Source organism: Bartonella sp. HY038, from assembly GCF_014117425.1.
GTDB lineage: Bacteria > Pseudomonadota > Alphaproteobacteria > Rhizobiales > Rhizobiaceae > HY038.
In genome coordinates, this window is sequence record NZ_CP059725.1 from 634,386 (window position 1) to 749,728 (window position 115,343).

The following is a 115,343-nucleotide window of genomic DNA, read 5'->3' on the forward strand; positions in this document are numbered from 1 at the left end:
ATGATCATTCCAAAGGATTATCTTAAAACGATTAAACGCACTGGGCTTGGAAAAGGTCTTTTCGCAGAGCTTCGCTATAATGAGGATGGTTCAGACAATCCTGATTTTGTGCTCAACCAACCAGCCTATCAGCATGCGCAAATTTTAGTTACTGGCGATAATTTTGGTTGTGGTTCCTCGCGTGAGCATGCTCCTTGGGCGCTAGCAGATTTTGGTATTCGTTGTGTTATTTCAACATCCTTTGCTGATATTTTCTATAATAACTGTTTTAAAAACGGTATTTTGCCGATTAAAGTAACGCAAGAAGAGCTAGAGTCTTTGCTTGATGATGCAACTCTTGGCGCAAATGCTACTTTAAGCGTTGATCTTGAAACGCAAGAAATTCGTCGTCCTGATGGTGGTATTATAAAGTTTTCGATTGATGAATTCCGCCGTCATTGTATGCTTAATGGTTTAGATGATATTGGCTTAACTTTACAAAAAGTATCAGAAATTGATACATTTGAAAAAAGTGAAGCGCAAACCCATCCTTGGGCTTAAATAACTCTAAAAGTTGAATTGATTTTAAGGTACAGAACATATTGCTGTTCTGTACCTTGATTTTGTTTAGCTTTGTCTTAAATTTGTAATAGATGACCTATCATTATCGAAAATAGGTATTCAGATATGGTTGTGTTTTACAAAAAATGCCAAAGCGCTAAAGTCATAAAGCACAAATAATTTTGAAACTTGTGTTATCTCTCATGATTTTCATTAATTTTGTTTAAAACACTTGGTAATTTAAAATAGACACGATATATCAAACAAAAATACCTGATGGGCTTGAAAGTAAGTATTATATGGCGCGTATGGACCAAAGCCGAGATTGGAAAGCAAAGCTTGCACCTTCTCTTGGCGAATTAGATTCTCTTACAGTTGAGGCTTATGCTCAATTGCCTGAAAAGTTTCGTGCTTTATGTGGGGATTTGATTATTAGTGTAACCGATTTTCCTGAAGATCAAATTATTGAAGATATGGGGTTGGATTCACCTTTTGAATTGCTTGGTCTTTTTGAAGGTAATGGTATTGGTGAGCGCTTTAGTTTTCCCACCGGCGAAAAGCAAAATCGCATGACTATTTTTCGCCGTGCTATACTTGATTATTGGTCGGAAAATCCAGAAACTTTAGGCGATATTCTTACACAAATTCTTATCTATGAGATTGGTAATCATTTTGGATTATCCGATAAGGATATGGAGCAGGTTGAGGAAGCTGCGGAAACCTGTCTTTAACTAGTAGCATGTTTTCATTGACAACGCGGCTTGATCTTAAAACCCATATTTAATATTTTGCATTTTTATTATCTGCTTCCTATATAATCTTCCATAAAGATTGTAATAAATATTATTATTTTTTGCAAAAGCCTGTTGAGTGGTTTTGCGTTAAATCTGTAAAGCAAAAATAGCGCATGCCATGGGACTTGATTGATGTGGATGTGCTTTGGGATTGGTTTTATTTATGCGTGGAATAGTTATCAGTTTTAGTCGTAATCGTGGTATGATTTCGGGTGATGATGGCCGGCGTTATGGTTTCAGTCATCTTGATTGGTCGGGCAGGGGAACCCCACAAGCTGGTACGCAAGTCGACTTTCTCGATCAAGGCACCAACGCTAAAAATATATTTCCACTTAAAATCGAGCGCGATTATTCAAAACTTATTTTAGCGTTGATTTGCCTCTTCTTGGGTATTTTTGGGGTGCATCGATTTGCTGTTGGTAAAATAGGTACGGGGATACTGATGTTTTTATCCACTTGCACTGGATATGGCGCAGCTATTACTCTTATTTGGGCCGTTATCGATTTCATCTTTATTGTAACCGGTAACTTCACCGATAAGAATGGCAATAAAATTGAGTAAAATTTATTGAAATATTTCTTTCAACCATATTAAAACGCCAATTTGCACCTTTAAATTGGCGTTTTTTTAATTTCTGTTATTCTTCTATAACCTTTAGTATAATCTTGCCGATATGGCTGCTTTCTTCCATAAGGCGGTGGGCATTTTCTGCTTCAGTAAGCGGAAATACTGCGTCAATTAATGGTTTTATTGTCCCTGCTGCCAATAAAGGTAGAACATGGGTTTCTAACGCCTCAGCGATCAAAGCTTTGAAGGGTATTTCGCGCGCACGCAAGGTTGAACCTGTATGAACCAACCGCTTACGCATGAGATCATTAAGGTTTACTGTTGCCTTATGGCCATTTAAAAATGCGATCTGGACAATGCGCCCCTCAATGGCGGCAATCTTATAATTCCGTTCGGTATAATCGCCGCCAACCATATCAAGAATAAGATTAACACCCTTTTTTTCGGTAATGCGATTTATTTCTGTGACAAAATCTTGTTCTTTATAATTTATCGCATGGTCTGCACCAAGCGCAAGGCAAGCATCACATTTTTGTTTTGACCCAGCAGTTATAATGACTGTTGCACCAAAAGCTTTACCAAGTTGAATAGCTGTAGTGCCGATGCCTGAACTGCCACCATGGATAAGCAAAATTTCGCCGCTTTTTAGACCGCCGCGATCAAATACATTGCTCCACACGGTGAAGAAAGTTTCGGGTATTGCTGCGGCTGTGACATAGTCCATATCGTCCGCCATTGGCAAGGCGATGCTTTCATCGACGGTAGCATATTGAGCATAGCCACCACCGGCAATGAGTGCAAAAACGCGCGCGCCCAGTTTAAAGCGCTTTGCGCCATCACCTAAAGCGACCACTTCGCCCGCAATTTCAAGACCAGGCAATGGCGAAGCACCATCAGGAGCGGGATAAAGGCCCATACGCTGCGCAACATCAGGGCGATTTACGCCGGCTGCATGAATCTTTACCAATATTTCATTGGCCTTAGGTTTTGGGATGGGAACTTCACAAGGCTTTAATACCGATGGATCGCCAAAAGCACTGATTTCAATTGCAGTCATCGTTCCTGGTAACATCACAGAATCCTTTTATATCTCGGCACCTTTTATGCCATTCGTCATGACATTTAACAGTGTAGCTTGCTGTTTAAAAAACGGCAACGTTAGATATGATATTGAGCTTTCTTGGCTATTTCAAAAGTTGGTTTTAGTACCACCTTTAGGACTTTATTTGGATATTCATAAGTTCGCCATTACTATCAAAATCCAAAAATATTTTAAAATCACCAAGCGAAAGTCTACCATCGCTTTTTTGCGATATAATATCATTTAAGCTAAGTGTTTCCACAGTTTCTCTTGAAATAATTTCGGATTCTGCATCATGTTTATCAAGACTAATTATGCCTGAAAATGGTTCACCATTTATTATGCTAAAGCTGAAATTGGACATCAAGTTGATCCTCAAATTGAGATTGCGTGTCTTGGATTATATAGCTTGCTGATGAACTGCATTTAAAATTTGTTTCAATTTAACAAGCAGTTAAACAAAGCCATTTATTGATAAATTTCCAATGCTGAAACTTCGCCATTTTCATCAAAATCAAAAATTATATCGACTTTTCCTAATGAATATTTTTCTCCAGTGAATTTTTAAGAAAATTACTGAGAAAAAAGCCATCACCTAAATTTCTTGGAACGATTTCGCCTTCTTCATTGAGCTTATTTATCTCAATAAAGGCCATGAATGATGCATTATTGGTTATATTTAACTTAAATTTAGCCATAGACTTATCCTAAGGAGTCAATTAATTCGTGGCATCTATTGAAAGCGTTCTATCCATGCAATAGGTAAGCGGCGAGGGCGGCCATTAGCATTGATAATTGCTGCCTCTACCTCGGCGCCAACCAATAATTTATCACCGCGTAAAATTTTCTGCTGCATTTTAACCCGAGCTGCACTTACATGGCTAATGGTTGTTTCAACACATAAAATGTCGTCGATTTTAGCAGGAGAAGCAAAATCAAGCGACATGCGGCGCACAATCCAAGCCACTGCCTCATTGGGGCCAGCTTCCGCCATAATATGATGATGAATATCAGAAAGGCGTAAAAATTCCGTGCGGCCACGCTCGAAAAACTCAAGATAGCGACCGTGATAGACGACGCCTGAAAAGTCAGTGTCTGCATAATAAACGCGCACCATCAGCTGATGTATACCATCTTTAATTTCACCGCAAAAGGCAATATTTTTTTGATTGTCGCTCATATCTATCATAATCATTTCTCTTTTTGTTTTTGCGGCTTTATTGCGTTTTTGACGGTTAAGGTAAAGCAGGCTTAATCGCTTTCCTCATCATCAAAAAGACCAATTTGAGCAGCCCCTACCATATTTTCAGGCGCACGCAGACCCAAATGCCGCCATGCATTTTGCGTCAATACTCGTCCTCGCGGTGTACGCTGGATAAAGCCTTGTTGAATTAGGTAAGGCTCGATAATATCTTCAATAGCATCACGCGGTTCTGATAATCCTGCGGCAATAGTTTCAATACCGACAGGGCCGCCGCCGAAGTTTTGCGCAATCATGAATAAATAGCGGCGGTCAAGTTGGTCTAGTCCAAGGCTATCAACCTCAAGCCGCGATAAGGATTCATCAGCAATTTTACGGTCGATTATATTTGTTTTGGCAACCAAGGCAAAATCACGCACGCGGCGCAATAAGCGGCCAGCAATACGTGGTGTACCACGCGCGCGGCGGGCAATTTCACGCGCCCCATCATCGGTGATCTGCATATGCATGATGCGGGCGCCGCGCCGCACAATGAGTTCCAACTCATCCACCGTATAAAAATTTAGCCGTACCGGAATACCAAAACGGTCACGCAGCGGTGTAGTGAGCAACCCAAGACGGGTGGTGGCAGCAACGAGGGTAAAGCGTGCTAAGTCAATTTTAACCGAGCGTGCAGCTGGTCCTTCACCAATGATAAGATCAAGCTGAAAATCTTCCATTGCCGGATAGAGAATTTCTTCAACTGCTGGGCTTAACCGATGGATTTCATCAATAAACAATACATCGCGTTCTTCCAAGTTGGTTAACAGCGATGCAAGATCACCAGCTTTAGCGATAACAGGACCAGAGGTTGAACGGAAATTAACCCCTAATTCTTTTGCCATGATTTGAGCAAGGGTGGTTTTACCAAGCCCGGGAGGACCAACAAATAAAACATGGTCTAATGCTTCATTGCGCACTTTTGCGGCTTCAATAAAAATTTTAAGATTAGCGCGGGCGGCTGCTTGGCCAACAAAATCATCAAGGGTTTGCGGGCGTAAACTTGTGTCGGTATCTTCCCCGCGCTTATCAGCGGCAATTAATCTATCGGGCTTTTCCATGTTTATTTACCTTGATAATTCTTTAAGCCCAAGCCGAATAAGGGTGGCAGATTCTGCTTCATCGCCAGCTTGCTTCAAGGCACTTGCTACGGCATTGGCGGCCTGTTCGCGTGAATAGCCAAGATTAGTAAGCGCAGAAACAGCATCGGAAACGGAAGAGGGGGCGTTTGCACTGCCAATATCTTCAAGCATGCCAAAATTTTCATTGCTAATGGTCGAAAAAGCAGGGGCCTTGCCTTGCAACTCCGTAATCATACGCTCTGCCACTTTTTTGCCAACTCCTGGTGCGCGTGAAATCATCGCAACATCACGCAAGGCAATGGCATTGGCAAGTTCGCCAGCACTCAAGGTTGCAATCACTGCAAGGGCAACTTTTGCACCAACGCCTTGCACATTTTGCAAAATTTTAAACCATTCTTGATCAAGCTTGGTGGTAAAGCCATAAAGACGGATAAAATCTTCACGTACATGGGTTTCAATAAAAAGTGTTACCGCTTCACCGATTGAACCTAAGGTCGCTAGCGTGCGGTTGGACAAAAATACGACATAGCCCACACCATGGACATCAAGAATGATATGATCATCGCCAATTTCGTCAATAATACCCTTGAGCTTACCAATCATATATTCACCTTTATGCACTTACCCGCATGCGGGCTTTTAATGACAATGTTTGGCGATTATGCGAATGACAAATAGCAATAGCCAAAGCATCTGCTGCATCGTTTGAGTCAAAGGTTGCGCGTGGCATTAAAACCTTTACCATCATATGAATTTGTTGCTTTTCGCCATGACCAACGCCAATCACCGCCTTTTTAACAGCATTAGGCGCATATTCACTAACAGGCAAGCCATAAAGCGCAGGAACTAGCATGGCAATGCCCCGTGCTTGACCAAGTTTAAGGGTAGCGGTTGCATCCTTATTAACAAAAGTATGCTCAACCGCTGCTTCACTTGGCGCAAATTCGCGTAGTACCTTAAATAAACCATCATGCAATTGGCAAAGACGTGTAGCAAGATCACATTTATCATCTGATTTAACTGTGCCGGCGCCAATGAAGCTAAGCTTATTGCCTTCGCTTTCAATTATACCCCAACCAGTATTGCGCAATCCTGGATCTATGCCAACAATTCGAATCATTTTTAACCTATGCCCTTATTTGATACTCTTTTAGCATGGTAATTGTAATAAGTGAACAAAAGGGAAACGAAAAAGCAGTCGCGCCAAAATAAGGACAATAAATGAAAGTGGTGAACAACGAATATCGACAAATTACAAGAAAAATAAACCTATTTATCAGCTTTGCTCTTCAAACCCTTGTGGGACATAAGCAACACGGGCGTAATTTTTGGTTACCAACTCCCTTGATAATTCTCGTCCTATCTGCCCTTTTTCGTTGCAAATGCGCCAAATTTCGTTGCGGCGAAAAAACATGCCATTGGTTTCACGAATAAAGGCATGGTTTTCTTCTATAACGTGATAGCGGTAGGGTAGGTCATCAGAGCAACGCAATTCGCCTTCTAAACATTTTTCAGAAAACCATAAGCGAATTTGAAACGTATGGTTGGTATTATTTTTAAATTGGTAATCTCGGTAATTATAAAATACCGTTGCACCGCTACCAAAAGGTAACACACGTCCATCATCAGGAAAGGGATCATAAGAATGATGATAACGTTCGGTAACAGTGAGGGGAGAATGGATAACCAGCCAATGAATAAGGTTGGAAATTTGGCAAATGCCACCACCAATACCGGCACGCGGCTTACCAAAGGATATTTCCATACCTTCTAAAAATCCACGTTTTTCAGTTGGTTTACCAACACGACGACAAAAAGAAAAGGTTTCCCCCGGTTTAATGATTAGGCCATCAATTGTTTGGATTGCAATTTTTAAATTGGTTACCTTATTGCGTTGCAGTTGCATATCGCTTTCACCAAGCTTTTTTAACAAAACCGATTGGTGTTTTTTGACACGGTAGGGTAAAAATTCACTTTTTTGGTGCTTGGCATAGAGCCTGCCATCGCAATACCACAAGCATTGCCGCCATGAACGGCGTAAAAATACTGATATTTTATATAAAATAGGATGATAGCTGCTAAGCGGTTTACGTGCCACAATATTGCCTATATTTTAAATAGAGTTAAATAATGTATAAATTGATATTTTCCACAGCAGATATAAATGAAAAGGTAGAAGAATATACCTATCTGTTTAATCTGAAGATATATTTAAATCTATATTATGCAAATAATTATTTTTCCAAAATAATGTTTAGAGACGTTTATAAGGAAAACAATTATTATAGTGAAGATTTAGGTGGCAATAGCGGTTTAGATATTTGGATTACCCAATGCTCATTATATAATGGGCCGATGGCGTTAAAAGATGTACAAGAAATACATTTCAATAGGTGTGATAATCGATTTGCAGTAAGTATCAAATCTGCATCTGACAAAATTTATCTGCAATGTTGGCGCTTAGAAATATATCAGCATAACCAAGATCGCATCACATTTTTTCCATCAATTGATGAAGACCGTCTCCCTATATTTGATAGAAAAGGGCAAGTTACTATAAATTAACTTGTTAAAAATATGTATGATATTGTTTTTTCAACCGACGATATAAATCAAGATCAAGAAGAATATATATATGTTTTTGATACGGTGAAAGTTTTAAATCTTTATTTTGTTAATAATCATTTTTCAAAATTATTGTTTCGAGATGTAAGTATGGAAATGGTTGCTTTAGTGAAAAAGGCGCGAAGGATATTTGGGTGTTTGAATGTTCGCACTATAAGGGACCTTTGGCATTATTCGATGTGCAGGAAATCTTATTCCATAGGCATCAAGAAGGGTTTCAAATATGTATAAATGCGTTGGCGGGCAAGATTGATTTGCAATGTTGGCGATTGGAAATATACCAACACAAACAGGATCGGCTTACGTTTTTCCCCTCGATTGATGCTCATCGTCTTCCGATATTTAACCAAAAACAGACACTTAGAAAAAAGTAAAATAGGCTAATTGGGGGGATTAATTTACGATAGCTTCCCCATAGTCAAAGAAGTCTATTCCATAAAAGCTGCCTTGAATTAGATAAAGGTTGTAAATTTTCTAAAAGCGTTGGGTTTTGAGTAAAAATAAGTATGAGCTTATTGATAAACTGATATATTTACCTTTTAGTAATTTACTTCATAGTTTTGTATAATATTTTGTACTTCTTGCTTTAATATTAATAAATTTATGGGATAACCAATTAAAGATGCATCCGCAAAAGGAAAGTAATTTGATAAATAGGTATTTTACGCAACAAGATATATTAGAAAATAACGTAACGGTTGAAATATTTGAGTATTACGCGAAGACTGAAGATTTGAATTACGTTGACGTTATGAAAATATTTATTAAAATTTTAGAAAGTATAACAACTCAAATTAATCATGTTTTTTTTCAATATATAGAATGTGCTAAAGAATTTTATCATGGACCACATGTGGGAGATGAAAAGTTTCTTGAGGAAAAAAGATTGAGTTTATGGGAAGAAATGGGTGAAGACTCGACAAATCAGTTATATACAGATGGTAAACCTATAACCTATGTTTTATTTAGTGAAAAAGTCGCAATTGAAATGCGCTGCGAATTATTATGCCTACTTATTCCTTATTTTATTTTTGATATACTTAATTTGAATCTCAATAATTGGCAATATATAGAGCCTTGTGTTGCAGAATATTACGGCGAAATTTCAAAAGCATAGCTTAAATTTTAATTTATCTTAGCTTCTAACGTCCAGAGGATTTGGATAAGATTATATCCTCTGTGCGCTTTTTTTGAAGTTTTTATGCTTATGAATTCCGATCAAAATTAGCTTTTTAGGGCTTGCGTCTTGTCATTGCGCCGCTCATTAAAAATGAGCCAAAGATTACGAATATAAATAAATAAGCCTGCACCTTGACCCAAAATAAACACTGGTTCTTTACGGCTAATGGCATAAACAAATAGGATTAAACCGCCGCCAAGGGAAAAAAACCAGAAGGCAACGGGCACGATTGAACGTTTGGCACGCTCTGACGCAAGCCATTGAACGACAAAACGCATGGTAAACATGAGCTGCCCACAATAGCCAATAACCGCCCACCAATCCATTTGCGCCACAAACACTTCATGGAACCATGCGCCTAGTGCATCAAACATTTTCGGTATTTCCTGTTGTTTCGTCTAAATTTGTGGTTGGGTTTAACTTTAATTCGCTAACCTTTGGTACAATTTTAAATCGGCGGCGAAGCCACCATACTCCAAACAGATCAAGAACGCCGACTAAGGCGCGATCTAAGATACCATAATTGGATTTGCCGTGTACACGTTCGCGGTCAATAACATCAAGATGGCCAACTTGATATCCTTCACGTAAAACAAGGGCAGGTAAATAACGGTGCCAACCATTAAAGTAAGGTAGTTTTTTAAAAATATCGGCGCGTACAGCTTTTAATCCGCAGCCAGAATCGCGCGTATTATCTTTCAATATCGCTTGGCGCAAACCATTGGCCATGCGCGATGAAAATTGCTTCAATTTCGTGTCGGTACGTTTCAGTCTTTGACCTGCGACTAAGCCCATATCTTCACCGCCTGCAATTAATTTATCGGCAAGTTGTGGTAAATAGGCTGGGTCATTTTGACCATCACCATCAAGACTAACGATTATGCTCCCCGATGCTGCATAAACACCCGAACGTAGTGCGCAGCTTTGGCCCGAAGAGCGATCATGACGAATATGGCGCAAAGGTTTGCCTGCTTCCATACGGTTAGCTAAAAGTTTGGCAGTTGTGTCGGTTGAGCCATCGTCAACTACTAGCACTTCATAATTGCGCCCAGTCATTGCATTGTCAATTTCGTCTAATAAAAAACCTAAGTTTTCAGCTTCATTACGGCAAGGTATGACAACAGAAATTTTTTTATCTGGCAAAGATATAATCCTTGACGTTACAGCATGCAGCCTTGAAATCGATCTGGCTTTATGCATTGGGTTAAATAAAGTCTATAAGCGTTTATTAGCGCAGTTAGCTAAAGAATATCTTTTAATCCAATCTCATGGCGATGGCAATTATCTTTATACTAAGATAGCTTTGCACTTTAATATTTTAACAATAATCATATTTTTAAATTGTCGCTAACCAGTGCGCATTGGCAAAAAACGTTCATCTTCGCTATAGCCGTCTTTTTTCAGCATTTTTTCAATTTGTAAAGTATTTTTAACTCTAATTGGATTTTTCAGCATTTTTTCAAGGATGAGCCAATAAAATAGTCAAATATCATATAATAATTATGTGATCATCACAGGTTGTTTGTCTTGTGAAGCATGGCAGCCAATCGCCAATAGTAATATCTTTGATCACATTATAGTATCCTTGTCGGTGCGCCAAGTGGGTTATAAAGGGGCTTGGCACATCTGAACCTAAGCGAAATTTTTCATATAAAAGCCGGTATTTTATTAAGCCTTTGTCCAACTTACTGATAGTAGCTACTTTATCCATGATAAGTTTAGCATCTCGTTGAGTTTTGCAATTGGGCTTTGAATTTAACCATATACCGATAAGGCCTGGTGCATAAATGCAAATATCATGATCGGCAAGCAGATCTTCACAAGAAAGTTCACCATTTGTTAACGTGTAAAAAAACGTTAAAAAATTGCTTAGCAAATATGGAATTTTTACACCATAGGGTATGAGAAGCGTTGTATGTTTAACGTCTAATAGTTTAAGCTCATCCATATTATTTGCGGTTTTAATCCTTGTGGCAAAATATTTATAACTTTTATAAACAAAGAGTTGAGTATCTGATATAGATTTTTTTGAAATTGTGAATTTTAGCGAAAAAAACATAAAAGCCAAAAAAAATATTAAAAAATACTTGTCGAACGAAAAAAACTGCGACACTATATATTGGTGATGAGAGTTGTTTTCAAGCCTATCTTGAAAGGCGAACTTGTTATTTAGCGTATTATTATCAACGCCGTTTTAAGTTTTATTCTAATTTGAAAATCTGAAGGTGAGAGGATTTTTTCTTTCACCGCATCAGAGGGGAAAACCGGGTGACGGAAATATCCGCACCCGGTTTAAAGTGGTTATTGCCAATATTTAAGCTTTTTCTTTTATTGCCGATGGTGAATAGATTAATTGCCGGCGTAAAATGAGCGCGTCACTGCGCCCATCGGGGGAGCGATAATAGCCTGCGCGTCTGCCAACTTCTTCAAAGCCAAATTTTTTGTAAAGCGTGATTGCTGCAATGTTGTTTTCATCAACTTCTAAAAAAGCACTTTCGACTCGATGATGATAAAAATGGCGTAGTAATGCATGCATAAGTTTTTGCCCGATGCCGTCACCACGGTGCTCTTTATCCACTGCGATAGATAAGATTTCAGCTTCATCGGCAACAAGGCGCGCCAATACAAAAGCAACCATATTGTTAGGTTCCTTTATAGGGCGAGCAGATAGACCAAAAATCGTGCTATCTTGCAAAAAATTATGAAATGCATTTTCATCCCAAGTTTCAAAAAATGCACCGGCATGTAAGCGATGCAATGCCTCTACGTCGTCAAGGGTTAAAGGTGCTATGTCCATATTGCGTCGCATAAAGGGTAATCTGGTCATGCTAATTCCATAAATTGGCTATTCTTAAAAAATGACTATTCTTAAAAATGAATGTTAAAATTCGCAGCTCAATGAGATAATTAAAATTATTCTATTAACAATTCAACCAATTAAATGCTTACCCATGATATAAGGGTAATAATATTAATCTATGCCAATTATTACCCATTTAAGAGCATTGCCATTTGCATCAAATGCAAAAACCAATATGTTTTATATACGGGGAAGGGCGAAGCCAATTTGCGGTTTTGCATCAGGCGGACGCATATAGACAGGGGTAGGTAAAGCGTTTTCAGGTGACTTATTTGCCCCTAATACTGCTAAGGATTGTAAAATTTCAAAATATGGTGGTGATTTGCGAGCCGCAATTAACGGGCTTTTGATATTGGCGGCGCCTGAGCCACTCAACAATATTTCACCCATAAGATTTTTGCGAATATCATCGGCATTTGCTGTATAAGCAGGCGTCAATATATTGCCTGCGGCATTAAAATGTTGCGCCATTAGAGTGCCGCCATGACCTTCTTCAATAATAGAAATCGCATATTGTTCATTGCGCAATGCAAATGCCTTGGCTTCCAATAATGATATGCCAATAACTGGTTTATCTAGGGCAAGGCCAAAGCCACGTGCTGCGGAAACTCCAATGCGAATTCCGGTAAAGGAACCTGGACCAGTATTTACAATGATGCGATCTATATCCGAAAAACTTTTATTTGCCTTTTGCATGATTGTTGAAATCTGCTGCATCAAATGCTCTGCAGGACTTTTTTCAAGCGGATTTGTATCAAATGTAAGACACGTGTCACCATCAAAAAGGGCGGTAGCACTAAGGCGTGTGGCTGTGTCGATGATTAATAGCGTCATGGCAAATTTTACAACTCGATTTTCAAACTGGCGATAACCAGATCAATATTTAATTGTTTGCTTATACTGCCAATTGCAAAAAAAGCAAACCATCAGACAATAATCGGGGCACTCAATTAAAGGTGATTCCTGCTGTTTAAGCAAGGGCGCATGAATGGCGGTGTAAATTGCGCGCATTTGCAATAGGCATTTTATCTATAGTTTGGAATAAATGTTTCAAGATAAAGTCGTCTCATCACAATTGAATTCATCATCTTTCTTTAAAAGATGAGGCATATGAATGATAAAATAATCTAAAATTATGAAGAATGATTAACGCGAAATTATTAGCCTATTTAAACGTTGCCAATACGCAACTTCAGAAGGCACGAAAATAAAACGAATGATGAGGTGTTTGGCTTTTTCTTGTACTTGTTGAAATCGCGATGGATGAAAATATTGAAATAACAGCTGGCGATGATGAGCCGGTTTGCAAGGAGTCTCATGATAAATTGTTTAAAGCTTTTTTAAAAAAATATATTGGAAAAGAGATAATAGTATTTAGACAAAATGCAAAATGTGAACATTGTTAATTTATTTGATATTTTTAATAAATATTATGATGTTTAAAGGGATTTTTGCCTGCGCCTAATTTAACTTTATAATAGAGGCAAATATGAGCAGCTTGATCAGATAGTTTATCAGGTGATTGTCATTTTTTATTGTTGCTTTACAATAACTTATATCAGCACTCTTCACCAAAACGCTCATTAACCAGTTCTTCAATCGCATCAAGCACGGCATTGGCATCGTCACCTGATGCAATGACTCTAATTCTGCACCCTGGCGAAGCGGCAAGCATCATAAGTCCCATGATAGATGTGCCACCAACGCTCATGCCATCTTTTTCAACGTGTACATCAGCATTGAAAGAACCAACCAGTTTAACGAATTTAGCAGAGGCGCGCGCATGTAAGCCGCGCTTGTTACAAATGCCAATATCACGTGTTAGCACCTGTTCTGCAAGGGATGGTTGTGATGATAGTTGCGTTTGTGACATTTTGCCTCCTATTCGTCTGCAAGAACCATGCTTGGTACGGTAATATAACGCCGTCCAGCATCTTGTGCGGCGCGTAGCGCCCCTTGCAAACTCTCAACATGCCTAACGCTTGCCAATTTTATCAGCATTGGTAGGTTGACGCCAGCAATAACTTCAATTTGGCCTTCTACCATAACCGATATAGCCATATTGGAGGGAGTGCCACCAAACATGTCGGTTAAGATAATGACACCATCATCTTCATCAACTGATTGAACTGCGGCCAAAATATCATCACGCCGTTGATCCAGATCATCATCTGGACCGATACAAACAGTTGCAAATTTTTCCTGTGGGCCAACCACATGCACCACTGCATGTAAGAATTCTTCAGCTAGCCTACCGTGCGTCACAAGCACGAGTCCGATCATATATATGCTCCCGTTAAAAACACATCTCGTCCAAGCTTGCTTGAGTTCTTCTTCAAGGACGAATTATCTATTGTCTCAGTCTTAACGCGGAGTGCAAGGGGAAACTTCAAATAATTACAATATTTCCGCTTCTTTAACCAATAAATGTGACTTTTTTGCCAAATTTCGCCACTTTTTCACCCAATTTGAAAAAGCGATGCAAATATTCTCTAAAAACGGCAGTTTGTTTGCATATCTACTTATAACAAAGAATCGGATCGCGAGCATTACAATCTGCTTCAATGAAATAATGTAAATTGTTTAAAGCTTATAGGCCCGCTTGAACAAGGTGGCTTCAATAGCTTGACAAATAGTAATTGGATTAGCATTTTCAAGACTAGGCAAGCGTAAAAAAGGCAATTTAATTCCTAAAATCTCATAGCCTTCACTTGATGGGTAGCGTTCACCCTTACCTTCTAATTCGACAACAAGGTCAATGCGGGCTTTGTCTTGATGCTCAATTCTAAAAACTCCAGCACCGCGCACCTCAATTAGTCCTTTGATGGTATCAGGTGCAGTCGCAACCACCGTCTGTTCGTCGCGACTTAATAGTACATAATCATCGCTAACAAGCGCCGCACTGCGGTTGATAGATTCCGCCCATTCGATTAAGGCAAGTGCGATGGTCGATTTTCCCGAGCCTGATTGTCCTTTGATAATGACGCCATAACTGCCAAGGCGCAAAGCGCAGGCATGCATTAAATTAGGGTTATTCGTCGTCTCGTTCATGATGTGGCTTTCCATGATAGCCGGCAACTGGCAGCTTAATGATAAAACGCGCGCCGAGCAGGTGGTCTTTATTGTTAGGGTCGATAATATTTTCGGCCGTGAGAGTGCCCTCATGGGCTTCGATAATCTGTCGGCTGATAGATAAGCCAAGTCCAGAATTTTGTCCAAAGGATTCTGCGCCAGGTCTATCAGTATAAAAACGCTCAAAAATGCGCTCAATATTTTCAGCGCCAATGCCAGGACCATTATCTTCAACTGTCAGAATAATATTATGACCAGACATTTTCATTTTGATGCGGATAATACCATTTTCAACTGGAATAAATGAACGCGCATTTTCGATTAAATTTGATACCACCTGACCAAGGCGCAAATCATGCCCAGCAACAATATAGCGTTTATTGCCGCTTAATGGTTCAACATCAAACTCGATTTTTGCTTGCGTTTTATTTTTGCGCACTTCTCGTGCTGCTAACACAATACTATCAAGCAAAGTTTGAATATTTACCTCTTGTGATGCTTCACGTGCCAGTTCTGCATCAAGTCGGGAAGCATCAGAAATATCAGTAATTAAGCGGTCAAGACGGCGCACATCATGTTGGATAACCTCTAAGAGCCGACCGCGTGTTTCATCGGTTTTTGCCAAAGGTAAGGTTTCAACTGCACTACGCAGCGAGGTTAGCGGATTTTTTAATTCATGACTGACATCGGCAGCAAATCGCTCAATTGCTTCAATGCGCATATAAAGTGCTTCCGTCATATCGCGAATAGAGGTCGATAAATGTCCAACTTCGTCTTGGCGTGAGGAAAAATCAGGAATTTCGACCCGCTTATTGGTACCATTACGTACCCTATCAGCAGCGGCTGCTAATTTGCGCAAAGGTGTAGCTATGGTGGATGCTAAGAAGAGTGAAAGCACTAGCATGACAGCTGCAATTACCGCAAAAATCTTTAATATTCCCATGCGTTCGGCACGAACAATATTATCAATATCCGAGCCAACCGTCGATAGTAATAACACCCCAACAACCGTATGAGAACGCTGAATAGGCACAGCTACTGAAACAATTAATTCACCTTGGCGGCTGCGCCTCTGCGCAGTTGCGGGTGTTCCATCAATTGCTTTTAAAACTTCAGGATATGCCATGCCATTGCCGCCTGACATTTCACTATCTTGTGGAATATCATTACCGAAAAATATTCCGGATAGCCAATTTGAAAAACGCTCATACCAAGTTTGGTCATTATTAGAAATATTGGGTAGGCTGTAGCTTAAAACCTGCCCACTTGAATATAGTTGGCGTGAATCAAGCAAGAGATTTGCATCACGGTCATAAATGCGTGCTCTTGTGGTTGCTGGCGAAATAACTCGTCTTAATAGGGGGGATACACGTTCTGGATTAATTGGAAAATCCCAATTATCGCTACTGTCGCCATGGGCAAATAAACTTTCGCCTGCTTGCAACTCCATAAGTTTTTCTGGATCAATAAGGATTGAATTAGTATCCACGGTTGCAGATGCCGCAATAGCACCCGCAATAATTTTTCCTTGCGTTGTTAGACTATCAAGACGCGCATCTACCACCACATCGCGGGTTTGATTGAGTAGCATGATGCCAAACATTAACCCAACCAGAGCCGCAATGTTTAAAATCACAATTAGCATTGTAAGATTTGAAAATAGGACAAGCTCAAAAAAACGCTTTATGCGGCGCAAAAATCGCATGATTGGCGATTTTTTTGTACGCTTTGTCGTTTGGGCGGCGTTATTGCCATCGCCTATTTTTGCGTCCTCACTCATATAGCAAGAATGATCCTATTGGGTTTAAACCAGTTGATGCAGGTTGCTAACCAGTTTTTAAAATTAAATTCGGCTTAAATAGCTTTTAACACGATTAACCAAAGCGTAGGGCTCTAGCTATCTCATTGGTGACGTGGAAGCCTTAGCCTATGGGCCATAAAGCATGAAAGGCCATAGTGTCAAAATAAAAGTTTATTTTATGTTATTTGACACTATTGCCGGTTTTATTAACCTTCACGGAAACGATAGCCAACGCCATAAAGTGTTTCAATCATTTCAAAATTATCATCAACGCTTTTAAATTTTTTGCGCAAGCGTTTAATATGACTGTCAATGGTGCGGTCATCCACATAGACTTGATCATCATAGGCAGCATCCATTAATGCGTCACGGCTTTTAACAACGCCTGGCCGTTGCGCTAGCGATTGCAAGATAAGAAATTCGGTAACCGTTAAAATAACCGGTTCGCCTTTCCACGTACAGGTGTGACGTTCCTGATCCATGACAAGCGATCCACGCTCAATGGATGAACTTGGTTGGCCGCTTACTTTAGCAGCTTCCCTTGCGGCTGTACGACGCAAAATAGCTTTTACGCGTTCAACCAATAAGCGCTGTGAAAAAGGCTTGGTTATAAAGTCATCAGCACCCATTTTAAGCCCAAAAAGCTCGTCGATCTCATCATCTTTTGAAGTCAGGAACATCACGGGTAAATCAGATTTTTGACGCAAACGCCGTAAAAGTTCCATGCCGTCCATGCGCGGCATTTTAATGTCGAAAATAGCAAGATTAGGCGGGCGAGCCATCAAACCTTCAAGAGCTGAAGCGCCGTCAGTATAGGTTTCGACCTTATAACCCTCAGCTTCAAGCGCAATCGATACAGAAGTCAGAATATTGCGGTCATCATCAACAAGTGCAATAGTCTGGGTTGTGGTTGTTGCATCCTTCATAAGGCCTCGCTTTAAATTAGATACCATCTTTATTTAAATACCAAACTATCTAACCACAGTTGAATAGATTGGGATGTTTTGTATTTATTGTCATACTACCTAAATATAACTGCAAAAAACCAGTCAAATTTAAATTAGCATTATAGCGGCATTTAGGACATCTACTATAGGCTTAAAGTAGCTATCCAAATTTTACGCGATTATTATCTTGCTAATTTATTTATCCATTATGCCAAATTTAACATACATCATTTCATAAATTAGCAGCGTTAAAACCGTTCTCTGCTTTGCTCAAGATTTAGGTTTATTTGAGCAAATTCTGTTTTTCCTCCGACTCACCTTAGAACAATTTGTAATTAGTTGAAGGGTAACGCATAAATTTTCGCCTTTTTTTCTATTACCCTTTTTGGGGGACAAATTAGGTACAAATTGTGGCAATGGGTAAAAATAGTTGATTTTTCAGATATATTTCACAAATTTTAGCCAAAAAATTGTTTATTAGAAAATAATAATTAATGGGATAAATAGCAATTTAAAAAATTTAAATTTCTTTTAAATCGATTAAAAGTTTGATCTATTTGATTTTTTCTGTCTTAAAGCGTTACGCCTTTTTAAAAAATGCGTTTTTAATGATGAATCATGCGGAGTTATTATGAAAGAGACTGGCATTTTCAACCCGTCCGCGTCTATCACTACAGCGGGACTTAAAGATCTTGGTAATGTTTATTACAATCTTACCCCAGCTTTGCTTTATGAAGAAGCAATTAGACGTCAAGAAGCAAAGATAACCGCTCAAGGTGCACTTGTTGCCTATACCGGTCAACACACCGGGCGTTCAGCTAAGGATAAGTTTGTTGTCCGCACCAGTGAGACAGAGTCTCATATCTGGTGGGAAAACAACAAGCCAATGTCGCAAGAGCATTTTGATACGCTTCATGCTGACTTTATCGAGCACGCTAAGGGCCGTGATCTTTTTGTTGAGGATTTAATTGGTGGCGCTGATGAGCAGAACTCAATTCGCGCTCGTGTTACCAGTGAATATGCTTGGCATGCTCTTTTTATCCGCAATTTGCTTATTCGTCCTTATGAAAGCGAATTGAAAAATTTTGTGCCACAAATGACCATTATCAATCTGCCCTCTTTCCGTGCAGATCCTGTGCGCCATGGTTGCCGCAGTGAAACGGTTATTGCGTGTGATCTTACCCGTATGATTGTGCTTATTGGTGGTACATCTTATGCCGGTGAAATGAAAAAGTCAGTATTTACTGCCTTGAATTATCTCTTGCCAGCTAAGGGCGTTATGCCAATGCATTGCTCGGCTAATGAAGGTCCACATGGCGATACTGCTGTGTTTTTTGGCTTATCTGGCACAGGTAAAACTACGCTGTCAGCTGATCCATCACGCACCCTTATTGGTGATGATGAACATGGTTGGGGCAAGGACGGCGTCTTCAATTTTGAAGGTGGCTGCTATGCTAAAACCATTCGTCTTTCTGCCGAAGCAGAGCCTGAAATTTATGCAACAACGCAACGTTTTGGCACCGTGCTTGAAAATGTTGTGTTAAATGAGCGTCGCGAACCAGATTTTGATGATGGTTCACTGACTGAAAACACCCGTTGCGCTTACCCATTGCATTTTATTCCCAATGCAAGCCCAACAGGTCGTGGTGGTCAACCTAAAAATATCATCATGCTGACTGCTGATGCCTTTGGTGTTATGCCGCCAATTGCTAAACTTACCCCAGCACAGGCCATGTATCACTTCTTATCTGGTTATACAGCCAAGGTTGCCGGTACTGAAAAAGGTGTAACGGAGCCTGAAGCAACATTCTCAACCTGTTTTGGTGCGCCGTTTATGCCGCGCCACCCATCGGAATATGGTAATTTGCTCCGTGCTCTTATTGCTGAGCATAAGGTAGATTGCTGGTTGGTTAATACCGGTTGGACTGGTGGTGCTTATGGTACTGGTAGCCGCATGCCCATTAAGGCAACTCGTGCGCTTTTAACTGCGGCTCTTGACGGTTCGTTGAAAAATGTAACTTTCCGCCACGACGAAAATTTTGGCTTTGAAGTGCCAACAGCAGTTAATGGTGTGGATACTACTATCCTTGATCCGCGTTCGACATGGGAAGATAAATCTGCCTATGATGCGCAGGCTAAAAAGCTTGCTGGCATGTTTGTTGATAACTTTGGCAAATTTGCAAGCCACGTTGATGAAGAAGTGCGCAGTGCAGCACCCAAAGCATAAAATTTAAACACTTTTAAAAGTAAATTTTATCAAAATAGCAATAGATCCAGTATGTCTTTTATAAAAAGGCTTACTGGATTTTTTTGTTTTAATATAACATGTTTTAATATAATAGAACTGCGTAATTTTATTATTAGATAAAGGTGTTGGTTTATGAAAAAAGTGATAAACTTCGTAATATTATTAATTATTGTTGGTGTTGGGGCTGTTTACTTTACTTGGGGGCCAAATATTTTTTTTGGTGGTCCTAAAAATAGCGATATTATAGAGGTGACAAAAACCGTTATGATTGCCACATCAGGTAGTGAAGAAAAAAAGGCGCTTGCAACAACAGCTAAAATTACGCCAAAGGGTATCTGCAATAAAATGGATAGCAAATTTGCTTGTGCCGTTAATATTAGTCTATCAGACGGGAGCAGTAAGGATTTTGTAGCTGTATTGCAAAAAAATGCTGCTGGAACTTGGATTGCTGTAGATTAGCATAATTTAAAACGATTGGTCCATATATTTGTGGTAATCAATCGCTTATTCTATTAATTCATTAATTCTTTTGGCAAACAGTTAAAGTAAAATTTAAAAGTGTTTGCCGATTGATGTTTTTTTAAACTCGGTAATATTGGTTTTATTTTTTAATTTATGCTTTTGTTATTCCATGCGGAAAACATGTTGGTAGGAGTTGGCGGCAAGGCGCACCAGTTGCTCTTCTTCTGATGCGGTAATGCTAAGGCTTGGGCGGATGACAATGCCTGCTTGCGCAAATAATTCCAAAATTTGTTTTGCTTGTTGCTCAACTTCCACAAAGGCAGCTTTGCTAGTTAGGTCGCCATGGTGTGGCGCGGTGCCTGTTGTGCCTGCAATAAGATCAATTATCAGTAGTTCCGTTGGTGTTAGATAGTCCCCTTCTTGTCCAGCCTTGATTTCATTAATTTTATCAGCATGGGTAAAGAGGTCGAATAGGGCATTGATAAAGGGATAAATTCGCTCCTGCTGCAGATTGGCTGCCAAGCGATGCTCGATAATGGCTTGTGTTGGTTTACCTTGTCGCCAAATGCGATAGGCTTCAATAATAATCTGTTCCCAATAATAAAGATCGTGCACAAAGACACTCGGCATTTTTTTCTCCTTTATCAGATGCGCCAACATAACGGCTTGCTTTATTTATTTGGTTTATCAATCAAGGCTTTTATTTGTTTTAAAAGAAGTAGTTTAATTATAATAATTAAAAATTTTAATTATTATAATAAAAATCTATATCATTTTATAATAAAAACCATTTGACGAAATAAAAACTATTTATATATTAAAAAATGTAAATTTAAAATAGAAAATCTTTTTAAAAGATTCTTGAAATACCAAATAGATTATTGGAATAGTTATAATTATTACATTTTGTGGTAATTATATTTATATTTATTACAATTAAAATGTATATCCATTTCACTTAATTCAAAGATCTTACGCTTTTGAAAATGAATAATTGTGTAAAATTTGGAGGATACACTATGGCAAATCATAATACACAGCAAGAAGCAGGGCATAAGGATACAGAAGTGCGCCAATTGGCGCGTTTTGTAACCCATGCTAATATTGATATGATGTCAGATACAGCCAAGGACGAATTAAAAAAGCGTATCCTTGACTCGGTTGGCGTTGCGATTGGGGCATTGGATGGTGAACCTATCCATATGATCCGTGAGCAATTGGAGGATTTTGGTGGTCGCCCCCTATCAACCTTGATTGGTGGTGGTAAAACCGCGCCGGATCGTGCGGCTTTTTATAATGGTGCACTCGTTCGCTATCTTGATTTTATGGACAGCTATCTTGCTAAGGGGGAAACCTGCCACCAGTCTGATAATCTTGGTGCGGTGCTTGCTGCGGCTGAATATAGTGATGCGAGCGGAGCAGATTTTTTAACCGCTATGGCGGTTGCCTATCAGGTGCAGGGTCGCCTTTGTGATGTGGCGCCGGTGCGTGCCAAGGGTTTTGACCACACGGTTCAAGGCGCCTATGCCGTTGCGGCTGGTGTTGCTAAAGCCTTGAAGCTTGATGATGAAAAAACCGCCAATGCCATTGCGATATCTGGCACTTGTAATAATGCCCTGCGCGTTACCCGCACTGGGGCTTTATCCCATTGGAAAGGGCTAGCCTATCCCAATACCGCCTTTATTGGCACGCATAGCGCGTTTTTAGCGATGCGCGGTATAACCGGCCCTGAAGAAGTATTTGAGGGCAACAAAGGCTTTAAGGACGCAATAGCTGGGCCTTTTACCATTAATTGGCAAAAGGAAGATCTTGAAAATGTCGTTCAGTCAATTATCAAGAAATATAATGCCGAAATTCACTCGCAATCTTCCATCGAAGGTGCGCTTGAGCTGCAAGCTCGTGAAGGCTTTACCTGGGATCAAATTGACAAAATCGAAATCGATATTTTTGATGTTGCCTTTCACATTATCGGCGGCGGCGAAGAAGGTGACAAGACGATTATTAGAACCAAGGAAGAGGCCGATCATTCCTTACAATATATGGTTGGTGTCGCTTTGATTGATGGTAATGTTTTGCCTGCCCAATATGATGATGCCCGTATTATTAGAGATGATATTCAATCCTTGTTAAAGCGCTTTGTTGTGCGACCAAGCAAAGAATATACCGATCGCTTCCCGCAAGAGGTAGCAACAACGCTTAACGTTAGCTTAAAAGATGGCAAGAAATTTTCAATTGATAAAACTGATTATGAGGGCTTTCGTACCCGTCCAATGAGTTGGGAGACAGTTGTTGCCAAATTTAACGGTCTTGCAACGCCATTTACATCTGAAAGGGCGCGCAAAGCAATCATTGATGCTGTGCAAAATATTGAAAAAATAAAGGTTCGTGAATTTACTGAGATTTTGGCGCATCTCAAAGTTTAAAGCATTTTTAAAAACCGCGCAGTGGTTTTCATTAAAATGCACGAACCAAAGAATCTAGAGCACGCCATTGCCCAAACGATAAGTGGGCGTGCTCTAGACAAAATTCCTAACATAACTGCGTTGATGGCCCATATTTAAGATTGAGTTTTATCTATCTATGGCCTGTGCGCGACTAATTTATAATTATTTTCTTTAAACAATGGAGTTTAATATGAGTGACAAGCCGCAATCTGATGTTTGGAAAAATCGTTCATTTCCGTTTGTGCCAATGAATGATCGCGACCCCAAGCCGCGCAACAAGTCAATTACGGAAATTCGTGGGCCTTATTATGCTATGGTTACCCCAACCTATACTAAGGAATTATTAGAAGGTATGGGTGAGCATGTCGATGGCTATAAATATGCCGGAGGTTCTTTTTCACTTATGCCGGCAGATTATGTTCGCAAGATCAATCGCATTTGTCATGATCACGGTGTTTATGTTTCAACTGGTGGTTGGATTGAAAATGTTCTTGCCCGCGCACCAACGCAAATTGATGCCTATATTGAAGAATGTGTGCGCTTAGAATTTGATATGATTGAGCTGTCAACAGGTTTTATCCAGTTACCAACACCCGATCTTATCCGGTTGATTGATAAGGTGAAGAAAGCGGGGTTGAAACCAAAGCCTGAAATTGGCATTCAGTTTGGGGCAGGGGGTGATACGTCTAAAGCCGAGCTAGAGGCTGAAGGCACGCGCGATCCGCAAATCTTGATTGATACTGCTAATGATTGTCTTAATGCTGGCGCTTCGATTATCATGATTGAATCGGAAGGCATTACCGAAAATGCTGATCCATGGCGCACCGATGTTGCAGCAAAAATCATGAAAAATGTTGGTATGGAAAATGTCATGTTTGAAGCTGCAGACCCTGAAGTCTTCTCATGGTACATTAAAAATTATGGTATTGATGTCAATTTGTTTATCGATCACAGCCAAATTGTGCAGCTTGAATGTTTGCGCCGTGGTATTTGGGGCACTAAGAGCACCTTTGGTCGCATTACCACATTCCGCTAATGGGCAAATGTAAATAGCTTAAATTAGCTTTTGAAAATGAAAATCCTAGGCTTGCCTTGTTTGCTTAGGATTTTTTGTTTTTTTGCATGTTTTGGTTTTTTTTAAAAAAAATGATAAAACTCTTTATAGATTATTCATATATCCAATTATGCAGTTAAACGTTGGTAATTTACCGGCGCGCTGGTAGGGCTTTTACCAACTAGCCCAAAGCGGCGTTCGCGATTGTGGAAGAAAGTCACGGCTGCAACAAGATCTTCAGGTTCAAACTCGGGCCACATTTTTTGAGTAAACCATAATTCAGCATAGGCGCTTTCCCATAGTAAAAAATCGGATAATCTTTGTTCGCCGCTGGTGCGTATGACAAGATCAACATCGCCAATTTCTGGGCTTCCGGTTAATGCTTGGTGAAAAAGGTCGCGGTCAATATCTTGGTTGTTATCAAGGGATTTTATGGCTTTTAAAATTTGGTCTCGTGATGAATAATCAATTGCTATACGCATGTGCACACCGGTGCAATGGGCGGTTTGGCTTTCGGCATAATCAATTGCCAAAAGCAATTTTTCTGGCAGGCGCTCCCTCATGCCAATGACCGTAAGTTTGACATTATGGTTGATAAGGTTTTCTGTCTCAGCCAATAGAAACAATGTGAAAATCTCCATCATGGTTTCAACTTCTTGGGCTGGGCGCTTAAAATTATCCGTTGACATACCAAAAAGCGTTAATGTTTTGATATTAAGATTTTTTGCATGGATAAATGCTTTGCGAACTGCTTCTGCTCCCTGATAATGCCCATAGGAACGCGGTAGACCTTGTCGTGATGCAAAGCGACCATTGCCATCCATGATAATTGCAACGTGGAGTGGTTTTTTGTTTTTAAAATCAATCAAGTCATAATGCATGATATTTACCTAATAATGAGTGTTTAATGATATTTTCAAAAAAAGAATATGCAAGATCTGCTCGGTGTATGAACCAAGAGATGATAATTTTAGTTATTTTATGCGGCTTATAGGAGATTAAGTGGGGGCGGGTTTTAAGCTTTTTGGAATGGTTTCACGGGCAAGGGCGGCATCGCGAATAATTTGTTCGAGTATATTGATATAATCTAAAAAACGTTGTTGCCCTTCGCTCGTCATCTTGCAGGTGGTAACAGGGCGTAATTTATCAAAATATTTATCAATCTCAACCAGGCCTGCTTCTTGCAATACTTGTAAATGGCGGCTTAGATTGCCATCACTAAGACCACAAGAATTTTTAAGATCGGCAAATTTCATGGCGCTATCATGGGCACTTAGCGAGGTTAGAATGGCAAGGCGCGCGCGCTCGTGAATGATTTTATCAAGATTTTCATAAGAAAACGGAGCAGATGATGAGTTAGGCATTTTTTTTACCTTTTGCTGTATAAAGTAAAAAGGCCATAAGACTTTGGGCGCAGCCAAAGGGTAAAGCCATAGCAAGTGGTGATAAGTCACGCGATTGCACGGTGAAAATAAAAGTTGCAAAGCCCAAAACAACATAGGCAGCAGCACCAATGGCAAGCGATGGCGGTAAAATTCGCAATGCTGCAAAAAGGCAGCAACCAACCAACATCAACCATAATGGTGGTAACAACCAATATAGGTCTGGCGCATAAAAGGCAAAGGCTGTTAAAAGCAAGGCACCGATGATACCAGCTGGCAATAAATGGCTCATGGCGGCTAGCACCATTTCATCTGCCATGCCTTGATGGTGGCGTCTTGAGCGCGCAATCATTTCGCCGCCAACTAAAAGCGTTGCTATGATTGCTGTAACAATCCACGAGCTAAAAAAGGCAAAGGGTGTGGCCGCAAGTTGCGGAAATATATATTGCAAGCCGCCGGTGATAAAAGCCAAAATAGCAGTCAACGCCATTGTCATTGGACCAAGCCCGCGAAATTCCTTTGTCGTTGCCATTTGTTGGCGGATAAAGGAAATATCGGCAAGTGCCTTATCAAGATCGCCCATGTTTACCCCGTCAAAAACTATTATACTAAGTTTGTCTATGCCTTATTGCAAAGCCTACTTTTTAAAAAGTTGATGTTAGCAACTCATAAGCTATGATAACTTTTTATTAAAGTGGACTTTGCATTACAAAGTACTTTGACTGGTATTATTGGATTATGATTTAATTATGGCGGCTCTATAAAACCTGTCGATTATTTGGTGAGGTCCATTGATGATTAGATTGGAGTACTGTTTGTAAGTCGATTCATCACAGCATAAATCCAAGGATAATTTATAAACTCACAAAGCAGTTTAGAATTATAAAAAACTACTAGACAATGTAATGTTATTACATTACAAATACAGTTGAATTGAATAAAGGAAAATATCCAAAGGCGAAAATGGTTAAGAAGCTGCCATCTTTGATGGTTGGCAACGGATGCTTTTGTACTTTTTTTCTAATTCCGGTTTTTAAATTGTTTTGCATTGGAGTAAATAATGAACCAAGATTGCCGCTTACCAGTTACAGTTTTGTCGGGTTTTTTGGGGGCTGGTAAGACCACCTTGCTCAATCATATTTTAAATAATCAAAAAAATATGAAAGTAGCCATTATTGTTAATGATATGAGTGAGATTAATATTGACGCTGAGCTTATTCGCGCCGATTTAAGCGGTGATGAAGCAAGCAGTCTTTCACGTCTTGATGCGCAGTTGGTAGAGCTTACTAATGGTTGTATTTGCTGCACCTTGCGTGAAGATTTACTAGTTGAAGTCGAGCGTTTAGCTAAGCAAAACCGTTTCGATTATTTGTTGATCGAATCGACTGGGATATCGGAGCCTATGCCGGTTGCGGCAACTTTTGATTGGCGTGATGAAGATGGTAAAAGTCTTTCCGACCTTGTACGCTTGGATACGATGGTGACAGTTGTCGATACTGCAAATTTATTGCATTATTATTCTAATAGTCAGCGTCTTGCGGATTTAGGTGAAACTGCTGGTGATAATGATGAACGTACTTTGATTGATTTATTGGTTGATCAAATCGAATTTGCAAATATTATTATTTTGAACAAAATTGATAGCGCCAGCCCAGAAAATCTTCAATTTGCTAAAACCATCATCCGCTCGTTAAATGCTGATGCTAAAATTATTGAAGCAAACTTTGGTGAAGTTGCACCAGATCAGTTATTAAATACCGGTTTATTTGATTTTGAAAAGGTAGCAGATCACCCACTTTGGGCCAAAGAGCTTTATGGCTTTAAAGATCATATTCCAGAAACTGAAGAATATGGTATTCGCTCATTTGTTTATCGTGCGCGTCGTCCATTTCATCCCCAAAAGCTGCAAAATTTTCTTAATAGTTCTTGGCCGGGCGTTGTACGTGCTAAGGGCTTTTTTTGGTTGGCAACACGGCCTGATTTCGTCGGAGAAATCAGCCAAGCTGGTGCGCAAATGCGCACCCAAAGATATGGCCGTTGGTGGTCGTCAGTGCCGAAAAATAAATGGCCCGAAAATGACCAATGGCGTGAGATGATGGCACAAAAAATGGATCCAATATGGGGAGATAGGCGGCAAGAAATTGTTTTTATCGGTTGTGATCCAATGGATGAAAAAATGCTGCGGATCTGTCTTGACGATTGTCTTATTGAAGAAGAAAGTCTTAATTTTGCACAATGGCAAAAATTAAATGATCCTTTTGCTCATTGGAGTTAATTTATTGAGTTTTTCTTCCAAAACCGCATCACTTTTTGTTGATTTTTTTAGCCTTTGGTAACGCCACCTATAGTCTTTGCAAACTTGAATTAGGCCCTTGCAATACTTATATATTTTTAAATTATTAATAATATAAAAGGAGTGTTAAATGGCTGGTGGATGGACCGCAGATGGTGCAGTTCAAGAGCAAGTTGATGCAAGCCTTGATGATGCTTTAAAGCTTGCACGACAGCGTTTGCCAAGTGGTGAAAGTGAGTATTTTTGCGTTGAGTGTGATGAAGCTATTCCCGAAAGGCGCAGGCTTGCGTTAAAGGGGGTAAAGCTTTGTGTTGCCTGTCAGAGCGAACATGAAAAAACAAGCAAAATACAAAGTACTTATAACCGCCGTGGTAGCAAAGATAGTCAATTGAAATAGATTATATAAGGGCATTTTTGATAAAGGATAGTGTTCTTTTATTAAAAATGCCTTTCGTCTATTAGCATTTAGTATTCAATAAAATGGTGGCCAGTTGTTTATTATCTGTAACATTATTACAGTATTTATAAATGATGATTTCTAATATTGACATTGCCATTTTATCCATGACAAGCTGGGCATAGAAATTTGACTTTCATAGTGGAGGAAATCATGCAAGGTCCATATCCCGATACACTTCTGTTAATTGACAATACGTGGCGCGAAAGTGAAGGCAATAAGAAAATGCCGGTTATTGATCCGGCAACAGAAGAAATTATTGGCCAAGTAAGTGTCGCATCGAATAATGACCTTGAAGCTGCTGCACAATCTATCGCTAAGGGGTTCGAAATTTGGAAGAATGTTTCACCTTTTGAGCGCGCTAAAATTATGCGTAAGGCGGCGCAATTATTACGCGAGCGCAGCCAGCTTATTGCTTGGTTTATGACACGCGAACAAGGCAAGCCTAGCGCGCAAGCCAAGATGGAAGTAATGGGCGCTGCTGATACTATCGATTGGTTCGCTGAAGAAGCGCGCCGTACCTATGGACAGATTATACCTGCACGCAGCACCAATGTAACCCAAATGGTGATTAAACGCCCTGTTGGACCTGTGGCAGCTTTTACGCCTTGGAATTTTCCAATTAACCAAGTTGTACGCAAATTATCTGCCGCCTTAGCTGCAGGTTGTAGCATTGTTATTAAAGCACCAGAAGAAACGCCGGCTTCTCCTGCTGCCATGATCAATTGTTTTATTGATGCTGGTGTGCCAGCAGGTGTCATCGCACTTGTTTTTGGTGTGCCTGCGCAAATATCAGAGTTCTTTATCGCTCATCCAGCTATTGAAAAAATATCATTTACTGGTTCAACTGCGGTTGGCAAACATCTTGCAAGCCTTGCTGGGCAACATATGAAAAAAGCGACGATGGAGCTAGGTGGACATGCGCCGGTTCTTGTTTTTGATGATGCTGATATTGATATTGCTGTAAGTACAATGGCGGCGTCCAAATTCCGCAATGCAGGTCAAGTATGTGCATCGCCAACTCGTTTTATCGTGCAAGATAACGTCTATGATGAATATGTTGAAAAATTCACCTTGGCTGCAAAAATGATGAATGTCGGCAACGGTTTAGAACAAGGTGTCGATATGGGACCGCTTGCCAATGACCGGCGTATTCCAGCTATGGAAAATATGTTGCAGGATGCAACTTCAAAGGGTGGTAAGGTTATTTTAGGTGGTAAGCGTATTGGTAATAAGGGCTATTTTTTCGAGCCAACGATCATTACCGATGTGCCAACTTCTGCCGAAATCATGAATGAAGAACCTTTTGGCCCGATAGCAATCATTAATCGCTATAAAACGGATGATGATATGTTTAACGAGGCCAATCGCCTGCGTTATGGGCTTGCATCTTATGCCTTTACCAAATCCGCAGCACGTGTCCATGCGCTGGGCAGTTTGGTTAATGCAGGTATGACCAGTATCAACCATAATGGCCTTGCCCTGCAAGAAGTTCCATTTGGCGGTATACGCGATTCCGGCTATGGCACAGAAGGTGGCTCGGAGGCTATAAACGCCTATCTTGATTTGAAATTTGTAACCGTTGCGGTTTAAATATTCATGAGACATTTCAGCGAGAGGTGCGAATCCCTTTCGCTGAAACTTTCATTCTAGCTTCTTTTGAGTGAATTTTGAGGCGTTGAAGCATGTTTTTCTTTGCTACACTTAGATTTACACGCTTTCAAAACAAGTAAATATTTAATGGAATTATCCAAAATAGATATATTATAAATTATCTTATTAATTTTCCATTGTGCCTTTGTAAAAAGCTAACTGCCTAATATATTGAAATTAAATAGTAAATTCTATTTTATTTGTTGCTGTATCAGCGCGTTAACTAAAAATCCATTTTTCCTTTTAAAATACATGCATAAGTTTGATTAAGGCTGTAAACTGGTAAAATAATTTTTGAACCAGGAATGATCACTATGGCAGCTCCGCATGCTTTTTTGGATATTTTAGCAAATCCGCAAGTGCGTGATGCATATCTTGCCGGCCGTATTTCTATTATTTTATCAAGCGATTTTGAAACTATTCTTTGGGCAAATGGAGCTGGTGCTCATTTTTTAGGTTTTCGTACCGTTGCAGATTCAATTGGTGTTGATAGTGGTTTTGATAATTTAACTCGTTTGCAAATTGAAAACGGTTTAGCCACAAAACGTGGTGTAAAAATTGGTGGTATCCCTGCCGCACAGTCTTTTTTAATTAATGCAATAGACATGGAGCATTTAGGGCAAGTGGTCTTCTTGCGTTCAATCGCAGCCGTTGCCTCTGATGCAGGTTTTGTAGATTTAACCAATGGTTTAGGAGATGAATTTACTGAGGCTGCAGTTTTAGATGTTTCGGGCAATATTTTGAGTGCAACCAAGGGTTTTCGACCCGATTTTGTTGTTGATGAAGATTTGATGGCATTGCTGCATGAAGCGCAATCGGGCGGTGGTGTAAAGAAGCGTTTGCTGAAAAATTATTCAGATATGCCTGTCGGTGTATTGGAACTCAACAAACAGCCGGCAATTTTTTTACTCATTGCGGCAAAGCCCAATGATGATAATGACAATGCTGACAAAGATGAAGTAAAACAGGAATTTGTTTTTGATGTAACGCGCTTTCCATTGCAATTTGCGTGGCAGCTTGATGAAAATAATTTTTTTATTGATGTTTCTCCGGAGTTGGAAACGGCTGTTGGCCCCCGCTTTGGAGATGTTATTGATAAATGTTTTACAAGCCTTGCCAAAGAATGGAATATGGACAGCAATGGAGCGATGCGGGCTTTATTAAAAAGCCATAAAGCCTGGTCGGAACGTAAGATATATTGGCCTGTTGAAGGCGGTGAAAGTCGGGTTGAAATTGAATTTTCAGCCTTGCCAATTTATTCACGGGATCGTGAATTTAGTGGCTATCGTGGTTTTGGTATAATAAATGAAGCAAAAATGACAGTAAAAGAAGAAGGATTGAACCTTGCACGCAATCGTGGTCCAAAAGGTTTAACCGCGCAAGAGCATGAAGCATTTACAATAATCGCCCGCAAATTGAAGGCTGATATTCTTGCCGTTGAATTACCAAGAAATCTGCGCCAAGCCAAAAATGATGAATATTTAAAAGCATCTTCGGCTAAACCCCGCTCTAGCGAAAAAGAACTGGGTGCTGATGAGGGGATTATCGCTGACGAAAATAATCAGCCCATAGTCTTCCAACCATCGCAGGCTAAACAGACGAATGCTATTATTGACAATATTCAAATTAGCAATAAGCAAGACAATAATAACGACCAACAAGACGATGCTTTAATTGGTACTGACAAAGTTATAGATAATTTGCCGGTAAATATTGAAGAAAAAATTGTTGCGTCATCAAAGTTAGATGTTGATGGTCTAGAAGATGGCGAAGAAAGTGATAGCAATACACATCATGATGTTGAGGACAGTGAAATTGCCCTTGATGATCAGCCATTAAACTTGCCTGAAGCTATTGAGCAAGAAGATAAAGTTTTGCCAGCTCTTTCAACTTTGCCAACGCTTGATGAAGAATATGGTTTTTCAAATGATGACGAGCCAGACACGCAAAACAGTGATCTGGCCATTGACGCCTTACTTAATCATTATGATAGTAATATATTATCAGGGGCTAGCTCTATACAGTTAAAAAGTACTGATGTGTTGCCAAAATTGCCTGAAAGGGTAATGAATACGCAAAAAAACAACTCGCCCAAAACGTCTCAAATGTCTAGCGAAGATGATTTGGTGATGGCGACATTGCCCGATGATGATCTTGAAACAGCATTGGAGCAAGAATGGGCTGAAGATGATTTGATTACTGAAACATCAGAAGACAGGCTTGATGTAAAAAAATTGGAAGATATAGAAGGCGATGAAGATAGGGAAATTCTGGCCGAAAAATCACAAGATGCCAAACAAAGATCTGATGTTACAGAAGCCGAAAACCTTGTAGAGCAAAAAGCTGAAATCAACGATCAAGATAGAGAAAACCAAGATACAGAAAACCAAGTCACAGGAAAGAAGAGCACTGACTTGGTTGATAGTGACGATGATGGTGATCTTAATGTCGTGGTTGAAGCAAAGGATCACAATGAAGAGGAATTGGGTACGATAGAAGAAGGAGATAAAGAGGAAACGCCGCAAACTATTGAGGAGGCCTTGGCAGCTTTACGTCGCTCGCTGGAAGCAAATGGTGTTGAAGCAATAGAACCGCGTGAAGAGCAAGACCTTAATTTTTGGGATGACAGTGCTATTGAAGAAATCGAGCTTGATGATCAGTCGAAAAGCAATGCCTTTGTTGAAGATATTTCCCCCAATATTGATGAGCTAATGCGGCAAGCAACTTTCTTAGATGAAGACAATCAATCCAATTCCTCTTCTTTACCGATATTAGGCGAAGATATTGGATTGGATGAAAGGGCAGGGGAAAGCCCAAATCAATATCCAGAGCATGACAGCAGCCCATTAGCGCTTGAAACTGAAGAGAGCGATATACCTGATGGACATCGCAGCCGCTTAAATCTACGTCCTGCCGAAAAGCTCGAAATATTTGGTGCGGGTGCATTGGATGCTGGCAAGACTTCACAGTCTCCCCATGATATGGCTTTGCCTATTATACCTTCTCCGCGTATCGAATTTACATTGCTACAGCATTTGCCTTTACCCATTCTTATTTATCGTGATAATCGAGTTCTATTTGCAAGTGACGAATTATTGCGCTTAACCGGTTTTCCAACCCTTGATTCATTTAGGGCTCACGGGATTTTATCAGTTATCTTACGGGAATGGTTGCCGCGTAATATTCTCATTGGTAGTAATGATCAGATCTGGTCAGTACGTCCGCAAATGCGTGGTGTTACTTGGGCAGATGGCCGTGAAGCTTCAATGATTTCTTTTGGTAATCTTGAAAAACAAGATTCTATTGATCGGGAAGATTTTGAGGCTTTGCAGCGTAAAGCAGTGGAATTATCCATATTATTGAATTTAATTTCAGATGGCGTTCTTATTGTTGACGATACTGGACTTATTCATTCGGTCAATGAAGCGGCGCAACGCATGCTTGGTTTTGATGCTGATGAAATTAAAGGGCGCAATTTTGTCCAGTTCTTTAGTCCTAAAAGTGTTGATATGGTCAACCAATATTTCGATACGGTTAGGCAAAGTAATGACAAGCCCCCTTTTGGTGAGGGCTACGAGTTTGAGGCAAAGCGCAGTGATGGCGACGCTATAAGCCTATTTGTAAGTTTTGGAAAAATGGAGCTCGATGAGGGCTATTTCCTTATGCTGCGTGATTTAAGTGTTATCCATTCCGCTGCATCTGAGTTGGTGGTCGCGCGCCATCAAGCAGAGGAGGAGTCTTTGCGTAAATCGCGTTATCTTGCCTTGGTAAGTCATGAAATTCGCACGCCGCTTAACGCGATAATAGGTCTTTCTGAACTTATTTTGGAAGAAAAATTCGGCTCTCTTAATAATGATCGCTATCGCGGTTATTTGCGTGATATTGTCAATTCTGGTGGCCATATCATGACGCTTATCAATGATTTGCTTGATGCAGCCAAAATTGCTGAAGGGCGTACCACAATTGATATTCGTAATGTCTCAATAGTGCCTATTTTAAAAGAGGTTTTGGGGCTAATGGCGCCGCAAGCCAATACTGGTCGCATCATTATGCGCTCAAATATAGCTCATGACTTGCCCGATATTGCTGCTGATAAACGTTCTGTAAAGCAGATAATTCTTAATCTCTTGTCCAATGCTATTCGGTTTACACCGCCAGGTGGTCAAATTATTATTTCAGCCTTGCGTCATGAAAATGCCGGTGTATTATTGCGCGTTCGTGATAGTGGTATTGGTATGAGTGAAAACGAAATGGAAGAAGCAATGCTGCCCTTCCATCAAATTTCACGCCCCTTACAAAATGATAGTATCGATGATAATATTGATCGTGGCACAGGCCTTGGTTTACCGCTAACTAAGGCATTAGCAGATGCTAATAATGCGCGTTTTAATCTTTATTCTGAAACTGGTAAAGGCACCGTTGCCGAAATTGTTTTTGCATTGGCGGTTAATCGCCTTGATGATGAACCAATGGATAGTTAAACTATAGGGAGCTAAAAATTAGTAGCTCCCTATATTAGTTTTGACCCTAGTCACGCAAGCGGGTAATAAGGCTTGATGTATCAAAACGGTTATTGCCGGCGCGCTGGATGTCAGCATAAAATTGATCAATCAAAGCAGTGATTGGCAAGGTGGAGCCATTATATCTTGCTTCATTAAGACAGATGCCTAGGTCTTTGCGCATAAGATCAACCGCAAAGCCAAAATCAAATTTATTGTCAACCATGGTATTGCCACGGTTTTCCATTTGCCATGAACCAGCAGCACCCTTTGATAAGACTTCTATCACCGATTTCATGTCAAGTCCGGCATTTACGCCAAATTGTAAGCCTTCCGATAGGCCTTGTACAATGCCCGCAAGACAAATTTGGTTGACCATTTTGCACAATTGACCAGATCCGGCCGGCCCCATAAGCCGCACTGAAACCGCATAGCTGTCAATTGCCTTTTCAATCTTTTCATATATTGCTTGGTCACCGCCACACATTACAGTAAGTTTGCCATTTTCTGCGCCAGCTTGGCCACCAGAAACTGGTGCATCTATAAAGTTAAGCTCACATTTTTGCGCTTCCTCATAAAGCTTGCGCGCAACCTCTGCAGAGGCGGTGGTATGATCAACAAAAATGGCCCCTTTGTTCATTGCTTTAAAAGCCCCATTGTCACCAAGGGTAATTTCAATAAGATCCTTATCATTGCCAACGCAAGAAAAAACAATATCTTGTCCTTTGGCGGCCTCAGACGGTGTATCAGCACTCTTACCTTGATAGGTGGTGACCCAATGGTCAGCTTTGGTTTTCGTGCGATTATAAACAGTCACCTCATAACCAGCTTTTGCCAAATGCCCGGCCATAGGAAAGCCCATGACACCAAGCCCTAAAAATGCAATTTTTTTCATACCCACTCCCTATAGAACTCTTTTTCAAATTAAGGCAATATCATGCCTTATTCATTTTTATACTTCAAATAAAACAATCCTACACTATTTTCGAAAACACTTAAATTAATTCTTTGATATTACAGTAAATTCGCGCGTTGAACAATTCTATATTTATTGAGTAATACACATGTGTTTTCTAAATTATTTGTAATGTTTCCTTTATTTTGAACAAATTTTGACAAAATTTCACCTTGTTTAGAGGGGTTAAAAATAACGCTATTGACATGACAATGTTTTTACTTTTGTAAAAGATGATAAATTAAATCATGTTATCTTGGCAGAGGTATTGGAAAGCTATGAAATTGAAAGCAATGTTAAGCGGAACGAGCTGTCGGCGTAGATTGGCGTCTATTTTGTCTGTTCTAACTATTTCTACTTCAGCAATCGTATTAGCAAGCCCAGCAATTGCGCAAACCACACCAGCACAAAGCCGTACCACACGCCATACTAATGCACAGCAAGTTGCCGAAACTGTAGCAACACAGGGCGAAACAACACAAACAGCAACAAGTGAAGAAGCAAGCGATGAAAATGCTTCAACGCGTTTGCAAACCGTTGTTGTAACTGCAACCGGTTTTGAGCAGACGGTTAATGATGCCCCTGCAAGCATCACGGTTATTCCGCGAGAAGAGCTTGAAAAAGGATCATTCCGCGATCTAGGTGATGCGTTGCGTAATGTTCAAGGCGTTGCCGTCACTGGGTCGGCTGCTGAGCAGGATATCTTTATCCGTGGTCTTCCAGGTGCCTATACACTCATTTTAGTTGATGGTAAAAGACAAAGCACTCGTGATGCTCGCACTAATGGTAATTCTGGTTTTGAGCAAAGCTTTGTTCCACCAGCTGGCGCTATTGAGCGGATCGAAGTCGTGCGCGGGCCTATGTCCTCGCTTTACGGCTCAGATGCTATGGGCGGCGTTATCAATATTATAACCCGTAAAGTTCCAGAAAAATGGACCGGAACAATAACGGTTGATGGTACGGCTAACCAGCATAGCGAATATGGTAATAGTGCGCAGGTAAGCTATTATGCTGCTGGTCCCTTGCAACCTGATGTAATAGGCTTGCAATTATGGGGGCGTGGCATGGGCCGCGAGGAAGACGCAATTGTCTCTGGTACACCAAAGAAAAAAGAAATTGATATTACGGGCCGCGTCACGGTTACTCCCAATAAGGATCACGACTTAACCTTTGAAGCTGGTACAACAAAGCTGAAGCGCTTTAGCACAGTTGGCAATAATATTGAACGCTCGGTCAATAATAATCGCGCCGCTGTTGATACCTACAATCTAAATACGCGTGACCATTTATCTTTTGGTTACACTGGGCGCCTTGGTTGGACAACTGCAGAGTTTTCAGTGCTTCAAGAAACGGCTAAGCGTGAAAGCTATACTTGGAATAATAATACGCAAGATTTCGTTGCTAATTTGCGTGCGCCAACTATTCGCAATACTATTATTGATGGCAAATTCACCACACCGTTCAGCCTAGCGGGTAACCATACACTTGTTACCGGCGCTCAGTTCATTCGCAATGATTTAACCGATCAAAACCCAGGCTTACGCACTGCGCAAGATGAAAAATTTGATGTGACGCAATGGGCATTGTTTGGTGAAGATGAATGGTGGATTAGCAATTCATTTTCAATAACCGGTGGTTTGCGTATGGATCACCATGAAATTTATGGCACCCATTGGAGTCCACGTGGTTATGCAGTTTGGCATGCAACTGATAATATTACTTTAAAGGGTGGTATCTCAACTGGTTTCCGTGCTCCTGAAATACGTCAAATTGCCCCTGGTTATGCTTATACGACAGGTGGCGGCAATTGTTTTTATGGGCAAAATCCCCCAAGTGGCCGTGGTCGTTGCGGTGTTATTATCGGTTCAAGCGGTTTGCAACCAGAAAAGAGCACATCTTATGAATTTGCGGCCCTATATGACAATCTTGAAAACTTACAGCTTGGTGCAACTTATTTCTATACAGATTTTAAGGATAAGATAAGCAACCAACAGGTTGTTGATGCAAATGGTAATCTTGCTGAATGGTCGGTAGACCCAAATTATGTCTTGTGGGAATTTATCAATATTGACGATGCGGTTATGCAAGGTGTGGAATTAACCGGAACTTGGTCGCCAATTGAAGCTGTTTCTTTGCGTGGAAATTATACCTACACCCATTCAGAGCAAAAAACTGGTGATTATAAGGGCTTACCACTTGCTCGTACACCAGAACACATGGGTAGTATACGTGCCGATTGGCATACACCGGTTGACGGGTTAGATGCTTGGGCTGGCGGTAATTATCACGGTAAGGAAACCAATGCTGGTTTACGTATTGGTGCAGCTGGAACGGCTGTTGTTCGTAATGGCCAAGTGGTTGCCCGTGAATATAAGGATTATTTCACCTTTGATATTGGTGGCAGCTATAAGTTTAGTGACTATGTTTCATTAAATGCAGCAGTTTATAATCTTTTTGATAAACGCGTCAGTGTTGACGAATTTAATAATGTGGTTGAAGGCCGGCGCCTTTGGGTGTCAATGACGTCCAACTTTTAAATTAAATAGCGGGTAAGTTGGTAAATATACTGCAATGCTTTGCTAATTTACCCGTAAATTGAAAAATAATGAACCCTTTGTCCGTAAATATTAAAAATATAGGTTAAACTCAATTGCGTAGAATTTTAACACTGTTTGGCTCATGCATGCTGACGATCTTGGTCATGCAACCATGTTTTGCGCAAAGTGAAAAAGTAACAGCCATTCACAGCGAAGCATTGAATATGGATATTCGTCATTTTGATATAAAAATTACGCCAACCAATAATGCATCGCGTTCGATAGATACGGAAAAAGCTGATCTGGAAAGTTATCGCATCTTTGTCGCTACTCCCAAACAGTCAGCGCCGCAAGATGGTTGGCCAGTCGTTTGGTTGCTTGATGGAAATATGACGTTTGATTATGCGGTTAAAAATAAACCAGATGCGATTATTGTTGCTATTGGTTACCCTTTAGACAATAGAGACGAAATCGTAACGCGGCGCTATTATGACCTCACCGAAAAGGCAAAGCCTGAAAATTTCCCACATAGGGAGGGAAAAACTCCACCCAATACAGGTGGGCGCGCTGCATTTAGCCGTTTTATTATGGATGACTTACGTCCATTAATAAAAAAGCAATATAATATAAATGATAATCAACAAATTCTATATGGCCATTCCTTGGGTGGATTATTTGTTTTACATGAAATGCTAGATGGTCGCCAGCGTTATAATATTTATTGCGCCGCAGATCCGTCCATTTGGTGGAGTAAGCATGGCATATTAGAACGTTTTAAAGCGGAACCATTATTTGCTGATACGAATAATAATCAAAAAACTTATCTGCTTATTTCTGCTTCGGGTAAGCGTGCGCAACGAGCGCAACTATCGCCCGAGGAAGCCAAAAAACTTGCAGAAACTCGTGGTGGTCCCAATGGCAAATATGTGTTTGATTTATTGAAACAATATCCATTTATAGAAGAAAATTATCAGCTTTATGAAAATGATAGTCATGGCACCATGGTTGAGCCATCGGTTCATGATTGTTTGAAATTTGCCAAAATCAAGCTCAATAATGATTAAAGGTCGATTTTAAACTGGGTAAAAGGCTTCAGCAAAATTGCATAAGGCTTTTGAAATAAATATAAAGGTGAATTTCAGTGTATAGTTTCATAGGCTAAAATTTGGGGGATCTAAGTCAGTTCAAGGAATTGAAGATTGGTTTATGAGAGATTTAGAGCAATTAGGATTTTATAAAGAAACTAAGTTTGCTTTAGGTGATTAGGTGATGCCTAATTATAAATGTAGTTTTCTAACAATGAAAGCAAGGATGATTAAATGGTAACGAAACGTAAATTCCTTATTGGTGCTGTTTTTAGCACTATGTTGGCAATGGCAGGCTTTAGCACACCATCATTTGCAGAAAATATTAAGATTACCCATGCATCAGGTGAAAGCGAAGTGCCGCTTCAACCTAAAAAAGTTGTGGTCTTTGATCTTGCAAGCCTTGATAATCTTCAGCGCCTTGGTGCAGGTGATACGGTCATTGCTCTACCAGAAATTGGTTTGCCTAAATATCTTGAAGCCTTTAGCGATGAAAAAATTACCAAAGTTGGTACACTTTTCGAGCCAAATTATGAGCTTATCGCTTCGCTTAAACCCGACCTTATTATTGCTGGCGGTCGTTCACAGCCAAAGCTTAAAGAATTAGCAGCTATTGCGCCAACTATTGATACAACTGTATCAACAGATAATTATCTTGGCGATGTTGATCGTAATGTTGAAATTTTAGGTAAGATTTTTGGCAAGGAAGCGGAAGCTAAGGCCGAAATCGAAAAGCTTGCCGCAACTCTTGCTGAAGTGAAAAAAGAAGCAGATGGCAAGGGCAATGGTCTGCTTATTTTAACAACTGGCGGTAAAATGAGTGCATTTGGCCCAGGCTCACGCTTTGGTCTACTTTATTCAGGCTTTGGCGTTTCTCCAGCTGTTGCAGATCTACCCGTTGGTCGCCATGGCCAGCCAATTTCATCTGAATATATTTTGGAAAAAAATCCTGATTGGCTTTTCGTTATTGACCGTGATGCTGCTATTGGTCGTGAAGGTCAGTCTGCCGCTCAAATGCTTGATAATCCAGTTGTTAATGAATCAAAAGTTGCACAAAAAAAGCATATTGTTTATCTTGATCCACAAAACTGGTACCTCGTTGGCGGTGGTTTAAGTGGTCTTCACGAAACAGCAGACCAATTGATGAAAGCCTTTAAAGCTGCTGATGCAAAATAAATTGTTATTGGCAGAATCTATCATTTATCGTTTTTGTTGATAGACTTTATTACAATATTCAATTTTGAGTTTTTTAAAGCGGGCACCATAAAGGCCCGCTTTTCTTTTAAATAATTGGTTAGCACGCGAATTCCTTTTTTGTGTTTATCACACGGTGCCATAAAATCCCTGTTAAAAAGACGAATAAAACCAAAAAAGGCAATTTTAAAAAGTTGATTAAAATATACTTGTTTTATATGACTAATCATTCAAACTAGATTTCACTTAATCATTTGGGAATAAGCAGTTGGGGCAAAACCTGCTTATTATATAACAACATGCTGGGAATAATTTCTTGGGAAAGCTAATTGGCGGATTATTAATTGTCTGCATTCTCGCCCTTTGCAGTATATTTGTTGGTGTTAGCGATGTTACGCCATCAAGGCTTTGGGCGCTTGACCCTTATGCTTGGAATGTTTTTTGGGCAACACGTATTCCACGAACTGCTGCGCTTATTCTTGTTGGCGTTGCCATGACTATTTCTGGCACAATCATGCAGCTTTTGGCTCGTAATCGTTTTGTTGAGCCGTCTACTGCTGGTACGGTAGATTCTGCATCCTTAGGAATTTTAACCGTTTTATTATTAGCACCTGATTTGCCTGTTATCTTAAAAGCTGCTGTCGCAGCTTTATTTGCGCTCATTGGCACATTAATCTTTATGGCAATTTTACGCCGTATACCATTGCGGTCAGCTTTATTGGTGCCATTGGTTGGTATTATGCTTGGCGGGGTTATCGGGTCGATTAGTACATTTTTTGCCTATAAACACGATAAGATCCAATCTCTGCAAGCATGGATGTCCGGCGATTTTTCAAGTGTGATGCAAGGACAGTATGAACTTTTGTGGATTGCGGCGCCACTTGTATTGCTTGCCTATATTGCCGCAGACCGTTTTACTGTTGCAGGCCTTGGTGAAGATTTTACCACTAATCTTGGGGTTAACTATCGGCGTATTGTTATGATGGGGCTTATAATTGTTGCAATGACCACAGCACTGGTTGTGGTAACTGTTGGGCAAATTCCATTTTTGGGCCTTATTGTACCCAATATTGTTGCGCTATTCATTGGTGATAATATGCGGCGCGCCGTGCCTTGGGTTGCACTTTTGGGCGCATCAGCGGTGTTATCTTGTGATATAATGAGCCGCTTAATCAATTATCCTTTTGAAATTCCAATCAGTACCATTTTGGGTGTGGTTGGTAGCGGTATTTTCCTTTTCCTCCTATTAAGAAGGGGAAACCGTTTTGCTTAAATCTATCAATAGACCTGCTTATATTATTGCACTATTAGTCGTAATTGCTGTCGTTTTTAGCATATTTTTTATGTCGTGGAACTTGCTTGGCAATATGTCCTTTGCATTAACACTACGTGGTAAATCGCTCATTTCACTTGTCATTGTTGGCTATGCGATTGCTATTTCAACAGTGCTTTTTCAAACAGTTACCAATAATCGTATTTTGACACCGTCTATCATGGGCTTTGACCAATTATACCTTTTGGCGCAAACAGTGGTTGTTTATTCGGTTGGTGTCTCAGGGCTTGCGTTGGTAAGCAGTGTTACTGGCTTTATTATCCAAACACTTATTTTGGTTGTTTTTGCTACGACATTATTCAGGTGGCTATTTGCTGGTGAGAATAAAAGCCTGCATCTTGTTTTATTAGTAGGTATTGTACTTGGCACATTTTTCCGCAGCTTAAATGTTCTCTTGCAAAGAAAAATTGATCCAGATTCATTTGTAGGGTTACAAGAGCGTTTCTTTGCCAATTTCAATAGCGTTAACTCCGATGCGCTTTTACCAGCCTTTTGCATTATTCTGGTTGTGAGTATTTTTGTTTTTGCCAAGCGTAATTGCCTTGATACTTTGGCATTGGGGCGTGAAATCTCAATTAACCTTGGTGTTGATTATAAGAAAAATGTCACGTTCATTTTAATGCTAGTAACTATTCTTGTTTCTGTCTCAACAGCACTGGTTGGGCCAGTTCTCTTTTTCGGATTATTGGTCGCAAGTCTTGCCTACCAGCTTGCAGGCAGCTATCGACATATTATTATTTTACCAATTGCTGCGCTTTTGGCCATAATAAGCTTAGTTGGCGGTCAATTCATTATGACACATGTCTTTAACCTTGGCGTGCCGCTTGCGGTAATTATAGAATTTATTGGTGGTATTGTCTTTATCTGCCTGCTTTTGAGGGGATCCTTGCGATGATTGAAATTAAAGGTGTGTCGAAAGCCTATAATGACCGCTTGGTAGTTGATGATGTCCATCTTACAATACCAGCGCAAGGCATTACCTCGATTATTGGGCCTAACGGCGCAGGTAAGTCAACATTGCTAACGATGGCAAGCCGTTTAACACCGATGGATAAAGGCGAAATTTCGGTTGGGGGTCTTGATATTTTAAAAACCCCGAGTGATGAGCTTGCTAAACGGCTTTCAATTTTGCGACAAGAAAATGTCTTAACATCACGTTTAACCGTGCGTGAATTGGTTACTTTTGGTCGCTACCCTTATAGTAAGGGGCGGCCAACGTTGGAAGATAGGCAATTTGTCGATTCCGCAATCCGTTATCTTGGCCTTGAAGATTTGCAAAATCGCTTTCTTGATCAATTATCGGGCGGCCAGCGTCAACGCGCATTTGTTGCCATGGTTATTTGTCAAGATACTGATTACGTCCTGCTAGACGAGCCACTTAACAATCTTGATATGAACCATTCTGTTTCGATGATGAAGCAATTGCGCCGCGCTGCTGATGAGCTTGGCAAAACTATTGTTATTGTTGTTCATGATATTAATTTTGCATCTTGCTATTCAGATACCATTGTCGCTATGCGTGATGGCAAACTTATTGCGAAAGGATCGCCAAGCGAAATCATTGAAACCGATTGTTTAAAAGCAATTTATGATATGGATATTAATGTGCGAGAGATAAATGGCAATCGTATTGCTATTTATTATTCCTGATAATTTTTATGATTTTGCGTTGAAAAATGTGGCAAGACTAAAAGTCAAAGCAAGTTGATGCAGCATTTCATTCTTTAACTTATTCAATAATTAGGGCATATTAGAAATATAATTCTATTTCAAATATGCCCTATTTTTTTGATGGTTAAAACTGATATTTTATTTTGATACCGCCACCACCACCATGACGTTGACCAACAAAAGCTTGGCCGTTAACATTAATGTTAAAAGCCTCATTATTGGCTATCGGCTGGAGATTGAAACCAGCTTCAAATATACCTGAACCTCCCTTTAATGATGGCTTATCAAGTTTAAATTCATAAGCAGTTGCTGCAATTGTGCCATTAAATTCATGTTCATAGGCCGCACCAATATAGGGTTTAAATTGTTCGCTATAGGTATAGCTGTATCGGCTACCTAGCTGTATGCGAGAGCTGGTCGCGCTATCAAAGTGTAACTTTTCAGAGCCAATTGAAACCGTATCGCTATCCATGCGCGTCCATAAATAGCGCCCATAAACATCAAGCGCCTGCTTTTCATCAAAATTAAAAACATAACCAATAGCGCCATGACCTCCAACATATTTACCTTTGCTATCATAAGAACCGTGATAGCTAATTGATGATTCTTTAAGAGCACTTAAAGTGTTGCCGACATTAAAACTATTATTTATTTGTCCAGCGCGTATTGAAGCTTCTAGATAAATACCATCGGCTTGATCAGGTGTAAAATTGACAACGCGGCCAAGACCAGTTCCCTTTAAGTCAATGCGACCAAAAATGCCGGCACCTTTATAATTGCCATTCCCATCACCATGAACGGAAGAAAAATTGGTAAAGTTGTTATAGGTGTCATAAGTGCCATGACCATATTCAAAAAATAGGCCAATGGTGGCTTTGTGGCCGGCGTTAAAATCAAAGCCAGTAGCAACGCCAACTGCCATATTAAAACCTTTAATATCAACATGGCTACCTGTATTATATATTTGTGATGAACCATTGGCGATCATAAAAGGTATAAAAGCTGGACGATTTATATTATCATCATTTGCGCGCACCATAATACGTATTTTATCAATTCCAGCTGTTGAAATAAGATCACTCCCTTGATTGAGAAATCCTAACATTGCTGCTCGACCTTCCGAATATGATTTTGATTGGGGATTTATTTGAGCTGCAGATTGATTATTGTTAGGATTAGACGGCTTAGGATTCTCTGGAGTAGGCTCTGCTGGTTGATTAGGATTCTCCGGAATAGGCTCTGTTGGTTGTTTAGGATTCTCTGGAGTAGGCTCTGCTGGTTGAGGTGTTATATCTGCTTTATTGTTAATAGTTAAAACAAGTGCTTTATTATCATCAATTAACTGTTGTTCTAAACTTGCTTGATAGATAATAAATTGGCCTTGTTGAATGACATAATTATTCAATGCAGTCCAAGTACCTTGGGTCTTTGTAATAAAAATAATTTTATCACCATTATAAAGACGATTATTACTCATCTGCATATTTGCAATTGTATGTTTGGTGTTTGTCAAATCAACAGCTTGGCCATTACTAGAAATTGTTATAAGTCTATCTTCATTTGTTACATCGCTTGGCAAAGTCCAATTATAATTTTCAAAATTATAAATTCCAGATACTGTACCGCTATAACCTATCAAATTTAGTGTATTGCCGGAAATTACTTTATTAAAAATATCTTGAGAGTTGGCATTTGAATCATTAAAACTAAGCCCAGTGTCATCTATACTTTTACCGCCCCAAATCGCGCCATATTGCATGACATCAGAAATATTGTGACCTATAACAATTTGCTTTCCTTTCAATGTTACTATATTATTTATAGCTACATTGCCAGTACTATAACCGCCAAAAATGTCGCCCCAGATGGCCGATGCCCCTGAAATCGATACTTCATTATTGATAACTGCACCGCCAGAACCTTTTGTGCTACCATTGCTAATAGCGCCGCCACCGATGCTTAAGCCACCAAAGATACTTCCTCCCTCCATGCCTTCTGAGCCGCTGATGTCTGAAGAACCTCCGTCGCCGCCGATGATAGTAACATTTGTTAGTGAAACTTTGTTATCGCTTACCGTTCCTCCAGAACCTCCGGTGCCCATGTAAGCGCCTCCTATGCCCCCCATACTTAAGCCACCATAAACGCCTCCACCTCCAATTCCGCCAGTGCTTGCGTAGCTTCCTATGCCACCGCTACCACCCTGAAGCGCTACATCTGTTAATATAACTGTGTTATTGTTTACATCCCCACCTAAACCACCAATTATATCATGAGCATTGTTGCCGATACTTAACCCACCATAAACACTGCCACCTCCCAAACCTCCAGTACCATAAATACTACCAAAACCACCAGTGCTACCATTACCACCCTTAAGGGCTGTGTTGGTTAATATCACCATATTATTATTTACCTGGCCGCCAGATCCGGCGTTGCTTTGATCGCCACTATTCCCGCCCATACTTAAACCACCATAAACGCTACCGCCGCCAAAGCCGCCAAAGCCCCCGGCGCTATTACTTGCAAAGCCACCCGAACCGCCATTTGCTCCTATAAGAGCTACATCTGTCAAGGTAACGGTGTTATAGCTTACGAGACCACCAGAGCCTCCTGCACGCTTAAAGCCGCCTGTACCACCAATACTTAGGCCACCCAAAATACTTGCGCCACCAATGCCGCCCATACCGCCGCCGCCGCCCATCGATGATCCGCCACCGCCACCATTGGCTCCTGTAAGGGTTACATCTTTTAGTGAAACTGAATTATTAGTTACTTCACCACCAAAACCACCAGTACCCTCAGAAGCGCCTGCACCGCCTATACTTAAACCACCATAAATACTTCCACCACCAAAGCCTCCTGAACCGCCGCCGTCGCCGAAATGTTCTCCATTTGCACCTTCCACTGCATTATTCGTTACCCCACTCCAATCGTATGCGATGTGATGCATCAAAACTTTATTGTTTTCGATACGATTACCGGCGATGCCATTTTGAGTGCCCGTTGTAAGGGGTGTCCCAGCATCTCCTATATTTACACCACCATAAATAATATAAGGAGCAATGATGTCGCCTAGGTTAGGTTGTGTATTCCAATTTGCTTGAACTGCAGCATCAACATCGCCTATCCTAATCATATTTCCAGTATAACTACTTTGTGAAAAAAGACTTTTATATTTTTCACTATTATCTGAGATAGCAGTTGGGTCTTTTTTAAAGCTGGTTGATGCGCTTGTTCCTGTATATATAATATCTTCGGCAACAGCATTTGGTATACCCATGCAGCTTAGCCCAGTTGTACTAAGCGCAATTATAATAGAAAAACGTGAAATTGAGCCTTTAAGGCAACAATAATTATTCAAAGAACTCATGATAAGTTTTTCCTATACGACATGATATGATGCAAAAAACAGTAAACGTATTATGTCACGATACGTCGTATTCAAACGGTTTGCCTAATCGACATATTCAAATCATTGCTTTTTTACGCAATTAAAACATTAGTTTTGAATATATTATAAAAAATATAATTTACAATAAAAAATTTGTTTTTTAGAAATTGTTTAAAGTCTAAAATAAAATGTTAATTAATAAAATTATAAATTAACATTTTTTCTATTATTTAAATTAAATAGTTTTTTTGACGATATTTATTTAATAGTTGATTTTTATAATTTTTGCTTGTTTAGGCTCAATACGATATAATTGCAAGTGAATTAAAAAATTTTTATACGATGTTTTAAAAAAATATTTAGCCATTTAACACAAAAATATTTAGAGTAAAAACAATGCGATCAACTAAACTCTAAGTGCATAGAAATGATACTTAATTATTGTTGTGAATAACTGCTTATTTCGTGGTATTGGGCTCTAACAAGTAAGCATGCAAAATTAAAAAAGGACTTGTTTAAATTTAAAAACGTGGTTTTCTATCATCATCGGGAGTTTTGAATATTGAAAGCCGGAGGAGTAAACTATGACTGCAAAATCTAATTCTATATCATTGGAAAGCTATTGGATGCCGTTCACGGCAAATCGCCAATTTAAGGCAAATCCTAGAATATTGGCATCCGCCAAAGGCATGTATTATAATGATATTAATGGCAATAAGATTATTGATGGTACAGCAGGTCTGTGGTGTGTCAATGCAGGCCATGGTCGGGCTGAAATAGCAAGTGCGGTTGAGCAACAATTATTAACTCTTGATTATGCCCCTGGTTTTCAGATATCGCATCCTATTGTACATGAATTTGCTAATCGCTTAATAGACATGGCCCCTGGCGGCAAAGAATCGGGTTTAAACCATGTATTTTTTACTAATTCAGGATCTGAATCAGTTGATACAGCTTTAAAAATTGCTATTGCCTATCAACGCTCTATCGGGCAGGGTACTCGCACCCATGTTATTGGTCGGGAAAAAGGTTATCATGGTGTGGGCTTTGGCGGCATTTCCGTTGGTGGCCTAGTTAATAATCGACGTGTTTTCCCCAAAATTCCTGCAAGCCATATGCGCCATACTTTGAATATTGAAAAAAATGCATTTTCGCGGGGGCTTCCAAAGCATGGGGTGGAACTGGCGGAAGATTTGGTACGCATTATCGAGCTTAATGGTGCCGAAACTATTGCGGCAGTTATTGTTGAGCCAATGTCCGGTTCTGCAGGTGTAATTTTGCCTCCTAAAGGCTATTTAGAGCGCCTACGTGAAATAACGCAAAAACATGGCATATTGCTGATTTTTGATGAGGTTATTACTGGTTTTGGGCGTTTGGGTACACCTTTTGCCGTAGATTATTTCGGCGTTGTACCAGATATGGTGACTTGCGCCAAGGGGCTAACCAATGGTGTTGTTCCAATGGGGGCTGTATTTGTGCAGCAAAAATTATATGATGGCATGATGAACGGTCCGGAAAGCCAAATTGAGCTTTTCCACGGCTATACCTATTCTGGTCACCCACTTGCTTGTGCGGCAGGGCTTGCCACATTAGACATATATGCCAAAGACGATCTATTTGCTCGTACTGCAGGTCTTGCACAATATTGGCAAGATAGTGTTTTCTCGCTGCAAGACTTGCCCCATGTTATTGATATTCGAACAATTGGGCTTGTGGCCGGTATTGAACTTGCTAGCCGTGATGGCGCCCCATCTCAGCGTGGTTATGATGTTTTTGTCGATTGCTTTAATCATGGTGCATTGGTGCGCCAAACCGGTGATATTATTGCACTTTCGCCCCCTTTAATTGTAGAGAAAAGCGAAATTGATGAGATTATCAGTAAATTAGCTGATGCCATCAAACGGGTAAAATAAGCTAGGTAATTAACGCGTATCCAATGGCTATGACATCGGATACGCGTATATTTTGTAATGTGTAACAAAGTTTATAAAAAATGTAAATTTATTGTTTCGCTGTAGCAAGCGCTTCAAAAATGCGAGCCGCCATTTCAGCGCCGGGATCCTTTACATTTTCTAATTGATTAGCTGAAACATAGCTAGCACGACCAGCATGAGCCGTTAACATTTTTCCTGTTTCATCTGCGCCCTCACGCGCGGCTTTTGCAGCTTCTTGTAAGTTGCCACCCGCGATAAGCACATTAAATGCCGGTTGTAAAGCATCAATCATGGTGCGATCACCGGACTTGGCACCGCCATATTCCATCATTTTTTGTAAGCCGATGTTAAGTGCTTCTGCCCAACCTTGCTGTTCATTATAATTATGGGCGGCACTGGTAAATAAAATGGCCAGCAAGACACCGCTAGAGCCGCCAGCACTGCGCATTAAACGCTCACCGATTTGCTTTAAAAATCGGGTTGGATTTCCAGTTGCAAGCTGATCTTTCATATCTTTAATGCTTTTTGCTGCAGTGCTTAAGGTTGAGCCTGTATCACCATCACCAATTTTGGCATCAATTTCATCAATCTCATCGGCATTTTTAATAATTGTGTTAATAATGGTTGCAAGTATTATAGCAACGTTTTCATCGCGGGTAATGGCCTGTGTTTCTTGTAGCGTTGGTTGAGGCAAGGAAATTAATGGGTGTTTAATGCTTGTATCGCGCACGATCGGCCAATCTCTAACACTCACAGCTTGGGTTAAAGCCGCTTCTTTATCATCATCCAATATTAAAATACTTATTGAAAAACCACGCATATCAAGCGATGTCATTAAAGGTGCAGGTCCTATAATATATTTCGCATGGCTATAAAGTGGCGTCTTGGCAAGCGAATTCACCAAAATAGATAATTCTAACGGTGATACGCCGCCAAGGGAGTTGAGTATGATGGCGATTTTATCTGTACTTGATAATTTTTCGCAAAGTTTAACTGCAGTAAGGGCAACAAGATCATCGGCGGACTGCATGGGAATGATAGCAGCTCCAGGTTCGCCATGAATACCAAGCCCTAATTCAGCTTGATTATCATTCAGAGATTGTTCCGCTTGCTTGGCGCCTGGTATATTGCAATGATTAAGGGATAGACCAAGGGAATGGGTAGCTTGGGCAGCTTTTATTGCCATTTCATAAACTTTTTCAAGACTTGCACCTTGTTCGGCTAGTGCTCCTGCTAATTTATGCACAAAAAGCGTGCCAGCAATGCCACGCGGTTGCTTATGGTCGGGTAGGGCTATGTCATCAGCAACAATCACCATTTCAACCTTATAGCCAAGACTAATCGCTTGCTCACGCGCTAGACCAAAATTGAGGCGATCTCCCGTGTAGTTTTTAACAATAAGCAAACAACCAGCTTGTCCGCAAACACTGGTAATTGCGGCTAGAACAGCATCAACGCTCGGGGAAGCAAAAATTTCGCCACATATGGCAGCTGTTAGCATAGCTTTGCCAACAAAACCAGCATGGGCAGGTTCATGGCCTGAGCCGCCGCCAGAAATCACCGCAACTTTGTCCTTTTGCCAATCGGCACGGATTACAACCTTTATTTCCGGAAAAGCATCAAGCCGCGTTAGATTTGTGCCTGCGGATGAAAGGAGTAAGCCATCTATTGCATCACTTACCAATGTTTGACGATCATTCATAAAAGATTTCATTGAACACCTTTTAAGTTAATGTGTAAATATTTATAAGAAAAAATAGTAATTATGGAGTGTAGCTTGCGGCTTTGTTAAGCCACTTCGGTTTTATTAAAAAGCAGTTAAGCACAGAAGTTTGAAAAATAAAAGTCAGTCGGCCTGTAAGCCGGGTTTTGTATGGCAAAGCTTAACGCTTTACGTGGCAGCCATTCATCTTGGACGCAATGTCGCCATGCGCCTCATGCAACCCACCCGGATGATTGGCTGGAGACAGGCCTGTGGTTAAACCACGCATCATCCCTATTCGGTCTTGCTCCCGGTGGGGTTTACCCTGCCATTATCATTACTGATAATGCGGTGAGCTCTTACCTCACCCTTTCACCCTTACCTATAAAATATAGGCGGTTTGCTTTCTGTGGCACTTTCCCTAAGGTCACCCTCGCCGGGCGTTACCCGGCACCGTGTCTCGCTGGAGCCCGGACTTTCCTCACTAGCCACCTTTCGGTATTGGACTAGCGCGGCTGCCCGGCCGACTGACTTTGCAGTGCAATAGCATGCTAGGGTCCAAAACGCTATAGCATTTTCTGCAAAAAATAAATCGACCTTTACTTAGCGAATAATGCACCAAACTGAAGAATTTACTGCGCGTCTTCCAATTTAATTTTTGGTTTTCGTACTTGTTCGCGGTAAAACACAAATAATCCACTGCCAACAACAATTGTTGCGCCCACCAATGTCCAAAAGTCTGGAAAATCATTAAATATGATGAGACCAACAAAAATCGACCAAACAAGCTGTAAATAATTGAAAGGCTGAATAATACTAACTGGAGCCATGGTGAGCGCTTTAATCATTGCAAAGTGGCCGCTTACCGACATAAGACATAGGAGAACCAACAGCCAAACATGGTGACGATCCATATCCACCCAGAAATAATAAATGCAGCCAGTCGTGATAATAGCTCCAACAAGGCCAATATAGAAAAATGAGGTAATAGCGCTATCGCGATCACCAACCAAACGGGTTATGGTTGCATAAAGGGCAAAACAAAAAGAGCCGCTTAAGGCAAAAATAGCGCCAACGGAAAACACACCCGAACCGGGGCGAACCATGATTAAAATGCCTAAAAAGCCGATAATCAAGGCAGTGATACGCCGCCAACCGACCGCTTCTTTCAAGATTAAAATGGCAAGAATGGTGCCAAATAGCGGATAGGCTTGAAAAAGCGCCGTGGTTTCAGCAAGCCCCATATGACGAAAGGCTAAGCCAATCAGTATAAGCTCGACCAATAGCAACACACCACGTAAAATTTGTAAGTAAATGTGACCGCTTTTACTATTTTTGCGAAAACCGCCTTTTGATTGTTTCGCCATCAGCATGCCAACCGCCAAAAATACCCAATAGCGTACCATGACAATAAAGGTAATTGGATAGTTACTTACAAGAGTTTTGGTTATGGCATCTTGAAAAGCAAAAATAAGGGTCGCTAAAATGGCAATCAAAATACCTGGCCAATAATTAGGCTTTTGGCTTTCGCTTTCATTGGACATTTATTGCCTTCCCTTTTTTAATTATTTATAGCTTTATGCTAAGTATGCAAAATCTATGCTTATAATTCTAGTAATACTGTGCATTTAAAATCTTGCAACAGCAATACTATGGGTGTTGAAAAAATAAATCGTGATGTTTCACTGACCCTAGATGAAAATATTCTGTAAAGCCCTATATAAAATGCTAAAAGCACATATCTATCCAATAAGATATGTGCCTTAATATGTTGTTTTTAATAAGGTTATAGATAAATATTGGCAGAGCTATCTAGCTGTTAAGCGCCAACTAGATCGAACCATGCATCCTCATCAATAACCTCAATACCAAGTTCACGTGCTTTATCAAGCTTAGAGCCAGCTTTGGGACCCGCTACGACAAGATCGGTTTTTTTAGATACTGAACCTGCCGTTTTTGCACCAAATCGCTCTGCCATGGCTTTTGCTTCATCACGTGACATGCGTTCAAGCGAGCCAGTGAAAACAATGGTCTTGCCAGCAACGGGCGAATGACTTGCGACCACCACTTCTTCGTCTAAAGGGGTAACTTCAGCCAAAAGCGCATGGACGGCTTCAAGATTATGGGGCTCACTATAAAAATCAACCACAGCCTCGGCAACAATTTGGCCTATGCCTTCAATATTAATAAGTTCTTGCCACGTATCATTGCCTTTGTCGGCTTTGCTTTCTGGCATTTTGGCGTCCTTAGCAGCTTTTTCAAAAGCAGCATAGGAAATATAAGCCCGTGCTAAGCGTTTGGCGTTAACCTCCCCAATATGGCGCATGCCAAGGCCAAACAAAAAGCGGCTTAGTGCAATTTCACGTCTTGCATCAATGGCACCATAAAGCTTTGCTGCAGAACGACTGCCAAACCCTTCAATATTTTCAAGCTTGGTAAGCGAATTTTCCTGCCGTTTTTTTAAGGTAAAAATATCGGCGGGAGTTTTAATGCTCAATGATGGATCTTCAGCATGAAAGAAAAATTCAACCTGTTTTTCGCCCAAACCCTCAATATCAAAAGCGTTGCGTGAGACAAAATGGCGAATGCGTTCAACCACCTGAGCAGGGCAGATAAGGCCGCCGGTGCAACGGCGCACCGCTTCTCCTTCTTCGCGCACTGCGTGGCTGCCACATACAGGGCAGGTGGTAGGAAATTGATAAGGCACCGCATCACTGGGGCGTTTTTCTAAAACCACATCAACAATTTGCGGAATAACATCTCCAGCACGTTGTATGATAACTGTGTCACCAATACGAATATCGCGGCCATCACGCAATTTGCCACCATTGGAATCAATTCCAGCAATATAATCTTCATTATGAAGGGTGGCATTAGTCACCACGACACCGCCAACGGTAATTGGCTCAAGGCGCGCAACTGGTGTTAAAGCACCAGTTCTGCCGACTTGAATATCAATTCCCTTTAACAGCGTAAAGGCACGCTCGGCTGGAAATTTGTGGGCAATAGCCCAACGCGGTGAGCGAGATACAAAACCAAGGCGGCTTTGCAAGCTCAATTCATTGACCTTATAGACCACGCCATCAATATCATAATCAAGGTTTGCTCTTTGTTCCTCAATCATATGATAATGATTAATAACATCCTTGGCGCTGGTAAACAGCTTGGTGAGGGGGTTGACGACAAAACCATATTCAGCAAAGCAATCCATCATTCCCATTTGAGTTGTTGCCGGCATTTCGCTAACTTCACCCCAAGCATAGGCAAAAAATCGCAATGGCCGCTGTGCGGTGATTGAAGGATCTAGTTGGCGAAGTGCGCCAGCCGCGGCATTACGCGGATTGGCAAGGCGCTGTTTGCCTGCTTCTTCTTGACGTTGATTTAGTTTTTGAAAATCATCACGTGCCATATAGCATTCGCCGCGTACTTCAATAATATCAGGATAGTTACCTTTAAGTTGGCGAGGAATATCTTTTAATGTAAGAGCGTTAGCAGTAACATTTTCACCAATTGTACCATCGCCGCGCGTTGCGGCACTTACTAGTTTGCCTTGTTCATAGCGCAGCGATAATGATAATCCGTCAATCTTAGGTTCAGCACTAATGCCAAGTGGCGTTGTCGTATCAAGACGTAAAAAGCGATGTATGCGGTCGATAAAATCATTAACATCTTCGTCATTGAAAGCATTATCAAGTGACAGCATTGGAACATTATGGCGTAGCTTTTCAAACTTTTCTGAAACCTTGGCGCCCACTTTTAAGGACGGAGAATCTTCGCGAATTAAGGTTGGGAAACGTTGTTCAATCGCATGATTGCGTTGCCGCAATGCATCGTAATCAGCATCAGATAGGGCTGGATTATCTTCCAAATAATAGAGTTGATCATTATGGACCATTTCGCTAGCAAGAGCCGCCAATTCCTTTGCAGCTTGCTCTTCGCTTAAATTTTCAACAGCAATCTGTCTTAATTCGTTCTCGCTCATATGTTCCATTTCCTATCGTTTTTTTCGCTTGATTTTCATAACCGACTTGATGAAGCATTGCATAAAATTATTTGAAAAATATTTAACACTAGGTGAGTAGATGATATTATTACGATAAAATAAAGATCCAAAACCTAAATTATAAACATGGTTGTATTTTGCAAGTTTTTAGATGAAACAACAAGGCGTGATTTGCCTCTTTCAATCTCGATAGATTAAATTGATGTCCTATATATTTAATGGATCGATAATATAGGAGTTTTATGTATGAAAAAATTACTTGTGGCATTATTAATATCTTTATCAAGCCTATCAACTTACGCCTATGCGCAAGGCGATATTACGATCAGTAGTTTAGAAAAAAACACCGACACGAAAGTAGAATTTCAAAAATTAATGAAAGGTCAGAATTTACCTAAATGGATAAGTGAAGGCGGGACGGAATCTCAGGCTAAACAAGTTATTATTGAAGGAAAAAAATATCTCGTATTAAATGCATGCAAACCCCATGATTGTGATGCGGAGCAAATAGCCTTGCTTTATTCAATCGAAGCTAAAAAATTAGCAGGTGTTTTCTCGTCAAACGATGACAAAGATGGTAGTCAAAAACTACAATGGCTCAATATTCCTGATGAATTGTCGATTGACGGCAAAACAATTCTATTTGCAGCATTGACGGGTAGTCTTGATAACCACCCAAATAGCTTTAATTTTAAATAAGAATTGCAACGAGTGGGGAAATATATCCCCACTTAAGCTTCATCACAAATGTAGATCTTGTATAAATTTTTTTCTATCTAAAGGATGAAAGACATTGCCCAGTCGATACAGATTTGAAGTTGTTGAAATCGTAGTTCGAAACACGTCCCAAGCACCGATTGCAGAAGATCTGTTTTATAAATGCCTTATTTGTGAGGGCATGATACCATCAATGCCTGATGATAGTATTCGTTGTCAATGTAGGAATGTTGTAATCGATGTTGATATGCATCACTTATATATTGGAGATTATCAAAAATTTTCAGTTTTAAAACGAATGAAGGTATAAATCGATTAAGAGCTTTTATAGATAAATATCAACCATCTAAATCGATCTCTAATTTATCTTCTTTTAAGGTCGAGAAAAAATCAATTTTTATTAAATGATTTATTGCTTTTACAATCTCATCATAGGTTATTTCTTTTACAACAACAATATTTTTGGAATAGAAAAACCCATATCCATATTGTTCATTTTCAGCGTCTATATCTTGTTCTAAACGCATCTTGTCATAAAAAATTATATTATATGATTTTTTTTCAATAATGACATATAAATCAAAAAGATATCCTTTGCATGTTGTCTCATAACGTCTTCTATCGTCAAAGGTAGAAAGAAATGCTATGTCATAGCCGTTTTCACGAATAATATGCATAAAATTTCCTTTAAGAATACAAACAGTCAAATATATGTTTGCCCATTGCGATGCTAAAAAAAACGCAAATTAGTCTTTGCTAGCTAATAGCTTTTTAGCCGCAGCACGAGCCTCGCTGGTTACTTCAGCACCAGCCAGCATACGGGCAATTTCTTCTTGACGTTCTTTTTTATCCATCAAATGGATGCGTGAACTAACGCGATTGCTGTTGCCAGTTTCAGCCTTGGCAATAAGGAAATGTCCATCAGCACGCGCTGCCACTTGCGGTGCATGGGTGACCGATAAAACTTGCACATTTTGCGCAAGGCGTTTTAATCTTTGACCAATGGCATCCGCCACTGCACCGCCAACGCCAGTATCTATTTCGTCAAAAACGAGAGTAGGGGCAGAGCCGCGATCAGCGAGTGCGACTTTTAATGCTAGCAAAAAGCGAGATAATTCACCGCCTGAAGCAACTTTCATCATTGGGCCGGGTTTGGTACCGGGATTTGTCTGCACATAAAATTCTACCGTATCGATACCCTCAGCCTGCCGCTCATTCAAGTTACTGGTAAATTCAATGATAAACTTTGCACGCTCTAATTTTAAGGCTGGCAATTCTGCCATCACGGCAGCTTCAAGTTGATGGGCAGCCGCTTTGCGCTTTTGCGACAATTCTTGCGCTAAAACATCAAATGCATCACGCGCTGCCAAAGTTTCAGCTTCCATCTGCGTTAAGGTGGTTTCACCAGCATCAAGATCGGCAAGATTTGCGTCGAGCTTGTCGCGCAGCTCGGGTAGGTTTTCTACCGCAACCGAATATTTACGTGCTGCAGCCCGCAGTGCAAACAGCCGTTCTTCCACGGTTTCTAATTCGCGCGGATCAAAATCTATAATGCGCATGGCATTTTCTACGGCATCTTGCGCAAGGCCAAGCGCATCAAGGGCTTGGTCAACTTGGTGGATGATCGGCTCTACAATGTCTTGTGCTTCGCTCATCTTGCGCTCCAGACGGCGGACAAGATTGGCTAATATTGGAATGGCTGATGTTGGGCCAGATAATATTTCACCTGCTTCGTTAATATCGCTGGCAATTTTTTCGGATTTCATCATTGTGCCACGCCGCTCGGCCAAGGATTCTTCCTCGCCAAATTGCGGATCAAGCAGCGATAATTCTTCAACTGATGCGCGTAAATAATCAGCTTCTTTGGCCGCCGCCTCAACATGGGCGCGGTGGCGAGCAAGACCTTTTTCAAGGCTGCGCCAAATTTGATATTGTTGTTTTAATGCAGTAACTTCACCGCCAAGACCACCAAAGGCATCAAGCAAATCACGATGGGCATTAATGTCGATTAAAGCGCGGTCGGCGTGTTGACCATGAATTTCAACTAAATGGCGTCCAATATCACGTATGAGCCCAACGCTTGCAACTTGGTCATTGATAAATACGCGTGAGCGTCCATCGCTTGACTGTACGCGCCGCAATATAATATCGCCGTCATCTTCAAGACCATTTTCGCGAATTAATAAACGTGCCGGATGATTAATCGGTACATCAAAAACGGCAGTTACTTGGCCTTGTTGTGCGCCGTGGCGCACAAGCGAAGCATCGCCCCTTGCACCAAGCGCAAGGGAAAGAGAATCAAGCAAAATAGACTTACCGGCGCCTGTTTCGCCGGTAAGTACAGAAAGACCGACATCAAAATTGATGTCCAATTTTTCGATCAGAACAATGTCGCGGATCGAAAGTTGAATGAGCATGGTTTATTGTGTTCTGTTCGCTTGGTTGGCATTATTGGAAGAACCGCCCTTAAAGGCGCGGGAAATCCAAGAGCCGCTATTTTCTTGTGGTGAATGGCCAGCCTTTTGCAAAAGCTTATAGGCATCAGCATACCATTTACTATCAGGGTAATTTTGCGCCAATACTGCCGCAGCTGTTTGCGCTTCAGGAATAATACCAAGAGCAAAATTAGCTTCAACTAAGCGATAAAGTGCTTCTTCAATCTGATTAGTGTTTGAATATTCTTGCACAACAGCTTTAAAGCGATTGATAGCTGCAAGATATTGGCGGCGTTCTAGATAATAACGACCAACTTGCATTTCCTTACCGGCAAGCTGCTCGCGCCCGAAACGAATCTTATCTTTGGCATCCGTAACATATTCAGAGTTTGGATAACGGTCGACCAGTTCTTGCATAGCAGCAACTGCGCGTTTTGTATCTTTTTGATCGCGAGTTACGTCGGGAATTTGGCGGAAATAGGCAAGACCGATAATATAATAGGCGTAAGCTGCTTCTTGAGAGGTTGGATATAGCGAGATATAACGGCGCGCCATATTAACCGCTTCATCATATTTGGATTGGCGATAATTCGTAAAAGCGCCCATAACAAGAGACTTACGTGCCCATTCAGTGTAAGGGTGTTGGCGGTCAATTGCTTCAAATTTCTTGGCGGCCTCATTAAGGCGACCTGCTTCAAGATTGGCAAGGGCTTGGTTATAAAGCACGTCTGGCGACTCAATAGTGTCAACATAAGCGTTAAGATCAAGCGCTTTGTCTTTGTCTGCACAGCCTGCTATAAGTGCCGTTGTGGCAACCATGCTGGTAATCAGTAGACCTCGGGCTAAGCTAAGTGGTTTAAATCCCCGAATACTGAAATACGATTTTAACATTGTCATGCTATCTCTGGCCCTCTTGGCACGCTGGTTGAATGAAATGGGTATCACAGAAAAACTGCGCTAAGTCCACACCCTTTTAACCAAAACTAGTCTTTTTACCAATAGTTTAGTGATATATAAATACCACATTTTCAAATTTTTGATTTGTGTCTCAATTAAAATAGCATTTTAGCTTTTAAATCAATTCACGAATTTGATTTGTCTGAATGATTCAACAAAAAATCAAAGGCAATTCAAATCTTGTTATTCTTAATAAAGCATTTTGCAAAAAATACAAAATATTTAAGCAGCTTATAAAGGCATAACTTTTTTTAATGCTTATCGTCAATCACTCTATCTAGGCTCAATTAAGGCAATTGTTGAAAACTGGTAATTTAAATCGGGTTTTTCACAAAAATGATGTAATTTTATAAGCATCAGAGGTTGATAAAAGTGTTTTTACTGCGGCACCATTTAACGCATGGCCACCGCGCAGTGATTTAAAGCGTCCAATAAAAGGCAATCCTAACAAAGCAGTGTCGCCGATCGCGTCAAGGGCTTTGTGGCGTACAAATTCATCTTCAAATAATTTGCCTTGCGGGTTTAATATTTCTTCATCATGGCCAATAACCAATGAATTATCAAGTGATGAACCAAGGGCTAAGCCTTGCTTCTGTAAAATTTCGGCATCTTTTAGAAAACCAAAAGTGCGGGCAGGGGCAATATTTTTATGAAAAAAATCTGCCTCAAGCGCAAACTCAATATGTTGTTTGCCTATTGCTGGTGAGGCAAAATCTATTGCAATATCAAATATTGTTGCTTCATCTGGCAAAAATTCTGCATAACCATTGGCGCTTTCAACCCGCACTGGCTTAATGATTTTGATATATTGGCGTGGCTTATCTTGGGTTTTTAAGCCTATATCTTTAATGCCGTTTGCAAATATCAAAGCACTACCATCGAGAATTGGCATTTCATCATTATTAGCTTCAATAACCAGATTATCTATTGCAAAAGCACTAATTGCCGCCATCAAATGTTCAATTGTTTCAACCTTAGCACCATCCTTATGCAATGTTGTGCATAATTGTGCAGGTCCGGCAAATTGGTGGCTGGCTTTTAGGTCAATTGGCTTATTATCATTGCTACTGCGGTTAAAAATAATGCCGCTGTCAACCGGCGCGGGCTTTAATACTATATTGCTAGGCTTGGCGCTATGCACGCCAATTCCACTAAATAAAATCGGCGCATTTATGGTTGATTGAAATGAATTCACTTAAATTGACCTATATATGTTTCAAATATTAAGACGCGTCATTTAGATAACGCAAATTTACTTATCTTTCAATTGCCAGATAATTTTTTGATAATTCTTGAGGTTTGCATGCCAATAATATTCAGCTAAAATGATAAGAGTTGATATAAAGCGGTTGAGAAAATTTTAAAAGAAAATAAAATTAATTAAAATCAACTAAATATAAAAGATATTAAAAGGTAGCTTTATGATTAAGGATTTGATTGCTTTGGCAACGGCAGTTATATTTTTTATAATTGCTTTGGCGCATTTTTATTGGGCTTTTTTTGCAAAAATAATTTCACCGAAAGTTATTCCTCATGTTGATGGTAAGCCGGCATTTATACCGTCTAAAGCGATTACTGTATTTGTTGGTATCGTTTTTATTATTTTAACGGCTTTTGTCGCCATTATGTCATTACATTGGCAAAGTTCCTTATTAAATCCTTTTTATCAAATCGCCGGTAGTCTTTTAACATTTATTTTTTTACTAAGAGCAATTGGTGATTTCAAACTTGTTGGCTTTTTTAAAAAAATAAAAAATAGTGAGTTTGCTTTTTTTGATACACGCTATTGGTCGCCACTTTGTGCGATTTTGGCAATTTTTATGGCATATCTTACTTGGTTATAGTTTAAAGCCAATATCAATGCGGCATTATTAATGGTAATTGCCTATTGTAAAGAAGTATTAAGTGTATATTTTTGTTAATTAAACAAAGTTAAAACACCTTCTTCCATACGGGTTTCAACCCATTGGCGTTCTGCATCCCAATTATGGCGTTTCCAACCTTCAAAGCCAAAACCTATAATATTTATTTGCCATTCAGCCGGCCAAAACCGCTTTAAAGTACGCCACATGCCAAGATATCCGGTGGAGGGAAATTGCTTGTAGAGACCTTCACCCTCAATACCAATATCGCGGCAAGCAGATAGGTAAAATTGCGGTGGCATAATTGTAATCGGTTTACCAGCCTCACCTAAAATTTTGATTGCTTCAGCCGTCCAATCAACTTTACGACCTTTTAACAATCGCGATGTGATTAATGGGCGTTTAAAATAACGGCGCATAATATTGGGGTGATAGACAAAAATAAGCTCTCTTGCTGCTTCAAAAAACGGTGAAACAATGAAAGCACTATCATAAAGCTTGGTTTGCATTGGCTTACCAGAATTTGCCAACATTAAACAATCAGTCTTTAGGCCTGCCCAACCGCCTAGCATACGTGGTTCGTTAAAGCGTAAAACATAATCAGCATTATTAATCTCGGCTGAAAAATCTCGTGATAAATCGCCATTTCCAACAATGAAACAGGTTTTACGATTTTCTATTGCTATTGACGAATGCATGGCCATCCTTCGCATTTCATGATCAATAATACAAAACAGCTAAAATATAGGATCATAATCAATACATCATTTCCAAAGCTGCAAGCTATCGTTTAAAGAATTCTTACAAAAATTGAGAGGATTACCTCCATAAAACTGTAAAAATAGCTCTATAAAATATAATTGAAGTGATTTACGGCATTAAAGATTAATATTTTTTTAAAAATAGCTTTTCATTAGCGTTAAAGCATGGTACGCACCGTTGTCAATTCATATCATTAGCCAAGCGTTAGCCGCATCTTTAAAAGAGTGCGGTATTTGTGCATTTAAAAGGGAATTGACAATGGCAAAAATCGTTGAAACCGCTACAGGGCTTTTAGCTCTTACATTTGATGACGTGCTTATTCAGCCAGGTCACTCAGAGGTTATGCCCGGTCAAGTCGATATTAGAACACGTATTGCCCGCGACATTGAGCTTAATTTACCACTTTTATCCGCTGCTATGGACACTGTTACGGAAGCGCGTCTTGCTATTGCAATGGCACAAGCCGGCGGTATTGGTGTTATTCACCGTAATATGACACCTGATGAACAGGCGGAACAAGTACGCCAAGTTAAAAAATTCGAATCTGGCATGGTGGTTAATCCTGTAACTATTCATCCTGATGCGCCACTTTCTGAGGCGCGACAAATCATGAAAGCTTATGGAATTTCAGGCATTCCAGTCGTGGAACATAAGGGCGAAGCCAAGGGACCAGGTCGGCTCGTCGGTATTTTGACAAATCGTGATGTGCGCTTTGCATCAAATCCTAACCAAAAAATCTATGAATTGATGACTCGCGAAAATCTCGTAACGGTGCGTGAAAATGTCACACAAGAGGAAGCCAAGCGTTTATTACATCATCATCGCATTGAAAAGCTATTGGTGGTTGATGATCAGGGCCGCTGTGTAGGTCTTGTTACGGTTAAGGATATTGAAAAATCACAGTTAAATCCCCATGCATCCAAAGATGAAAATGGCAGCTTACGTGCTGCTGCTGCATCAACGGTTGGCAAGGATGGCATGGAACGCGCCGAACGTTTGATCGATGCCGGTGTTGATATTATTGTTATTGATACCGCCCATGGTCATTCACAGCGTGTCCTTGATTCCGTTGCCGAAATTCGCAAAATGGCATCCAATACCGCAATTATTGCTGGTAATGTTGCAACAGGTGACGCAACCCGTGCTTTGATTGATGCTGGTGCCGACGCAGTTAAGGTTGGCATTGGACCTGGCTCTATCTGCACAACGCGTATTGTTGCCGGTGTTGGTGTGCCACAGCTTGCAGCGATTATGGGCGCAGTCGAAGTTGCTCATAAGGCAGGTATTCCAGTTATTGCTGATGGTGGCATTAAATATTCAGGTGATTTTGCCAAGGCTATTGCAGCTGGTGCTTCTGCTGCAATGGCAGGTTCGCTGCTTGCCGGTACTGAAGAAAGCCCAGGTGAAGTTTATCTTCATCAAGGTCGCTCATTCAAGGCCTATCGTGGCATGGGTTCAGTGGGCGCGATGGCGCGTGGATCGGCAGATCGTTATTTCCAAGCTGAGGTTCGCGATGAACTCAAGCTTGTGCCAGAAGGTATCGAAGGGCAAGTTGCTTATAAGGGGCCAATTTCATCAGTCCTTCATCAGCTTGCCGGTGGTTTGCGCGCTTCCATGGGTTATGTTGGCGCCAAAACTATTCCTGAATTTCAAGAAAAAGCAACTTTTGTGCGCATTACTAATGCCGGTCTTCATGAAAGCCATACCCATAATGTGGCAATTACTCGTGAAAGCCCGAATTATCCAAGTGCAAAATAATTATTTAAAATTCGATAAAAGAGCTGGTCATGCGATCAGCTCTTTACCATTCCATTGATTTAAGTCTTATAATATTGCTTTGTTAAGACTTTTTTGAGCATTCTTGGAGCTGTGTGCGTGGCAGAGAAAAGACTGCGAGGATGGTTAATGTAAAAACAATACCAGAAGCAATAAACCGTATTAAATTCCAAAACTGCCATGGTTGTGAAAAGTTTTTCCAAATTAAGTCAGCTTTTTGGATATCTTCGGGTATTATCACAGCAGCTAAAGCTACATTCATAGGCACATTTATAAGGGCTGTTAGAATGAAGCAAAAGCAAATATAAATGATACTTGCAACTGCAACCATTAAGGCACTCTTTTTATGGCGCATATAGAATAATACAATTGCGGTACAACATAAAGCGATAGGTGTGCCAAAAAACGTCGGAGCAAATACAGCGTTGCGGACAGAACTATTCATAGCTTGCATTGCATTTATTGCAACCCGGGGATCTATTTTATCTAGTCCCCACATCGTCGAACAAAGCCAAGCATAAAAAAATCCAAATATGGCCGCACTCAACAGTAGAGAAACCATAACCATGAAAAATGCGAATTTGCGCATATTTATTCCTTTCAATAAGCGTAAACATTTATACGCTTTGTATTCCGTACAAATGTTTACGTTAAATGTAAAGGGGGCTTAACCAAATGAAAGAAACGGTACGGCGTAGCCGAGAAATTTCAATATTTGAAGCTGCCTATGAGCAATTAAAGCTGTATGGTTATGGTGGTGCCTCGATGCTTCGAATTGCAAATGCTGCAAAAGCCTCCAACGAAACGCTTTATCGTTGGTTTGGCGATAAGGATGGCCTGTTTAAAGCGATGGTTAAAGAGAACGCTGCACAAACTTATCACACTTTAAAAGAAGCTGTAGATCAGCATCAAGACGCTTGGCAAGCTTTAGCAAATACAGCGCCAATTTTATTACGGATGATCTTAAGTGAAAAAGCAATATTATTAAACCGCGCAGCAGCTGCTGATCCTAGTGGTGCTTTGGGTTTAGCAATATCTACCAGTGGTCGCACTGAAATTAAAGTCTTATTAAATCAACTTATAAAACGCATCTGCACGGATGTAAGTCATAATGAGATTGAGGTAACAGATTGGTTTATAAGCTTACTTGTTGGAGAACTGCAAACACTGCGGATCATCAATCAACAAGCGGAATTATCAGATATTGAGATTGAAATAAGATGTTTAAAAACTCTTGCAGCCTTGCGCTGCCTGTTGAGTAAATAGCGGCTTAAACAACAAACACTTAAAGAAATAAAACTATCTGATTTTGGTATTTAAAATACTATAATTGTAAAAAAAACTATCTGACCAATCATGAAATCAGGTAGGCCAAGTGTGAGCTTAAATTTAGCTGACGGGGATTTGAGAAATTCTTAACGCAAATGCTGTGGTGCAATTTTAGCAACATTGATGCGTTTGTGATTATTAGCCTTTGCTTCTGATTGTTCACGAACAATAGTGATTGAGATGTTTAAGCTAGCAAAAGCAGTACGGCTACCTGTTGCGCCAGCACTACCAGTTGCACACCACGAGCTGCCATTGAGCTCATATGGCTATTTGCTGTAGTCAATCGGTCTTGAAAGCTTGTTGGTTGCAATCCGTCCCTTTTGGTTGCCATAGTAACATAACACCAAGCAGAATTACAAACACCAACATTAACTTTAGTCCCCTTAGTAATTGTGCTTGTTACTGCAGCTCCTTTTGCAGAGTATTTTGCAATGATAAGGTAAGGGCTGAAAGTGTGGTTGCTTGCGCTGAAGGAGCGATGCCAATTACAGCAATTGATAAAGTTGAAGCTGTAATGATAGTTTTTGCAGAACGGTTCATGATCTTATTTTTAAAGTTTTGGAAAGAACCATCCAACTTGAAATTTGAGCTAAGCTTTTCTATTCAAATATATGCCTTTACGCTATGTAGCTTCAAATTTTGACAAAGTAGGATGATTAATGGGAAACAATTTTTGCTTCCAATTTATAAAATTTTCCGTGGCATTGATTAACTTTTAAGCTGCTCAGCTCATTTTTCTTTGCCAGTATTCTTGTTAGGATCATGGCTTGCCTGCGTAAAATTCTAACAAATTTTAAAAATATATGTCTTGCCAAAAAGGGAATTAATAATGAGATTGAATCATAATAAATGAATAATTTCAATGTATTTTAAATAATAATTTTATAAGTATTTAATAATAGTTTTATCTACAAATTTAAATTTTTTCTTCATTTTAAATACACCAAAATGAAATAATCCTGAAATACACCAACAATAGAAAAATCGCATTAATCTTTTTACGAGGGAAAAATGCGAAAAAAATTAATTCTAAAAACATCTTACGCCATTGGTGCATTACTTATTCCAACGCTTTTTAGCACCACCACTACACTAGCGTCAGATATTAATAAGGATGCGTATCAGCTTAATCTCTTTGGTTTTAATATTGCAGGTAAAACTTACGATACAGAGAGTGCCTTTATTAACTGGGTATACAACTTTCAGCCTGATGCGTTATTAATTCAAGAAGACAAACAAAATACCGCGAATAAAATAGCTAAGGAAGCTCTTGATAGGCAAGGTCTTTCCTCTTTAACTATCACAGGATCAAGATTACCAGCCGTCGATGATCAAACTATTAGGTCATTAATTGAAGGTGAGGCATTTTATACAGACAGCTACCGCTATAATCCAGTTAGAAATAGCGCGACAGGCCAATATGAATTAATAAAAATATATGAGCCACGTCCGACCATTCGCCTTCAAAAAGCCGGACAAAGCTTTGAAGTTATGTCTGTACATTTTAAAGGCGACGATCGTTCGGTTGGAACCAATGCCCGCCGTAATATTGTTGAAGATGCAAAGCTTATAAATGAATTAATTGATAAAAAAGGCATTCCTACAATTATGGGAGGTGATTTTAATGCTGGTGATATATCGGCAACAGGTTTAATACCTAATCAGACCTATCCCAATACTAATAATCTCCCCGTCACAATGAATATTATTAAACAAAGTGCCCAATTACTCCAATCAGAGAGTGAGCGCGAACCCTATCGTTACCAACAAGACAGCGATGGATCATATACGTGGCCAAATCCTGGTTATCCATGCAGTCAAACAAGAGGATGCTGGGGAGGCGCACAACGTTGGGAACGCGTTAAAATCGATCACTTTATAATTAATAGACCTTACGCCAAATGGTTTTTTGATGCCAAAACAGATGCGGATCTTGAAGCTGATGCACAGCTAAGAGCCTTAAATAATCAAGGGGCTCTATCAGATCACAGCCCAATTACAGCTAAAATGGGTTGGGTTATGCCGGTTTCTAAAGAAATTGAAAGTGGTAATTCTGCCGCCGGCATTGGTCTTACATTTGATATAAAACTCCAAGAACAATTAGCCATAGCCGGTGATAAGGCACCTTGGTATAATGGAGAAAAGAAGGAATTTTATCTATCGCGTACCAATAATCGTCGCGATGTTTATCTTGGCCAAATTTCTGATGAAAATGGTAAGCCAACTTTAACCCAAGCAGATATTACAAATGCATTAAATTTAAACGATCCAGAAATTCGTCAGCAATTAGCCCTAAAAACCGGCTTGGATTTTGATAATGATGCTAATGCCGCCTTTAAAATCCAACTTGATTGTTCTGATGCTGGGCACTTATCATTAAGCGGAGCAAGTGCTTATTGTACCGATGATCATAGTCGCTTCAAAGCAATCGACATTAAAGATGGGCAAACGGTGGTTTATGATGAGGAGGCAGCCCTTGGTGATATCGATGGAGTAATCACCTTAAATGACGGCGGGCTTAGAACCAAAGGCAGTGATGATCTTTGGGCAATAAATAAGCCAGCCATTGATACAATAACGCGTGCAATAACTCTTAATGGTAATGGTTGGATCAACATAACTGATATTGATGATGTTGTTACGGCCAATGGTATCATTTCAGGAGACGGCCATTTTATAAAACGTGGTGATGGTACCTTAGTTTTAAATGCCGCCAATGTTTATAAAGGAAACACCACTATTGAGGCGGGTATTTTAAGGGCAGGCTCAGCAAATTCCTTTGTGCAAAATCAGGCTTATATTATCAATAATGGTACGTTAGATTTAAATGATTATGACCTTACTGTAAGCTCTTTCGCTGGCCTTGGTGGTGATGTTTTGCTTGGATCAGCGAATTTAACAATTAATCAAGATATTGATACTGAGTTTTCTGGTAATATAACCGGTACAGGCGGGCTCAATAAGGCAAGTCAGGGTACTATTATTTTAAATGGTAGCAATTCTTACAAAGGTGATACCAATATTTTTGCTGGCAAAGTGCAATATGGCAATGGTTCTCATGAAAATATCAGCGATATTGGTGGAAATATCAATGTCAATGCCGCAGCAACCTTAGCAATTTTTTCCCCTAGCACTGTTCATGTTGATAAAACAATATCATTGTTTGAGAATTCAATTTTAGAAATATCAGACAGCCGTATGGGATCATCGGACTTTGGTAATTTGACAGCTCAAAACATTGTAATACAGGATAATGTTACATTTAATTTATCCGGAATAAATGAAAATTCTGCATTTAATCGGGTGTTATTTAGCGCCAATGAAGGCATTGATGGCGAATTTAAAACAATCAATATTGGTGGTTTTAATGGTGAGGTAGATTATTTAAATCTCCATGTCAAAAAATCTGGTGATGATACAAAGTACTATGCCACATATGACTTAAGTTGGTATGCTAATACCTCCTCAACCCATGGTACATTTACCCTTGCCAATAGTGAAAACCATTTTACGCTTGATACCGTTTTGAGTGATGTCATTTCCAATAATGGTAATTGGGACGGTAAAAGCTTAACTAAAATGGGGCACGGGACACTTATTCTTAATCAGGATAATACTTATAGCGGCCAAACAATCATTAATGCTGGTACATTGCAATTGGGTAATGGTGCCAATAGTGGCTCGGTAATTGGTGAAATTATTAATAATGGCACCTTAGCAATTAATCGCAATGATGAAAATTTGATAATAAGCCAGGCAATTTCTGGTTCTGGAAATGTGAAACTCATTGGCAATGGCACAACCATATTCTCGGCAACCAATAGCTATGCAGGACCAACAGATATTAATGCCGGCAAGTTAATTTTAGGTGCAAGCAAAGAGTTTGCAAATAGTGCACAAATTGCGGGTAATGTTAATATTAGCTCTGGCGCGACACTTGCTGGACATGGTCGGGTTCTTGGTCATGTTCAGGTTTTTGATGGTGGTATTATATCACCTGGTAACTCTATCGGCACTTTAACAGTTGGTTCGATTACCTTTGATAAAGGATCAACCTATGGCGTTGAAATGAATGCATCAGGTGATAGCGATCTCATAAAGGTAATGGGACGGGCAACAATTAATGGCGGAAAAATTGAAATTTTAAGCAGTGCTTCCGATTGGGATTTTAATAAAATATACACGTTCATTGATGCTGATGGTGGTATATCGGGTAGTTTTGATACGATTGATGCCGCATCCTTGTTCCTCACTGCAAGGCTTATTTACACTGACCCACAAAAACTACAATTTGGCATTGTTCGTGATAATCAGGTATTTATAAATGTTGGTACAACCCATAACCAAAAAAATACCGGATATGGCATAGCAAAGCTTAATGATCAGCATGCTATTTTACAGGCAATGCTTAAATTTACCGATGAACATCAAGCGCGCACCGCTTATGATAATTTATCTGGTGAGATTTATAGCTCTACCCGTTCTGGGCTTATTTTAAACAATCGCTATCTGCGCGATGCATTAAATAAACGTATGCTATCTGAAAGCCGTCTTCCTTCTACAGAACCAATATGGTTCTCCATGTGGGGCCATGGTGGTAAAATAGATGGTAACCATAATGCTGCATCGATAAACAATAAGGGGTGGGGTCTCGCTTTAGGATTTGATGGCGAAGTGAATGATAATCTTTTTGCTGGTATTGCTTTAGGGTATGACCGTGGTGAATTTGATGGTGGAAGAAATTCTAAAAGTGAAGCAGATTCATTCCATGTCAGCGGTTATGGCGCAACTGAATTTAATACGATTAAATTACGAAGTGGCGTTTCTTATAGCTATATTGATGGGGAAGCAAGCCGTAATATCTGGGTTCCTGGTTTAAGAAGTGAAGCCAAAAGCGATATTAATGGTTGGCAAGTTCAATTATTTGCCGATATGTCAAAGGATTTTAAATTATCCGATAACGCAGTTTTATCCCCCTATGCCAATATTGCCCATATTTGGTTAAACCTTGATGATATAAAGGAGCGTAACAGTAACGCGGCACTTCATAGTCATGGTGATAGAGATAATATCACTTTCACAACTTTAGGTATTCGTAGTGAATTACAAATTGCTACGTTACTGCCTGTTGCTCTTTATGGTGATATTGGTTGGCAACATGCTTTTGGTGATATCGATGGCAAGATTATCAATAATTTCCAAAATACGAGCACCAGCTTTGCAATCAAAGGCGTAGGTATAGATGAAGATATGGCCATTATATCAACTGGCTTTAATGTTAGGCTTAATGAAAATAACACTATTTCGCTTGGCTATAATGGGCAATTGGGATCAAAAACAAAGGCCCATGCTGCAACAGCTGAATGGAAGGTAAGATTTTAATTCATATTGTTTAGATGTGAGGTGGTATAATCAAAGCCTCCTCACATCTGTCTCTTCACGTCAAAATGTAAAAACTATATGTAGTCATATGTTGTGAGATGATCTGCATCTTTATTCAGCCGCAGTTGGTTGGCCAGATGTCACATCATCAGGCTGCTCTGGATCACCTGCTGCAGTTTCTAAGCCAAGGTCTGGAAAAACAACAATGCGCTTACCTGAAAAATCGGTACGCACGACCACAAGACCGCGCTCTTCAAAATAGGTAAGCAAACGGCGCGCGCGAGAATGGGAATAAGTGCCATAAATACGAGCAAGTGTTGCGTCGCCGGGGCAGGGGGCGCCTGTAACAGCGGCTTGTGCAACGGTTAAAAATACGCCTTGCACATCATCGGTCAAGGTTTTGGATAATTCAAGCGCCTGTTGCCAGCCTTCTCCTGATGCGGTCTCATCATCAATACTAGCTTGCGCAACCGCTAATTTGCGACGAAACTGTGCAAGATCAAGCGGCTCCCCGGGTACACGGTGAATGCGGCAGCGGACAAGAAAATCTTGATAAAGTACCGCAACCGAGCGGTAGGCTGCATCAGGATCATTAACAATGTCGCGCATGACACTTTCGAATTGTGCCTCTTTTTCTGCCTTACCAATTTCTGGAAAGAGGGGAGCTTCGTCCTCTGGCTCTTCTTGGCGCATCCGTACAACTTCTTCTAATATTTCAGAAGTAGGCTTTGGAGGGGGCACTGGCGCAGGCCGGCGCGGGGCTATGCGAATTTCACTTGGCAAAGGTGTAAAGATTAATTCCTGTGCATCAACAGGTGCATCAGGCAGTGGCATTAATTTAGGGCTGGATGAACGAGCCGAGGTTTCCACATCCCCAATTTTAATTGGAAATGGTCGGCGCGATAAAGCAGGGCCAAGGGCAATAAAATGCCCACGCTCAAGATCACGGAACATTTCGGCTTGTCGGCGTTCCATGCCAAGAAGATCGGCAGCGCGTGCCATATCAATATCAAGAAAGGTACGCCCCATCAAAAAATTGGAGGCTTCCGCCGCAACATTTTTTGCAAGTTTTGCAAGGCGCTGCGTTGCAATAACACCAGCAAGGCCGCGTTTACGGCCGCGACACATTAAATTGGTCATCGCGCCAAGTGAAACTTTACGGGCTTCATCAGAAACTTCGCCGGCAGCGGCAGGGGCAAAAAGCTGCGCTTCATCCACCACCACCAACATCGGATACCAATAATCGCGTTCGGCATCAAAAAGACCGCCCAAAAAGGCAGCAGCAGCACGCATTTGTTGCTCGGCATCTAATCCTTCAAGGTTTAACACAACTGATACACGGTGTTGGCGGATACGACCCGCAATGCGGGTCAATTCATTTTCCGTGCGCGTGGCTTCCACCACCACATGGCCGAATCGATCGGCAAGAGTTACAAAATCACCTTCAGGATCAATGATACATTGTTGTACCCAATCAGCGCTTTGCTCAAGAAGACGGCGTAAAAGATGTGACTTGCCTGAGCCAGAGTTACCCTGCACCAAAAGGCGGGTTGCCAAAAGCTCTTCAAGATCAAGCGTTGCTGGTGCTGCTTTCCCCAAAGCAACATCCTTGGTCGCCACACCCATATTGATATCAACTTTCATTAAAACTCCAGACCACAGGCCTATTAACGGCTATCTAAGGGCAATCATAATGCGGCCTTAAGATCAATAGGCCGTAGTGGTAAATGATTCTGACAGACACTTAGCATTTTTTTGGCACAAATTGTGAATTTTTCAATAAAAAAACCACAACTCTTGCAAGTGAGGCAAGATTGCTTTATAGCAAGCCATCCGCGTAGACACCCTTGGAGGCAACGCGGAATGCAAGCATTACCCTCTTTTTTGAAAAATCAAATAAATAGGCATGATCTGCTGCATATTTTCAACTAATGTTGAAAATCTCCATAACACTTGAAAGGATACAGCCATGAGTAAGGGCTATACACTCAAGGCCGAGAAGCGCGATCGGGTTGGTAAGGGGTCCTCCCGCGAACTTCGCCGCAACGGTCTTATTCCTGCAGTCATCTATGGTGACAAGCAAGAACCAATTGCAATTTCCGTTCCCTATAAGGAAGTTTTCTACAAGATTCACGGTGGCGGTTTCCGTACAACTGTTGCAACTATCGATCTTGATGGTAAAAAAATTCAAGTATTGCCTAAGGATTATCAACTTAATCCAGTAAGCGACGCGCCTCTTCATGTTGATTTCTTGCGCGTTTCCGCAAAGTCAGTTGTTGAAGTAAACGTTCCTGTGCATTTCATCAATGAAGAAGCTGCCCCTGGTATTAAGCGCGGCGGCGTTCTCAATGTTGTTCGTCACGATGTTGAACTTTTGGCTCCAGCAAATGCAATTCCAGAAGCAATTACGGTTGACCTTACTGGTTATGAAATTGGTGATTCTATCCATATTTCTGCAGTTAAATTGCCTGCAAAAGTTGAAACCGTTATCCAAGATCGCGATTTCACCATTGCAACAATCGTAGCTCCTGCTGCTCTTACATCTGAAGAAGCTGCTGAAGAAGCTGCTGCAAGCGAATAATATTTTAAGGGGAGTTTACTCCCCTTTTTCTCAATCTGACATAAATTAAAGCATTTTAGGCTTAAACATTTTGTTTATGCGTAAAATGCTTTATGTTTTTTATGGCAATTGTTAACCCAATTCTTTAAATCAATATGCAAATATTTGTATTATACTGCGAGGCATCATGCTGCTTATTGCTGGTTTAGGTAATCCTGGCGCACAATATGCGCATAATCGTCATAATATCGGCTTTATGGCGGTGGATGACATTCAACAGCGCCACAATTTTTCCCCGTGGAGCAAAAAATTCCATGCCCTTATCAGCGAGGGAAAAATAAATGATCGTAAAATCCTATTAATCAAACCACAAACCTATATGAACCTATCTGGTCAATCAGTTGGTGAAGCAATGCGCTTTTATAAAGTGCCGCTAGAAAACCTTATTGTAATTCATGATGAATTGGATTTGCCGGCTGGTAAAGTACGGATTAAAACAGGTGGCGGCTCTGGTGGTCACAACGGCATTAAATCAATTGATGCTCATTGTGGAGCAAACTATCGGCGGTTACGCTTAGGCATTGGCCATCCCGGGCAAAAAGAACTCGTCCATAATCATGTTCTTGGTGATTTTGCCAAGGTGGATAATGACTGGCTAGAACAATTATTGAAGAATATTTCTGATAATATTGGCGAAATCGCTGATAATAAAGATAGCCAATTTATGAATAAAATATCTGGGCAGCAAGATAACAACGCTAAAACAAAAAAGCCTAAAGTTGATAAAGCTAAAACTGATGAAGGCGCAACCGAAAAGCCTAAGCAACAAAGCCACATAAGGTAAGCACGTGACGATCATCATGTGCAAAAAGCATCTGGACCCATGGCCGATATGCTTAAAAGGCTTTTTGGCAATAAAGAAAAATAGCTGGAAATAAAGCAAAAATTAAAATTAGCATTCACGAAAAGGCGTTTTAGCAATTTGCTAAAACGCTTTTGATTTTTAAAGGTTACACTGTAATTTGCGTACCAATTTCAACAACACGGCCGGTCGGAATTTGAAAATATTCTGTTGCATCAGAGGCACCACGAGCAAGCTTGATAAATAATTTTTCTTGCCAACGCGGCATTTCAGGCTTGCTACCTGTTTTGATAGAACGCCGCGACACAAAGAATGATGTTGTCATAATGTCAAACTTCCAACCAAGCTTACGGCATAATGCTAAAGCGCGTGGAATATTAGGCTGCTCCATATAACCAAAGGTTAGTTCTACTAGCATGAAACGTTCGTTAAATTGCGAAACCCTTGCGCGATCAACTCGGCTAACTCGCGGCGTTGAAGCAGTTTTAACGGTAAGAATAACATTATTTTCATGCAAGACCTTATAATGCTTCAAGCTATGCATAAGCGCGGTGGGCACCGTTTTTGGGTCACCGGTCAAGAAAACTGCAGTACCTGAGACTATAGTTGGCTGGCTTTTTGCAAGACTATCAATAATAACCTCAAGTTCTACTTCATTTTTGCGCGTCTTCTTCATTAAGTTGCGCGTACCACGCACCCAAGTCCACATAACCACACAAACAATGAGCGCAAGACCGATTGACACCCAGCCACCATCATGGATTTTAATAATATTAGCCGAGAAAAACAAAATATCGATTGTTAAGAAACAAGCTGTTAAAGCGACACAAGCAGGCAGGCTCCATTTCCAAATACGAGTCATCACAATGAAAAGAAGGGCGGTCGTTACAAGCATGTTACCGGTAACGGCAATGCCATAGGCGGCTGCCAAATTGGTGGATTTTTGGAAACCGATAACCAATGCGATAACAACAACTGCCAAAATGAAGTTTATCCTTGGCATATAAATTTGGCCAAGGGTTTTTTCAGATGTATGCAAAATTTCCAAACGTGGCAAAATGTTTAATTGTACAGCTTGGCGCGCCATAGAAAAAGCACCAGTAATGACAGCTTGGCTAGCAATAACAGTTGCCATTGTCGCCATTAAAATCATTGGTACTAATGCCCAACTTGGTAACATTTGATAAAATGGATTGGCAGCGGCTTGCCCATGGCTTAAAATAAATGCACCTTGCCCTAAATAATTAAGGATAAGGCATGGGAAAACCACCCAGAGCCAAGCCGCAACAATTGGCTTTCTACCAAAGTGGCCAAGGTCAGCATAAAGGGCTTCCGCACCCGTTACCGCCAAAAATACCGCGCCAACCGCGGCAAAAGATGTTGCCGGATTATTAAAAATATAAGCAACACCATGCCAAGGTAATAAAGCTTGCAAAATAGATAAATCATCAACAATATGAATAAGGCCAAAGAAACCAAGGGCCAAAAACCATACAAGGGTAATAGGGCCAAAAATAACCGCAACCCGCCCCGTACCAAAACGCTGCACGGCAAAAAGTGCCAACAATACCACAACGGTCAACGGCACAATAATTGGCTCAAGATCTGGTGCGACAATTTCCATGCCTTCAATCGCTGAAAGCACCGACACTGCCGGCGTAATTACCGCATCGCCAAAAAACAATGACGCACCTATGATACCAATCCCAAGCGCCCAGCCGCCATGATGTTTAAAGCCAGTACGCGCCAAGGCCATCAATGATAAAATACCACCTTCGCCATTATTATCAGCTCTTAAAACGAAAATAACATATTTAACCGTGACAATAAGAGCTAATGCCCAAAAAATAAGGGAGATAACCCCAAAAATATCTTCGCTGGCAATTGCCTTGCCTCCGGCGCCGGCATGGAGCGCTTCACGGAAAGCATAAATCGGACTGGTACCGATATCGCCATAAACAACACCAATTGCACCAAGCAGCAAGAGACGAAAACTCTCTTTCGAATGGTCGTTTGTTTCTTCAGTCAAGTCATCAGAAGACACATCTGCCGTTTGCAGATCAGCCATTGCTGGATTCCTTTCAACACCTTATGAGGCATAAACGCCATTAAGGTTTACTTTGAATATAGGGGGAAATAAAATTTCACAGGCTAAGCCCATTTTTAAAAAGCCTCTTCAAGCTCTACTAGACATATTTGCCAAGCTTACTTGCATCGCCTTATCTCTTTTCCGATAGTTCTCAATATCAGGCTATGCCTAAACTACCTTTGTTGATCTTTAAAAATAGCAATCTTTTGCTAAAAAAACTAAACTCTTTTTACTTTAACAATAAATGCGGTATCTAAATTCCGCAACCATTTTTCATTTTCCAAAATTATTTTTTATTTTCCAATGTCTCGGCATCTATAAACATTTACGCCGAGGCAAATTTGTTTGAATAATAATCACCATACCTCAATTTATTGCTGTGACATAGCGTCAATAAAGCGCTTCACAGTCATATTCATACCATATTCTAGCGCATCTGCAATAAGGGCATGCCCAATTGATGCTTCTGCAATGTAAGGTACGGCCTTTATCAATGGTGGTAAATTAGCAACGGTGAGATCATGGCCAGCATTAATTGCAAGACCATTTTGTTTAGCAGTTTCAGATGCTTGCTGTAAACGTTGCAATTCTATTTTTTGCTGTTTTTCATCGTTAAAAGTTGCACCATATGGACCTGTGAAAAACTCGACCCGATCTGCCCCTAATTTAGCGGCTATATCGAGTCCCTTTGGTTCAGGATCGGCAAAAAGTGATATACGAATTTTATTCTTTTTGAGTCGCGCAATGATGGGTGCAAGACGATCGGCATTTGCTTCAAAGTCCCAACCGTGATCTGATGTTGATTGCTGGGGCGCATCAGGCACAAGAGTTACTTGGTCTGCACCATTTTCTTCAACTAAACCTAAAAAATGATCAGTTGGGAAGCCTTCAATATTAAATTCACGGCCTTTATAATCATTATCCAATAATTTACGGATGTCTTTAAGGTCGCTAAATCGCACGTGACGCTCATCGGGACGCGGATGAACCGTAATGCCAACAGCGCCAGCGTCTAAAACAATGCGGGCAAAGTGCAAAAGGTCTGGCCAAGGCAAATCCCGCCGATTGCGTAGTAGAGCAATGGCATTAAGATTAACCGATAATTTCGTCATACTATAAAACCATATTAAAATTGTACAAAAGTTTTTTGAAAGATTATAGATTTAACCGCAAAAAACAACTAGATAAATATTTATAGCATGGTTTTTAATAGGAAATGCAATCACTTTAATGTGCCCACCTTTAAGATGGGCACCTAAATGAAGAGGTTAAACCTCTTTTTTTGCCTTGGGACGAATGCCGATAAGGTGGCAAATAGCATAAACAAGATCGGCACGGTTTAGTGTATAAAAATGAAAATCGGTAATACCACGCTCAACAAGGTCAACTACCTGCTCAGCGGCTACTGCGGCTGCAACAAGGCCATGAGTTTTTGGGTCATTTTCCAATCCTTCAAAGCGCTGAGCAAGCCAATCTGGCACATGAGTGCCATTGCGTGAACAAAAATTCCTCACCTGCCAAAAATTATGAATAGGTAAGATACCGGGTAAAATTGGGATATAAATTCCAGCACGTCTCACTCTTTCAACATAGCTTTCATATAAATTATTGTCAAAAAATGCCTGCGTAATCGCGCGGGTCGCGCCATTATCGATTTTGCGTTTTAATAATTCAATATCGGTTGCAAAATCTGGACTTTCTGGATGTTTTTCTGGATAGGCAGACACCGAAATATCAAAATCTGGATCAATGGCCTTTAAACCACCAACCAAATCAGCGGCATTAAAATATCCGCCTTTGGTTGGCTCATAAGTGCCGCCAATACCATTAGCTGGATCGCCCCGCAACGCCACAAAGCGTCGAATGCCAAGGGCAGCAAATTCACGTACTACCTGATCTACCTCGTCACGCGTAGCGTCAACACAGGTTAAATGCGCCGCAGTTGTAAGACCCGTTTCGTTAATAATCCGCTCAACAGTGCGCGCCGTACGCTCACGGGTTGAACCACCTGCACCATAGGTTACTGATACAAATTCTGGCTGCAATGGGGCAAGCCGCTCAACTGTTTGCCATAGCATTTCTTCCATTTTTTCGCTTTTGGGTGGAAAAAATTCGAAAGAAACTTTGAGATTCTCGCCAATATTATTACGGCGGGACAACCCATAAGATGCCATAGCCTACTCTCCTACAATGTTAAGGCCTTTGGGCCATTTGAAATTAAAATAAATCCGCATTAAAAAAATAAAATTGCCTATCATGCAGTTAATGCGGAAACCTTCTCAGCCATCAAAAGTCGCGGATCCTTTGCAAGCCATAATTTAACCGTTAGGCCTTTTTGGCGATCCTTAGGCTCAAACTCTACACTATCAACAAATTCTAATCCTGCTTTGTCGATCCATGTTTTCATTTGTTCATCAGAAAATCCAAGTCTTAAATGCGCATAATCGGTGCGCAAAAATTCCAAATCATGGGCAGCAAAGTCTACAATAATTAACCGTCCGTTGGGGCGCATAACTCTTGCAGCTTCCCGAATTGCAGCTTGTGGATCATCCAAAAAATGTAAGACTTGATGAATGGTAACAAGATCAAAACTTTCCTTATCAACGGGTAAGGCAGCAATATCGCCTTGGCGTACTTGCGCATTCGTAATGCCCGCCAAATCAAGATTAGAACGCGCAATAGCAAGCATGTCACGATTATTATCAACACCGACACCGCGCAGGTATAAGTCAGCAAATAATTTCAATATTGATCCGGTGCCAGTACCAATATCAAGCATGGATTGAAATGTCTTGCCGCCAACTATTTCTCTCATCGCTGCTTCAACGGCATTATCTGGCACATGAAGCAGGCGCAGCTTATCCCACAGGGCAGCATTTGCTGAAAAATAAGAAGCAGCGTAGGAGTTGCGTTCTTCTTTAACCTGATTTAACCGATGCTGATCGCTTTCTAACATATGATCACCATGGTTAAGATGATTGAGAATTGCATGAGTAATTGTCATGCGCATTTGATCATCAGCAAGGCGAAAATAAGCCCATGCACCCTCTTGATAACGAATGATAAGCCCAGCTTCTTGTAACAGCTTTAAATGTCGTGATACCCGAGGCTGCGATTGACTAAGAATACGCGTCAAATCAGAAACTGTTAAATCACCTTGGCATAAAACCGCCAAAATGCGCAGGCGCGTTGCTTCAGACGCAGCTTTTAGCATTTCAACCATTGCAGCAAGATCAAGATTTGACATATTTTCATTTCCAATTAAAATGCCACCCAGTATGAGTGATAAAATAGATATAAAGATATGTTTATGTCTTGTCTAGCTTTTTAATTGATTAATAGTGTGATTTATATAGTTTGGATAAACAAAGGACGCATCATTAATGTGCTTAAATTTTTCCTAACAACGCCCTTTTAATATTGCTAAATGAGTTTCAAGCAATTTTTGTGGCGAACAATACCGGCAATATCTACAAGGCTGCTGGAGGCAAGCTCTAATCCCAATAAACGATCAGGATTAACTGGGGCTGGCATAATAACGCGCCCATGAGGTATTTTTTTAAAGCCAAAGCGACCATAGTAAGGTTCATCACCCACCAATAGAATTGATGGAAAGTCAGCGTGGCGCGCAGCATCAATTGCCAAATTCATCAAATACTTGCCAATGCCTGCACTTTTAAGACTTGGAGAAATAACAATCGGCCCTAATAAAAGGCTTAAATTTTGGCCAATATAAATAGGTGTTTGCCGTATTGTACCGACAACTTCATTATCTTTTAATGCCACGAAGGAAAGAGAATAATCATGCCCACCAGATTCGCGAATGAGATGGGCTGCACGCGTAAAACGCGAAGGACCAAAAGCTTCTGCATTCAATTGTTCGATTATATCTTGATGCGCGGCATTTTCCTGCGCATAGGTAAGCTCTGCAAATGTCATTGAAAATTCCACTGGTAAAAAAACGCGACAAAACCTGCCTTTAAAGGCGAACCACTGTTCTTCGTCGGTTAAGAATCACAAAACCAGTCAAAAATTTTTCCAATGCAAATAGAGTGAAAACCCAATAAAGTTATTATTAGCAAAAAAAATTCAAATAGCCATAAAAAAAAGCAAGGTATAAAATATTTATAAATATTGAGGTAAAGCTAATATGTTGCAAGTAAGCAACAAGCCCCAATATCTAACGATGATAACGTTAGCTTTCCAAATAATTTGATTTCAATCAATGAACTAAGTGCGTAAAGGGTGCATTGATTAATCATGTTAATTGCACTTTTACGGAGAGAAAAATGAAAAAGTGGATTGGTGCTAGTGTTCTGGCCATAGCAGCTACAGCGGCTTTTTCTACCTCGGCATCTGCTGCCGATGTTGTAAGTCAACAACCAACACAATATGATGCAGCTCCGGTTGTGCAAGAGGCTTTAAGCCCATGGCAGATCCGCGTTCGCGCTTTGGGTGTTGTTCCACAAAACAAGGGTCACGTTAGCCAGATTGACAATTCAGGCCTTGGTTTTTCTAATACAGTAATTCCTGAACTTGATATCACTTATTACTTTACAGATAATTTTGCTGCCGAGCTTATTCTTGGTACAACATTTTCTAAAGTAGATAGCCGTCGTTCATTAAAAGAAGCTGGTGCGGGTCGTCTTGGTAAGACATGGATTTTGCCTCCAACACTTACATTGCAATATCACTTCACCAATTTTGGCAACTTTAAGCCTTATGTTGGTGCTGGTGTAAATTACACCTTCTTCTATAAAGAAAAAGGCTATGCAAATGATGCTGGTATTGGTCTTTCTGACTTCAATGTTAAAAATACTTGGGGCGCAGCCTTGCAAGTTGGTTTCGACTATATGATCGACAAACATTGGGGCTTCAACATGGATGTCAAAAAACTTTATTTGCGTCCTGATTGGAACGGCCGCTTAAATGCAGCAACAGCTGGCGCACTTGGTCTTGATCCACATATTAGTGGTAAAGCCAAGCTTGACCCATGGTTGATTGGCGCTGGTGTCACCTATCGCTTCTAATTATTGCTTTGCAATATTGCATTATAGCTTGTTGAAATGTGGGGGCTAATCATCAAGTTAGTAATGGGAGTGTTTCTTTGAAACACTCCCTTTTGTATTTTTTAGCGTTTTTTTAACTAAAAATAATCCCACATTTTTGATCATGTGGGCTAATAAACTAAAAGCAATGATACAGTACATGAGCTAAACACTAGCGAGTACACTGTTTGTAACGCACTATTTTATAAGCTTTTTTTCCTTAAGATGGTTTAAATATATTTCGCCGTCTTCGTCAAAAATATCATCGCCTTCTAACATATAAGCGCGCAGCAAATAATCGGTTGCTTCATCCTTGCGGTTTAAATCATATAGGTTCGTACCTATTGAATAAAGAATATAGGGATTTAAATAGCCCTCCGCTGACTGATAGCCGCGTTCAAAATATGATAGTGCCTCCTGATGATCGCCTTTACTTTGATAAGCGTCACCCAATGCTGCGTAAAGCCATAGGCTTGCTTCCCATTTTTGGCGCGGCTCTGGTAATAAACTCAATGCCTGCTGCCACTTTTCAATAGCTGCATCTATTTGCTTGTTATCAAATAACTCTTGCCCTTGACCTGATAGATTTTCTACTTCTTCATAAATATCATCAGGCAACTCGTCCTCGTCCAATTCATCAACCACTTCTGGAGTTTTTGCGCTTGATGTTAAGCCGTTTTCAATAAGATAGGCTTTTATCGCATTTTTATCCAAAGTCGCTTTTTGCTTTTCACCTTCATAATAAAGCATAAATTTATAGTGATTTAAATCTGCACCTCTAAAAGCACCTTTGCCGTATATTTCATATGTGCGATGAAATGCTTGGTAGGCTTGTTCATAATCTTCAAGCTTGAGATAGCCTTCACCTGCAGTACTTAAAACATAGAGTTCTGTTTTTTCTGGGGAGTGATACATTTTAAAAGCAATATCAATCCACTTGGCAAATTCTTCAGAGTTACCGATATTGGCATATTTATTAGCCATATTGATTGACATTATTTGCGGATACATCATCCACGTCTCTTTGGGCTCAGGAATAAGATCCCAAGCCTTAAGGCCATATTCTATGCTTAAAGCGATATTTCCACTACGCGCCAATTCCCCAGCTTTACTTAAAAAGTCGGTAACTTGCTGTTCAATTTTGACAGGGAGTTCTTGTATCACAGTCATCATTAACTCCTTTAAAAACAATGCATTTTTCCATCAATTATATTGGCATTAAATAATCGCCGATCGCTAGTATATTTTTATAAAGTGATAAGTTAAACAATATAAAGTTTATTTTTCCGCTTTTCCTTGTAAGGCAAGTAATTTTTCTTTTTTGCTTTGTTCTACCTCAGCACGGACGGCATCAAGGATTTGCTTCCGCTTATGGGCTTGCAATCGCGCTTTTCGTGTGCGGCTTTTATAAAACCGTGCAATCGTGTTTTCGGTCATTTCAATATCGTTGACGCAATTGCGCCAAGAAATTGGTACTTCACTGCGGATTGAGCGATCAGGCTTTGAAAAATCGGTGTAATGTCCACCTTCTCCGGAAAATACCCGACAATTATCGGCAACAGCTCGAATAGCATCACTTAGCCATTCTGGTGGTGGTTCTGCTTGTTTGCGCAGTGCGTTGACAAGAGCTTCAGAAAATAAAAGCGTCACCGCATAAAGACGAATGGCCGCTTGGTCATAACGCACCGATAAAGCGGTAACTTGTTTCGATGCAATACGACCACGCAATGTCCAGCGTGCACTATCGCGCGCTACATCAATAGCGCCAGTTAAGGCAACCAAAGCAATATGGGTGCGTGAACAGCTTTTTAAAGCGCTTACGGCTGCCGCAACATTGCCTTCATCTAGGGCATTGGCGGCTAAAGTATAATTATTGGCAAGCTCTCGAAAAAAGCGTTCAACCGAGGCGCGAAGGGCTTTAATGGGGTCGGGCGTAAAAAGCACTTGGCTAAATAATAGACCAATCCCAGTTCCAACCATCACATCAATGACACGCGTAAAACCTGCGACTTCCGCACCCATTGCGAGCACCATAACCGAAGAAACGCCCGCTTGGATAATAATTGCTGGAACAACTGCATAGGCAGAACCAATAAGCAATCCCAAAAAGGCTACAATAGTGATGCGCAATTCAATTGCCATTGGCGGTAATAAAAGCGTCATTTCACCAACAAAAACGCCAGTTAGAACACCAATCAATACGTAAATGGCTTGTTTGCCATGGTTGGTAAGCCCTGGAGCAATACAAATAAGTGCCGACATTGACGCAAAAATAGGATGAGAGTGCCCAAGCCAATGCTGTGAAATATACCAAGATATACCCGCAGCAATACCAGCAAGCGCAGCGTCTACCCAATTGGCGCGTGCCTGCGACCAAGCCAGCTTTAAACGGCGATTTAAATGTTCAAGTCCAATCATTGTAATGGCCAAACCCACATTAGCATCGGTACTGAAATCAAGAGGATTAAAAATGACAATGGTAGCCCAAGACGCGGATAATCACTAAATTTATATCCTCCTGGTGCCATAACCAGCATATTGCATTGATGACCTATGGGGGTTAAAAAATCACACCCTGCACCAATAGCAACTGCCATTAAAAAAGCCTCCGGTTTATAATGGAGTGACGTTGCAAAGCTTGATGCAATTGGTGCCATTACCATTACCGTTGCTGCATTATTCAAGAAAGGTGTCACCAACATGGCAGCAACCAAAATTAATGCAAGCGCACCAAAAGGCGGTAGCGAGGCTGCAGAATAAGAAAGCCAATCACCAATCAATTTGGTGCAGCCCGTGGTTTCCAGCGCTTGGCTGACTGGAATAAGCGCGGCAAGCATTATTAATATTTGCCCATCTAAGCTTTTATAAATATCGCGACCTGGAATAACCCTAAAAACAACCATGGCGGTTGCCGCGGCAAAAAAAGTGATAGCGACTGGCACAAGCTGCAAAGCTGTAACCATAATTGCCAATAGTAAGATAAGCAATGGAATAAGCCCACGGCGCAAACTACCTATATTAATATTACGCTTGGCAAGCGGCAAAACTTTTAAATCACGTAAAAGGCCGGGTAATAGGTGTTCTCGCCCTTGCAAGACAATAACATCACCAAGGCGAAAAGATATTTCACCAAGACGGGCACGAATACGCTCGCGCTGGCGACTTACCGCAAGAAGATTGGCATCGTAGCGGTCAAATAGTGCAAGGCGCTTGGCAGAAATACCGATAAGCGGCGAATTATCCGTAATCACCGCCTCAATAACATCGAGTTCTTGTTTTTTATCGCCTTCTGGAATAGGCCGCCCAGTAGACAATGACAGTTTGCCAGTATTAATCAAAATATCAAGGGCTTTTGGACTGCCTTCAACGATGATAATGTCACTTTCAGCTAAGATCGTATCAGGAAGTGGCGCAATATTTTTTCCGCCCCTAATGATTTGTAACAACATCAAACTGCCGGTAACGGGACGCAAAACCTCAGAAACGGTTTTACCAATATAAGGTGAGCCCGTTACAATTTCTGCTTCAGAAACATAATCACGAATTTCAATCGCTTCGCTATTTGGAACTTCGCTACGACCACGCACCGGCAAAATCCAATAAAAAAGCACAAGATAAATAAAGCCACCAAGTGCAATGGTCGCGCCAACAGGCGTAAAATCAAACATAGAAAATGACTGGCCAGTCATATTTTCACGAATACGCGAAACAACCACATTGGGCGATGTACCAATTTGCGTCATAAGGCCGCCCATCAAAGCGCCAAAAGACATTGGCATTAAAAATATTGACGGTGATACGTTTGAGCGACGCGCAAATTGGAAAGCTACCGGCAGCATAATTGCCAAAGCACCAATGTTTTTAACAAAAGCTGAAAGAATGGTTACAACAATGACCAAAAACGCCAATTGCATCCTTACAGATCCGGTATCATGCCAATAACGTTGGATGAGGTTTTCCATAATGCCCGATCGCGCAACACCAGCACTTACCAATAAAGCACTACCGACAATAATAACAATATCGTCACTAAACCCAGAAAAAGCACCATTTTCACCGCTGACAGGTACAATTCCAACGGCTACCGCAATAAGTAATGTGCAAACTGCCACAACATCAAAACGAAATCGGTCGAGAATGAAAAAGAACATCATCAAACCGATAATTGAAAAGGCAAAAATTTGCTGATGCGTCATGAGAGCTTATTCCTTTTGGCGTCAATCGCCCTTTATGGCAGTTATAAACTATTCAACGGTATTGAGTAGCCAAGTTTTATATTTCAGCGATCATAAAAATATGATTTGCACATATATTTTTTCTTTAAAAAAACATAATAACCACCATTCTTGAAAAAGGGCTTTCTCTGCACGATAAGGGTATAAATAATTGGGTTTTAACCAAAATCCAGTGCCTCACTGCGATTGAAGAGCTTCAACAAAATAATATAGCCATATTGGGTGGTGATACTTAATCGTAACGGCCAAATAAATCCAAATGGCGATAGTTGGTCGGTCGATCGCCAAGTTGGTGAAGGTGATCAAGAATATTTTGAGCGTAGCATAAATGCGGCGATAAAATTTTTTTCTAACCCAATTTATGCAAAAGATAGCTTTCTTCTTGTACTCAAACAATAAATATCAAATAGGTTTTTAACCAAGACATGGCCCAAGCTGTCATTATTTTTTAATTTTTTAATAATATCGGTAAATTTAATATATTTCTCACATTCGGTATTTATCCATGTTTTCATTTAACAAGCCTAATCTTATTTTACGCATTGAGGCATTATTTTTCTTAGCCGCAGTGATATTTATCTATTGGAAAATGCAAGGTTCATGGCTGCTTTTCGCTATTTTATTTTTTGTACCCGATATTTCGATTATTGCTTATAAAGTTTCGCGGGGCATCGGCAGTACTATCTATAACCTATTTCATACCACAATTTTTGCGATTATATTCGTTGTCATTGGACTAGCAATAGATAATCAAAATTTATTATCCATCGGCTTAATATGGGCGGCTCATATCGAATTTGATCGTGTCCTTGGCTATGGTTTGAAATATCCAACAGGCTTTCAAGATACGCATTTGGGCAAAATTGGTGGTGTTAAACAATAGGGGATCAATAGCACGATAGCGGCCCTACTAATATTTATTCAGCTGCGTTGAATTTTAAATGATCACAGCACAGTTTAACCACATCACCTTTTTTAAAGCCTTGGGGCAAATTATCAATTTTTTGTTTGATAGTTTGCCCCAATGTTTTAACAATAACAAATCCATCTTCATCAGCAAGACTTAAAATTTCACCTATCATTTCCAGCTTGTTATGTACCTTGTTTTGGCGATAATCCTTTAAATTTTTATCCGTGACAATTTTTCCGGCATTTAATTCCACAATGCGATCAGCCATTGAAATAATATCTTGTTTATCGTGACTAATCATAATGGTTGTCGTTTCAAATAAATCATGTAAGCGCCGTATTTCACCTTGTAAAAATAGACGCATATGTGGATCAAGCGCCGACAAAGGCTCATCAAGTAATAAGAGTTTTGGTTTGCTGGCTAAGGCACGGATAAGTGCAAGGCGTTGTTGTTGCCCACCTGATAATTGTGACGGATAGACGTGAGCCAAATTTTCCAAGCCCACTAAGGCTAGATAATCTAAGGCAATTTTCTTTTTATGCTTTTCCTTAATGGAGTAATAAAGGTTTTTTTGTACGCTCATATTGGGAAACAACGCATAGTCTTGAAAAACAAAGCCAATATGGCGATTTTGTACCCGCTTATTAATCTGCCGCTGACTTGAAAACCAAATATCATCTTGGGCGTCAATCTGGCCAATCTGCGGTTTATCCAAGCCGGCAATCAGCCGTAAAAGACTGGTTTTTCCTGCTCCTGATGGCCCACATAAAGCAACAAATTGTCGCTCAAAAATGGCAATATCCACATTAAGGTCAAATGCGCCTTCGGCACCCATCAGCGGCTTAACTAGACTAATATCAATAAATTTTTTAAAAGCGTTCATAGGTTTAACTATACAACGATATTTGACGATGTTATAGAGCTAAAATACGAATGAAGGAAATTAATATGCGTAAACTTTTGACCTCTATTATTGCAATGACCACCATCATCGGCTTTGGCAGCGCTGCGCTTGCAGATAATGCCATTATCGCTTCAGCCGGTGGCTTTCGCAAGCCAATAACTGAACTTGCAACTCAGTTTGAGCAGCAAAGCGGCTTAAAATTGGACCAAGTTTATGGACATATGGGGCAGATTATTACGCAAGCATCAGAAAATAAAGATGTTGCATTGGCTTGTGGCGATGAAAGCGTATTAAAAGCCGCCAAGAATGTTGAATTTTCAAAATTGCTACCGCTTGGTGATGGTAAATTAGTTTTGGCTTTCCGCAAGGGGCTTAAAATTGAAGATACTAAGGATATTGTAGCAGCCGACATAACAAAAATTGGCGTTGCAGATCAAAAAAGTGCAATTTATGGCATGGCAGCACGAGAATTTTTACAAAACTCTAAGCTTGATAAGGAAGTAGATGATAAAATTTTGCCTGTTGCTAGTGTTCCGCAGGTTACCAGCTATATTGTGAGCGGTGATGTTGATGCAGGTTTTATCAATGCTACCGATGCATTAGGCGCTGGCGATAAAATTGGAGGCTTTATCGAAGTTGACCAAAAACTTTATACACCAATCAAGATAAGCTGCGCAGTAACCAAAGACCATGCAGAAACAAAAGTAGTTAAAGAGTTCTCGTCGTTTTTAGAAACCCAAGCTGCCCAATCTATTTTAAAACGCTATGGGCTTTAAGATATTGCTACTTAATCTAATCAACGAAATTGCCGATCCAAGCGTCATTCAATCGGCAATTTTAACCTTACGCGTCGTTATAGCTACATTTTTTTGTCACCTTATTTTAGGGGCGCTCCTTGGCTGGGCATTAGCACAAAAAAAGTGGTTTGGGCGCACTCTGCTTGATATCATCATTACGCTGCCGCTTATTTTTCCGCCTATGGCTCTTGGTTTTTTTCTTCTTTTATTGCTAGGGCGCAATGGTTATATCGGCAAATTTTTAAACAATGTGTTTTCTATCAATTTGATATTTTCGATTGAGGCCGTGATCTTAGCTTCCGTCATTGCTGGTCTGCCATTGGTCGTAAAACCGGTTGAGGCTGCAATCCGAAATCTACCAAAAAGCCTATGCGAAGCATCCTACACGCTTGGACATAGCCGCTTGGCCACATTTTTCTTCGTAATTTTACCCAATATAAAAGGTGCATTTATCGCAGGCCTCATCCTTGCAACCGCCCGCGCAATGGGCGAGGTTGGCATAACCCTCATGCTTGGCGGTAATATTTTAGGCCGTACCAATACAATATCGTTAGAAATTTATAATGCCGTTTTCAATACAGACTATGATCGCGCCTTGGCATTGTCGCTTCTACTTGCAGTTATTTCCATGCTGATATTTATATTAATGCGCATTTTCACCCGTAATGATTTGCAAAAACATTAAATTTAATATTATGTTTCCCAATATTTTATAAGGCTTTATGGATTGCTACCTTCACATCTTTTGGAGGTGCATAATAAGGCTGTGAGGTTACAAGAATATCTGCTCCTGCCTGCGCAAAACTTTTCGCATTTTGCGTATTTATGCCGCCTGCAGCAGATAGTAGGGGAGGATTTTTAAAGCTTAAAAAAGCTGTTTTTAATTGGGTGATATCTTCAAGGCTTACCTTATCCATCTGGATAATATCCGCGCCAGCTTTTGCAAATTCCAACGCTTCTTCAACATTGTTGCTTTCAATAGCAATTTTACGCTCTGGTGCGGCATTGCGTAAATCAGCAATGTATTTTTCAAGGCTAATATTTGGCGACATGAGATTGCGATGTTCTGCAAAAATAAGAGCGAAGTCAGAGAGTCCCAAACGGTGTGGACTTGCGCCGCCACAAATAATAGCTTTTAATGCCGCTTTCTTAACGCCCGGCATATGTTTGCGTGTACATGTCACGTGACAATCAGCATTGCCGGCTTTGGCTTCTTTAACAATATTAGCTGTTGCGCTCGCTATGCCAGATAAAATTTCCATAAAAGTTTGTGCAACCTTATATAATTCGTGAATAGCACCGGCTGGTCCACTAGCCGTTAATATCACATCACCAGCTGCTAACTCATCCCCGCTTTTATAAAACAAAGTTGTTTCAATATTTTTCAAAGAAAACATACGCGCAGCTTCTTCTATGCCGCATAAGGTCATAGCATGTCGTGCTGACATAGTTATTTGTGCTTTGACATTACTTATACCTAAGCCATGGGTGGTAATATCACCATAAGGACAATCATCATTAAGTAAGGATAACAGTGTATCATCAGTTAGGAAAATCATGCTTGTCCTCTAGTGGCCAGTTTTTTTATTGTTAAATTTCTCAATTACTTTTGCTTTTTAAAAAATAGTTATAGAAAAACCTAAAGTGCAGCCAATGCTTATTTTCAGTAATTATGCTAAGTGCTTTATAATTATTTAAAACCTTACCTAGTTTATAACATAGAATTGTTATGCGGCTAGGTAAGATTTCGTTTAGATTAAAACAGCCTGATTGACGCCTCTACTGCTGATACAGACTTGGAGCCCTTCTGAAGCTTGGCTGTGGTCTTTGGTAGGTTGGTATAGGCCGTTTGTAACTTTGTGGTGGTTGATAGTTTACCGGCGGTCTTTGGTAACCCTGTGGTGGTCTTTGAACACCGGGGCGCGGTGGCGGAGGTCTATTAAACCCTGGTGGAGGCCGATGAAATCCAGGAGGTGGCCGATGGAAATTTGCAGGTGGGCGTTGATAGACTGGAGGCGGTGGTGGGCGATGATAATGATGGCGATAATAATTGCGGTGGCGATTGCGATAGTAATAATTATCATAGCCACCAATAATAAACGGCATTGCAACTGCAGGAGCCGGGCTTTGCACATAAGGTCTCACCGGTTGTCTTGCTTCCCGATAAGCAATATAACGGGCTGAAATCCAGCCACTATAGCCCCCCGCATTGATCAAGCACCAATTAGCCCGACATTGACTAATATTAATTGGATAACCAGCCGGTAGCGTTGCTTGCACGCGGTAACGTGTACTTGGGCCATTGCGCAAATTTACATTTCCAGTCGTAATGGCATCAGCAGCAAGTGCAGTGCCAGCACTAAGGCAGAAAATACTTACTAATAATGAACTTAAAAACCTTTTCATGATACACCATCCTAAGCTGCAAAAGCAGCTGATAATGACCTTGATGGCCAAAAAAATTACGCCATTATGATTTGCTATTACAATATTTTATTTCACAACAGCGCGTTGATATTTGTAACAATGCTATCCTATTAGCAGATTTTAGATGAATGGTTAATGAATCGTTAATGATGCTAAAGCCCCCGCGATAAACAGTCAATTAGTAAAAAAAACTAAAAATAGGATGTTCTTTTAGTCTAAGACCAAATCATAAGCGCGGCAAGCCCTAAAACACCAACAATAATGCGCCACCAGCCAAAAAGCGTAAAGCCTTTGCGTGATACATAATCAAGGAGATGGCGGACAACAAAAACGCCGGAAATAAAGGCAACAACAAAGCCAATTATGATATATAGCCCGTCATTAAATGTTAGAACGCGATAGCTTTTAAAAAGCTCAAGCGCAAAAGCTCCTGCCATGGTAGGCAAGGCTAAAAAGAATGAAAATTCGGCGGCGGAGCGCTTATTGGCTCCCATTAACAGCGCAGCTACAATTGTCGAGCCAGAACGCGACACGCCCGGTATCATTGCAAGGCACTGGCAAAAGCCAATGGCAAGACACATGCCAAGGGGATATTTTGTTGCGTCATCATAACGGGGCTTAAGGTCCATTTTATCAACAGCCAAAAGAATTATGCCACCAATAATCAGCGAAATACAAACCAATAAAGGCGAGGCTAAAAGATAAGTTTTAATAACGCTATGTAAAGCAAAGCCGATAAAAACAGCTGGTAAAAAGGCTAATAAAACACCAAGGACAAAACGGCGCACGCTAGCATCGCTAGTAAAATTGCGGGCAATAAATGCAAGCTTGCCAAAATAAACGGTTAAAATTGCTAAAATAGCGCCAAGTTGAATGAGAATCTCAAAAGTTTTTTGAGGAGAGTTAAATCCTAAAAAATGGCCAATTAAAATAAGGTGGCCAGTTGAAGAAACGGGAATAAATTCAGTTAATCCTTCAATAAGTCCTAGGAAAAACGAATTAAAAATTTGATAAAGATCCATAGTGAGCCTATTGGTGCAAAGGTAAAATGTTAAATGACGTTAGTTGGTAAAAGCTATATATTGGCTTTATAAGACATTAAAATAAAACAAGGCGTTAAAAAATATTTATTTAGTAACTAATTTATTATAACTGGTTTGGCTAGACGTTTTCGCTAAAAGTCATTATGCACAAGTGATGTATTTTTTTGGCAATGTATTTTTGGGTAATGTAATTTTTGCGGCAATGCCTTTGTTGGTACTGTTTGGCTTTGCTTATAAAAAACCATGTTTGGTCTGGTCTATTGAAATATGTTAATGAAATATCAAATAGAGTAAATAGTATTTTAGGTAATTTACTTTATTTCCTATAGTTTGAAATTAGGTTTTTTAAATTGAACGAAATGTGCCGCATATGCTGACGCTTTTTCAACATCCCATGTCTTCTGCCTCGCGCTTTATCCGCCTTATTCTCAATGAATACGGGGTTGCTACCAATTTGATTGAAGAATATGAATGGGCAAATCGTCGTGAATTCAAAGCATTAAACTTAGCTGGTACTGTACCTGTATTGCTTGCAGAGGGCGAAGTTGCCATTTGTGGCGCAACAGTCATTTGCGAATATCTTGATGAAACACGCGGTACTTTTAATCGTGGCGCACCATTTTTTCCGCAAAATCCGTTGGAACGCGCCGAAGTGCGCCGCGTTATTGACTGGTTTTTAAATAAGTTTGAAAATGAGGCTACTGTCCATATTGTTCGTGAACGAGTTTATAAAGGTGAAATGACCACAGCCCAAGGTGGTGGTGCACCTGATTCGACCATTTTGCGCAACGCACGTAATAATATTCGCCCCCATATGCAATATTTGGATTGGCTTGCCGCGACGCGTGATTGGATTGGCGGTTATACGCTAACCTATGGTGATCTTGCTGCTGCCGCTTCTATATCAGTGCTTGATTATATGGGCGAAATTGATTGGAGCCATTATCCCGCCGCACGTGATTGGTATGCTCGCTTAAAGTCTCGCCCGTCCTTCCGCCCATTGTTAAATGATCGCATTCGTGGTCTTATGCCGGTCGCTCATTATGCAGACCTTGACTTTTGATAAGGCTGTAAAGCTTAAACAATTTATTGCTAGCGAAGCAAAGGCGCATGGTTTTGACCTTTTTGCCATTGCTAATCCAAAATCGGTACTTGATGCCGGTGATCGTTTAAAGATAGCGGTTGAGCATGGCTATCATGGCGATATGGAATGGATGAAAGAGACACTGGAACGGCGTCAATCCCCACAAAATCTTTGGCCAGAAGTGCGTTCTGTCATTATGCTGGGGGTTAATTATGGACCAGAGCATGATCCACGCTTGGATGCAAACAGTACGGATAAGGGAAATATATCCGTTTATGCTCGCCATCGTGATTATCATGATTTAATCAAAGGGCGGCTTAAACAACTAGCATCGCGTTTTGCTTCACGCGCTGGCGGTGAGGTTAAGGTTTTTGTAGATACCGCACCAGTGATGGAAAAGCCTTTGGCTGTTGCTGCAGGGCTTGGCTGGCAGGGAAAGCATACCAATCTTGTTAGCCGCGAATTTGGTGCTTGGTTGTTTTTAGGCTCTATTTTTACAACCCTTGAGCTGCCCGTTGATGAAGCCGAAATTGACCGCTGCGGCTCCTGCAAAGCCTGTCTTAATTCTTGCCCGACCAATGCTTTTCCAGCTCCCTATCAATTAGATGCACGCCGTTGCATATCTTATCTGACGATCGAGCTTAAAGAGCAAATCCCGCATGAATTTCGTAAAGCCATTGGTAACCGTATTTATGGTTGCGATGAATGTTTAGCTGCCTGCCCATGGAATAAGTTTGCCCAGCACACCAATGAGATTAAATTGCAAGCACGGCCAGAACTTATGGAACCAGATTTGCGGTTTTTCCTTGGTTTTGATGATGCGAATTTTCGCCAGTTTTTTTCGGGCTCACCAATAAAACGCATTGGGCGAAATAGGTTCATTCGCAATGTGTTATTGGCAGCTGGTAATAGCAATGATAGAACATTTATTGAGGATATTAAGGCGCATTTAAATGATGGTGATGTTCTTGTACGTTCTATGGCGGTTTGGGCATTAAAGGAACTTATGTCATCAAACGAATTTGATGGCCTTCGCCAATTGCACATGCGCCAAGAAAATGATGATATGGTTAAAATTGAATGGGGAATAATGTCATGAAGTTTTTTATTTTTGGTGCAGGATTTAGCGCACGAGCTTTTGCAAGGCTAAATAAAGAAGCGGTAGCAGGTACAACGCGCAAATTTGATAAATTTGAGCTTTTGGAAGATGCTAATGTAAAGCCCTATATTTTTGATGGCATCAATTTAAGCGCGGAAATTATCGCAGAACTATCCGACACCACTCATCTTATTGTTTCTGCGGCGCCCAATGAAACAGGCGACCCAGTATTACAAGTTAAAGACATTGATGTGTTGTTACCAAAATTGCAATGGATTGGCTATTTATCAACCGTTGGCGTTTATGGTGACCATCAAGGCAATGTGGTTGATGAAGAAAGCAGTTGCAAGCCAACGACGGAACGCAATCAAATGCGGGTTATTGTTGAGCAAAATTGGCTTGATTTGGGCAAGAAACTTAATGCCAAGGTTGCAATTTTACGTTTGGGCGGCATTTATGGTGCTGGCCGCAATGCCTTTAATAAGCTTAAAAATGGCACTGCTAACCGGATTATTAAGCCTGGGCAAAAATTTAGCCGCATCCATAGCGATGATATTGCCGATGTTTTACACTATTTTGCACAACATCATTTAGGCGGCATTTTTAATGTTGCGGATGATGAGCCTTCACCACCGCAAGATGTCATTACTTATGCAGCTGAAATTATGGGTGTTGAGCCGCCGGTTGAAGTACCCTTTGAAAAAGCAGATTTGTCACCCATGGCACGCTCTTTTTATGGCGATAACAAGGTTGTCTCCAATAAAAAATTAAGACAAAGTGGTTATGATTTCAAATATCCAAACTATCGCGATGCGCTTAATGGCATGTGGCGTGATAATAGTTGGGAAAGGGAATAAGCATTTGCAACAAAAGTGCGTAAGCGGTTTTGTGTTCGCAAAATGCGTTAGGTAAAAATAGATTTGCAACAAAAGTGCGTAAGCGGTTTTGTGTTCGCAAAATGCGCTAGGTAAAAATAGATTTGCAATAAAAGCGCGATGTGGCTCATTGCAAATGATGCGGTTAAATAAGAAAGGCGGCAGCATGAAAAAGAGTTTTAAATTTTGTCTGGCTTTATGTAGCCTAAGTCTGTTTGGTCTTTTTTATGCAGGTAGTGCACAAGCTGATCAGCCTGCAAAACAAGCATTTAGTGCCCAAAAAACGCCAACAGGCGGTGAGCCAAAGGCGATTGGGTTTTATTCCAAAGGCTGTTTATCAGGTGCAATGCAGATGCCCATTGATGGTCCCAATTGGCAAGTTATGCGTTTGTCGCGCAATCGCAATTGGGGACATCCAACGACAATTGCATTTTTGCAGCAATTATCACGTGACGCCGCCAAAGATGGTTGGCGCGGTTTATTAATTGGCGATATTTCACAGCCACGTGGTGGGCCAATGCCGCAAGGCCATGCCTCGCATCAAATTGGTATGGATGCCGATATTTGGTTGATGCCAATGCCAGCGCGTAAATTAAGCGCTAAAGAACGTGAAAATATGCAAGGCGTATCTATGCTTAAAGGTAAAAGCCTTTATGTTGACCCCAAAAAATGGACACCTGCCCATGGTTTTCTCATTCGAGATGCCGCCTCTAGCCCACTAGTCGATCGTATTTTTGTGCATCCTGGTATTAAAAAGCAGCTTTGTGAAACAGCAACGGGCGACCGTGCGTGGCTTGGCAAAGTGCGCCCTTATTGGGGGCATATTTGGCATTTTCATGTTCGGTTAAAATGCCAACCTGGATCTCCTGCTTGTGTTTCGCAACCGCCAGTACCCAAGGGTGATGGCTGTGGTTCTGCTTTAGCATGGTGGTTTACTGATGAGCCTTGGGTACCCAAAACACCTAAAAAGCCGACAGAGGAAGAAGAGCAACCAAAAGAAATGATGGTATCAGACTTACCAAAAGCTTGCGCTGCCCTGCTTAATGAATAGATAAATAACATACTGAGTGAGGTAAAATGCACGAGGAAAAATCAATTATCTTTCCTGTTTTAATTGCCGATATTGGTGGTACTAATGCGCGCTTTGCTTATCTAACAGATAGTGCAAGTGAACTTTTGTTGTTTGATAGTTTAAAAACTGCTGATTTTGATAATATAGATCAGGCGATTAAGCGTAATATTTTACCTCATCTTAAAAAATCTCCTAAAACACTCATCATTGCTTGGGCAGGGCCAATTGATGGGGTGGCACCAAAGCTCACTAATTCCACGTGGTTTATTGATAAACAAGCCTTGGCCAAAAGTTTGGATTTAAAAGCCATATGTTTGCTAAATGATTTTGAGGCACAGGCTTTAGCCACAACAGTTTTACCAGCTGCACACTTGCAGCAAATTGGCGGTAAAATACATGGAAGCAATGCATCGCGGGCAATTTTAGGTCCAGGTACAGGCCTTGGTGTTGCTGGGCTTATTTCATTTAAATGGCAATATTTACCAATTGCTGGTGAAGGTGGGCATATCGATTTTCCTTTAAAGGGTGAAGATGAAATTGCGCTTTTTAAATATCTACCATTACTTGAAGGGCGCTTAACGGCAGAAGAAGTTTTAAGTGGGCGTGGGCTTTTAGCCATATATCATGCACTTTGCAAAAAGAATGGTGTTGTGATTGATTTTACATCTGCCGACAAGGTCAGCCATGCAGCTTTACATGACAATAATCATTTGGCACGGCAAGCGATAGATTTGTTTTTAAAGTGGTTGGCGCGTATTGCTGGCGATATTGCACTTATTTTTAAGGCAAAGGGCGGCGTTTATATTGGCGGTGGCATTGTACCACGGCTTTTGCCTTTGCTTGATGAAAGTATATTTCGTGATGAATTTGAAAATAAAGCACCCCATCAATGGTTGATGCAGGATATGCCAATTTTTATCATAAAGGATTCAAATTCTGCTTTAACAGGCATGGCAGGTTTGGCTAAAAAACCAAAGGATTATTTAGTGAATATTGATTATTTTTCTTAAAATAAATTTGCATGTTTTCTCTTTTGATAGTTGCGTTCTTTCTGGCTAAAGTTCATTATAGAATAGATGAGTTAAAGGAGATTTTAATGCGGCTTGCAGTTGTGGGTGCCGGTGGGCGTATGGGGCGCGAATTAATTCGCACAATTAACGAAATTGACGGCGCAGAACTAGGCGCTGCAATTGAGCGTAGTGGCTCCGACCTTATTGGCAAAGATGCAGGGCTTCTGGCTGGACTGGAAGAAAATGGCATAAAAATAACCGATGATGCATTGGCAGCTTTTGCAGCAGTTGATGGCGTTATCGATTTTACATCACCTGTTTCTAGTCTTGTTTATGCTGGCTTTGCAGCACAAGCGCGCATTGTCCATGTTATTGGTACAACGGGATTTGAACAAAAAGACGAAGCGGCTATTTTAGCGGCTTCCCGCCATGCAAAGATTGTTAAATCCGGTAATATGAGCCTTGGGGTCAATCTTTTGGCAAGCCTTGTCAAGCAAGCAGCAAAAGCCTTAGATATAGATGACTTTGATATTGAAGTGGTGGAGATGCATCACCGTAAAAAGGTTGATGCGCCATCAGGTACCGCGCTTTTATTGGGTGATGCCGCAGCAAAAGGACGCGAGCAAAACTTAAACGAAGTAAGTGTGCGTGGCCGCGATGGTATTACTGGTGCGCGTGAAGCGGGCACAATTGGTTTTGCCGCCTTGCGTGGTGGCACAGTAATTGGTGAACATTCAGTTATATTTGCGGGTGAAAACGAACGCATTGTTTTATCGCATATTGCCGAAAATCGCTCAATTTTTGCTCGTGGGGCAATAAAAGCTGCACTTTGGGCGCAAGACAAGCCGCATGGCCTTTATTCTATGGCTGATGTGTTGGGGCTTGAAGCTTAGCACAAGTAATTAGTTTAACTATTTTATAAAATCCAATCTCGCAAAAGGAAGAAACAGATATGCAACGCACACTTGTACTTGTCCGTCATGGTCAAAGCGAATGGAATCTTAAAAATCTTTTTACTGGCTGGCGTGATCCAGGATTGACCGAGCAAGGTCATCAAGAGGCGATTAGCGCAGGGCAAAAATTAAAGGCAGAAGGACTTCAGTTTAATATTGCCTTTACTTCGGCTTTAAGCCGCGCACAGGTGACCTGCCAACATATTTTAGACGAGATTGGCGAGCCAAATTTGCAAACCATCCGCGACCAAGCTTTGAACGAGCGCGATTATGGTGATTTATCAGGTCTTAACAAAGATGATGCTCGCCAAAAATGGGGTGAAGATCAAGTTCATATTTGGCGCCGTTCCTATGATATTGCACCACCAGCAGGTGAAAGTTTACGTGATACTGGCGCGCGTGTTTGGCCTTATTATATCCATAAAATTCAACCGCATGTTTTGCGCGGTGAATCGGTGCTTGTTGCGGCCCATGGCAATTCATTACGGGCATTAATTATGGCACTTGAAGGCTTAACCCCTGATGAGGTGGTAAAGCTTGAGCTAGCGACTGGTGTGCCAATTGTTTATACCTTAAATGCTGATTCAACCATTGCGACTAAAAAAGTGCTTGGTTAAATCTATCAAAATTAAGTCATTGAGAAGCTGTGCGCCCTAAAGATGGGGCGAACAGCTTTTTATTTCGTACTTAGCAAAATTAATACTTATGCAAAAATACGTTGTAAAACTGATTGAGTTATGGCTAATATCGTTGCATTAACTCTTTCTAGACGGTGCAACCGAAATGAATAATTCGATACCCAATCCTGCGGGTGGCATTATGCTTGCCCAAGCGGTGCAGCCTGACAGCAAAATTGTCAAGTTTGGCCCCGATAATCCCCTTATTCTTGATAGCGGTGTGACATTATCACCCTTTCAAATTGCCTATCAGGACTATGGCACTTTAAATGCAGATAAAAGCAATGCTATTCTTATTTGCCATGCTTTAACCGGCGATCAACATGTTGCTAATGATCATCCCGTTACCGGTAAACCGGGTTGGTGGGAATCATTGGTTGGCCCTGGCAAAATAATCGATACAAACAAATATTATGTTATTTGCTCCAATGTTATTGGTTCATGTTTAGGTTCATCTGGCCCAGCATCGCTTAATCCGCAAACAGGACTTCCTTACGCACTTGATTTTCCAGTCATTACCATTGGTGATATGGTACGGGCGCAAGCCATGCTTGTCGATCATATGGGTATTGATACATTATTTGCGGTTATTGGTGGCTCCATGGGCGGCATGCAAGTGTTGCAATGGGCATCAAGCTATCATAGTCGTATGTTCTCGGCGATTGTTTTGGCAAGTGGCGCACGCCATTCAGCGCAAAATATTGCCTTTGATGAAATTGGTCGGCAAGCGATTATGGCTGACCCCAATTTTCATGAAGGGCGCTATTTAGAAAAAGGCACTGTACCACGCAAAGGTTTAGGTGTTGCGCGTATGACTGCCCATGTCACCTATTTGTCAGAAGATGCCTTACATCGCAAATTTGGTCGCAATTTGCAAAATCGCAGTAATATCACCTATGGATTTGATGCAGATTTCCAGATCGAAAGCTATTTACGCCACCAAGGAAGTTCTTTTGTTGAGCGTTTTGACGCTAATTCCTATCTCTACCTCACCCGTGCTATGGACTATTTTGATCTTGCTAGCGAGCATGATGGCCAATTGTCAAAAGCCTTTGCGGGCATTAAATCGCGGGTGTTTGTTGCTTCTTTTTCATCTGATTGGTTGTTTTCTACCAAAGAAAGCCGCAGTTTTGTTCACGCGCTAAATGCTGCGGGGGCAGCGGTTTCCTTTGTTGAAATTGAAACCGATAAAGGACATGACGCATTTTTACTGGATGAACCAATAATGTTTTCGGCAATTAATGGTTTTGTTGCATCGGCTGCTAAAGCAAGAGGGCTAAAAGATGAGTGACATAGCAAATCTTAGTGCCAGCCTTTCGCGTGTGGATTTTGACGTAATTGCCTCGCTAGTGCAGCCACAAACACGCGTCCTTGATGTTGGTTGCGGTAATGGCTCGTTGCTTGAATTGTTAATTGAGCGAAAAAAAATTGATGGGCGCGGTGTTGAATTATCACAAGAGGGCGTCGATCTTTGCATGGCACGCGGCCTATCGGTTATTCAAGGTGATGCCGATAGTGACCTTATTTATTATCCCGATCAAGCCTTTGATTATGTGATATTATCCCAAACCTTGCAGGCAACACGCAATCCTAAAAATGTACTCGATAATCTTCTGCGTATTGGCAAACATGTCATTGTGTCGATTCCCAATTTTGGCTATTGGCGAGTGCGCGCTTCACTGTTATTTCGCGGTAGAATGCCGGTTACCAAAGAATTACCTTATAGTTGGTATGACACGCCCAATATTCATTTTTGTACGATTGAGGATTTTTTGGATACGGTGCGTGAGTTAAATGGGAACATTGAGGAAAGAGTGGTGCTTAAACGCTCTGGTGAGCGGGTGAGTTTCCGGCTGCCTGAAGCTGCTCTTAATATGTTTGGGCAACAAGCTGTGTTTTTGTTGCGCCGTTAAACCATGTTTTATACCCGTCACAGATTAGCGTTTTTAGCCGCCCTTGTTAAGGATAATATTAGGCATTGGGGTTTTCACTCCAATGCTGAAGTTTCTTTGCTTACCTATTCGGAAAATGCTGCCTTTATTATTCAAGATAAGGGGCAAAAACGTGTGCTTCGTGTTTATCGACCGCATTATCATAGCAATGCAGAGATATTAAGCGAATTGCAATTCATGCAAAAGGTTGAACAACAAGGCAATATTATTTTGCCCCATATTTATAAAACCAAAGATAATCAATATTTTTTAACGATTAGTGCAGAAGGCATTGATTGGCGAATTGCCTGTTTTTCATTTATCGAAGGTATTGAGCCTAAAATATCTGATAATTTACCACAATGGTTTGAAAAGTTGGGTGGATTAGCGGCGCATTTACATAGCATAACACGAGACTGGCCATCTCAAGATGCTAATAGTCAAAATATTTTTACCCGCAAAAGCTGGGGCTATGAAACCATGATTGGTAAAAATGCCTATTGGGGTAATTGGCGAGCAGCAAGGCTTGACGAAAAAAATAAAGCCTTACTTGAAATTTGCGATGCACAATTAAAAAATGCCTGTGAAGCGCTAACAAATAAAGGCACCAAATTTTCGCTTTTACACGCCGATTTGCGCCTTGCCAATTTGCTTATGCATGGGAACGAATTAGCGATTATTGATTTTGACGATTGCGGCTTTTCTTGGCTTGGTTTGGATTTTGCCAATGCTATTAGTTTTATTGAAAATGAGCCGATCGTGCCCTTGTTGCAAGATCAATGGTTGAGTGGCTATTCAAAGGTAAGTGAGCCCGATAAAGATATGATTGAATCCTTGCCTCATCTCATCATGATGCGGCGCATGCAGCTAACCGCTTGGTTGATGAGCCATAGTGAAACGTCTACGGCTATCACACTAAATGATCAATTTGGCTGTATAACAAGCCATCTTGCCAAAATATATTTAAACAAGCATGGTTGATTTAACTGTTAAAAAGGCAAATTAACAATCGACTTCATAAAATAATGAATTATCTATTGGATCATGGAAAAAACGCTTCAAGAACCAATCGCTGATAATATTGCTAAAATCCTTGCCGAGCGAATTATTCGCGGCGAGATGCAAGCTGATGAAAAACTGCGGCAAGACCATATCGCAATTGAGTTTTCAACCAGCCATGTGCCGGTGCGTGAAGCGTTTCGCCGTTTAGAAGCTATGGGCTTGGTGGTAAGCTTACCAAGGCGCGGCGTTAGGGTTTCTTCCTTTACTAAGGATGACATGCGCGAAGTGGCGCAAATGCGCGCATCATTAGAGGCTTTGGCTTTGCGCCATGCAGCTCCACATTTAACGCCTGCCATTTTAGAAAAGGCTGAAGAATTAACAAGTTTGGGAGAGGCGGCCCGCGATGTTGCTACTTGGGAAGATGCTAATCGGCAATTTCACCGCTCTATCCTTGCGCCTTGTAACATGCCGCGATTAATGAGCACGATTGATGAATTGCATATTGCTAGCGCACGCTTTGTTTTTTCTGGCTGGCGAGCCGAATGGGAAGCACCAAGTGACCGCGATCACCGTGCTATTTTAGATGCTTTACGCAAAAATAATATCGATTTAGCAGTAAGTGTCCTTGCTCGCCATATCGACTGGAAACGTGCATAATTTTCTTTGTTAGGATTGTGTTTTTGCACTTTGCTTTTGTTTATACGTTTTTATTATATATAGTGGCTTTGTCATTTAAAACCCATGTATAGATTTTAAAAATAACAATATTTTATTTTTATTATAGATTTATAGCAAATTTTTCTCATAATGATGATCTGTCAAAAATATTAATCATTTTTAAATGTGGGAAAAGAGTGGCAAATAATAGAACCAATAATAGCCGTGATGTTTTGCTTGTTCTGCTATTTGTTAGCTGCTTGGCATCAGGTGGTATTTTTGTGCGAATGAGTGATCTAGGGCCGATTAATACTGGCCTATGGCGCATTGTATTTAGTATTCCAATTTTACTGCCATTTTTACTTTATGAAAAATCAACAACAAGCTATAAGCCACTATCGGGCAAGGATTTTATCCTTTTGGCAATTGCCGGAGGCTTTTTGGCCGGCGATTTAGCAATTTGGAATATTTCTTTTCATTATACAACTGTTGCTAATGCCAATCTTTTAGCCAATTTTGTACCTTTGATTATTATTCCAGTATGTTATTTTATTTATAAAGAGCCAATATCGCGCAATTTCTTTTTGGGGGCGATTGTTATTCTAATTGGCGTAGTCTTGCTAGTTAGCGGTAAATCCACAATTACATCAGTTAATCTGCTTGGTGATAGTCTTGCCTTTTTAACCTCGATATTTTACGCGCTATTTTTGTTGATGGTTTATAAATTGCGTAACCGTACTAGTGCTGTACAGATCATGTTCTATAGTGGTCTTGGTTCAATTGTGACACTATTTTTCATATGCTTGATGACTGAAGGCATTCAATTTCCCAATACATGGTATGCTTTTTTCCCAATTCTTGGACTAACGGTTTTTTCTCAAATTTTAGGGCAAGGCGGCTTAAGTTACAGTTTGGGGCGTATTTCTGCCTCTTTTGCCTCTATTCTTGTTTTAACTCAGCCGGTTATTTCGGCAATTTATGCGTTTTTGTTTTTCCATGAAAGTTTGACATGGATGGAAGTACTGGCAATGTTTATCGTTTTGGTTGGAATTTATCTCGTTAAAAGGAAATAGCCTCATGGTTGATACGTTGAAACTACATATTAATGATGCCTATCTTAAACAATGCGAGGCAAAAATTATTGATGTTTTTGATAATATCGTGGTGCTCGATCAAACAATTTTCTATGCAGAGAGTGGCGGCCAATTAAGTGATAGAGGCGAAATTGTCTTATCTGATGGAACAGTTTTTAAAGTTGAAAAAGTTATAAAATCTCATCCAATCAGCAATGAACAAGGGGTTTTTCATATTATTGCGTGCGATACGCCACTTGATCGCGGTAGCTTATTAAATTTGCCTGTTATCTGTAATATTGATTGGGCATATCGCTATAATATCATGAAGATGCATAGCGCAGCCCATCTTTTATGCGCGATTTTACCCTACCCAGTTAATGGTTGCCAAATTAGCGATACTGCTGCGCGGCTTGATTTTGTAACAACCGATGCTTTTGATAAGGATCTTATCAATGGCAAGTTAAGCCAATATATTGAAGATGCTTTGGAAATAAGTCAAGATTTCATCACCAATAATGAGCTGGCGCAAAATCCTCAGCTTGTACGCACATTAAACGCGGCGCCACCGCAAAATAATGATAAGGTGCGATTGGTAAAAATTGCCGATATTGATATTCAGCCCTGTGGCGGAACCCATGTTAACAACACCAGTGAAATCGGCAAGATTGAAGTTGCAAAAACCAAAAAAGTAAGCGCCGAATGTCGGCGCTTATCTGTTGGATTTGTTGCCTAAAAAGACACGTAGAATTGTCGCTTACAGGCTTTCAGGCCTGCGATAGCAGGTTGGGCGGCCATAAAGCTTGGCAATACGCGAGATAGCCTCATTTAATGGCTCAATCCGTACATCCATGGAAGCACCATTGGCATGAATGAGGTTATCCTTATCAATCATAATAGCAACATGTCCTTGCCAAAAGACAAGATCACCACGCTCGCTTGGCAAGCCTTCTGGTATTTCATGGCCGATGGAATGTTGTTGCATATCACTATCGCGCATGACATTACGACCAGCCATTGCAAAGGATAATTGCACAAGGCCGGAGCAATCAATACCAAAGGCTGATGTGCCCCCCCATAAATAGGGCGTATGGATGAGGCTTTCTGCAATACAAACAAAATCAAGGGCACGCACATCAATTGGCTCAATATGCGCGGCAATGATTGCTTTGCCATCTTCAAGCATAGCATAGCGCGTGCCGCGTGTTTCTTCAAAACCATCAATGGTTAGTTTGGAATTCATCGAAATGGCGTCAATTGGTGGCGTTTTTAAATCTGCCATTGGGTAAATAAAACTGCGCGGTACTTTAACGCGGTGGGTGAGGGGACGTTTGTCAACGCTGAGATGACTACTGGCGACATATCCGACATAGCCATCTTGCAATGAACGGATAAAGCAAAAATCATTGTGATTTTCAAAAACGAGTGCTTCATCACCAAGTAACATTTGGCTTAAAGTAGAACTAGAAAAGTTAGCGGCTTTTTTAATATCGCTTACTGGCGCAATAATACGATGTTTAACACCTTCAACGAATTTTTGTGCATTAACGCGTCCTTTTAAGGTGATATCTGCAAGGTCATCACGATAGGCATTAAGGCGAGGATCAAGTTTTTCCATTTATTTGGCCTTCTAATTTGCAAAGATTATTTACAATATAATAGCTTAATCGCAGCAAAAAGTGCTCTTATGCCTTGTGCTTCACCACCTTTTGGAAAACTTGGGCGTGCTGTTGGTGTCCAACCGTAAATATCAAAATGCGCCCAAGATTTTGCTTGTTCTACAAACTGGTTTAAAAACAAGGCTGCAGTGATTGATCCAGCAAATCCACCGCTTGTGACATTGTTTAAATCGGCAATCGGTGAATCGAGATGTTTCTTATAAGCAGGCCAAAGTGGCAATTGCCAAACTGGGTCATGTTGAGCAAGGCTTTGCGCGTTAATTGCGTTAACCAAATTTTGGTCATGGCTATAAAATGGTGGCAAATCAGGCCCTAAGGCAACACGCGCGGCGCCGGTTAATGTTGCCATGTCAATGATTAAATCGGGTGCATCTTCATCGCCATAGGCAAGCGCATCGGCGAGTACCAGTCTTCCTTCTGCGTCGGTATTGCCAATTTCAATAGTTAAGCCTTTGCGGCTGATTAAAATATCGCTTGGGCGAAATGCATTGCCAGCAATTGAGTTTTCCACTGCAGGGATGAGTAGTTTTAAGCGCACATCGAGCCTTTGCTCCATAATCATTTGGGCAAGACCAATAACATTTGCAGCGCCGCCCATGTCTTTTTTCATTAATAACATGCCGCTTGCTGGTTTAATATCAAGACCACCAGTATCAAAACAAACACCCTTACCAACAAGAGTTATTTTGGGCGCATCTTGCCGCCCCCAGTTAAGTTCAATCAAACGCGGCGCAATAGCGCTTGCACGGCCAACCGCATGAATAAGCGGAAAATTTTGTGACAGCAAATCATCACCAATAACGGCATGGACTGACGCGCCAAATTGATTGCCAAGCATGCGGACAATGTTTTCAAGCTGGTCAGGCCCCATATCATTGGTTGGGGTATTGATGAGATTGCGTACAAGTATTGTGCTTTCAGCTTGGCTTAATAGCGTTTTATAATCAATGTGGCTTGGCACAAAAAAGCGTAAAGCCTTTTCACTTGGTTGTTTCAAATAGCGATTAAATTTATAAGCACCTAAGGCAAGCCCTAAATAGTGTAAGTGCTGCAAATTTTGGTCATCATGAAAATGCCAATCACCATCGGGTAAGGCGTCTGCTAATTTTCCAGTAATAAAAGCGCCATTGTCTGGACAGTTTATGAGTACTGCGCCACAAAGATCGCCTTGTTCGTTAGGTAATAATGCAAATGCCCCTGATTTTGCTTTAAAATTTTGTGCTTTTAGCCAATTTGCGCTGAAATTTGATAGCGGCAGCGTTGCAAAATCGCGCTCATTTGTAAAAAATATGGGTAAACTTGTGGCTGCTAGATTGGTTGTGAAAGTAATATTTAAATGAATATTCATAAAGCACCTTTTAATTTCAAAAATAATCTTGCTATAATCTGTGACGTATTATTTGCTTAAACTTAAGTCGGATTAATATATGATAATCCGCCTATTTTTTGAAAAAAATCAAGTTAAAAGATAAAATTGAAAAACTAACTTTGTTCTTGTCCTTTAGATATTGATGTGAACAAGTTATATTTTTTTAAGTTTTTAAAAATGATGGCAATATCAGTATATTTTTCATCATAAATAATAAGATGGCTGCTATTTGCTAGCGCGCCCTCACCATATTGATAAAATTCATTGGAAAATAGCAAGATGCACTCATCAAGCTCATCATTAGCGCTTGTTGTGCAAAATAGATTATTATCAATTAAAATGTCATCAATGTAATCTTCAATTTTATTGGCATCGCTACCATAGATAAAGAAATTCTGATTACCATTTTTAGCAAGATTTAAAATAAGGCTTTTTGGTAATTGGTTTTGTTGTAACCCAATCAATACAACATTCTTATAGGGTATATTTTCAATAGACTCATGAGGCTTATTGATATTAATAATGTTTTTGTCATGCTTGATAATCACTATCATTTCCTAATAAATTTTCGCGTGTTCTTTTGAGGATAAGATTTATGCGACATAGGTTAAATGGATGAGTATGTCATTTCTCGTTAATCTTAGAAAATTAAGCATATTAGTGATATTTTAGCACAAGATTTGATTTTCGTCTATTTTGAGTGACATGCTCATTGCACAGGTTTTAAAAAACATGCAATTATTTATGTGGTGTTGAAAACAAAAAACCACAAAGACCAGAGCCTTTGTGGTTAAAAAACTTTAAAATGTTTAAGTTTTAGTCATTACAATAAGGCTTATTAATACGGTGATTAATTGCACCATGTTCAATCAATATTTTGATTGTGCCAGCATTACGGTTGCGACAAGCAAATGAAAAAGAACTAAAATATATGGAATGCAAAACAATCTTGCTTTTTATTCAATTTAAAAGAATATGTCTTTACAGCTTTCTAAGCGCAACTTTTTCAACCAAATGATTTTGACCTTTGCGCAAAATGAGACTTGCTCTTGGCCTGGTGGGTAAAATATTTTCTTCTAAGTTTTTTAGGTTGATATTATCCCATAAGCCTTGTGCCATTGCACCTGCCGCATCATCACTTAGGCTTGCATAGCGATGAAAAAATGATTGAGGGTTTTGAAAAGCGGTTTCGCGTAGGCGTTTAAAACGCTCTAAATACCATTTATTAATCATGGCTGTATCAGCATCAATATAAATGGAAAAATCAAAAAAATCTGAAACAAAGGGAATAGCCCGCCCACCGCTTGGCAAGTCGCGTACTTGCAAAACATTGATACCTTCAAAAATAAGAATGTCCGGTTGGTCAATGGTGATATATTCACCCTCCAAAACGTCATAGCTTAAATGTGAATAAAGAGGAGCCGGTACCATGTGGCGGCCAGCTTTAATGTCATTTAAAAAACGTAAAATTTTACCTGTGTCGTAGCTATCTGGAAAGCCTTTGCGATCCATGCGGTTTTCAGCGCGTAGCACGTCATTAGGATATAAAAAGCCATCTGTGGTAACAAGGTCAACCTTAGGGCTCGTGGGCCAGCGCTTAAGCAGTTCTTGCAAAATACGTGCAGTAGTTGATTTGCCAACCGCAACCGATCCTGCAATACCAATAATAAAAGGCGTTTTAGGAATATTTTGCATACGTAAAAAATCGCTGCGTTGCCTAAAAAGCCTTTGCGAAGATTCTACATGGGCATAAAGCAAGCGCGATAGTGATAAATAAATGCGTTGTACTTCGTCAAGGTCAATAGGATCGCCAATCGAACGTAACCGCTTAACTTCATCAAATGTCAGGGTTAATGGCGTATCAGCGCGAAATTTTGCCCATTCTTCTGCCGAAAAAAGACTATAAGGAGAATATTGACCGTTTAATACATCATAGCTCAAATCAGGCATTTCGATTGCAAGGGCATTATTCATGGCTGACGTGCCGCCTTTTCTTGCAAGCCAGTTTGCGCCGTTCGTTTTTCTAATTCGGCCATAACATCATCAACATTAATGCCCGCAATTTCCCAAACAACAGCAAGATGATAAAGAAGGTCGGCGCTTTCACCAATTAAATGCTGCTTATCTTCGGCAAGGGCGGCAATAACCGTTTCAACTGCTTCTTCTCCAAGCTTTTTAGTGGCTTTCGTCATGCCCTTTTCAACAAGACTTGCCGTATAGGAGCTGCCATCAGTAACTTTAGCGCGCGTACCAACAATATTGGTTAAAGTCTTTAAGGTAAATTCACTCATATCATTATCTCAATTATTGTCGCCAACGGGGTCAAGTCGCATAGGCAAACCTGCCTTTGCCATATAATGTTTGGCTTCACGAATTGAATAGGTGCCAAAATGGAAGATCGAAGCCGCAAGCACCGCTGTTGCATGGCCATCACGAATGCCTTCAACCATGTGTTCTAATGTGCCAACGCCGCCAGATGCAATTACTGGTACCGATACCGCATCGGCGATCGTCCGGGTAAGTGCAATATCATAACCTGATTTGGTACCATCACGGTCCATCGAGGTTAGCAATATTTCGCCAGCACCGCGTTTTACCATGTCTTGTGCAAAGGCAATGGCATCAATGCCGGTTGCTGTACGTCCACCATGGGTAAAAATTTCCCAGCGCGGGTTTTCGTCTTGCGGGTTTACGCATTTGGCATCAATCGCCACAACAATACATTGATTGCCAAATTTATCCGCACCCTGTGAGACAAGATCAGGATTTTGTACCGCAGCGGTGTTGATCGCGACCTTGTCGGCACCTGCCAATAATAAATTGCGCATATCTTCAACTCGTCTCACGCCGCCACCAACGGTTACAGGCATAAAGCAATGTTCTGCGGTGCGGGCGACAACATCAAATATAGTTTCGCGATTATCGGACGATGCGGTAATATCAAGAAAACATAATTCATCAGCGCCAGCCGCATCATAAGCGCGAGCAGCTTCAACTGGATCACCAGCATCAATTAAGTCAACAAAATTGACACCTTTGACAACGCGGCCATCTTTTACATCAAGACAAGGAATAACCCGTGCTTTTAAGCTCATTTTATGCCCTTTCAAGAATTGCTTGTCGCATTGCCATTTTTAAGCAATTGTAATGCCTCATGTGGATTAATACGCCCGTCATATAAAGCGCGACCAGAAATAGCACCGTTTAAAATCGCCGCATCGCTTTGGGTTAGGCGTTTAACATCATCAATGGAAGCAAGCCCACCCGAGGCAATGACGGGAATGGTAACCGCATTGGCAAGTCGCAAGGTTTCATCAAAATTAATACCGCTCAAAATGCCATCGCGATCAATATCAGTGTAGATGATAGCGGCAACGCCAGCGCCTTCAAATTGTTTGGCAAGGTCAATTACGTCAAGTTCTGATTCTTCCGCCCAGCCTTCAACCGCAACCTTGCCCTTGCGCGCATCAATGCCAACAGCAATATGGCCTGCAAATAATCGGCAAGCTTCCCGCACAAGGGCGGGATCACGCACAGCAACAGTGCCAAGTATAACACGGGCAAGCCCCTTGCTAAGCCAATTTTCAATATGCTTAATTGTGCGGATACCACCGCCAAGTTGCACGGGATTTTTAGTAGCTTTTAAAATTGCGTCAACCGCATCACCATTCATGGATTTACCAGCAAAAGCGCCATCTAGATCCACGACGTGCAACCATTCAAAGCCTTGTTGTTCAAAGCTTAAAGCTTGCGCGGCAGGGTCTTCATTATAAAGGGTAGCCGCATTCATATCACCTTTGATAAGACGCACGCATTGACCTTGTTTTAAATCGATAGCAGGATAAAGTATCAAGGCATCCACTCCAGAAAATTGGCAATTAATTGTAAACCGAGGCGTTGGCTTTTTTCAGGATGAAACTGCGTACCAACAATATTATCGCGACCAATCATTGCGGTGATAGGGCTACCATAATCGGTTGTGGCTATTAGTTCTTGCGGCTTTTCACATTCAAAATGATAAGAGTGAACAAAATAGGCATGGAGCCCATCACTACCGGTTGGAATTTGCGATAATACTGGGTGATTATTATGTACGCTCAAAGTGTTCCAGCCAATTTGCGGAATTTTATAATCGCTTGATTTTGGTTTGATAGGCACAACATTGCCGCCAATCCAATCAAGTCCCGCGGTTTCGCCTTTTTCTAAGCCGCGCCGCGCCAAAAGTTGCATGCCAACGCAAATTCCAAGAAATGGTTTGCCGCCAACAATCACTTCTTCATTAAGGGCAGTAATCATGCCGGATAAATCTTGAAGGCCTTGTTTACAGTCGCCAAAAGCGCCAACGCCAGGCAAAACAATGCGATCAGCCTGCGCTAAGTCTTCGGCTTTATCGGTTAATAATATTTCAGCCTTAATTGCGTGATCATGGGCAGCGCGCTCAAATGCTTGCTGAACCGAGCGTAAATTACCAGAACCATAATCTATAATTGCAACACGCATTTAATTTTCCTTGTTGCCTTTTATGAGTGCCTTATTCCAAGCTTTTAAAGAGCTGTGAAACAGTTTTATCAACCTTGCAGTGAACCCTTGGTTGATGGGATAGCATCGGGTTGGCGCGGATCGCTTTCCATGGCTGTACGAAGGACACGGGCAACGGCTTTAAAACAGGTTTCAGAAATATGGTGATTGTTAACGCCATAGTGATTAGTTACATGAAGGGTAATGCCCGCATGTTGACTTAACGCTTGAAAGAATTCTCGCACCAATTCCGTGTCAAAGCTACCGATTTTTGCAGCATTAAAGTTAACATTCCACACAAGAAATGGGCGGCCAGAAACATCAATCGCTGCGCGGGTTTCGGTTTCATCCATGCAAAGATCAAGTGATGCATAACGAATAATGCCCTTGCGCGTACCCAAAGCCTTATCAATGGCTTGACCAAGGGTGATGCCGCAATCTTCAACAGTATGGTGGTCATCAATATGTAAATCACCATTGGCAGTAATTTCCATATCAATCAATGAATGGCGGGATAATTGTTCAAGCATATGATCGAAAAAGCCGATGCCAGTATTGATATTAAATTGCCCTGTGCCATCAAGGTCAATTTTAACAGTAATATCAGTTTCATTGGTTTTACGGCTTAACGAGGCTTTACGTGCCATAGTCTGTTCCCTCTTATTTATCGTTGCGCCACTATAGCTTGCCAAGCCTATAGTGAAATGCTTGATTAAGTTAGCGTGACTATCTATTTTTCTCGCCACAAAATCAACATTAAAACACTTAATTTATAAGAGACGATAGCATTTTATAACAGTTTAAAGCACTTTTAAAAAAATAAAGCGGTTAAAGAACAATTTTGCTTTAACCGCTTTGTCGTGATCTATACCGAGAAAATTCTAGCTTGCTGAGAAAATAATTTCAGTTGGTAAAACACGAATATCAATTTTCATATGGGCTAGTTCTGCAAGTAATAAGGTATAATAGGATTGCACGGCATGACCATCCACCGGTTCACCCGGTAAGTCGCCATTAAATAATTCAACAAAGCGCGGCGGAATTCGTAACATTTTGCCACTCACCGCAATGGTGAAAATGGTTTTATCATTGTCGCGGCTAAGATTGACTTTGATTTCGCCACCGCGCGGAATGGAGCCATTTGCAATAAGTAAAAGATTGAGCAGCAATTTTACTTCATTTTTTGGCAAAAGCATGCGTGTGCCTTGCCAAGATAATTGTGCCTTTTCATTTGCCATATATTTTTGTGCAACTGATTCAGCATCGCCCGTATCAATTTCCATACCGGCAGAACCTGCCGCACCATAGGCAATCCGGGCAAATTGCAGGCGAGCCGATGCATTGGTTGCCGACATACGGATAAGTTCAAGGGCATCTTCCTCGGCGCCGCCTTCATCATATAATTCCATTGCATTATTAATAGCGCCAATTGGAGAAATGAGATCATGGCAAATGCGGCTTGCAAGCAGCGCGGCAAGATCTTGGGCTGATAGAGTGATGGCGAGGGGCATGGTAACTCCGCTTTTGAAAAATGCATATGGACTATTTGGTTTGGTTATAAAGCAATGAAGTGAACAGTTTCCTAATCATTTGCTTGAAACGTTGCTACATCTTTTAGTGAAGATCGTCGGCAGGATTGGTTAAAAGGGTTTCTTTGTTGTTAGAGGCCGGCAAAATGACGGTGAAAGTCGATCCTTCGCCAAGTTTTGAAGTGATTTCCAATTTGCCGCGATGTTGAGTAATGATATGCTTAACAATGGCAAGCCCAAGACCAGTCCCTTTATGCGCTCGGCTTATATCGACGCTTACACGATAAAAACGCTCAGTGAGGCGCGGTAAATGTTCTGCCTCAATGCCCATACCATAATCGCGAATGGCAATATGAATTTGTGTACCGACAGATTTAGCTGAAACCACAATTTTTTTGCCTGAGGCCGCATATTTTAAACCATTTTCAACAAGGTTTTGAAAAAGTTGGATCAAACTGTCGCGATTGGCGGCAAGGGCAGGCATATCCTCTTCAAGGTTAAGTTCAATATTAACATCATTTTTGCGGGCAAGCGGTGTTAATGTTTCGGTCACGTGGCGTAGTAATTTCGCGGTATCAAGCCGTTCAACCATTCCTGGGCCTGTTTGAGTTTCAAGGCGTGAAAGTGATAGCAAGTCATCAATTAAGCGCGACATGCGCTCTGCCTGTTCTTGCATGATGATAAGAAATCGCGCCCTAGCTTCGCTATCATTTTGCGCAGGTCCACGCAGGGTTTCAATAAAACCACGTAGCGATGTTAGTGGCGTGCGCAATTCATGGCTAGCATTGGCAACGAAATCCGTACGCATACGCGCCAAGCGATGCATTTCTGAATGGTCACGAAAATGGCAAACAAAAAGGTCTTTGGTGATTGGAATAATCGCAAGATTAAACCATCGCCTTTCTGCGCCTTTTTCACCATATTCGATGCTACGTGCAACGCCGCTTGCTGTAACATTGCGAAAAAGGTTTGATAATTCGGGAGCGCGGAAGCGGGCAAAGAGGCTTTGGTCACGGCTGAGACCAGAAAATGTTTGATAGGCTGCATGATTAATAAAGCTGATATTGCCTGAATGGTCAAAAAATACCAAGGGATCATTAAGGGCATTAGCCAGTTTTTCTGCATCAAATTGCATTATGTTTGCGGGTCGTTTTTCCAAACTTATGCGTTCAGATAAACGGATCAAACGTTTTATCAGCAATATCAAACGGCGAAAATAAAATATTTCAAAACCTAAAACAATGATACACCAGATAAAAACTATATTGCTTGGGAAAAACCAAATGGCTGGCAAAAGGCTAAGCCCTATAAGTGTAGCAATTATTCCAAGGCTTCTCATTATTCGTTTTACTCCAATTAGTAAGTCACATAGGGCATTGGGTTGGTAAGTTAAGTCGCTTAAGTAATATATTTATCTGATGTATTGGTTTACATAAAACTAAATCAATATATTTGCAAAATGCCCCATTAAAAATCTCATGTTACTGAATTTATTTTATAAGTAATATCGAACTTGCTAATATTTTTCGCTCCTCTTTCATTTAGCTGCAAAAAAGTTAATTAAAATCGGAATCAATAATATGTCACTATGACAAGTATTATATTACATCAGTTGATAATCCCCATTTTAATTACGCTATCTTGTTTTTTAAGATAAGGGCACTGTATCCATATGCATCAATGTCGAACGAGCAGGGCATATTGCCGCAGCTAATAATATTGTATGGAAAATATCTAAAATTGTGGCCTATTTGGTAGCCGAAAAAATACCTGAAATTTAGAACGCGAGTTTTTTTAAGATTGATTCGAATAAAGGTAAAATTCTGCTAGAATATTTAATATCTATATCGGGGGTAGTTAAATAGAATGGACAACAAAATAAGGCCAATTTTACAACTTAGCTTTTCTAGATTTTATAAATTATGGTCCTAATAATAGTTTAAATTTAAAAGCATTAAAAATTGTGCTACATTAGACTAGAGTTGGTCATTGTAATTGCTTAAAACTTATTAGTGATAGCTGAAATCTATTTGACTTAAAAACTATTTAAATTGTGATTTTATACAGATACAATATCAAAAATAGCAAAAAGGAGCCAATCGTGAGTGAAAAGCCAAAAAAAAATGGTAAAAAGCCTAAAGTTGACGGGATCGAGCTTACTCTAAATGGCAAAAAGCGGGTATTTAATATTAGTGATCCCAAATTGCCCGATTGGATTGAAAAGCAGGCAATGACATCAGGCGGTTATCCCTATACGCAAAAGATGAACCGTGATGAATATGAAAAAATGCTTTTGGCTTTACAGATCGAGCTAGTGAAATTACAAGGTTGGCTGCAAGATCAAGGTGGTAGGGTCGTTATCTTGTTTGAAGGGCGCGATGCAGCAGGAAAAGGCGGTACAATTGATGTATTACGTCAATATTTAAATCCGCGTTCTGCACGAAATGTGGCGCTACCAAAACCGGACGAAACTGAAAATGGGCAGTGGTATTTCCAACGCTATGTACAGCATTTTCCAACTCGTGGTGAATTTGTAACCTTTGACCGTTCTTGGTACAATCGTGCAGGAGTTGAATCGGTTATGGGTTTTGCAAGTCCTGCGCAAGTGGATCTATTCTTATCCGAAGTTCCTTCATTTGAGCGCTTGATTGTTTCTGATGGTATTCGTTTCTTTAAATTTTGGCTCGATATTGGGCAAGAAATGCAGTTGAAACGTTTCCATGAACGCCGCCATAGTGACCTAAAACATTGGAAATTTTCAACAATGGATGAGGCGGGCATTTCCAAGTGGGATGACTATTCCAAAGCAACAGAGCGGATGGTAACTGTTTCGCATAGTGCTATGGCGCCTTGGACGATTGTGCGCTCTAATGACAAACGTCGGGCTCGTTTGGCGGTTATACAGAGAATTTTATTATCAATTCCCTATACAGATCGCGATATTAATGCCATTGGTGTGGAAGATGGTAATATTATTGGTCATGGTCCATCGTTCCTACGCGAAGGGGATGGATTTGAAAAGAATTTTACCTCTGATGATAAATCCTAACCAGCGTGAGATTTAAAGCTTTGATATGAGATTATGTTCGACTTATACCTTCCGTAGTCTCAGACTGCTTTTAAGCCTTATCACTATTATGGCTTTGTTGCTACCATGGTCAAGTCACGCCCAGCAGCGTGACTTACCACATTTTTTTTACAGCAAAATAAAACCAGTAAAGCCTGACTTGAGCCAATATGAAAGGGTGCGGTTTTTAACTATAGTTGATTTTCCACCCTTTAATTATCTCAATAATGATGGTGTGCTATCGGGCTATAATGTTGATCTTATCAGAGCTATTTGCGAAGACCTTGATATTGTTGCGCGCTGTCAGGTTGAAGCTTTGCCGTTTGATGAGCTGCAAAAACGCCTTTTGGATAAGGGGGGTGAAGCTATTATTGCCGGCCTAAGTCCAACAATGGATAACCGCCAATATTTAAGATTTTCTCATGTCTATATCGCATTCCCCGCCCGTTTTATTGGTCTTGCTAGCAATATTATGTCGGAGCCACTGAGTGATAAACTTAATGGCACAAAAATTGGTGTTGTTGCAAAGACTGGCCATGAAATTATGGTGCAGAGTTACTTTCCAAAAGCTGAAATCATCAGCTTTAAGGATTACGACACGCTTTATAGTGCAGTGTTAACCGGTGATGTTGTGCTTGGTTTTGGTGATGGCATGCGCTTTTCGCTTTGGCTTTCGCAACCTGATAATGGCGGTAAAGCGCAATTTGTTGGTGGTCCTTATTTGAATAAAGCATTGCTTGGCGGTGGTATGCAAATTGCTGTGCGTGAGCAGGATGAAAGTCTTGCCAAAGCCTTTGACTATTCACTTAGCCGATTGGAGCAAAGTGGTAAGTTGCAAGAACTATATTTGCGTTATTTTCCAATTGGCTTTTATTGAAATTGTGAATTTTATTGAAATTGCATTTTTAAAAAACTGCCTTTAAAAAAAGGGGCTTTTTGCCCCTTTTTATTTTTAATATTAATTAATAAGGGTGAGGGCGGGTTTGCCGTCAATAACCGCTTTTATATTATCAATGACACATTGTCCCATGGCTTCCCGAGTTTCATTGGTAGCGCTACCTTGGTGCGGTGCCAGTACCACATTATCAAGGGTTAAAAAAGCAGGGTTGATTTTAGGCTCATTTAAAAACACATCAAGCCCTGCGCCAGCAATAAGCTTGCTTTGTAAAGCCGTGATTAAAGCATCTTCATCAATGACTGAGCCGCGAGCAATATTAATAAGCACGCCTGATGATCCAAGTGCCTCTAACACATCCTTATTAATAATTTTTTCTGTTTCGCCATTGGCGGATATTGCAACGATTAACGCATCGCTATCCTTGGCAAGTTCCACAACATTGGGATAATGCGGCCAAGTTAAATTTGCCTTTGGGCTACGATTATAATAGCGTGGCAGCATGCCAAAGGCTTGCGTGCGCTCTGCAATGTCCAAGCCAATGGCACCAAGCCCAACAATCCCAACTTTTTTGCCGCGAATAGATGTGCCTAGCGGAAATTTTTCACCCTTCGCCCAAGTGCCAGCTCGAATGAATTCATCGCCCTTAACAATTTGGCGGGTAAGTGCCA

General features: G+C 40.6%; 107 protein-coding genes, 1 other RNA gene and 1 pseudogene (2 of these 109 cut by a window edge). 48 read left to right on the forward strand and 61 right to left on the reverse strand.

Going from position 1 to position 115,343, the window contains the following annotated elements; translation table 11 throughout:
- The 3 genes from leuD to H3299_RS02560 all read left to right on the forward strand — a co-directional run.
- Positions 1-540: the 3' portion of a 3-isopropylmalate dehydratase small subunit gene (gene leuD, locus H3299_RS02550; protein WP_182418766.1), read on the forward strand. The gene continues 66 nt to the left of window position 1, outside the view; 540 of the gene's 606 nt are visible here — the last part of the coding sequence; the start codon falls outside the window, past its left edge; it ends in the stop codon at positions 538-540.
- 299 nt (positions 541-839) lie between these two features.
- Positions 840-1,271, forward strand: coding sequence for a metallopeptidase family protein (locus tag H3299_RS02555; protein ID WP_182418767.1), 432 nt, complete (start codon positions 840-842; stop codon positions 1,269-1,271).
- Positions 1,272-1,497: 226 nt separating this feature from the next.
- Positions 1,498-1,896: a TM2 domain-containing protein gene (locus H3299_RS02560; protein ID WP_182418768.1), complete on the forward strand. Its 399-nt coding sequence runs from the start codon at positions 1,498-1,500 to the stop codon at positions 1,894-1,896.
- A 76-nt stretch (positions 1,897-1,972) separates the two neighbouring features.
- On the opposite strand, the gene H3299_RS02565 is transcribed toward H3299_RS02560, so the two are convergent.
- From H3299_RS02565 to H3299_RS02600, 8 genes are all read right to left on the reverse strand, one after another.
- Complete coding sequence (locus H3299_RS02565) at positions 1,973-2,974, reverse strand: NAD(P)H-quinone oxidoreductase (RefSeq protein WP_246708118.1); 1,002 nt, start codon at positions 2,972-2,974, stop codon at positions 1,973-1,975.
- 142 nt (positions 2,975-3,116) lie between these two features.
- On the reverse strand, positions 3,117-3,347 hold the full coding sequence (locus H3299_RS02570; RefSeq protein WP_182418769.1) for a hypothetical protein: 231 nt from the start codon (positions 3,345-3,347) through the stop codon (positions 3,117-3,119).
- A 172-nt stretch (positions 3,348-3,519) separates the two neighbouring features.
- Positions 3,520-3,681 (reverse strand): hypothetical protein, encoded by a 162-nt coding sequence (locus H3299_RS02575; RefSeq protein ID WP_182418770.1) that lies wholly within the window; start codon positions 3,679-3,681, stop codon positions 3,520-3,522.
- Between the two features lie 35 nt (positions 3,682-3,716).
- The gene (gene ybgC, locus H3299_RS02580) at positions 3,717-4,172 is read right to left on the reverse strand and encodes a tol-pal system-associated acyl-CoA thioesterase (protein WP_182418771.1); all 456 of its coding nucleotides are present in this window, start codon (positions 4,170-4,172) and stop codon (positions 3,717-3,719) included.
- A 62-nt stretch (positions 4,173-4,234) separates the two neighbouring features.
- Positions 4,235-5,284 carry a Holliday junction branch migration DNA helicase RuvB gene (gene ruvB, locus H3299_RS02585; protein WP_182418772.1) on the reverse strand — a complete coding sequence of 350 codons (1,050 nt, stop codon included), beginning with the start codon at positions 5,282-5,284 and terminating at the stop codon, positions 4,235-4,237.
- Positions 5,285-5,290: 6 nt separating this feature from the next.
- Positions 5,291-5,908, reverse strand: coding sequence for a Holliday junction branch migration protein RuvA (ruvA, locus tag H3299_RS02590; protein WP_182418773.1), 618 nt, complete (start codon positions 5,906-5,908; stop codon positions 5,291-5,293).
- 10 nt (positions 5,909-5,918) lie between these two features.
- On the reverse strand, positions 5,919-6,425 hold the full coding sequence (gene ruvC / locus H3299_RS02595; RefSeq protein ID WP_182418774.1) for a crossover junction endodeoxyribonuclease RuvC: 507 nt from the start codon (positions 6,423-6,425) through the stop codon (positions 5,919-5,921).
- Between the two features lie 156 nt (positions 6,426-6,581).
- The gene (locus H3299_RS02600; protein WP_182418775.1) at positions 6,582-7,403 is read right to left on the reverse strand and encodes a VanW family protein; all 822 of its coding nucleotides are present in this window, start codon (positions 7,401-7,403) and stop codon (positions 6,582-6,584) included.
- A 32-nt stretch (positions 7,404-7,435) separates the two neighbouring features.
- Between H3299_RS02600 and H3299_RS02605 the strand changes: the two genes are divergently transcribed.
- Positions 7,436-7,870: a hypothetical protein gene (locus tag H3299_RS02605; protein WP_182418776.1), complete on the forward strand. Its 435-nt coding sequence runs from the start codon at positions 7,436-7,438 to the stop codon at positions 7,868-7,870.
- A gap of 682 nt (positions 7,871-8,552) precedes the next feature.
- Complete coding sequence (locus H3299_RS02610) at positions 8,553-9,047, forward strand: hypothetical protein (protein WP_182418777.1); 495 nt, start codon at positions 8,553-8,555, stop codon at positions 9,045-9,047.
- 107 nt (positions 9,048-9,154) lie between these two features.
- Here the strand turns inward: H3299_RS02610 and H3299_RS02615 are convergent, their stop codons facing one another.
- The 5 genes from H3299_RS02615 to tsaB all read right to left on the reverse strand — a co-directional run bounded on the left by H3299_RS02615 (position 9,155) and on the right by tsaB (position 12,804).
- Positions 9,155-9,484, reverse strand: a complete 330-nt coding sequence (locus H3299_RS02615) for a lipid-A-disaccharide synthase N-terminal domain-containing protein (RefSeq protein ID WP_182418778.1) — start codon at positions 9,482-9,484, stop codon at positions 9,155-9,157.
- Positions 9,477-10,253, reverse strand: a complete 777-nt coding sequence (locus H3299_RS02620) for a glycosyltransferase family 2 protein (protein WP_246708119.1) — start codon at positions 10,251-10,253, stop codon at positions 9,477-9,479. Before H3299_RS02620 ends, H3299_RS02615 begins: the two co-directional genes overlap by 8 nt.
- Before the next feature lie 346 nt (positions 10,254-10,599).
- The gene (locus H3299_RS02625) at positions 10,600-11,169 is read right to left on the reverse strand and encodes a hypothetical protein (protein ID WP_182418780.1); all 570 of its coding nucleotides are present in this window, start codon (positions 11,167-11,169) and stop codon (positions 10,600-10,602) included.
- Between the two features lie 255 nt (positions 11,170-11,424).
- Positions 11,425-11,937 (reverse strand): ribosomal protein S18-alanine N-acetyltransferase, encoded by a 513-nt coding sequence (gene rimI, locus H3299_RS02630; protein WP_182418781.1) that lies wholly within the window; start codon positions 11,935-11,937, stop codon positions 11,425-11,427.
- A gap of 213 nt (positions 11,938-12,150) precedes the next feature.
- Complete coding sequence (tsaB, locus tag H3299_RS02635) at positions 12,151-12,804, reverse strand: tRNA (adenosine(37)-N6)-threonylcarbamoyltransferase complex dimerization subunit type 1 TsaB (protein ID WP_182418782.1); 654 nt, start codon at positions 12,802-12,804, stop codon at positions 12,151-12,153.
- Between the two features lie 425 nt (positions 12,805-13,229).
- Between tsaB and H3299_RS02640 the strand changes: the two genes are divergently transcribed.
- Entirely contained in the window at positions 13,230-13,376 is a 147-nt protein-coding gene (locus tag H3299_RS02640; RefSeq protein ID WP_182418783.1) for a hypothetical protein, read from the forward strand.
- A 152-nt stretch (positions 13,377-13,528) separates the two neighbouring features.
- Here H3299_RS02640 and H3299_RS02645 read toward each other — a convergent pair whose 3' ends face one another.
- The 5 genes from H3299_RS02645 to H3299_RS02665 all read right to left on the reverse strand — a co-directional run bounded on the left by H3299_RS02645 (position 13,529) and on the right by H3299_RS02665 (position 17,769).
- Complete coding sequence (locus H3299_RS02645; protein WP_182418784.1) at positions 13,529-13,843, reverse strand: HPr family phosphocarrier protein; 315 nt, start codon at positions 13,841-13,843, stop codon at positions 13,529-13,531.
- An 8-nt stretch (positions 13,844-13,851) separates the two neighbouring features.
- On the reverse strand, positions 13,852-14,253 hold the full coding sequence (locus H3299_RS02650) for a PTS sugar transporter subunit IIA (RefSeq protein WP_182418785.1): 402 nt from the start codon (positions 14,251-14,253) through the stop codon (positions 13,852-13,854).
- Positions 14,254-14,553: 300 nt separating this feature from the next.
- Positions 14,554-15,021, reverse strand: a complete 468-nt coding sequence (locus H3299_RS02655) for an HPr kinase/phosphorylase (protein ID WP_182418786.1) — start codon at positions 15,019-15,021, stop codon at positions 14,554-14,556.
- The gene (locus H3299_RS02660; RefSeq protein WP_182418787.1) at positions 15,002-16,822 is read right to left on the reverse strand and encodes a stimulus-sensing domain-containing protein; all 1,821 of its coding nucleotides are present in this window, start codon (positions 16,820-16,822) and stop codon (positions 15,002-15,004) included. The genes H3299_RS02655 and H3299_RS02660 overlap by 20 nt, the downstream gene beginning before the upstream one ends.
- A 227-nt stretch (positions 16,823-17,049) precedes the next feature.
- Positions 17,050-17,769 carry a response regulator transcription factor gene (locus H3299_RS02665; protein WP_182418788.1) on the reverse strand — a complete coding sequence of 240 codons (720 nt, stop codon included), beginning with the start codon at positions 17,767-17,769 and terminating at the stop codon, positions 17,050-17,052.
- Between the two features lie 652 nt (positions 17,770-18,421).
- Here H3299_RS02665 and H3299_RS02670 point away from each other — a divergent pair.
- Positions 18,422-20,017, forward strand: coding sequence for a phosphoenolpyruvate carboxykinase (locus H3299_RS02670; protein WP_182418789.1), 1,596 nt, complete (start codon positions 18,422-18,424; stop codon positions 20,015-20,017).
- A gap of 153 nt (positions 20,018-20,170) precedes the next feature.
- A complete protein-coding gene (locus tag H3299_RS02675) occupies positions 20,171-20,497 on the forward strand; it encodes a hypothetical protein (RefSeq protein ID WP_182418790.1) in 327 nt (108 codons plus the stop codon).
- A 165-nt stretch (positions 20,498-20,662) separates the two neighbouring features.
- Here H3299_RS02675 and H3299_RS02680 read toward each other — a convergent pair whose 3' ends face one another.
- Positions 20,663-21,130 (reverse strand): hypothetical protein, encoded by a 468-nt coding sequence (locus H3299_RS02680; RefSeq protein WP_182418791.1) that lies wholly within the window; start codon positions 21,128-21,130, stop codon positions 20,663-20,665.
- A 389-nt stretch (positions 21,131-21,519) separates the two neighbouring features.
- Between H3299_RS02680 and H3299_RS02685 the strand changes: the two genes are divergently transcribed.
- Together H3299_RS02685 and H3299_RS02690 are read left to right on the forward strand one after the other, a co-directional pair.
- Positions 21,520-22,923: an MmgE/PrpD family protein gene (locus H3299_RS02685; RefSeq protein WP_182418792.1), complete on the forward strand. Its 1,404-nt coding sequence runs from the start codon at positions 21,520-21,522 to the stop codon at positions 22,921-22,923.
- Between the two features lie 211 nt (positions 22,924-23,134).
- A complete protein-coding gene (locus tag H3299_RS02690; RefSeq protein ID WP_182418793.1) occupies positions 23,135-23,980 on the forward strand; it encodes a phosphosulfolactate synthase in 846 nt (281 codons plus the stop codon).
- A 146-nt stretch (positions 23,981-24,126) separates the two neighbouring features.
- Here the strand turns inward: H3299_RS02690 and uppS are convergent, their stop codons facing one another.
- The 3 genes from uppS to H3299_RS02705 all read right to left on the reverse strand — a co-directional run bounded on the left by uppS (position 24,127) and on the right by H3299_RS02705 (position 25,963).
- A complete protein-coding gene (gene uppS, locus H3299_RS02695) occupies positions 24,127-24,879 on the reverse strand; it encodes a polyprenyl diphosphate synthase (RefSeq protein ID WP_182418794.1) in 753 nt (250 codons plus the stop codon).
- Between the two features lie 117 nt (positions 24,880-24,996).
- Positions 24,997-25,362, reverse strand: a complete 366-nt coding sequence (locus tag H3299_RS02700; protein WP_182418795.1) for a transcriptional regulator — start codon at positions 25,360-25,362, stop codon at positions 24,997-24,999.
- Positions 25,355-25,963 (reverse strand): hypothetical protein, encoded by a 609-nt coding sequence (locus tag H3299_RS02705; RefSeq protein ID WP_182418796.1) that lies wholly within the window; start codon positions 25,961-25,963, stop codon positions 25,355-25,357. The genes H3299_RS02700 and H3299_RS02705 overlap by 8 nt, the downstream gene beginning before the upstream one ends.
- Before the next feature lie 477 nt (positions 25,964-26,440).
- Between H3299_RS02705 and H3299_RS02710 the strand changes: the two genes are divergently transcribed.
- The 4 genes from H3299_RS02710 (at position 26,441) to H3299_RS02725 (ending at position 34,264) form a co-directional block, all read left to right on the forward strand.
- Complete coding sequence (locus H3299_RS02710; protein ID WP_182418797.1) at positions 26,441-27,655, forward strand: GTP-binding protein; 1,215 nt, start codon at positions 26,441-26,443, stop codon at positions 27,653-27,655.
- Positions 27,656-27,803: 148 nt separating this feature from the next.
- A complete protein-coding gene (locus H3299_RS02715) occupies positions 27,804-28,070 on the forward strand; it encodes a DksA/TraR family C4-type zinc finger protein (protein WP_182418798.1) in 267 nt (88 codons plus the stop codon).
- A 213-nt stretch (positions 28,071-28,283) separates the two neighbouring features.
- Entirely contained in the window at positions 28,284-29,723 is a 1,440-nt protein-coding gene (locus H3299_RS02720) for an NAD-dependent succinate-semialdehyde dehydrogenase (RefSeq protein WP_182418799.1), read from the forward strand.
- 374 nt (positions 29,724-30,097) lie between these two features.
- Positions 30,098-34,264 carry an ATP-binding protein gene (locus H3299_RS02725; protein WP_182418800.1) on the forward strand — a complete coding sequence of 1,389 codons (4,167 nt, stop codon included), beginning with the start codon at positions 30,098-30,100 and terminating at the stop codon, positions 34,262-34,264.
- A gap of 46 nt (positions 34,265-34,310) precedes the next feature.
- On the opposite strand, the gene H3299_RS02730 is transcribed toward H3299_RS02725, so the two are convergent.
- Positions 34,311-35,177, reverse strand: a complete 867-nt coding sequence (locus H3299_RS02730; protein ID WP_182418801.1) for an NAD(P)-dependent oxidoreductase — start codon at positions 35,175-35,177, stop codon at positions 34,311-34,313.
- A 338-nt stretch (positions 35,178-35,515) separates the two neighbouring features.
- Here H3299_RS02730 and H3299_RS02735 point away from each other — a divergent pair, with 338 nt between their 5' ends.
- From H3299_RS02735 to H3299_RS02760, 6 genes are all read left to right on the forward strand, one after another.
- Positions 35,516-37,774, forward strand: a complete 2,259-nt coding sequence (locus tag H3299_RS02735) for a TonB-dependent receptor domain-containing protein (protein ID WP_246708120.1) — start codon at positions 35,516-35,518, stop codon at positions 37,772-37,774.
- 146 nt (positions 37,775-37,920) lie between these two features.
- Positions 37,921-38,838, forward strand: a complete 918-nt coding sequence (locus H3299_RS02740; RefSeq protein ID WP_182418802.1) for an alpha/beta hydrolase — start codon at positions 37,921-37,923, stop codon at positions 38,836-38,838.
- Positions 38,839-39,093: 255 nt separating this feature from the next.
- Positions 39,094-40,035, forward strand: a complete 942-nt coding sequence (locus H3299_RS02745; protein ID WP_182418803.1) for a siderophore ABC transporter substrate-binding protein — start codon at positions 39,094-39,096, stop codon at positions 40,033-40,035.
- Between the two features lie 334 nt (positions 40,036-40,369).
- Complete coding sequence (locus tag H3299_RS02750; protein WP_182418804.1) at positions 40,370-41,326, forward strand: ABC transporter permease; 957 nt, start codon at positions 40,370-40,372, stop codon at positions 41,324-41,326.
- The gene (locus tag H3299_RS02755; protein WP_246708121.1) at positions 41,319-42,281 is read left to right on the forward strand and encodes an iron chelate uptake ABC transporter family permease subunit; all 963 of its coding nucleotides are present in this window, start codon (positions 41,319-41,321) and stop codon (positions 42,279-42,281) included. Before H3299_RS02750 ends, H3299_RS02755 begins: the two co-directional genes overlap by 8 nt.
- Positions 42,278-43,036, forward strand: coding sequence for an ABC transporter ATP-binding protein (locus tag H3299_RS02760; RefSeq protein ID WP_182418805.1), 759 nt, complete (start codon positions 42,278-42,280; stop codon positions 43,034-43,036). The genes H3299_RS02755 and H3299_RS02760 overlap by 4 nt, the downstream gene beginning before the upstream one ends.
- A 145-nt stretch (positions 43,037-43,181) precedes the next feature.
- Here the strand turns inward: H3299_RS02760 and H3299_RS02765 are convergent, their stop codons facing one another.
- Complete coding sequence (locus H3299_RS02765) at positions 43,182-46,427, reverse strand: autotransporter outer membrane beta-barrel domain-containing protein (RefSeq protein WP_182418806.1); 3,246 nt, start codon at positions 46,425-46,427, stop codon at positions 43,182-43,184.
- A 605-nt stretch (positions 46,428-47,032) separates the two neighbouring features.
- Between H3299_RS02765 and H3299_RS02770 the strand changes: the two genes are divergently transcribed.
- Entirely contained in the window at positions 47,033-48,361 is a 1,329-nt protein-coding gene (locus H3299_RS02770; protein ID WP_182418807.1) for an aspartate aminotransferase family protein, read from the forward strand.
- A gap of 88 nt (positions 48,362-48,449) precedes the next feature.
- Here H3299_RS02770 and H3299_RS02775 read toward each other — a convergent pair whose 3' ends face one another.
- The 4 genes from H3299_RS02775 to ligA all read right to left on the reverse strand — a co-directional run bounded on the left by H3299_RS02775 (position 48,450) and on the right by ligA (position 54,066).
- On the reverse strand, positions 48,450-50,096 hold the full coding sequence (locus tag H3299_RS02775; RefSeq protein ID WP_182418808.1) for a dihydroxyacetone kinase subunit DhaK: 1,647 nt from the start codon (positions 50,094-50,096) through the stop codon (positions 48,450-48,452).
- A gap of 128 nt (positions 50,097-50,224) precedes the next feature.
- Positions 50,225-50,615: RNase P RNA component class A (gene rnpB, locus H3299_RS02780), an RNA gene on the reverse strand.
- Between the two features lie 101 nt (positions 50,616-50,716).
- Positions 50,717-51,628 carry a DMT family transporter gene (locus tag H3299_RS02785; protein WP_182418809.1) on the reverse strand — a complete coding sequence of 304 codons (912 nt, stop codon included), beginning with the start codon at positions 51,626-51,628 and terminating at the stop codon, positions 50,717-50,719.
- A 275-nt stretch (positions 51,629-51,903) separates the two neighbouring features.
- Positions 51,904-54,066, reverse strand: a complete 2,163-nt coding sequence (ligA, locus tag H3299_RS02790) for an NAD-dependent DNA ligase LigA (RefSeq protein ID WP_182418810.1) — start codon at positions 54,064-54,066, stop codon at positions 51,904-51,906.
- A gap of 267 nt (positions 54,067-54,333) precedes the next feature.
- On the opposite strand from ligA, the gene ivy reads away from it, so the two are divergent.
- A complete protein-coding gene (ivy, locus tag H3299_RS02795; RefSeq protein WP_182418811.1) occupies positions 54,334-54,786 on the forward strand; it encodes an Ivy family C-type lysozyme inhibitor in 453 nt (150 codons plus the stop codon).
- Between the two features lie 356 nt (positions 54,787-55,142).
- Here the strand turns inward: ivy and H3299_RS02800 are convergent, their stop codons facing one another.
- The 4 genes from H3299_RS02800 to lpxC all read right to left on the reverse strand — a co-directional run bounded on the left by H3299_RS02800 (position 55,143) and on the right by lpxC (position 59,391).
- Positions 55,143-55,481: a hypothetical protein gene (locus tag H3299_RS02800; protein WP_182418812.1), complete on the reverse strand. Its 339-nt coding sequence runs from the start codon at positions 55,479-55,481 to the stop codon at positions 55,143-55,145.
- 69 nt (positions 55,482-55,550) lie between these two features.
- Positions 55,551-57,221: a DNA repair protein RecN gene (gene recN, locus H3299_RS02805; protein WP_182418813.1), complete on the reverse strand. Its 1,671-nt coding sequence runs from the start codon at positions 57,219-57,221 to the stop codon at positions 55,551-55,553.
- Between the two features lie 3 nt (positions 57,222-57,224).
- Entirely contained in the window at positions 57,225-58,109 is an 885-nt protein-coding gene (locus tag H3299_RS02810; protein WP_371739826.1) for an outer membrane protein assembly factor BamD, read from the reverse strand.
- A gap of 415 nt (positions 58,110-58,524) precedes the next feature.
- The gene (gene lpxC, locus H3299_RS02815) at positions 58,525-59,391 is read right to left on the reverse strand and encodes a UDP-3-O-acyl-N-acetylglucosamine deacetylase (RefSeq protein WP_182418814.1); all 867 of its coding nucleotides are present in this window, start codon (positions 59,389-59,391) and stop codon (positions 58,525-58,527) included.
- Between the two features lie 226 nt (positions 59,392-59,617).
- Between lpxC and H3299_RS02820 the strand changes: the two genes are divergently transcribed.
- Positions 59,618-60,040 (forward strand): DUF3995 domain-containing protein, encoded by a 423-nt coding sequence (locus H3299_RS02820; RefSeq protein WP_182418815.1) that lies wholly within the window; start codon positions 59,618-59,620, stop codon positions 60,038-60,040.
- A gap of 74 nt (positions 60,041-60,114) precedes the next feature.
- Here H3299_RS02820 and H3299_RS02825 read toward each other — a convergent pair whose 3' ends face one another.
- Positions 60,115-60,756, reverse strand: a complete 642-nt coding sequence (locus H3299_RS02825; RefSeq protein ID WP_246708122.1) for a glycosyltransferase family 29 protein — start codon at positions 60,754-60,756, stop codon at positions 60,115-60,117.
- A 322-nt stretch (positions 60,757-61,078) separates the two neighbouring features.
- Between H3299_RS02825 and guaB the strand changes: the two genes are divergently transcribed.
- Positions 61,079-62,578 carry an IMP dehydrogenase gene (gene guaB, locus H3299_RS02830; RefSeq protein WP_182418817.1) on the forward strand — a complete coding sequence of 500 codons (1,500 nt, stop codon included), beginning with the start codon at positions 61,079-61,081 and terminating at the stop codon, positions 62,576-62,578.
- A gap of 82 nt (positions 62,579-62,660) precedes the next feature.
- On the opposite strand, the gene H3299_RS02835 is transcribed toward guaB, so the two are convergent.
- The gene (locus tag H3299_RS02835) at positions 62,661-63,185 is read right to left on the reverse strand and encodes a DUF1772 domain-containing protein (RefSeq protein ID WP_182418818.1); all 525 of its coding nucleotides are present in this window, start codon (positions 63,183-63,185) and stop codon (positions 62,661-62,663) included.
- An 86-nt stretch (positions 63,186-63,271) separates the two neighbouring features.
- Here H3299_RS02835 and H3299_RS02840 point away from each other — a divergent pair, with 86 nt between their 5' ends.
- Complete coding sequence (locus H3299_RS02840; RefSeq protein WP_182418819.1) at positions 63,272-63,862, forward strand: TetR/AcrR family transcriptional regulator; 591 nt, start codon at positions 63,272-63,274, stop codon at positions 63,860-63,862.
- A gap of 247 nt (positions 63,863-64,109) precedes the next feature.
- Here H3299_RS02840 and H3299_RS02845 read toward each other — a convergent pair whose 3' ends face one another.
- Together H3299_RS02845 and H3299_RS02850 are read right to left on the reverse strand one after the other, a co-directional pair.
- Positions 64,110-64,256 carry a hypothetical protein gene (locus H3299_RS02845; protein ID WP_182418820.1) on the reverse strand — a complete coding sequence of 49 codons (147 nt, stop codon included), beginning with the start codon at positions 64,254-64,256 and terminating at the stop codon, positions 64,110-64,112.
- Positions 64,257-64,324: 68 nt separating this feature from the next.
- A complete protein-coding gene (locus tag H3299_RS02850; RefSeq protein WP_182418821.1) occupies positions 64,325-64,465 on the reverse strand; it encodes a hypothetical protein in 141 nt (46 codons plus the stop codon).
- Positions 64,466-64,936: 471 nt separating this feature from the next.
- On the opposite strand from H3299_RS02850, the gene H3299_RS02855 reads away from it, so the two are divergent.
- Positions 64,937-69,307 carry an autotransporter domain-containing protein gene (locus tag H3299_RS02855; protein WP_182418822.1) on the forward strand — a complete coding sequence of 1,457 codons (4,371 nt, stop codon included), beginning with the start codon at positions 64,937-64,939 and terminating at the stop codon, positions 69,305-69,307.
- Between the two features lie 111 nt (positions 69,308-69,418).
- Here the strand turns inward: H3299_RS02855 and H3299_RS02860 are convergent, their stop codons facing one another.
- A complete protein-coding gene (locus tag H3299_RS02860) occupies positions 69,419-70,951 on the reverse strand; it encodes an ATP-binding protein (protein WP_182418823.1) in 1,533 nt (510 codons plus the stop codon).
- 325 nt (positions 70,952-71,276) lie between these two features.
- Here H3299_RS02860 and H3299_RS02865 point away from each other — a divergent pair, with 325 nt between their 5' ends.
- Both H3299_RS02865 and pth read left to right on the forward strand, forming a co-directional pair.
- A complete protein-coding gene (locus H3299_RS02865; RefSeq protein ID WP_182418824.1) occupies positions 71,277-71,888 on the forward strand; it encodes a 50S ribosomal protein L25/general stress protein Ctc in 612 nt (203 codons plus the stop codon).
- A 166-nt stretch (positions 71,889-72,054) separates the two neighbouring features.
- Positions 72,055-72,795 (forward strand): annotated as a pseudogene (gene pth / locus H3299_RS02870) (aminoacyl-tRNA hydrolase).
- Between the two features lie 82 nt (positions 72,796-72,877).
- Here the strand turns inward: pth and H3299_RS02875 are convergent.
- The 5 genes from H3299_RS02875 to H3299_RS02895 all read right to left on the reverse strand — a co-directional run bounded on the left by H3299_RS02875 (position 72,878) and on the right by H3299_RS02895 (position 78,757).
- Positions 72,878-74,797 carry a potassium transporter Kup gene (locus H3299_RS02875; RefSeq protein WP_182418825.1) on the reverse strand — a complete coding sequence of 640 codons (1,920 nt, stop codon included), beginning with the start codon at positions 74,795-74,797 and terminating at the stop codon, positions 72,878-72,880.
- A gap of 392 nt (positions 74,798-75,189) precedes the next feature.
- Positions 75,190-75,930 (reverse strand): pyridoxine 5'-phosphate synthase, encoded by a 741-nt coding sequence (locus H3299_RS02880; protein WP_182418826.1) that lies wholly within the window; start codon positions 75,928-75,930, stop codon positions 75,190-75,192.
- Between the two features lie 156 nt (positions 75,931-76,086).
- Entirely contained in the window at positions 76,087-76,992 is a 906-nt protein-coding gene (metF, locus tag H3299_RS02885; protein ID WP_182418827.1) for a methylenetetrahydrofolate reductase [NAD(P)H], read from the reverse strand.
- An 80-nt stretch (positions 76,993-77,072) separates the two neighbouring features.
- Positions 77,073-78,065 carry a metalloregulator ArsR/SmtB family transcription factor gene (locus H3299_RS02890; protein WP_182418828.1) on the reverse strand — a complete coding sequence of 331 codons (993 nt, stop codon included), beginning with the start codon at positions 78,063-78,065 and terminating at the stop codon, positions 77,073-77,075.
- 176 nt (positions 78,066-78,241) lie between these two features.
- Entirely contained in the window at positions 78,242-78,757 is a 516-nt protein-coding gene (locus H3299_RS02895; protein ID WP_182418829.1) for a GNAT family N-acetyltransferase, read from the reverse strand.
- A 350-nt stretch (positions 78,758-79,107) separates the two neighbouring features.
- Here H3299_RS02895 and H3299_RS02900 point away from each other — a divergent pair, with 350 nt between their 5' ends.
- Positions 79,108-79,848 carry an OmpW family protein gene (locus H3299_RS02900; protein WP_182418830.1) on the forward strand — a complete coding sequence of 247 codons (741 nt, stop codon included), beginning with the start codon at positions 79,108-79,110 and terminating at the stop codon, positions 79,846-79,848.
- A 216-nt stretch (positions 79,849-80,064) separates the two neighbouring features.
- Here the strand turns inward: H3299_RS02900 and H3299_RS02905 are convergent, their stop codons facing one another.
- The 3 genes from H3299_RS02905 to H3299_RS02915 all read right to left on the reverse strand — a co-directional run bounded on the left by H3299_RS02905 (position 80,065) and on the right by H3299_RS02915 (position 84,062).
- A complete protein-coding gene (locus tag H3299_RS02905) occupies positions 80,065-81,039 on the reverse strand; it encodes a tetratricopeptide repeat protein (protein WP_182418831.1) in 975 nt (324 codons plus the stop codon).
- A gap of 105 nt (positions 81,040-81,144) precedes the next feature.
- A complete protein-coding gene (locus H3299_RS02910) occupies positions 81,145-82,284 on the reverse strand; it encodes an aromatic acid exporter family protein (RefSeq protein WP_182418832.1) in 1,140 nt (379 codons plus the stop codon).
- The gene (locus H3299_RS02915; protein ID WP_182418833.1) at positions 82,281-84,062 is read right to left on the reverse strand and encodes an SLC13 family permease; all 1,782 of its coding nucleotides are present in this window, start codon (positions 84,060-84,062) and stop codon (positions 82,281-82,283) included. The genes H3299_RS02910 and H3299_RS02915 overlap by 4 nt, the downstream gene beginning before the upstream one ends.
- A gap of 261 nt (positions 84,063-84,323) precedes the next feature.
- Here H3299_RS02915 and H3299_RS02920 point away from each other — a divergent pair, with 261 nt between their 5' ends.
- Together H3299_RS02920 and H3299_RS02925 are read left to right on the forward strand one after the other, a co-directional pair.
- Complete coding sequence (locus H3299_RS02920; RefSeq protein WP_182418834.1) at positions 84,324-84,500, forward strand: hypothetical protein; 177 nt, start codon at positions 84,324-84,326, stop codon at positions 84,498-84,500.
- 106 nt (positions 84,501-84,606) lie between these two features.
- A complete protein-coding gene (locus tag H3299_RS02925) occupies positions 84,607-84,984 on the forward strand; it encodes a DUF4260 domain-containing protein (RefSeq protein ID WP_182418835.1) in 378 nt (125 codons plus the stop codon).
- Between the two features lie 34 nt (positions 84,985-85,018).
- On the opposite strand, the gene H3299_RS02930 is transcribed toward H3299_RS02925, so the two are convergent.
- Positions 85,019-85,894, reverse strand: a complete 876-nt coding sequence (locus tag H3299_RS02930; RefSeq protein WP_182418836.1) for an ABC transporter ATP-binding protein — start codon at positions 85,892-85,894, stop codon at positions 85,019-85,021.
- Between the two features lie 65 nt (positions 85,895-85,959).
- Here H3299_RS02930 and modA point away from each other — a divergent pair, with 65 nt between their 5' ends.
- The gene (gene modA, locus H3299_RS02935) at positions 85,960-86,691 is read left to right on the forward strand and encodes a molybdate ABC transporter substrate-binding protein (RefSeq protein ID WP_182418837.1); all 732 of its coding nucleotides are present in this window, start codon (positions 85,960-85,962) and stop codon (positions 86,689-86,691) included.
- Positions 86,692-86,695: 4 nt separating this feature from the next.
- A complete protein-coding gene (gene modB / locus H3299_RS02940) occupies positions 86,696-87,397 on the forward strand; it encodes a molybdate ABC transporter permease subunit (RefSeq protein ID WP_246708123.1) in 702 nt (233 codons plus the stop codon).
- A 25-nt stretch (positions 87,398-87,422) separates the two neighbouring features.
- Here modB and modD read toward each other — a convergent pair whose 3' ends face one another.
- The 3 genes from modD to H3299_RS02955 all read right to left on the reverse strand — a co-directional run bounded on the left by modD (position 87,423) and on the right by H3299_RS02955 (position 90,161).
- A complete protein-coding gene (modD, locus tag H3299_RS02945; protein ID WP_182418839.1) occupies positions 87,423-88,271 on the reverse strand; it encodes a ModD protein in 849 nt (282 codons plus the stop codon).
- 220 nt (positions 88,272-88,491) lie between these two features.
- Positions 88,492-89,118, reverse strand: a complete 627-nt coding sequence (locus tag H3299_RS02950) for an SH3 domain-containing protein (RefSeq protein WP_182418840.1) — start codon at positions 89,116-89,118, stop codon at positions 88,492-88,494.
- Positions 89,119-89,354: 236 nt separating this feature from the next.
- Positions 89,355-90,161: an undecaprenyl-diphosphate phosphatase gene (locus H3299_RS02955; protein WP_182418841.1), complete on the reverse strand. Its 807-nt coding sequence runs from the start codon at positions 90,159-90,161 to the stop codon at positions 89,355-89,357.
- A gap of 391 nt (positions 90,162-90,552) precedes the next feature.
- Between H3299_RS02955 and H3299_RS02960 the strand changes: the two genes are divergently transcribed.
- The 13 genes from H3299_RS02960 (at position 90,553) to H3299_RS03020 (ending at position 102,351) form a co-directional block, all read left to right on the forward strand.
- Complete coding sequence (locus H3299_RS02960) at positions 90,553-91,245, forward strand: glutathione S-transferase family protein (protein ID WP_182418842.1); 693 nt, start codon at positions 90,553-90,555, stop codon at positions 91,243-91,245.
- Positions 91,226-92,365, forward strand: coding sequence for a tRNA epoxyqueuosine(34) reductase QueG (queG, locus tag H3299_RS02965; RefSeq protein WP_182418843.1), 1,140 nt, complete (start codon positions 91,226-91,228; stop codon positions 92,363-92,365). Before H3299_RS02960 ends, queG begins: the two co-directional genes overlap by 20 nt.
- Positions 92,362-93,222, forward strand: coding sequence for an SDR family oxidoreductase (locus tag H3299_RS02970; protein ID WP_182418844.1), 861 nt, complete (start codon positions 92,362-92,364; stop codon positions 93,220-93,222). Before queG ends, H3299_RS02970 begins: the two co-directional genes overlap by 4 nt.
- Before the next feature lie 157 nt (positions 93,223-93,379).
- Entirely contained in the window at positions 93,380-94,291 is a 912-nt protein-coding gene (gene mepA / locus H3299_RS02975; protein ID WP_371739827.1) for a penicillin-insensitive murein endopeptidase, read from the forward strand.
- 26 nt (positions 94,292-94,317) lie between these two features.
- The gene (gene glk / locus H3299_RS02980) at positions 94,318-95,322 is read left to right on the forward strand and encodes a glucokinase (RefSeq protein WP_182418846.1); all 1,005 of its coding nucleotides are present in this window, start codon (positions 94,318-94,320) and stop codon (positions 95,320-95,322) included.
- A gap of 86 nt (positions 95,323-95,408) precedes the next feature.
- Positions 95,409-96,215 carry a 4-hydroxy-tetrahydrodipicolinate reductase gene (gene dapB / locus H3299_RS02985; RefSeq protein WP_182418847.1) on the forward strand — a complete coding sequence of 269 codons (807 nt, stop codon included), beginning with the start codon at positions 95,409-95,411 and terminating at the stop codon, positions 96,213-96,215.
- Positions 96,216-96,274: 59 nt separating this feature from the next.
- Positions 96,275-96,892 (forward strand): 2,3-bisphosphoglycerate-dependent phosphoglycerate mutase, encoded by a 618-nt coding sequence (locus tag H3299_RS02990; protein ID WP_182418848.1) that lies wholly within the window; start codon positions 96,275-96,277, stop codon positions 96,890-96,892.
- A 202-nt stretch (positions 96,893-97,094) separates the two neighbouring features.
- Positions 97,095-98,243: a homoserine O-acetyltransferase gene (locus H3299_RS02995; protein WP_371739828.1), complete on the forward strand. Its 1,149-nt coding sequence runs from the start codon at positions 97,095-97,097 to the stop codon at positions 98,241-98,243.
- Complete coding sequence (gene metW / locus H3299_RS03000; RefSeq protein ID WP_182418850.1) at positions 98,236-98,865, forward strand: methionine biosynthesis protein MetW; 630 nt, start codon at positions 98,236-98,238, stop codon at positions 98,863-98,865. Before H3299_RS02995 ends, metW begins: the two co-directional genes overlap by 8 nt.
- A gap of 3 nt (positions 98,866-98,868) precedes the next feature.
- Positions 98,869-99,864 carry a phosphotransferase enzyme family protein gene (locus H3299_RS03005; protein WP_182418851.1) on the forward strand — a complete coding sequence of 332 codons (996 nt, stop codon included), beginning with the start codon at positions 98,869-98,871 and terminating at the stop codon, positions 99,862-99,864.
- A 63-nt stretch (positions 99,865-99,927) separates the two neighbouring features.
- Positions 99,928-100,542, forward strand: coding sequence for a GntR family transcriptional regulator (locus tag H3299_RS03010; RefSeq protein ID WP_182418852.1), 615 nt, complete (start codon positions 99,928-99,930; stop codon positions 100,540-100,542).
- Positions 100,543-100,739: 197 nt separating this feature from the next.
- Positions 100,740-101,615 carry a DMT family transporter gene (locus H3299_RS03015; RefSeq protein ID WP_210276130.1) on the forward strand — a complete coding sequence of 292 codons (876 nt, stop codon included), beginning with the start codon at positions 100,740-100,742 and terminating at the stop codon, positions 101,613-101,615.
- A gap of 4 nt (positions 101,616-101,619) precedes the next feature.
- Entirely contained in the window at positions 101,620-102,351 is a 732-nt protein-coding gene (locus H3299_RS03020; protein ID WP_182418853.1) for an alanyl-tRNA editing protein, read from the forward strand.
- Positions 102,352-102,372: 21 nt separating this feature from the next.
- On the opposite strand, the gene H3299_RS03025 is transcribed toward H3299_RS03020, so the two are convergent.
- The 11 genes from H3299_RS03025 to phoR all read right to left on the reverse strand — a co-directional run bounded on the left by H3299_RS03025 (position 102,373) and on the right by phoR (position 112,049).
- Complete coding sequence (locus H3299_RS03025) at positions 102,373-103,233, reverse strand: NlpC/P60 family protein (protein WP_182418854.1); 861 nt, start codon at positions 103,231-103,233, stop codon at positions 102,373-102,375.
- 26 nt (positions 103,234-103,259) lie between these two features.
- Entirely contained in the window at positions 103,260-104,642 is a 1,383-nt protein-coding gene (locus tag H3299_RS03030) for a M17 family metallopeptidase (RefSeq protein ID WP_182418855.1), read from the reverse strand.
- A 134-nt stretch (positions 104,643-104,776) separates the two neighbouring features.
- Complete coding sequence (locus tag H3299_RS03035) at positions 104,777-105,211, reverse strand: hypothetical protein (RefSeq protein ID WP_182418856.1); 435 nt, start codon at positions 105,209-105,211, stop codon at positions 104,777-104,779.
- 433 nt (positions 105,212-105,644) lie between these two features.
- Positions 105,645-106,613, reverse strand: a complete 969-nt coding sequence (coaA, locus tag H3299_RS03040) for a type I pantothenate kinase (RefSeq protein WP_182419615.1) — start codon at positions 106,611-106,613, stop codon at positions 105,645-105,647.
- Between the two features lie 20 nt (positions 106,614-106,633).
- Entirely contained in the window at positions 106,634-106,954 is a 321-nt protein-coding gene (locus H3299_RS03045; protein ID WP_182418857.1) for a phosphoribosyl-ATP diphosphatase, read from the reverse strand.
- 9 nt (positions 106,955-106,963) lie between these two features.
- A complete protein-coding gene (hisF, locus tag H3299_RS03050; RefSeq protein WP_182418858.1) occupies positions 106,964-107,758 on the reverse strand; it encodes an imidazole glycerol phosphate synthase subunit HisF in 795 nt (264 codons plus the stop codon).
- Positions 107,759-107,769: 11 nt separating this feature from the next.
- Positions 107,770-108,516 carry a 1-(5-phosphoribosyl)-5-[(5-phosphoribosylamino)methylideneamino]imidazole-4-carboxamide isomerase gene (gene hisA / locus H3299_RS03055; protein WP_182418859.1) on the reverse strand — a complete coding sequence of 249 codons (747 nt, stop codon included), beginning with the start codon at positions 108,514-108,516 and terminating at the stop codon, positions 107,770-107,772.
- On the reverse strand, positions 108,513-109,163 hold the full coding sequence (gene hisH / locus H3299_RS03060; RefSeq protein ID WP_182418860.1) for an imidazole glycerol phosphate synthase subunit HisH: 651 nt from the start codon (positions 109,161-109,163) through the stop codon (positions 108,513-108,515). Before hisH ends, hisA begins: the two co-directional genes overlap by 4 nt.
- 68 nt (positions 109,164-109,231) lie before the next feature.
- Positions 109,232-109,828 (reverse strand): imidazoleglycerol-phosphate dehydratase HisB, encoded by a 597-nt coding sequence (hisB, locus tag H3299_RS03065; RefSeq protein ID WP_182418861.1) that lies wholly within the window; start codon positions 109,826-109,828, stop codon positions 109,232-109,234.
- A gap of 234 nt (positions 109,829-110,062) precedes the next feature.
- Positions 110,063-110,692, reverse strand: coding sequence for a histidine phosphotransferase ChpT (gene chpT / locus H3299_RS03070; RefSeq protein WP_182418862.1), 630 nt, complete (start codon positions 110,690-110,692; stop codon positions 110,063-110,065).
- Between the two features lie 103 nt (positions 110,693-110,795).
- On the reverse strand, positions 110,796-112,049 hold the full coding sequence (gene phoR / locus H3299_RS03075) for a phosphate regulon sensor histidine kinase PhoR (protein WP_182418863.1): 1,254 nt from the start codon (positions 112,047-112,049) through the stop codon (positions 110,796-110,798).
- A gap of 762 nt (positions 112,050-112,811) precedes the next feature.
- Between phoR and ppk2 the strand changes: the two genes are divergently transcribed.
- Together ppk2 and H3299_RS03085 are read left to right on the forward strand one after the other, a co-directional pair.
- Positions 112,812-113,759 carry a polyphosphate kinase 2 gene (gene ppk2 / locus H3299_RS03080; RefSeq protein ID WP_246708124.1) on the forward strand — a complete coding sequence of 316 codons (948 nt, stop codon included), beginning with the start codon at positions 112,812-112,814 and terminating at the stop codon, positions 113,757-113,759.
- Positions 113,760-113,784: 25 nt separating this feature from the next.
- The gene (locus tag H3299_RS03085) at positions 113,785-114,654 is read left to right on the forward strand and encodes a transporter substrate-binding domain-containing protein (RefSeq protein WP_182418864.1); all 870 of its coding nucleotides are present in this window, start codon (positions 113,785-113,787) and stop codon (positions 114,652-114,654) included.
- Positions 114,655-114,735: 81 nt separating this feature from the next.
- On the opposite strand, the gene H3299_RS03090 is transcribed toward H3299_RS03085, so the two are convergent.
- A protein-coding gene (locus tag H3299_RS03090; protein WP_182418865.1) for a 2-hydroxyacid dehydrogenase crosses the window boundary here: on the reverse strand, positions 114,736-115,343 show its 3' portion. It continues 322 nt past the right edge of the window; only the last 608 of its 930 coding nucleotides appear in the window; the start codon falls outside the window, past its right edge; its stop codon occupies positions 114,736-114,738.

Coding starts and splice junctions, on each gene's coding strand:
- H3299_RS02555 (WP_182418767.1), top strand. CDS start 840: ATGGCGCGTATGGACCAAAGCCGAGATTGGAAAGCAAAGCTTGCACCT.
- H3299_RS02560 (WP_182418768.1), top strand. CDS start 1,498: ATGCGTGGAATAGTTATCAGTTTTAGTCGTAATCGTGGTATGATTTCG.
- H3299_RS02565 (WP_246708118.1), bottom strand. CDS start 2,974: ATGTTACCAGGAACGATGACTGCAATTGAAATCAGTGCTTTTGGCGAT.
- H3299_RS02570 (WP_182418769.1), bottom strand. CDS start 3,347: ATGTCCAATTTCAGCTTTAGCATAATAAATGGTGAACCATTTTCAGGC.
- H3299_RS02575 (WP_182418770.1), bottom strand. CDS start 3,681: ATGGCTAAATTTAAGTTAAATATAACCAATAATGCATCATTCATGGCC.
- ybgC (WP_182418771.1), bottom strand. CDS start 4,172: ATGATAGATATGAGCGACAATCAAAAAAATATTGCCTTTTGCGGTGAA.
- ruvB (WP_182418772.1), bottom strand. CDS start 5,284: ATGGAAAAGCCCGATAGATTAATTGCCGCTGATAAGCGCGGGGAAGAT.
- ruvA (WP_182418773.1), bottom strand. CDS start 5,908: ATGATTGGTAAGCTCAAGGGTATTATTGACGAAATTGGCGATGATCAT.
- ruvC (WP_182418774.1), bottom strand. CDS start 6,425: ATGATTCGAATTGTTGGCATAGATCCAGGATTGCGCAATACTGGTTGG.
- H3299_RS02605 (WP_182418776.1), top strand. CDS start 7,436: ATGTATAAATTGATATTTTCCACAGCAGATATAAATGAAAAGGTAGAA.
- H3299_RS02610 (WP_182418777.1), top strand. CDS start 8,553: ATGCATCCGCAAAAGGAAAGTAATTTGATAAATAGGTATTTTACGCAA.
- H3299_RS02615 (WP_182418778.1), bottom strand. CDS start 9,484: ATGTTTGATGCACTAGGCGCATGGTTCCATGAAGTGTTTGTGGCGCAA.
- H3299_RS02625 (WP_182418780.1), bottom strand. CDS start 11,169: ATGTTTTTTTCGCTAAAATTCACAATTTCAAAAAAATCTATATCAGAT.
- rimI (WP_182418781.1), bottom strand. CDS start 11,937: ATGACCAGATTACCCTTTATGCGACGCAATATGGACATAGCACCTTTA.
- tsaB (WP_182418782.1), bottom strand. CDS start 12,804: ATGACGCTATTAATCATCGACACAGCCACACGCCTTAGTGCTACCGCC.
- H3299_RS02640 (WP_182418783.1), top strand. CDS start 13,230: ATGGATGAAAATATTGAAATAACAGCTGGCGATGATGAGCCGGTTTGC.
- H3299_RS02645 (WP_182418784.1), bottom strand. CDS start 13,843: ATGTCACAAACGCAACTATCATCACAACCATCCCTTGCAGAACAGGTG.
- H3299_RS02650 (WP_182418785.1), bottom strand. CDS start 14,253: ATGATCGGACTCGTGCTTGTGACGCACGGTAGGCTAGCTGAAGAATTC.
- H3299_RS02655 (WP_182418786.1), bottom strand. CDS start 15,021: ATGAACGAGACGACGAATAACCCTAATTTAATGCATGCCTGCGCTTTG.
- H3299_RS02660 (WP_182418787.1), bottom strand. CDS start 16,822: ATGAGTGAGGACGCAAAAATAGGCGATGGCAATAACGCCGCCCAAACG.
- H3299_RS02665 (WP_182418788.1), bottom strand. CDS start 17,769: ATGAAGGATGCAACAACCACAACCCAGACTATTGCACTTGTTGATGAT.
- H3299_RS02670 (WP_182418789.1), top strand. CDS start 18,422: ATGAAAGAGACTGGCATTTTCAACCCGTCCGCGTCTATCACTACAGCG.
- H3299_RS02675 (WP_182418790.1), top strand. CDS start 20,171: ATGAAAAAAGTGATAAACTTCGTAATATTATTAATTATTGTTGGTGTT.
- H3299_RS02680 (WP_182418791.1), bottom strand. CDS start 21,130: ATGCCGAGTGTCTTTGTGCACGATCTTTATTATTGGGAACAGATTATT.
- H3299_RS02685 (WP_182418792.1), top strand. CDS start 21,520: ATGGCAAATCATAATACACAGCAAGAAGCAGGGCATAAGGATACAGAA.
- H3299_RS02690 (WP_182418793.1), top strand. CDS start 23,135: ATGAGTGACAAGCCGCAATCTGATGTTTGGAAAAATCGTTCATTTCCG.
- uppS (WP_182418794.1), bottom strand. CDS start 24,879: ATGCATTATGACTTGATTGATTTTAAAAACAAAAAACCACTCCACGTT.
- H3299_RS02700 (WP_182418795.1), bottom strand. CDS start 25,362: ATGCCTAACTCATCATCTGCTCCGTTTTCTTATGAAAATCTTGATAAA.
- H3299_RS02705 (WP_182418796.1), bottom strand. CDS start 25,963: ATGGGCGATCTTGATAAGGCACTTGCCGATATTTCCTTTATCCGCCAA.
- H3299_RS02710 (WP_182418797.1), top strand. CDS start 26,441: ATGAACCAAGATTGCCGCTTACCAGTTACAGTTTTGTCGGGTTTTTTG.
- H3299_RS02715 (WP_182418798.1), top strand. CDS start 27,804: ATGGCTGGTGGATGGACCGCAGATGGTGCAGTTCAAGAGCAAGTTGAT.
- H3299_RS02720 (WP_182418799.1), top strand. CDS start 28,284: ATGCAAGGTCCATATCCCGATACACTTCTGTTAATTGACAATACGTGG.
- H3299_RS02725 (WP_182418800.1), top strand. CDS start 30,098: ATGGCAGCTCCGCATGCTTTTTTGGATATTTTAGCAAATCCGCAAGTG.
- H3299_RS02730 (WP_182418801.1), bottom strand. CDS start 35,177: ATGAAAAAAATTGCATTTTTAGGGCTTGGTGTCATGGGCTTTCCTATG.
- H3299_RS02735 (WP_246708120.1), top strand. CDS start 35,516: ATGAAATTGAAAGCAATGTTAAGCGGAACGAGCTGTCGGCGTAGATTG.
- H3299_RS02740 (WP_182418802.1), top strand. CDS start 37,921: ATGCTGACGATCTTGGTCATGCAACCATGTTTTGCGCAAAGTGAAAAA.
- H3299_RS02745 (WP_182418803.1), top strand. CDS start 39,094: ATGGTAACGAAACGTAAATTCCTTATTGGTGCTGTTTTTAGCACTATG.
- H3299_RS02760 (WP_182418805.1), top strand. CDS start 42,278: ATGATTGAAATTAAAGGTGTGTCGAAAGCCTATAATGACCGCTTGGTA.
- H3299_RS02765 (WP_182418806.1), bottom strand. CDS start 46,427: ATGAGTTCTTTGAATAATTATTGTTGCCTTAAAGGCTCAATTTCACGT.
- H3299_RS02770 (WP_182418807.1), top strand. CDS start 47,033: ATGACTGCAAAATCTAATTCTATATCATTGGAAAGCTATTGGATGCCG.
- H3299_RS02775 (WP_182418808.1), bottom strand. CDS start 50,096: ATGAAATCTTTTATGAATGATCGTCAAACATTGGTAAGTGATGCAATA.
- H3299_RS02785 (WP_182418809.1), bottom strand. CDS start 51,628: ATGTCCAATGAAAGCGAAAGCCAAAAGCCTAATTATTGGCCAGGTATT.
- ligA (WP_182418810.1), bottom strand. CDS start 54,066: ATGAGCGAGAACGAATTAAGACAGATTGCTGTTGAAAATTTAAGCGAA.
- ivy (WP_182418811.1), top strand. CDS start 54,334: ATGAAAAAATTACTTGTGGCATTATTAATATCTTTATCAAGCCTATCA.
- H3299_RS02800 (WP_182418812.1), bottom strand. CDS start 55,481: ATGCATATTATTCGTGAAAACGGCTATGACATAGCATTTCTTTCTACC.
- recN (WP_182418813.1), bottom strand. CDS start 57,221: ATGCTCATTCAACTTTCGATCCGCGACATTGTTCTGATCGAAAAATTG.
- H3299_RS02820 (WP_182418815.1), top strand. CDS start 59,618: ATGATTAAGGATTTGATTGCTTTGGCAACGGCAGTTATATTTTTTATA.
- H3299_RS02825 (WP_246708122.1), bottom strand. CDS start 60,756: ATGCATTCGTCAATAGCAATAGAAAATCGTAAAACCTGTTTCATTGTT.
- guaB (WP_182418817.1), top strand. CDS start 61,079: ATGGCAAAAATCGTTGAAACCGCTACAGGGCTTTTAGCTCTTACATTT.
- H3299_RS02835 (WP_182418818.1), bottom strand. CDS start 63,185: ATGCGCAAATTCGCATTTTTCATGGTTATGGTTTCTCTACTGTTGAGT.
- H3299_RS02840 (WP_182418819.1), top strand. CDS start 63,272: ATGAAAGAAACGGTACGGCGTAGCCGAGAAATTTCAATATTTGAAGCT.
- H3299_RS02845 (WP_182418820.1), bottom strand. CDS start 64,256: ATGGCAACCAAAAGGGACGGATTGCAACCAACAAGCTTTCAAGACCGA.
- H3299_RS02850 (WP_182418821.1), bottom strand. CDS start 64,465: ATGAACCGTTCTGCAAAAACTATCATTACAGCTTCAACTTTATCAATT.
- H3299_RS02855 (WP_182418822.1), top strand. CDS start 64,937: ATGCGAAAAAAATTAATTCTAAAAACATCTTACGCCATTGGTGCATTA.
- H3299_RS02860 (WP_182418823.1), bottom strand. CDS start 70,951: ATGAAAGTTGATATCAATATGGGTGTGGCGACCAAGGATGTTGCTTTG.
- H3299_RS02865 (WP_182418824.1), top strand. CDS start 71,277: ATGAGTAAGGGCTATACACTCAAGGCCGAGAAGCGCGATCGGGTTGGT.
- H3299_RS02875 (WP_182418825.1), bottom strand. CDS start 74,797: ATGGCTGATCTGCAAACGGCAGATGTGTCTTCTGATGACTTGACTGAA.
- H3299_RS02880 (WP_182418826.1), bottom strand. CDS start 75,930: ATGACGAAATTATCGGTTAATCTTAATGCCATTGCTCTACTACGCAAT.
- metF (WP_182418827.1), bottom strand. CDS start 76,992: ATGGCATCTTATGGGTTGTCCCGCCGTAATAATATTGGCGAGAATCTC.
- H3299_RS02890 (WP_182418828.1), bottom strand. CDS start 78,065: ATGTCAAATCTTGATCTTGCTGCAATGGTTGAAATGCTAAAAGCTGCG.
- H3299_RS02895 (WP_182418829.1), bottom strand. CDS start 78,757: ATGACATTTGCAGAGCTTACCTATGCGCAGGAAAATGCCGCGCATCAA.
- H3299_RS02900 (WP_182418830.1), top strand. CDS start 79,108: ATGAAAAAGTGGATTGGTGCTAGTGTTCTGGCCATAGCAGCTACAGCG.
- H3299_RS02905 (WP_182418831.1), bottom strand. CDS start 81,039: ATGATGACTGTGATACAAGAACTCCCTGTCAAAATTGAACAGCAAGTT.
- H3299_RS02910 (WP_182418832.1), bottom strand. CDS start 82,284: ATGATTGGACTTGAACATTTAAATCGCCGTTTAAAGCTGGCTTGGTCG.
- H3299_RS02915 (WP_182418833.1), bottom strand. CDS start 84,062: ATGACGCATCAGCAAATTTTTGCCTTTTCAATTATCGGTTTGATGATG.
- H3299_RS02925 (WP_182418835.1), top strand. CDS start 84,607: ATGTTTTCATTTAACAAGCCTAATCTTATTTTACGCATTGAGGCATTA.
- H3299_RS02930 (WP_182418836.1), bottom strand. CDS start 85,894: ATGAACGCTTTTAAAAAATTTATTGATATTAGTCTAGTTAAGCCGCTG.
- modA (WP_182418837.1), top strand. CDS start 85,960: ATGCGTAAACTTTTGACCTCTATTATTGCAATGACCACCATCATCGGC.
- modD (WP_182418839.1), bottom strand. CDS start 88,271: ATGATTTTCCTAACTGATGATACACTGTTATCCTTACTTAATGATGAT.
- H3299_RS02950 (WP_182418840.1), bottom strand. CDS start 89,118: ATGAAAAGGTTTTTAAGTTCATTATTAGTAAGTATTTTCTGCCTTAGT.
- H3299_RS02955 (WP_182418841.1), bottom strand. CDS start 90,161: ATGGATCTTTATCAAATTTTTAATTCGTTTTTCCTAGGACTTATTGAA.
- H3299_RS02960 (WP_182418842.1), top strand. CDS start 90,553: ATGCTGACGCTTTTTCAACATCCCATGTCTTCTGCCTCGCGCTTTATC.
- queG (WP_182418843.1), top strand. CDS start 91,226: ATGCAGACCTTGACTTTTGATAAGGCTGTAAAGCTTAAACAATTTATT.
- H3299_RS02970 (WP_182418844.1), top strand. CDS start 92,362: ATGAAGTTTTTTATTTTTGGTGCAGGATTTAGCGCACGAGCTTTTGCA.
- mepA (WP_371739827.1), top strand. CDS start 93,380: ATGCGGTTAAATAAGAAAGGCGGCAGCATGAAAAAGAGTTTTAAATTT.
- glk (WP_182418846.1), top strand. CDS start 94,318: ATGCACGAGGAAAAATCAATTATCTTTCCTGTTTTAATTGCCGATATT.
- dapB (WP_182418847.1), top strand. CDS start 95,409: ATGCGGCTTGCAGTTGTGGGTGCCGGTGGGCGTATGGGGCGCGAATTA.
- H3299_RS02990 (WP_182418848.1), top strand. CDS start 96,275: ATGCAACGCACACTTGTACTTGTCCGTCATGGTCAAAGCGAATGGAAT.
- H3299_RS02995 (WP_371739828.1), top strand. CDS start 97,095: ATGCTTGCCCAAGCGGTGCAGCCTGACAGCAAAATTGTCAAGTTTGGC.
- metW (WP_182418850.1), top strand. CDS start 98,236: ATGAGTGACATAGCAAATCTTAGTGCCAGCCTTTCGCGTGTGGATTTT.
- H3299_RS03005 (WP_182418851.1), top strand. CDS start 98,869: ATGTTTTATACCCGTCACAGATTAGCGTTTTTAGCCGCCCTTGTTAAG.
- H3299_RS03010 (WP_182418852.1), top strand. CDS start 99,928: ATGGAAAAAACGCTTCAAGAACCAATCGCTGATAATATTGCTAAAATC.
- H3299_RS03020 (WP_182418853.1), top strand. CDS start 101,620: ATGGTTGATACGTTGAAACTACATATTAATGATGCCTATCTTAAACAA.
- H3299_RS03025 (WP_182418854.1), bottom strand. CDS start 103,233: ATGGAAAAACTTGATCCTCGCCTTAATGCCTATCGTGATGACCTTGCA.
- H3299_RS03030 (WP_182418855.1), bottom strand. CDS start 104,642: ATGAATATTCATTTAAATATTACTTTCACAACCAATCTAGCAGCCACA.
- coaA (WP_182419615.1), bottom strand. CDS start 106,613: ATGCCTGATTTGAGCTATGATGTATTAAACGGTCAATATTCTCCTTAT.
- H3299_RS03045 (WP_182418857.1), bottom strand. CDS start 106,954: ATGAGTGAATTTACCTTAAAGACTTTAACCAATATTGTTGGTACGCGC.
- hisF (WP_182418858.1), bottom strand. CDS start 107,758: ATGAGCTTAAAAGCACGGGTTATTCCTTGTCTTGATGTAAAAGATGGC.
- hisH (WP_182418860.1), bottom strand. CDS start 109,163: ATGCGTGTTGCAATTATAGATTATGGTTCTGGTAATTTACGCTCGGTT.
- hisB (WP_182418861.1), bottom strand. CDS start 109,828: ATGGCACGTAAAGCCTCGTTAAGCCGTAAAACCAATGAAACTGATATT.
- chpT (WP_182418862.1), bottom strand. CDS start 110,692: ATGCCCCTCGCCATCACTCTATCAGCCCAAGATCTTGCCGCGCTGCTT.
- phoR (WP_182418863.1), bottom strand. CDS start 112,049: ATGAGAAGCCTTGGAATAATTGCTACACTTATAGGGCTTAGCCTTTTG.
- H3299_RS03085 (WP_182418864.1), top strand. CDS start 113,785: ATGAGATTATGTTCGACTTATACCTTCCGTAGTCTCAGACTGCTTTTA.